At 53.9% G+C, this 115,343-nt stretch carries 106 protein-coding genes, 4 tRNA genes, 1 other RNA gene and 1 other annotated feature (1 of these 112 cut by a window edge); of the genes, 19 read left to right on the forward strand and 92 right to left on the reverse strand.

Going from position 1 to position 115,343, the window contains the following annotated elements:
- Positions 1 to 95: 95 nt before the first annotated feature.
- The 4 genes from J4772_RS17345 to J4772_RS17360 form a co-directional block, all read right to left on the reverse strand.
- Entirely contained in the window at positions 96 to 695 is a 600-nt protein-coding gene (locus J4772_RS17345) for a hypothetical protein (RefSeq protein WP_116059705.1), read from the reverse strand.
- Positions 696 to 820: 125 nt separating this feature from the next.
- Complete coding sequence (locus J4772_RS17350; RefSeq protein ID WP_209076371.1) at positions 821 to 1,978, reverse strand: ABC transporter permease; 1,158 nt, start codon at positions 1,976 to 1,978, stop codon at positions 821 to 823.
- A complete protein-coding gene (locus J4772_RS17355; RefSeq protein ID WP_209076373.1) occupies positions 1,975 to 3,105 on the reverse strand; it encodes an ABC transporter permease in 1,131 nt (376 codons plus the stop codon). The genes J4772_RS17350 and J4772_RS17355 overlap by 4 nt, the downstream gene beginning before the upstream one ends.
- An 18-nt stretch (positions 3,106 to 3,123) precedes the next feature.
- Positions 3,124 to 4,068, reverse strand: a complete 945-nt coding sequence (locus J4772_RS17360; RefSeq protein ID WP_116059381.1) for an ABC transporter ATP-binding protein — start codon at positions 4,066 to 4,068, stop codon at positions 3,124 to 3,126.
- Between the two features lie 158 nt (positions 4,069 to 4,226).
- Between J4772_RS17360 and J4772_RS17365 the strand changes: the two genes are divergently transcribed.
- The 3 genes from J4772_RS17365 to J4772_RS17375 are packed head-to-tail and all read left to right on the forward strand — an operon-like array spanning position 4,227 to position 6,678.
- Complete coding sequence (locus tag J4772_RS17365; RefSeq protein ID WP_209076375.1) at positions 4,227 to 5,384, forward strand: sensor histidine kinase; 1,158 nt, start codon at positions 4,227 to 4,229, stop codon at positions 5,382 to 5,384.
- On the forward strand, positions 5,381 to 6,040 hold the full coding sequence (locus tag J4772_RS17370) for a response regulator (protein WP_116059379.1): 660 nt from the start codon (positions 5,381 to 5,383) through the stop codon (positions 6,038 to 6,040). The genes J4772_RS17365 and J4772_RS17370 overlap by 4 nt, the downstream gene beginning before the upstream one ends.
- Positions 6,037 to 6,678 carry a YktB family protein gene (locus tag J4772_RS17375; protein ID WP_209076376.1) on the forward strand — a complete coding sequence of 214 codons (642 nt, stop codon included), beginning with the start codon at positions 6,037 to 6,039 and terminating at the stop codon, positions 6,676 to 6,678. Before J4772_RS17370 ends, J4772_RS17375 begins: the two co-directional genes overlap by 4 nt.
- A 152-nt stretch (positions 6,679 to 6,830) precedes the next feature.
- On the opposite strand, the gene J4772_RS17380 is transcribed toward J4772_RS17375, so the two are convergent.
- The 3 genes from J4772_RS17380 to J4772_RS17390 all read right to left on the reverse strand — a co-directional run bounded on the left by J4772_RS17380 (position 6,831) and on the right by J4772_RS17390 (position 11,644).
- Positions 6,831 to 7,094 (reverse strand): pentapeptide repeat-containing protein, encoded by a 264-nt coding sequence (locus tag J4772_RS17380; RefSeq protein ID WP_209076378.1) that lies wholly within the window; start codon positions 7,092 to 7,094, stop codon positions 6,831 to 6,833.
- Entirely contained in the window at positions 7,091 to 10,129 is a 3,039-nt protein-coding gene (locus J4772_RS17385; protein WP_247741127.1) for an efflux RND transporter permease subunit, read from the reverse strand. The genes J4772_RS17380 and J4772_RS17385 overlap by 4 nt, the downstream gene beginning before the upstream one ends.
- Positions 10,130 to 10,471: 342 nt before the next feature.
- Entirely contained in the window at positions 10,472 to 11,644 is a 1,173-nt protein-coding gene (locus J4772_RS17390) for an MFS transporter (RefSeq protein WP_116059375.1), read from the reverse strand.
- A gap of 241 nt (positions 11,645 to 11,885) precedes the next feature.
- Here J4772_RS17390 and J4772_RS17395 point away from each other — a divergent pair, with 241 nt between their 5' ends.
- Both J4772_RS17395 and J4772_RS17400 read left to right on the forward strand, forming a co-directional pair.
- The gene (locus J4772_RS17395; protein ID WP_116059374.1) at positions 11,886 to 13,358 is read left to right on the forward strand and encodes an aminotransferase class I/II-fold pyridoxal phosphate-dependent enzyme; all 1,473 of its coding nucleotides are present in this window, start codon (positions 11,886 to 11,888) and stop codon (positions 13,356 to 13,358) included.
- A 204-nt stretch (positions 13,359 to 13,562) separates the two neighbouring features.
- Complete coding sequence (locus J4772_RS17400) at positions 13,563 to 13,982, forward strand: DUF1885 family protein (RefSeq protein ID WP_116059373.1); 420 nt, start codon at positions 13,563 to 13,565, stop codon at positions 13,980 to 13,982.
- Between the two features lie 62 nt (positions 13,983 to 14,044).
- Here J4772_RS17400 and J4772_RS17405 read toward each other — a convergent pair whose 3' ends face one another.
- From J4772_RS17405 to J4772_RS17415, 3 genes are all read right to left on the reverse strand, one after another.
- Positions 14,045 to 14,341, reverse strand: coding sequence for a DUF1292 domain-containing protein (locus J4772_RS17405; RefSeq protein WP_116059372.1), 297 nt, complete (start codon positions 14,339 to 14,341; stop codon positions 14,045 to 14,047).
- Positions 14,342 to 14,461: 120 nt separating this feature from the next.
- The gene (locus J4772_RS17410) at positions 14,462 to 15,049 is read right to left on the reverse strand and encodes a copper amine oxidase (protein WP_209076381.1); all 588 of its coding nucleotides are present in this window, start codon (positions 15,047 to 15,049) and stop codon (positions 14,462 to 14,464) included.
- A gap of 173 nt (positions 15,050 to 15,222) precedes the next feature.
- Positions 15,223 to 15,423, reverse strand: a complete 201-nt coding sequence (locus tag J4772_RS17415; protein WP_116059370.1) for a hypothetical protein — start codon at positions 15,421 to 15,423, stop codon at positions 15,223 to 15,225.
- Between the two features lie 187 nt (positions 15,424 to 15,610).
- On the opposite strand from J4772_RS17415, the gene J4772_RS17420 reads away from it, so the two are divergent.
- Both J4772_RS17420 and J4772_RS17425 read left to right on the forward strand, forming a co-directional pair.
- Positions 15,611 to 16,366 carry an MBL fold metallo-hydrolase gene (locus tag J4772_RS17420; protein WP_247741128.1) on the forward strand — a complete coding sequence of 252 codons (756 nt, stop codon included), beginning with the start codon at positions 15,611 to 15,613 and terminating at the stop codon, positions 16,364 to 16,366.
- Positions 16,367 to 16,746: 380 nt separating this feature from the next.
- Positions 16,747 to 16,822: transfer RNA gene (locus J4772_RS17425), tRNA-Val, on the forward strand.
- 1,388 nt (positions 16,823 to 18,210) lie between these two features.
- Here J4772_RS17425 and J4772_RS37575 read toward each other — a convergent pair.
- From J4772_RS37575 to J4772_RS17435, 3 genes are read right to left on the reverse strand one after another with little or no spacing between them, the layout of a single operon-like run.
- Positions 18,211 to 18,339, reverse strand: coding sequence for a CD1375 family protein (locus J4772_RS37575; protein ID WP_371822870.1), 129 nt, complete (start codon positions 18,337 to 18,339; stop codon positions 18,211 to 18,213).
- Positions 18,336 to 18,662 carry a hypothetical protein gene (locus tag J4772_RS17430; protein WP_209076383.1) on the reverse strand — a complete coding sequence of 109 codons (327 nt, stop codon included), beginning with the start codon at positions 18,660 to 18,662 and terminating at the stop codon, positions 18,336 to 18,338. The genes J4772_RS37575 and J4772_RS17430 overlap by 4 nt, the downstream gene beginning before the upstream one ends.
- A 13-nt stretch (positions 18,663 to 18,675) precedes the next feature.
- Entirely contained in the window at positions 18,676 to 19,932 is a 1,257-nt protein-coding gene (locus tag J4772_RS17435; protein ID WP_209076384.1) for a pyocin knob domain-containing protein, read from the reverse strand.
- Positions 19,933 to 21,331: 1,399 nt separating this feature from the next.
- On the opposite strand from J4772_RS17435, the gene J4772_RS17440 reads away from it, so the two are divergent.
- Positions 21,332 to 22,204: an S-layer homology domain-containing protein gene (locus J4772_RS17440; protein ID WP_181917488.1), complete on the forward strand. Its 873-nt coding sequence runs from the start codon at positions 21,332 to 21,334 to the stop codon at positions 22,202 to 22,204.
- Positions 22,205 to 22,292: 88 nt separating this feature from the next.
- On the opposite strand, the gene J4772_RS17445 is transcribed toward J4772_RS17440, so the two are convergent.
- The gene (locus J4772_RS17445) at positions 22,293 to 22,748 is read right to left on the reverse strand and encodes a GNAT family N-acetyltransferase (RefSeq protein ID WP_209076386.1); all 456 of its coding nucleotides are present in this window, start codon (positions 22,746 to 22,748) and stop codon (positions 22,293 to 22,295) included.
- A gap of 502 nt (positions 22,749 to 23,250) precedes the next feature.
- Between J4772_RS17445 and J4772_RS17450 the strand changes: the two genes are divergently transcribed.
- Positions 23,251 to 23,934, forward strand: coding sequence for a hypothetical protein (locus J4772_RS17450; protein WP_209076388.1), 684 nt, complete (start codon positions 23,251 to 23,253; stop codon positions 23,932 to 23,934).
- A gap of 265 nt (positions 23,935 to 24,199) precedes the next feature.
- Complete coding sequence (locus tag J4772_RS17455) at positions 24,200 to 24,403, forward strand: DUF6199 family natural product biosynthesis protein (protein WP_209076390.1); 204 nt, start codon at positions 24,200 to 24,202, stop codon at positions 24,401 to 24,403.
- Positions 24,404 to 24,677: 274 nt separating this feature from the next.
- Here J4772_RS17455 and J4772_RS17460 read toward each other — a convergent pair whose 3' ends face one another.
- The 16 genes from J4772_RS17460 to J4772_RS17535 all read right to left on the reverse strand — a co-directional run bounded on the left by J4772_RS17460 (position 24,678) and on the right by J4772_RS17535 (position 36,733).
- Positions 24,678 to 25,490: a tetratricopeptide repeat protein gene (locus tag J4772_RS17460; RefSeq protein ID WP_209076392.1), complete on the reverse strand. Its 813-nt coding sequence runs from the start codon at positions 25,488 to 25,490 to the stop codon at positions 24,678 to 24,680.
- Between the two features lie 780 nt (positions 25,491 to 26,270).
- On the reverse strand, positions 26,271 to 26,537 hold the full coding sequence (locus J4772_RS17465) for a hypothetical protein (RefSeq protein WP_116059358.1): 267 nt from the start codon (positions 26,535 to 26,537) through the stop codon (positions 26,271 to 26,273).
- Positions 26,538 to 26,539: 2 nt separating this feature from the next.
- Positions 26,540 to 27,004, reverse strand: a complete 465-nt coding sequence (locus J4772_RS17470) for an NUDIX hydrolase (protein WP_246016433.1) — start codon at positions 27,002 to 27,004, stop codon at positions 26,540 to 26,542.
- 97 nt (positions 27,005 to 27,101) lie between these two features.
- Positions 27,102 to 27,383 (reverse strand): hypothetical protein, encoded by a 282-nt coding sequence (locus J4772_RS17475; RefSeq protein ID WP_116059357.1) that lies wholly within the window; start codon positions 27,381 to 27,383, stop codon positions 27,102 to 27,104.
- Positions 27,380 to 27,919 carry an O-acetyl-ADP-ribose deacetylase gene (locus tag J4772_RS17480; protein ID WP_209076396.1) on the reverse strand — a complete coding sequence of 180 codons (540 nt, stop codon included), beginning with the start codon at positions 27,917 to 27,919 and terminating at the stop codon, positions 27,380 to 27,382. The genes J4772_RS17475 and J4772_RS17480 overlap by 4 nt, the downstream gene beginning before the upstream one ends.
- Positions 27,920 to 28,068: 149 nt before the next feature.
- Positions 28,069 to 28,377, reverse strand: a complete 309-nt coding sequence (locus tag J4772_RS17485) for a hypothetical protein (RefSeq protein WP_209076398.1) — start codon at positions 28,375 to 28,377, stop codon at positions 28,069 to 28,071.
- Between the two features lie 169 nt (positions 28,378 to 28,546).
- Positions 28,547 to 28,635: transfer RNA gene (locus J4772_RS17490), tRNA-Leu, on the reverse strand.
- 58 nt (positions 28,636 to 28,693) lie between these two features.
- A tRNA-Ile gene (locus J4772_RS17495) sits at positions 28,694 to 28,770 on the reverse strand.
- Between the two features lie 24 nt (positions 28,771 to 28,794).
- Positions 28,795 to 28,871, reverse strand: a tRNA-Met gene (locus tag J4772_RS17500).
- An 83-nt stretch (positions 28,872 to 28,954) separates the two neighbouring features.
- Complete coding sequence (locus J4772_RS17505; RefSeq protein WP_116059330.1) at positions 28,955 to 29,137, reverse strand: YycC family protein; 183 nt, start codon at positions 29,135 to 29,137, stop codon at positions 28,955 to 28,957.
- A gap of 101 nt (positions 29,138 to 29,238) precedes the next feature.
- Positions 29,239 to 29,403, reverse strand: coding sequence for a hypothetical protein (locus J4772_RS17510; protein WP_181917484.1), 165 nt, complete (start codon positions 29,401 to 29,403; stop codon positions 29,239 to 29,241).
- 133 nt (positions 29,404 to 29,536) lie between these two features.
- Entirely contained in the window at positions 29,537 to 31,114 is a 1,578-nt protein-coding gene (locus tag J4772_RS17515; protein ID WP_209076399.1) for an ABC transporter substrate-binding protein, read from the reverse strand.
- Positions 31,111 to 32,001: an ABC transporter ATP-binding protein gene (locus tag J4772_RS17520; protein ID WP_116059328.1), complete on the reverse strand. Its 891-nt coding sequence runs from the start codon at positions 31,999 to 32,001 to the stop codon at positions 31,111 to 31,113. The genes J4772_RS17515 and J4772_RS17520 overlap by 4 nt, the downstream gene beginning before the upstream one ends.
- Positions 32,002 to 32,007: 6 nt before the next feature.
- Positions 32,008 to 34,854, reverse strand: a complete 2,847-nt coding sequence (locus J4772_RS17525; RefSeq protein WP_116059327.1) for an ABC transporter permease — start codon at positions 34,852 to 34,854, stop codon at positions 32,008 to 32,010.
- Between the two features lie 3 nt (positions 34,855 to 34,857).
- Positions 34,858 to 35,967, reverse strand: coding sequence for an efflux RND transporter periplasmic adaptor subunit (locus J4772_RS17530; protein ID WP_209076401.1), 1,110 nt, complete (start codon positions 35,965 to 35,967; stop codon positions 34,858 to 34,860).
- Positions 35,927 to 36,733, reverse strand: coding sequence for an ABC transporter ATP-binding protein (locus tag J4772_RS17535; protein WP_116059326.1), 807 nt, complete (start codon positions 36,731 to 36,733; stop codon positions 35,927 to 35,929). Before J4772_RS17535 ends, J4772_RS17530 begins: the two co-directional genes overlap by 41 nt.
- Before the next feature lie 235 nt (positions 36,734 to 36,968).
- Here J4772_RS17535 and J4772_RS17540 point away from each other — a divergent pair, with 235 nt between their 5' ends.
- Entirely contained in the window at positions 36,969 to 38,621 is a 1,653-nt protein-coding gene (locus J4772_RS17540) for a glutamine--tRNA ligase/YqeY domain fusion protein (protein WP_209076403.1), read from the forward strand.
- Positions 38,622 to 38,687: 66 nt separating this feature from the next.
- Positions 38,688 to 39,998: a beta-N-acetylhexosaminidase gene (gene nagZ, locus J4772_RS17545; protein WP_209076405.1), complete on the forward strand. Its 1,311-nt coding sequence runs from the start codon at positions 38,688 to 38,690 to the stop codon at positions 39,996 to 39,998.
- A gap of 633 nt (positions 39,999 to 40,631) precedes the next feature.
- On the opposite strand, the gene J4772_RS17550 is transcribed toward nagZ, so the two are convergent.
- The 11 genes from J4772_RS17550 to lspA form a co-directional block, all read right to left on the reverse strand.
- Entirely contained in the window at positions 40,632 to 41,747 is a 1,116-nt protein-coding gene (locus J4772_RS17550; protein WP_247741129.1) for an ABC transporter permease, read from the reverse strand.
- Position 41,748: 1 nt separating this feature from the next.
- Positions 41,749 to 42,678, reverse strand: coding sequence for an ABC transporter ATP-binding protein (locus J4772_RS17555; RefSeq protein WP_209076407.1), 930 nt, complete (start codon positions 42,676 to 42,678; stop codon positions 41,749 to 41,751).
- A 167-nt stretch (positions 42,679 to 42,845) separates the two neighbouring features.
- Positions 42,846 to 43,493: an orotate phosphoribosyltransferase gene (pyrE, locus tag J4772_RS17560; RefSeq protein ID WP_116059322.1), complete on the reverse strand. Its 648-nt coding sequence runs from the start codon at positions 43,491 to 43,493 to the stop codon at positions 42,846 to 42,848.
- On the reverse strand, positions 43,490 to 44,191 hold the full coding sequence (pyrF, locus tag J4772_RS17565; RefSeq protein ID WP_209077225.1) for an orotidine-5'-phosphate decarboxylase: 702 nt from the start codon (positions 44,189 to 44,191) through the stop codon (positions 43,490 to 43,492). Before pyrF ends, pyrE begins: the two co-directional genes overlap by 4 nt.
- A gap of 117 nt (positions 44,192 to 44,308) precedes the next feature.
- Entirely contained in the window at positions 44,309 to 47,527 is a 3,219-nt protein-coding gene (carB, locus tag J4772_RS17570) for a carbamoyl-phosphate synthase large subunit (RefSeq protein ID WP_209076409.1), read from the reverse strand.
- Positions 47,514 to 48,659, reverse strand: a complete 1,146-nt coding sequence (locus J4772_RS17575; RefSeq protein ID WP_209076411.1) for a carbamoyl phosphate synthase small subunit — start codon at positions 48,657 to 48,659, stop codon at positions 47,514 to 47,516. The genes carB and J4772_RS17575 overlap by 14 nt, the downstream gene beginning before the upstream one ends.
- 12 nt (positions 48,660 to 48,671) lie before the next feature.
- Positions 48,672 to 49,976, reverse strand: coding sequence for a dihydroorotase (locus tag J4772_RS17580; protein WP_209076413.1), 1,305 nt, complete (start codon positions 49,974 to 49,976; stop codon positions 48,672 to 48,674).
- A 53-nt stretch (positions 49,977 to 50,029) separates the two neighbouring features.
- On the reverse strand, positions 50,030 to 50,569 hold the full coding sequence (gene pyrR / locus J4772_RS17585) for a bifunctional pyr operon transcriptional regulator/uracil phosphoribosyltransferase PyrR (protein ID WP_371822905.1): 540 nt from the start codon (positions 50,567 to 50,569) through the stop codon (positions 50,030 to 50,032).
- Positions 50,570 to 50,860: 291 nt separating this feature from the next.
- Complete coding sequence (locus J4772_RS17590; protein ID WP_209076415.1) at positions 50,861 to 52,114, reverse strand: LL-diaminopimelate aminotransferase; 1,254 nt, start codon at positions 52,112 to 52,114, stop codon at positions 50,861 to 50,863.
- A 133-nt stretch (positions 52,115 to 52,247) separates the two neighbouring features.
- Positions 52,248 to 53,234, reverse strand: a complete 987-nt coding sequence (locus tag J4772_RS17595; protein WP_371822872.1) for an RluA family pseudouridine synthase — start codon at positions 53,232 to 53,234, stop codon at positions 52,248 to 52,250.
- Positions 53,176 to 53,721 carry a signal peptidase II gene (gene lspA / locus J4772_RS17600; protein WP_116059316.1) on the reverse strand — a complete coding sequence of 182 codons (546 nt, stop codon included), beginning with the start codon at positions 53,719 to 53,721 and terminating at the stop codon, positions 53,176 to 53,178. The genes J4772_RS17595 and lspA overlap by 59 nt, the downstream gene beginning before the upstream one ends.
- A 183-nt stretch (positions 53,722 to 53,904) precedes the next feature.
- Between lspA and J4772_RS17605 the strand changes: the two genes are divergently transcribed.
- On the forward strand, positions 53,905 to 54,648 hold the full coding sequence (locus J4772_RS17605) for a TraR/DksA C4-type zinc finger protein (RefSeq protein ID WP_209076418.1): 744 nt from the start codon (positions 53,905 to 53,907) through the stop codon (positions 54,646 to 54,648).
- A gap of 33 nt (positions 54,649 to 54,681) precedes the next feature.
- Here J4772_RS17605 and J4772_RS17610 read toward each other — a convergent pair whose 3' ends face one another.
- From J4772_RS17610 to J4772_RS17650, 9 genes are all read right to left on the reverse strand, one after another.
- Complete coding sequence (locus tag J4772_RS17610; RefSeq protein WP_247741131.1) at positions 54,682 to 55,086, reverse strand: DUF5665 domain-containing protein; 405 nt, start codon at positions 55,084 to 55,086, stop codon at positions 54,682 to 54,684.
- A 163-nt stretch (positions 55,087 to 55,249) separates the two neighbouring features.
- Complete coding sequence (ileS, locus tag J4772_RS17615; RefSeq protein ID WP_209076420.1) at positions 55,250 to 58,333, reverse strand: isoleucine--tRNA ligase; 3,084 nt, start codon at positions 58,331 to 58,333, stop codon at positions 55,250 to 55,252.
- A gap of 46 nt (positions 58,334 to 58,379) precedes the next feature.
- Positions 58,380 to 58,635 (reverse strand) — a binding site (T-box leader).
- A gap of 56 nt (positions 58,636 to 58,691) precedes the next feature.
- Entirely contained in the window at positions 58,692 to 59,177 is a 486-nt protein-coding gene (locus J4772_RS17620; protein ID WP_116059312.1) for a DivIVA domain-containing protein, read from the reverse strand.
- Between the two features lie 83 nt (positions 59,178 to 59,260).
- A complete protein-coding gene (locus tag J4772_RS17625; protein WP_209076422.1) occupies positions 59,261 to 60,046 on the reverse strand; it encodes a YlmH family RNA-binding protein in 786 nt (261 codons plus the stop codon).
- 15 nt (positions 60,047 to 60,061) lie between these two features.
- Complete coding sequence (locus tag J4772_RS17630; protein ID WP_116059310.1) at positions 60,062 to 60,328, reverse strand: YggT family protein; 267 nt, start codon at positions 60,326 to 60,328, stop codon at positions 60,062 to 60,064.
- A gap of 7 nt (positions 60,329 to 60,335) precedes the next feature.
- On the reverse strand, positions 60,336 to 60,791 hold the full coding sequence (locus tag J4772_RS17635) for a cell division protein SepF (protein WP_116059309.1): 456 nt from the start codon (positions 60,789 to 60,791) through the stop codon (positions 60,336 to 60,338).
- Between the two features lie 2 nt (positions 60,792 to 60,793).
- Positions 60,794 to 61,492 carry a YggS family pyridoxal phosphate-dependent enzyme gene (locus tag J4772_RS17640; RefSeq protein WP_209076424.1) on the reverse strand — a complete coding sequence of 233 codons (699 nt, stop codon included), beginning with the start codon at positions 61,490 to 61,492 and terminating at the stop codon, positions 60,794 to 60,796.
- A gap of 7 nt (positions 61,493 to 61,499) precedes the next feature.
- Positions 61,500 to 62,318 carry a peptidoglycan editing factor PgeF gene (gene pgeF / locus J4772_RS17645; protein WP_209076426.1) on the reverse strand — a complete coding sequence of 273 codons (819 nt, stop codon included), beginning with the start codon at positions 62,316 to 62,318 and terminating at the stop codon, positions 61,500 to 61,502.
- Between the two features lie 70 nt (positions 62,319 to 62,388).
- Positions 62,389 to 62,667: a YlmC/YmxH family sporulation protein gene (locus J4772_RS17650; protein WP_116059306.1), complete on the reverse strand. Its 279-nt coding sequence runs from the start codon at positions 62,665 to 62,667 to the stop codon at positions 62,389 to 62,391.
- Positions 62,668 to 62,965: 298 nt separating this feature from the next.
- On the opposite strand from J4772_RS17650, the gene J4772_RS17655 reads away from it, so the two are divergent.
- A complete protein-coding gene (locus tag J4772_RS17655; protein WP_209076428.1) occupies positions 62,966 to 63,889 on the forward strand; it encodes a transposase in 924 nt (307 codons plus the stop codon).
- 506 nt (positions 63,890 to 64,395) lie between these two features.
- Here the strand turns inward: J4772_RS17655 and sigG are convergent.
- The 25 genes from sigG to J4772_RS17780 form a co-directional block, all read right to left on the reverse strand.
- Positions 64,396 to 65,178: an RNA polymerase sporulation sigma factor SigG gene (sigG, locus tag J4772_RS17660; protein ID WP_116059304.1), complete on the reverse strand. Its 783-nt coding sequence runs from the start codon at positions 65,176 to 65,178 to the stop codon at positions 64,396 to 64,398.
- Between the two features lie 61 nt (positions 65,179 to 65,239).
- Positions 65,240 to 65,962 carry an RNA polymerase sporulation sigma factor SigE gene (gene sigE, locus J4772_RS17665; RefSeq protein WP_116059303.1) on the reverse strand — a complete coding sequence of 241 codons (723 nt, stop codon included), beginning with the start codon at positions 65,960 to 65,962 and terminating at the stop codon, positions 65,240 to 65,242.
- A gap of 15 nt (positions 65,963 to 65,977) precedes the next feature.
- Entirely contained in the window at positions 65,978 to 66,946 is a 969-nt protein-coding gene (gene spoIIGA, locus J4772_RS17670; RefSeq protein WP_209076429.1) for a sigma-E processing peptidase SpoIIGA, read from the reverse strand.
- Between the two features lie 202 nt (positions 66,947 to 67,148).
- Complete coding sequence (gene ftsZ, locus J4772_RS17675; RefSeq protein ID WP_209076431.1) at positions 67,149 to 68,294, reverse strand: cell division protein FtsZ; 1,146 nt, start codon at positions 68,292 to 68,294, stop codon at positions 67,149 to 67,151.
- 51 nt (positions 68,295 to 68,345) lie between these two features.
- Complete coding sequence (ftsA, locus tag J4772_RS17680; protein WP_116063443.1) at positions 68,346 to 69,596, reverse strand: cell division protein FtsA; 1,251 nt, start codon at positions 69,594 to 69,596, stop codon at positions 68,346 to 68,348.
- Positions 69,597 to 69,830: 234 nt separating this feature from the next.
- Positions 69,831 to 70,571, reverse strand: a complete 741-nt coding sequence (locus J4772_RS17685; RefSeq protein WP_209076434.1) for a cell division protein FtsQ/DivIB — start codon at positions 70,569 to 70,571, stop codon at positions 69,831 to 69,833.
- A 123-nt stretch (positions 70,572 to 70,694) separates the two neighbouring features.
- Positions 70,695 to 71,969 carry a UDP-N-acetylglucosamine 1-carboxyvinyltransferase gene (murA, locus tag J4772_RS17690; protein ID WP_209076436.1) on the reverse strand — a complete coding sequence of 425 codons (1,275 nt, stop codon included), beginning with the start codon at positions 71,967 to 71,969 and terminating at the stop codon, positions 70,695 to 70,697.
- Positions 71,970 to 71,985: 16 nt separating this feature from the next.
- On the reverse strand, positions 71,986 to 72,891 hold the full coding sequence (gene murB / locus J4772_RS17695) for a UDP-N-acetylmuramate dehydrogenase (protein ID WP_209076438.1): 906 nt from the start codon (positions 72,889 to 72,891) through the stop codon (positions 71,986 to 71,988).
- A gap of 145 nt (positions 72,892 to 73,036) precedes the next feature.
- A complete protein-coding gene (murG, locus tag J4772_RS17700) occupies positions 73,037 to 74,146 on the reverse strand; it encodes an undecaprenyldiphospho-muramoylpentapeptide beta-N-acetylglucosaminyltransferase (RefSeq protein WP_209076440.1) in 1,110 nt (369 codons plus the stop codon).
- A gap of 5 nt (positions 74,147 to 74,151) precedes the next feature.
- On the reverse strand, positions 74,152 to 75,249 hold the full coding sequence (gene spoVE / locus J4772_RS17705) for a stage V sporulation protein E (protein WP_116063448.1): 1,098 nt from the start codon (positions 75,247 to 75,249) through the stop codon (positions 74,152 to 74,154).
- A gap of 45 nt (positions 75,250 to 75,294) precedes the next feature.
- Positions 75,295 to 76,740, reverse strand: coding sequence for a UDP-N-acetylmuramoyl-L-alanine--D-glutamate ligase (gene murD, locus J4772_RS17710; RefSeq protein ID WP_116063449.1), 1,446 nt, complete (start codon positions 76,738 to 76,740; stop codon positions 75,295 to 75,297).
- A 16-nt stretch (positions 76,741 to 76,756) separates the two neighbouring features.
- Positions 76,757 to 77,719: a phospho-N-acetylmuramoyl-pentapeptide-transferase gene (mraY, locus tag J4772_RS17715; RefSeq protein ID WP_209076442.1), complete on the reverse strand. Its 963-nt coding sequence runs from the start codon at positions 77,717 to 77,719 to the stop codon at positions 76,757 to 76,759.
- Positions 77,720 to 77,723: 4 nt separating this feature from the next.
- Positions 77,724 to 79,139, reverse strand: coding sequence for a UDP-N-acetylmuramoyl-tripeptide--D-alanyl-D-alanine ligase (gene murF, locus J4772_RS17720; protein ID WP_209076444.1), 1,416 nt, complete (start codon positions 79,137 to 79,139; stop codon positions 77,724 to 77,726).
- Positions 79,136 to 80,623 carry a UDP-N-acetylmuramoyl-L-alanyl-D-glutamate--2,6-diaminopimelate ligase gene (locus tag J4772_RS17725; protein ID WP_209076446.1) on the reverse strand — a complete coding sequence of 496 codons (1,488 nt, stop codon included), beginning with the start codon at positions 80,621 to 80,623 and terminating at the stop codon, positions 79,136 to 79,138. Before J4772_RS17725 ends, murF begins: the two co-directional genes overlap by 4 nt.
- A 94-nt stretch (positions 80,624 to 80,717) precedes the next feature.
- Complete coding sequence (locus tag J4772_RS17730; protein WP_209077229.1) at positions 80,718 to 82,646, reverse strand: stage V sporulation protein D; 1,929 nt, start codon at positions 82,644 to 82,646, stop codon at positions 80,718 to 80,720.
- Positions 82,647 to 82,730: 84 nt separating this feature from the next.
- A complete protein-coding gene (locus J4772_RS17735; RefSeq protein ID WP_247741132.1) occupies positions 82,731 to 85,073 on the reverse strand; it encodes a penicillin-binding transpeptidase domain-containing protein in 2,343 nt (780 codons plus the stop codon).
- A 22-nt stretch (positions 85,074 to 85,095) separates the two neighbouring features.
- Positions 85,096 to 85,503, reverse strand: a complete 408-nt coding sequence (locus J4772_RS17740; RefSeq protein WP_116063454.1) for a cell division protein FtsL — start codon at positions 85,501 to 85,503, stop codon at positions 85,096 to 85,098.
- Positions 85,504 to 85,567: 64 nt separating this feature from the next.
- Positions 85,568 to 86,524, reverse strand: a complete 957-nt coding sequence (gene rsmH / locus J4772_RS17745) for a 16S rRNA (cytosine(1402)-N(4))-methyltransferase RsmH (protein WP_209076448.1) — start codon at positions 86,522 to 86,524, stop codon at positions 85,568 to 85,570.
- An 80-nt stretch (positions 86,525 to 86,604) separates the two neighbouring features.
- Complete coding sequence (mraZ, locus tag J4772_RS17750; protein ID WP_209076449.1) at positions 86,605 to 87,042, reverse strand: division/cell wall cluster transcriptional repressor MraZ; 438 nt, start codon at positions 87,040 to 87,042, stop codon at positions 86,605 to 86,607.
- 138 nt (positions 87,043 to 87,180) lie between these two features.
- Positions 87,181 to 88,320 (reverse strand): DUF4349 domain-containing protein, encoded by a 1,140-nt coding sequence (locus J4772_RS17755; protein ID WP_209076451.1) that lies wholly within the window; start codon positions 88,318 to 88,320, stop codon positions 87,181 to 87,183.
- Positions 88,321 to 88,632: 312 nt separating this feature from the next.
- Positions 88,633 to 89,895 (reverse strand): adenosylhomocysteinase, encoded by a 1,263-nt coding sequence (locus J4772_RS17760; RefSeq protein ID WP_116063458.1) that lies wholly within the window; start codon positions 89,893 to 89,895, stop codon positions 88,633 to 88,635.
- Positions 89,896 to 89,923: 28 nt separating this feature from the next.
- Positions 89,924 to 91,564 (reverse strand): bacillithiol biosynthesis cysteine-adding enzyme BshC, encoded by a 1,641-nt coding sequence (gene bshC / locus J4772_RS17765; RefSeq protein WP_209076453.1) that lies wholly within the window; start codon positions 91,562 to 91,564, stop codon positions 89,924 to 89,926.
- A gap of 162 nt (positions 91,565 to 91,726) precedes the next feature.
- Entirely contained in the window at positions 91,727 to 92,122 is a 396-nt protein-coding gene (locus tag J4772_RS17770) for a DUF3397 domain-containing protein (protein WP_116063460.1), read from the reverse strand.
- A 20-nt stretch (positions 92,123 to 92,142) separates the two neighbouring features.
- Positions 92,143 to 93,060 carry a ketopantoate reductase family protein gene (locus J4772_RS17775; protein WP_209076455.1) on the reverse strand — a complete coding sequence of 306 codons (918 nt, stop codon included), beginning with the start codon at positions 93,058 to 93,060 and terminating at the stop codon, positions 92,143 to 92,145.
- A gap of 116 nt (positions 93,061 to 93,176) precedes the next feature.
- On the reverse strand, positions 93,177 to 93,818 hold the full coding sequence (locus tag J4772_RS17780; protein WP_209076456.1) for an RsfA family transcriptional regulator: 642 nt from the start codon (positions 93,816 to 93,818) through the stop codon (positions 93,177 to 93,179).
- A gap of 305 nt (positions 93,819 to 94,123) precedes the next feature.
- Here J4772_RS17780 and J4772_RS17785 point away from each other — a divergent pair, with 305 nt between their 5' ends.
- Positions 94,124 to 94,360 carry a DUF2626 family protein gene (locus tag J4772_RS17785; RefSeq protein WP_116063463.1) on the forward strand — a complete coding sequence of 79 codons (237 nt, stop codon included), beginning with the start codon at positions 94,124 to 94,126 and terminating at the stop codon, positions 94,358 to 94,360.
- Between the two features lie 84 nt (positions 94,361 to 94,444).
- On the opposite strand, the gene J4772_RS17790 is transcribed toward J4772_RS17785, so the two are convergent.
- On the reverse strand, positions 94,445 to 95,629 hold the full coding sequence (locus J4772_RS17790; protein ID WP_209076458.1) for a class I SAM-dependent methyltransferase: 1,185 nt from the start codon (positions 95,627 to 95,629) through the stop codon (positions 94,445 to 94,447).
- Positions 95,630 to 95,707: 78 nt separating this feature from the next.
- On the opposite strand from J4772_RS17790, the gene J4772_RS17795 reads away from it, so the two are divergent.
- On the forward strand, positions 95,708 to 96,793 hold the full coding sequence (locus J4772_RS17795) for a coiled-coil domain-containing protein (RefSeq protein WP_209076460.1): 1,086 nt from the start codon (positions 95,708 to 95,710) through the stop codon (positions 96,791 to 96,793).
- A gap of 6 nt (positions 96,794 to 96,799) precedes the next feature.
- Here the strand turns inward: J4772_RS17795 and J4772_RS17800 are convergent, their stop codons facing one another.
- Positions 96,800 to 98,119 carry an extracellular solute-binding protein gene (locus tag J4772_RS17800; RefSeq protein WP_209076461.1) on the reverse strand — a complete coding sequence of 440 codons (1,320 nt, stop codon included), beginning with the start codon at positions 98,117 to 98,119 and terminating at the stop codon, positions 96,800 to 96,802.
- A 170-nt stretch (positions 98,120 to 98,289) separates the two neighbouring features.
- Positions 98,290 to 99,621 carry a PhoH family protein gene (locus tag J4772_RS17805; protein ID WP_209076463.1) on the reverse strand — a complete coding sequence of 444 codons (1,332 nt, stop codon included), beginning with the start codon at positions 99,619 to 99,621 and terminating at the stop codon, positions 98,290 to 98,292.
- A 182-nt stretch (positions 99,622 to 99,803) separates the two neighbouring features.
- On the opposite strand from J4772_RS17805, the gene J4772_RS17810 reads away from it, so the two are divergent.
- Positions 99,804 to 100,355 carry a YhcN/YlaJ family sporulation lipoprotein gene (locus J4772_RS17810; RefSeq protein ID WP_209076466.1) on the forward strand — a complete coding sequence of 184 codons (552 nt, stop codon included), beginning with the start codon at positions 99,804 to 99,806 and terminating at the stop codon, positions 100,353 to 100,355.
- A 206-nt stretch (positions 100,356 to 100,561) separates the two neighbouring features.
- Here J4772_RS17810 and J4772_RS17815 read toward each other — a convergent pair whose 3' ends face one another.
- The 6 genes from J4772_RS17815 to J4772_RS17840 form a co-directional block, all read right to left on the reverse strand.
- Entirely contained in the window at positions 100,562 to 101,692 is a 1,131-nt protein-coding gene (locus J4772_RS17815; RefSeq protein WP_209076467.1) for an LCP family protein, read from the reverse strand.
- Between the two features lies 1 nt (position 101,693).
- On the reverse strand, positions 101,694 to 102,011 hold the full coding sequence (locus J4772_RS17820) for a hypothetical protein (RefSeq protein WP_209076469.1): 318 nt from the start codon (positions 102,009 to 102,011) through the stop codon (positions 101,694 to 101,696).
- 52 nt (positions 102,012 to 102,063) lie between these two features.
- Positions 102,064 to 102,366: a YlaH-like family protein gene (locus J4772_RS17825; protein ID WP_116063470.1), complete on the reverse strand. Its 303-nt coding sequence runs from the start codon at positions 102,364 to 102,366 to the stop codon at positions 102,064 to 102,066.
- Positions 102,367 to 102,400: 34 nt separating this feature from the next.
- Entirely contained in the window at positions 102,401 to 104,242 is a 1,842-nt protein-coding gene (typA, locus tag J4772_RS17830; RefSeq protein ID WP_116063471.1) for a translational GTPase TypA, read from the reverse strand.
- 232 nt (positions 104,243 to 104,474) lie between these two features.
- Positions 104,475 to 104,957, reverse strand: a complete 483-nt coding sequence (locus tag J4772_RS17835; RefSeq protein WP_116063472.1) for a hypothetical protein — start codon at positions 104,955 to 104,957, stop codon at positions 104,475 to 104,477.
- 141 nt (positions 104,958 to 105,098) lie between these two features.
- Positions 105,099 to 105,773 carry a TerC family protein gene (locus tag J4772_RS17840; RefSeq protein WP_247741133.1) on the reverse strand — a complete coding sequence of 225 codons (675 nt, stop codon included), beginning with the start codon at positions 105,771 to 105,773 and terminating at the stop codon, positions 105,099 to 105,101.
- Between the two features lie 122 nt (positions 105,774 to 105,895).
- Between J4772_RS17840 and J4772_RS17845 the strand changes: the two genes are divergently transcribed.
- Positions 105,896 to 106,645, forward strand: a complete 750-nt coding sequence (locus J4772_RS17845) for a TerC family protein (protein ID WP_181917945.1) — start codon at positions 105,896 to 105,898, stop codon at positions 106,643 to 106,645.
- Positions 106,646 to 106,672: 27 nt separating this feature from the next.
- Here the strand turns inward: J4772_RS17845 and thiI are convergent, their stop codons facing one another.
- The 5 genes from thiI to J4772_RS17870 form a co-directional block, all read right to left on the reverse strand.
- Positions 106,673 to 107,905: a tRNA uracil 4-sulfurtransferase ThiI gene (gene thiI, locus J4772_RS17850; RefSeq protein ID WP_209076471.1), complete on the reverse strand. Its 1,233-nt coding sequence runs from the start codon at positions 107,903 to 107,905 to the stop codon at positions 106,673 to 106,675.
- Positions 107,902 to 109,083 carry a cysteine desulfurase family protein gene (locus tag J4772_RS17855; RefSeq protein WP_209076473.1) on the reverse strand — a complete coding sequence of 394 codons (1,182 nt, stop codon included), beginning with the start codon at positions 109,081 to 109,083 and terminating at the stop codon, positions 107,902 to 107,904. The genes thiI and J4772_RS17855 overlap by 4 nt, the downstream gene beginning before the upstream one ends.
- A 77-nt stretch (positions 109,084 to 109,160) precedes the next feature.
- The gene (locus tag J4772_RS17860; RefSeq protein ID WP_371822873.1) at positions 109,161 to 109,844 is read right to left on the reverse strand and encodes a lytic transglycosylase domain-containing protein; all 684 of its coding nucleotides are present in this window, start codon (positions 109,842 to 109,844) and stop codon (positions 109,161 to 109,163) included.
- A gap of 113 nt (positions 109,845 to 109,957) precedes the next feature.
- The gene (locus J4772_RS17865) at positions 109,958 to 110,164 is read right to left on the reverse strand and encodes a DUF1540 domain-containing protein (protein ID WP_116063475.1); all 207 of its coding nucleotides are present in this window, start codon (positions 110,162 to 110,164) and stop codon (positions 109,958 to 109,960) included.
- Positions 110,165 to 110,244: 80 nt separating this feature from the next.
- Complete coding sequence (locus tag J4772_RS17870) at positions 110,245 to 110,745, reverse strand: YpuI family protein (RefSeq protein ID WP_116063476.1); 501 nt, start codon at positions 110,743 to 110,745, stop codon at positions 110,245 to 110,247.
- Positions 110,746 to 110,913: 168 nt separating this feature from the next.
- Between J4772_RS17870 and J4772_RS17875 the strand changes: the two genes are divergently transcribed.
- Positions 110,914 to 112,800 carry a S8 family peptidase gene (locus J4772_RS17875; RefSeq protein WP_209076475.1) on the forward strand — a complete coding sequence of 629 codons (1,887 nt, stop codon included), beginning with the start codon at positions 110,914 to 110,916 and terminating at the stop codon, positions 112,798 to 112,800.
- Between the two features lie 217 nt (positions 112,801 to 113,017).
- On the opposite strand, the gene rnpB is transcribed toward J4772_RS17875, so the two are convergent.
- The 3 genes from rnpB to J4772_RS17890 all read right to left on the reverse strand — a co-directional run.
- An RNA gene (rnpB, locus tag J4772_RS17880) (RNase P RNA component class A) lies at positions 113,018 to 113,431 on the reverse strand.
- 612 nt (positions 113,432 to 114,043) lie between these two features.
- On the reverse strand, positions 114,044 to 115,159 hold the full coding sequence (locus tag J4772_RS17885) for a Nif3-like dinuclear metal center hexameric protein (RefSeq protein ID WP_209076477.1): 1,116 nt from the start codon (positions 115,157 to 115,159) through the stop codon (positions 114,044 to 114,046).
- On the reverse strand, positions 115,126 to 115,343 hold the 3' end of the coding sequence (locus tag J4772_RS17890; protein ID WP_209076478.1) for a tRNA (adenine(22)-N(1))-methyltransferase. Its footprint extends 592 nt past the window's final position; 218 of the gene's 810 nt are visible here — the last part of the coding sequence; its start codon lies beyond the right edge, outside the window; it ends in the stop codon at positions 115,126 to 115,128. Before J4772_RS17890 ends, J4772_RS17885 begins: the two co-directional genes overlap by 34 nt.

Consider the following 115,343-nt stretch of genomic DNA (forward strand, 5'->3'; position numbering starts at 1 on the left):
GAAACGACAGAAAAAGCGGAGCCATCGTCTTCTCAGATGATGCTCCGCTTTTGATATATGGAGGAGAAAATATCGAGGTTAAGGATTTACGGGCGCTACAGCTCCAGCTGCAGCATTTCCAGCCTCATCGTCTTCAGCTTTTCTTTGCTCGTCTCTGCCGCTTCCTGCCATCCGTTCTGAATCGCTTCGTGAAGCACGGCAAGCTCGTAATCGATTTCAAGCCGCAGAACTCCCGCTCGCAGCTCAGCCCTGTTCGACTTGAACGCTTGCACCATGTCTTCCACCGTTACCTGTGGTCTCTTCTGGAAAATAATGCGATGCTCCATGCCGGACACCTCCACGAGTCGGATAATTTCGCCAAACATGATATTCTCGATTCTAAGCACCTGGCGATCATGAATTCGCTTGACGACAGCGTGGCCGCGGGAATCGTTGATCAGCTTTTCGATCCATAAGGAAAGCTTCTCGTCTCTGACCAAGTAATCCCCCACCATTTTGTAGCGGCCCATCGTTCTGAGAAATCTCAGCTTCAGGAGCTTGCGCCCCGTTCGCACCGACACAATAAAATGATGCTCGCTTTCGTTCCAGTACAAGGAATAACCGTCCTGAATCAGCTCGCGGATCAAGTTCTGGATTTGCCTGCGGTCGAAGCGAAGCTCCAGATTGCAATATTCCACTTCATAGCTCCGGTTCACGGCCATCCCTCCTCCCACCTTGCGCGCATGGCATGAGACGTTGACCGAATTGTCAGAATATTGTGTCTTACTTCTATCTTATACTTCATTGTATGTTATGGCAACTTGGTTTCTTGACTATTTTTTTAGCGCTCCGCCGGACGAAGCGCATAAGAGCCGAAGGCGAGCAGCACGGCGGCGAACAACGCCAGCACGCCCAGCTGAAGTCCGATGCCGGACAGCGTTTGGCCGGACGAAGCTTGATCGAGCGCTGCGATCGCCCATCTCTGCGGCGTGAAGTTCGCCAGCTTCTGCATGAACTCCGGCATCATCGCAAGCGGCCAGAAGCAGCCGCCAATCATGCAGGTCGGAATGACGATCATATTGTTGATGCTGCCGAGCATCGCGCTGTTTTTCACCAGCGCCGCCGCAGCGGAAGACAAACCGACGGCAGCCAGCAGGAAGCATTCCATTACCGCGAGGAGCACGCCGAACGGCATGCCCAGATCAAACCCGATCACATAACGCGTCACGATCAGAATAAGAACGAGCTGCAAGGTTCCAAGAAGAAAACAGCCGAGGAAGTTGCCTACGGCGATCTCTACCGCACGGATCGGCGCCACGAACATTCTGGCCATCGTCCGGTTGTCGCGATCTTCGACGACTCCATGAATAGATTGGTTCACCAGCATCATCACAAACAAGAGCATGAGTCCGACAACGAGCACGTAGGCATTGTCGGTCTCATAAACAAGCCGCTCCCGTTCGACGCGCAGCCCTTCCGTCGTCTGTCGTTCAAGCAGCGTCCGCGCAAGCGCCTCCCGATTCTCCGGGCGCTCCTCCGCGGCGGCGGCCAGCGCGATCGAGCTCGCCAGCCGATCCGTCGTCTCCGACAACGCCAAGCTTAGCGATACGTTCCACTGCTTTTCGTTTTTGCGGATAAGCTGGACTGCCGTTTCCTCGCCGCTCAACAGCCTGTTGGTGAAACCGGGAGGAATATAGACCAGCGCCCCCCACTCTCCGTCGTACACCTTGCTCTTCAACTGCTCCAGGTCGCTTGAGGCTCCGTTCTGCTCCAGCAAATCGTAGATTTCGTCGGAACGGATCGCAGCCGCGACGTGCTGGCCGAGCCAGCCGCCGTCCTCGTTCAGCAGCGCGACGGGAATGCGCTCACCGGTCGTTCGGCCGAACAGACCGACGATTCCCGAGATGATCAGGATCGGGAGCAGTACTAGCGTTAGCAGCGCTTTGCGGTTACCGACCGTTCTACGTATTTGAAGCCGGGCAATGATGAGACTTTTCACGATAACGCCACCGCCTTTCGAAATCTGAGCATGGCCGCCGCCATAATGATAACTGTAATCGTTCCGAGAATGAGCGCGTCCTGCCAGCCTTCGCCCAACGTTCCGCCCGCCATCAACCGGCGAAGCGCTTCATTGGCCCAATGATTGATCGTAAACTTGCCAATCTCGCGCATGCCCGGTCCGAGATCGGCGATCATTCCGCCGCTTATGAAAGTCATCGATGTAATAACGAGGCTGAAGATCGATTCGATCGCCCTCCGGCTGCGGGTGAAGGATGCGACGAGAATTGCAAAGCCGATCGCAGCCGCGGCTACAAGCGCACAGACAATCGCGATCGCGCCGTAGCTCCCTCCCCAATCGACGCCGTATACCGCCTTGGTGAAGCCGACGATCACGGCTGCCTGCAAACAGGCGAACAGAGCGGAGCCCAGCAGCTTGCCGAACAACAGGACGTTCAATGATACGGGCATCGAATATAGGCGCAGCAGCGTTCCCTTTTGCCGTTCATCGGTCAGCCCGAGCGCTGCGGACATGCCTGAATACAGCAGAAACATGATCAGATAGGCGACCGAATAATATTGTACAGCCGAAAAGTTATTGAAATCCGTCGTGTTCCGGGTACTCAACGTACCGATCTGCACCCTCTCCGCGGCGGCAGCGCGGGCCATGCTCGCTTCGAGCGCTTCGCCGGACAGGTTCGGAATCGCAGCGGCAGCCGTCCGGCGCACATTCGCGTCCGCGACGAACCGATTCAGGACGGATTCGGCGACTAAATTGCGTTCAGTGAACTGTCCGGGATAATAACGGACGCCTTCCGCGGTCAACGCAAACCCGAAATCCGCTTTGCCCTTGCGCACATCCTCGCGAACCTCGTTCTCGCTGGCTCGCGTCAGCGCACGGACATAGCCTGCAACCTCCGGGGAAGCCATATAGCGTTCCGCGGCTTCGCCGAGCGGGTTCCCGCTCTCGACGGATACGGATAGATCGATCGGTTCAAGATCGCTTTCCAACGCGTTGCCAAGCAAGAAAATGAGCATCAGCGGCAATCCCAGCATCATTAGAATAACGGTGCGGATTCGGCATAGCCGGACAACCTCGTTCCAGGCTACCCACAGGGTCAATCTCATATCGCATCCTCCTCCCCGCTAAGCTTTGTCCCGCAGCGTCCGGCCCGTCAGCGTCAAAAACAGGCTTTCCAAATCCGGCTCGACGCGGGTCAGCTTCTGCAGCTTTAATTCATGCTTGGTCAAAATAAACAAAATATCCTGCAAATACGTCTGCGATTCCTGCAGCACCAGCTCCAACTGTGAATCCTCGCGTTTCTGAAAGGAGGTCACCCGGGGATGACTGCGAATTTCGGCTGCGGCTTCATCCGTCAGACGATTCGTCTCGAGCATCAGCCGCTCCTCCAGACCGGCCTGAAGAATCAATTCCTCCTTCGTTCCGTGCGCGACCAGCCTGCCTTGATCCATGATCCCGATTTTGGTGCTGATCGCCTCGACCTCTTCCATGTAATGACTCGTGTAGATGACGGTCGAACCCATCTCGTTCAGCTTTTTGACCGATTCCAAAATATGATTGCGCGACTGCGGATCGATGCCGACGGTCGGTTCGTCCATGATGATCAGCTTCGGCCGATGCATAATGGCGCAAGCGATGTTCAGTCGCCGCTTCATGCCCCCGGAGAAAGTAACCGGCCTGCCCTTGGCGAAATCCTGCAGCCCCGTAAACTCCAGCGCCTCCTCTACTCTTTCCTTAAGCAGATTTCCTCTTAGCCCGTACAACTTACCGAAAAACGTCACGTTTTCCCTGGCCGACAGCTGCTCGTAGATGGCCAGCTCTTGCGGCACAAGCCCGATTCTGCTTTTGGTCTCAAGCGGGCGCTTCGCAACGGAGTAGCCGTCAAGCGCGATCTCCCCGCCATCCATCGGCAGCAGGCCGGAGAGCAGATGGATCGTCGTGCTTTTCCCCGCGCCGTTGGGGCCGAGCAAGCCGAATATTTCCCCCTCCGCAATGTCCAGGTTTAGGTGATTAACGCTTATTTTCGTATCGTATTTTTTAACGACGTTTTTGAATTGCACGAACGTCATGCCGACAGCCCCTCTCTAACTTGTTGACTTCATTATAGGGGATCGGCGATTCGCCGACAGGTATACTGAGTCACCGCTTTTCACGCGTCGAGGTGACAAAAGTCATTTCTTGAATGCTATAATGGGAATCACTCAGGCATTACGGAAGGAGTTCCCTCATGAGGCTGCCTCTTGTCTGGCTTCAGCACCTTCTGGTCGCGGCGCCCGCGATCGCCACGCTCTACGAAGTCGACATCCCCTCAGTCGGAAAATACGTCGCTTGCATTCTTCTGGCGCTGCTGTACTCGCGATTGCTGCTGCCGGCCCGCAAGCTCGCGATGCTGCTCATTCCGCTCGGTATGATCGCTTTCTCGCTGCTTTATCACGAATATGGGGGACTGCTCTATTTTCTCCAGTACTCCTTGCTCGTCTCCGCCGTTCTGTGCTTAAACAAACCGGTCGAGCTTGGCGTTGCGCTCCTTCTATCCGCCGTGGTTCTCAACTCCGGTGCGGATCGACTTCCCGTTGGCACAGTCTGGACGATGAACATCGTCTGGCTGATTATCGCACTGTTCGTCGCCGCCGTCTTCTTGCAGAAGCGTCAGGCCGAGCGATTGGAAAATGCGGTTGAGGCACTCGCGGGCAGCCAAGAGCAGCTTGAGCAGGAGCGGGCGCGCGCGATGGAATATGCTCGCAAGGTGGAGGATTATGCGCAGGTCCAGGAACGCAGCCGAATCGCCACCGAGCTGCACGACGATCTAGGCCACAGGCTGATCCGGGTGAAAATGATGACCGAGGCGGCGCTCCAGCTCATGGAACGCAATCCGGCTCAAGCGACGGGGCTGATCGAGCAGGTGCGCGGACAGTTGGAAGAAAGCATGAACAATATGCGGTATACGGTTCGGAAGCTGCAGCCCGTCGATTCCGCAGGCGCGAGACGATATGCGCTGCATCGCCTAATCGAGGACGCGGCGAGAGATTTGCGGATCGAGGTCGATTTTGCGGTAACCGGCAACCCGTTCCCGCTCTATCCGAGTCTGGAGTTCGTGCTGTACCGGAACGCCCAGGAGGCGATTACCAATGCAGTCCGGCACGGCGGCGCTACCGCGGTTGAGGTCGGGCTCGATTTCGCGGAGGACCGGATCGCCATGAACATTTCCAACAACGGCAAGCCTCCCGGTCAGCTCGCTCCGGGTATGGGGATTAAAGGAATGCAAGACAGATTGGCCGTTGTCGGCGGACAGCTCCGCATCGCCATGGAGCCTCGGTTCGTCCTGTCGACGATCGTTCCGTACTCACGAACGCGGCCAGCGCAGGAAAAGGGGATTATGTCATGATTCAATTGGTTATTGTGGACGACGATCCGTTCATTCGGGAAAGCTTAAAGCTCATTCTCGACCTGGACCCCGATCTAACGGTTATCGGCACATGCGGAGACGGCGAGGAAGGTTACCGATTCGTCAAGGAGCATCCGGAGACGGACATCGTTCTGATGGACATTCGCATGCCGGGATGCGACGGCGTTGAAGGGACGCGCAAGCTGAAAACGCTGGACAAGCCGCCGGCGGTGCTTATTCTGACGACCTTCGATGACGACGAATATATCGTGCAGGCGATCCGCAACGGCGCCAACGGCTACTTGCTCAAAAACGTGCCGCCGGCCCGGATCGTCTCCGGGATTAAGTCGGTCGTCGAAGGCAACCATCTTATCCATCCGGACATCGCCCGCAAGCTGGCCGGCCTGCTGGACCAGCGGGATTCGCGCGAGTCTGCCGGCGGAGCGGCCAAGAGACTAGCGGATTCCGGACTCACCCCTGCGGAGCAGGATATCGTTCGTCATATTGCCGACGGCAAATCCAACAAAGAAATCGCCGGAGCGATGTTTCTTAGCGAAGGTACGGTGAAAAATTACATCTCTGAAATTTTAGGAAAGCTGGGCCTTCGGGACCGCACTCAGATCGCTATTTTTTATTTGAAGGAGTCAAGAGCATGAGCGCAATCGCAACGGATAGTTTCACAGGGTTCGAGGACAAGGATTTCGAGGTGTTCGAAATTGAAGGGCTTGAGGCGCGCATGGAGGCGCTGATCGCCCGGGTACGGCCGAAATTTCATCAGTTGGGAGAGCGTATGACGCCGTTTTTGACCGAGGCTTGCGGCGAAGAAATGTTTACGCATGTCGCCAAACACGCCAGAAGAACCGTTAACCCGCCGAACGACTCGTGGGTCGCCTTCGCCCCCAATAAAAGGGGATACAAGGCCCACCCTCACTTCCAGATCGGCCTCTGGTCGACGCACGTCTTCGTGCAATTCGCGGTCATTTACGAATGCCCGAGCAAGGATCAGTTCGCCGAGCGGGCACTGGCTGAGCTGTCGTCGATTCGCGGCTCTGTCCCTTCGTCCTATGTATGGTCGAAGGACCATATGGTGCCGACGGGTTTGGTTCACGGAGATCTGGCAGACGACGAGCTTAAGGAGCTGTTTACGCGACTGAAAACGGTCAAAGCGGCCGAGCTGACCTGCGGCATTCACATTCAGCGCGGAGATCCGCTGCTGGCCGACGGAGAAGCGTTCATGAAGCGCGCCGAAGACACGTTCCGCACGCTGCTGCCTCTGTATCGGATGGCGCTGTAAGGCGAAGGGCTGTCCCATAAGCATGTCAAGTTGCTCTGAAAGATAATCGATAACAAAGATGAAAGGTGTATATACCTTTCTTTGTCTGTCGATTATTTCAAGTCAACTGCTTATGGGGCAGCCCCCCTTACTTATGGACGCCATTGCCTCTTCTACATCCGTTTCAACAACTCCGTGACCAAGACGCCGTTGATCTTAAAGCCGGCCAGTTCGCAATCGGTGATTTCGACGTCGGACAAGTCGCAACTCGCGAGCTTCGCTCCGGCCAGCGTCGCATTCGAGATTTGCGCTCCGCTCAAGTTCACGTGCTTGAGGATTGCCTTCGCCATGCTTACCTCTTCCAATACAAGACCATCGGCCCTGACCACCTGTAGCTTGGAGTCGGAAATATCCGTATATTGCAAGTTCATGCTCATACGGTTCCCTCCCGAGCCGAATGCGCCGCCGCTTCGCTTACCGCCGCTGCGGCAATTTTGCGCTGACGAGCCGACTTGCGGAAATAGAGCAGTTCATACACACAAGGTACGATGACGAGCGTGAGCAGTGTCGCGACGACGAGTCCGCCAATTACGACGATAGCCAAGCTCTGGGAGACGATGCTGCCGCTCTCCGACGAGCCGAACACGAGCGGGAGCATCGCGCCGACGGTCGCGATCGCCGTCATCAGAATCGGACGCATACGTGTACCGGCCGCTTCAAGCAGCGCTTCGCGAATCGTCATGCGCTCTTCGTTATGCTTCACCCGGTCGATCAGAACGATCGCGTTCGTGACGACGATGCCGATCAGCATGACGACGCCGAAGATTGCGGTGAAGTCCGGCGTTACCCCCGTCACGATCAGCCCCAGCACAGCCCCGATCGGCACGAAGAAGATCGAGCTGATGATAGCTAGCGGCGCTTTAAGCGTCTTGAACGTAAACACCATGATCAGATAGACGACTCCGATTGAAACGATCATCATCATGAACAGGCTCATTATGTCGGCCGATTGGTCCGCCGAAGCTCCGCCTACGTTCAGCTTGACGCCTTCCGGAGGCGAGATTTCCTTCAGCTGCTTGTCGATCTCCGTTCCGACCTTGGACAGTTGGGACGGCTCGACCGAGGCCGATACGCGAACATAGCTGCTGCCGTCCTTGTGGTAGAACATCGTCGCCTGCTCCGACTTCTCCCATTTGGCCACGGCGGATACCGGCTTCGGACCTTCGTCGGTCATTACGGTCAGAGCCGAAAGCTCGCTCTCGGACTGCGGCTTTAGCGCCGGCTCGATCCGCACGGGAATCGTCTGTCCGTCCACGACGATGGAGCCGACCGGAACTGGGTTCAGCATCCCTTGGAGCTGAGCGGCGATTTCACCCGCCTTGGCCGCAGCCGGGTTGACCTCCAGCGTATAGATCGTTTTCTTCTCTTGCTGATTGCTCTCGACTTTGAGCACGTCCTTGATCGGCGCGATCTTGGCCATGACCTCCTCGGCCGTCTTGCCGATGTCTTCGAGATTGCCGCCCGTAACGTCGATAATGACTTCCGTGGAGCTGCCGCTGGACATGAAGTCGCCCGTCGATACGTTCAGTTCCGCTTCCGGATATCCGCCGGCCTGCGCTTTCACTTCCTCCATCGTTTTTTCCGCATCCGCACCCTTTTTCATTTTCAGCATGTAAGTAACAAGGGTTGGAGAGCTGACAGAGCCGTACTTGGCCGATTCGGAGCTATTGCCGTTTACCATCATAACCAGCGACACATCTTCTCGTCCCAGCAAATAGGTTTCCAGCTTAAAGCCGTTTTCCAGCACTTGCTCGGCCGGAGTGCCCGGCTTGTATTGCAGGCTTACGTTGACGTTTTCCGCGTTCGAGGAATCGATCGCTCCCTTCGGCATCGTCATGTAGGTGGCGATAGAAGCGACCAGCAGAACGACCGCGCCGAGAATCGGCAGCCACTTGCGCTTCAGATTCCATTCCAACAGACGTACGAACCGTTTTGAAGGCTGGTGCTCCTTAATGTTGGAGTTCCGCAGCACGCCGGCGCTCATGAGCGGAATTACCGTCAAAGCGACGATCAGCGAGGACAGCAGCGAATAAGTCATCGTTAACGCGAACGGCAGCAGGAAAGACTGCAGGCTGCCTCGCAGCAAGCTCATCGGCAGGAATACCGCGATTGTCGTCAGCGTAGAGGCGGTAATTGCACGCGCCACCTCTGCGGTCGCATCGATGACCAGCTCTTTGGAGAACTTCTCTTTCTGAAGCCTGCGGAAAATGTTCTCGATGACAACGATGCTGTCGTCCACCAGCCGTCCGACCGCAACCGCGACACCGCCCAGCGTTAAAATGTTCAGCGTAATCCCGGACAGATCAAGCAGGTACAACGTCATCGCCAGCGATAGCGGGATCGAGACGATTGTGACAAGCGTAGCGCGAATGTTGCGCATAAAAATAAGAATAACAATTGTGGCGAACAAGGCGCCAAGCAGCACCTCTCTCATCATGCTGTTGACCGAGTGCACGACCTGCTCCGAGGTGCTTATAGCGACTTTCAGTTCGACCGCCGCGTTTTCCTCGTTATATTTGTCGATAATTTTCTCGACTTCCTTGCCGACGCTGACCGCATTGGAATTCGCTCCTTTGGAGATGACGAACTCAATCGCGTCCTTGCCGTCTACACGAAACAGGCTTTCCTTCGAATCGTCCAGCTTGACATCCGCGACCTCGCTCAGCTTCACTCCGGGAACGACGGGAAGCTGCTTCAGCGTATCGATATCCTGCAGGTTGGCGACAACGTTCAGATTGACGATTTGGCCATCCAGGACGCTCTCTCCGACCGCGGACGAAGCGGTCCGTCCTTGCAGCACTCCGTATAGCGCTTGAAGCGGAACGCCTTTCTCCGCCAACTTCTCGGCATTGGGCTCGATGCTGACCGAAGGCTGAGGCTTGCCGGCGACCATCACGCTGCCCACGCCGTCAATCGCATTGAACTCGTCGCGAATGCGCTGCTCCAGCGACTCCTTCTCCGCGTCGCTAACGCCATCCGCAAATGTTAGCGTCACGAACGAGATCGGAATCATCGAAGTATTGAGCTGCACAACGTACGGCGAGGATACGTTGTCGGGCAGAGCGACTGTGTTCACGGCCTGCTCGACCTCCTGCTTCGCCTCCTTCATGTTCGTGCGCGAATCAAAGTTCAAATTCACTTGCGAGAAGCCGTCTCCCGACGTGGAGAACGTATTCGTCTTTCCTTTGATGCTGGCCAGCGCCTGTTCGATCGGGCCGGTAACCGTCCGGTCCATGGCGGAAGCATCGTAGCCCGGTCCGATGACCGATACGGTCACCTGCGGGTTGTCGGCCTCCGGCAAAAACTCCATCGGAAGCTTCGTATAGCTTAGTCCCCCCATCGCAAGCACCATAATGACGATAAGGATCATCGCCGCTTTGTTGCGAAATGCTCCGTTAATTAAACTTTTCAACTTTCCCGTTCCCCTTCCGCATCTGCGTCTTTTCATTGTTCAGCTTAACGGATAACGGTCCGGCGCGAGAATCGGCTGCAGACCGGACTTTCTCCTGGACTTGAGTCCGAGACGTCGTCAGCCTCCGGTCTCCCTTTTTCTCGTACGCTCTTTTCCGTCAAGCCGTATTCCGTCCTTGATTGCATTGTAGGGCGTTTGAATAATCCGCACAGGTGTATTGAGTCACTTTGGAGGGGAACGTTCGGGTGACGAAAGTCATTTTCAGCGGAAAATAGAAAAAGACCGTTCCCGGCAAGTAAGCTTGGAGCTCGCTTGTGGGAACGGCCTTGATGGGTCTTGCGATCAGGCGTGCGCTTTCTGGCGGTCTCTGCTGCGGAACTGAGCCAGCAGCCCGAGAGCGGCGATCGAGAGAATACCGGATACGACGAACGGCAGCCAATCTGCCGCCCAGATCAAAACCGCCCCGAGCAAGGGTCCGACAATCCGTCCCAGGCTGTCCATGGAAGAACTGAGACCGGAAGCGATGCCTTGTTCGACCGTCGTTTTCTGCGTGATGAGCGACATCACGCACGGCTTGATCAACGAGTTCCCGATGCCGAACACGCACAGGTACACAATCACCATCGTCCAATTGGGCGCCGTGGGCAGCAGGAAAAATCCGGTTGCGGATATGACCAGTCCGAGCGCGATATAGCGGCCTTCCTGGCCGACTTTCACGCGTCTGCGCACGACGCCGCCCTGAACGGCCGCTCCCGCCAAGCCGCAGAACACGAACGCCGTGCCGACCTGCGGCGGGGTCACTCCGAACTTCTCCATTCCGATCAACTGCAGAGTCGCTTCCAGAATCGCGAGCGAGAACGTGACGAAGAAAGCCAGCACATACAAAAACTTAAGCGCCCCCTGGAACGCGGTCCAGCGCGATACCCGCTTGCTCCTGACGCGGGAAGCGCGTTTCTCCGGCGGCAGCGACTCGGTCAAGCTGAACCAGGCGGCAACGAAGACGATCAAGGAAAGCGCCGCCGCCGCATAGAACGGCGTGTGCAGCGTGATCTTGCTCAGCCAGCCCCCGAACCCAGGGCCAAACGTAAAGCCAAGTCCGATGCTCATGCCGACGACCGCCATCCCCTTCGTCCGCTCCTCCTCTGTCGTAATGTCTGCAACGTAGGCGACGATACAGGATACGACCGCGCCGGAGAACAGTCCTCCGAGCACCCGGGACGCATACATCAGCCATAGGTTGTCGCCGGACATGCCGAGCAGCAGGAAGCTGACCGCAAAGCCGAACACTCCGGTCATAATAACAGGACGTCTGCCGACTCGCTCAGACAAACCGCCCCAGAGCGGGCTAAGCACGAAGGACATTAAGGAATAAATGGCAAGCATCCCGCCCGTATGCCAGTTTGCAGACTCTTTACTCGCTTCCGTCACGAGCTGGGGCAGCACCGGAATAATGATGCCGAACCCGACAAAAATCGTAAAGAGCATCAGCCCTACGACCGCTAGTTTGCTTTTCACGCGCGTTTTCTCTCCTCTTGTTGAACGATAAATAGCATAACGTGCCGAACTCTATCTTCTAATGATGGTAGCACATAAATCCTCGCAGTTCCAAATCGCAGACGTTGACGTTTTGGTGACAACTTTCGCAATCTGTAAGCAATAGTTGATTTCCCCCCCATTTTTGTTATACTCATGCTTGTTTGAACAAAAAGCTACGTCTATTCCTTCGGCAAGTCACGAGAAAGGCAGGGAACCCCTATTGGATCATAATCGCACTCCATTATTCGACGCGTTGCGTTCCCATGCGAGGCAAAATCCGGTGCAATTCCATATTCCCGGGCATAAGAAAGGCGCGGGCATGGATCCCGAATATCGCGAATATATCGGACAAAACATACTTAATATCGACTTGATCAATATCGCTCCACTAGATGATCTGCACCAGCCCACGGGGGTTATTCTGGAAGCGCAGAGACTGGCCGCCGATGCTTTCGGCGCGGACATGACTTTCTTCTCCGTGCAAGGAACGAGCACGGCCATCATGACGATGATTTTATCGGTATGCGGCACAGGGGACAAAATCATCGTCCCTCGCAACGTGCACAAATCCGTTCTGTCGGCGATCATCTTTGCCGGCGCGCGGCCGGTATTCCTGTCTCCTGTTCGGGACACGAACCTCGGTATCGATCACGGCATCACGACGCGCTCGGTTCGACGCGCATTGGAACGTCATCCCGACGCCGCCGCGCTGCTGGTCATTAACCCCACCTATTACGGGGTATGCGCCAATCTGAAGGAGATTGTCGACCTAACTCACGAATACGACATCCCTGTGCTTGTCGACGAAGCGCACGGAGCGCTGATCCATTTCTCGGAGGAGCTTCCAATCTCCGCTATGCAGGCCGGAGCCGATATGTCGGCGACGAGCATTCATAAGCTGGGGGGGTCCATGACGCAAAGCTCGATTCTGAACGTGCGCAAAGGGCTTATCAACCCGCAGCGCGTGCAGACCATTCTCAGCTTGCTGACGACAACCTCGACGTCCTACCCGCTTCTGGCATCGCTGGATACGGCGCGCAGACAGCTGGCGATTCACGGCAAGGAACTGGCCGAGCGGACGCTGCGGCTTGCACAGCAAGCGCGAGAGCAGATCAACCAGATCGCCGGTCTGTACTGTTTCGGTGAAGAGCTGCTTGGCGAAGAAGCGACTTACGACCACGATCCGACGAAACTGGCGATCCATGTGCGACATCTCGGGATTACGGGCTACGATGCGGAAAACTGGCTTCGCGAGCACTACAAGCTCGAGGTCGAGCTCAGCGATATGTACAATATTTTGTGCCTGGCCACGCCGGGCGACGACGAATCCTCCATCGGCATTCTGATCGAAGCACTCAAAGGCTTGTCGGATGCCTATCATGCAGATTCGAAAGAAATTCCCGAAGTTGTCGTTGTCATTCCGGAAATTCCCCATCTCGCGTTGACACCGAGAGACGCCTTTTACGGGGAAACCGAGCTGGTTCCTTTCAAGGAGTCCGTCGGCTGCATCATCGCGGAGTTCATCTACGTCTACCCGCCCGGCATTCCGATTTTGCTGCCCGGCGAAGTCATCTCCCAGGAGAATATCGACTATATCATTAACCATCTGGAAGTCGGCCTGCCGGTCAAAGGACCAGAGGACCGTTCGGTTACGAATATCAAAGTTCTTAAGGAAGAAACCGCTATTTCGTAAAATGGTTCACAATTCGGCTTTGCTCTCCGACGCGGTATTCAGAAGAGCTGGATTCGGCTTAGAATCCTGCAATCAGCCCATTTTCTCGATATATCCGGCCCGCAGTCCGGCGCGATACGCGTCAGGCGGCGGGCTTCTTTGTCGTTCTGGAACCCGTTGCCAACAGAAGCGGGAAATGCTATCATGGGCGTGGGGGTGGAACCGATGAGTCAAAGCGCTTACATATCGCTAGTGCAAGGCTCGACCTTATCCGAAATCGATCTGGCCGGCGTTCAAGAGCAATTGCACCGTTACAAGGAACAAATGCAGCTAACAGGCAAGCAGTTGGGGTGGGATTACGCCGACTCGGCATTTCCTTACAGCATTGAGCAGAAGCCCGAAGCGGAAGGCCGCTGGTTTTACTTGAAAGGCAAGTCCCCTCAGTACCGTTATATCGTCGTTGGCACGGGATTGCGCGAATCGGAAAATGAGCCCGTTCCCTACATCCACTTCGTATTACCGAACGATTCTACGCACGGAGACAAATCGAAAGCCAATGAACTGTGCAAATGGATCGGAAAACAGCTGCAAGCGGAAGTATGCATGTTCAATGGAAGAACAATCTACTATAATCCGAGAAAATAACATAAGGCTGACATCCCTTCGCTAGCGAAGAGGATGTCAGCCTTATTGCATAACAACGAACCTTAAGCCTGCCCGTTCTCTTGCGCGGCAAGCTCCTCATATGCTTTCATGACCGTTTCCCATTCCTCGTCGTCTTCGATGTTGACGAGAACTTCGTCTTCTCCGTCTTCTTCGACGCGGAAAATGACGCCGTCGTCCTCCGGATCGTTGCGATCCAACAACACCGCATACACGCGGTCATTCATTTCGAATGTGTACACAAGCACCATCTCGTGCTCGACGCCTTCCTCATCCGTTACGATAAAAACGGCTTCATCGTGGTCATGTTCGCAGTTCTCGTCATGGACATGATCGCTCATAGCGAGCCTCCATTCACTCGGTTGTTTTTTCCTACTCACGTATCGTATCACTTCCGCCCACAAGGGTCAAACCTTAAAAAAAGCCCGATCCGCCGAGGGATTGGGCTTCGTTCTATTGGTTCACTGAGAGTTGATTGTTTTCTCCGAAATGACCTTAAAGGAGGATTCTCCAGTTGGCTTAACCGAGAATCTCAGCGTATACGCTCCGGCCTTGTCAAAATTGTAAGAAATATCCTCGACTGTAATCCAGAAATCGGACTTGCCGTCTGCCGGGAAATTGGCGTCTCCGGATTTGCGCTGTTCAATTAACGTTTCATCCCCGTAAGGATCAGCGATAGTAAGCTTCAGAGCATTAATGTCCGGCTTAAGCGTATCCACCTGGATAAAAGTGTTGAACTTGAACTTGTCGCCCTTGTTGACGCCGGCAAAAATTTTCGGACCAGCGCTGGTCACCATATGAACGTTAGGCTTATAAATTATCGCCTTGCCGTCTTCCTTAACTACGATTGCCTGAAGCTTATCGGATACAACCTGAGAGGAAATGTAGACTTTGTTGTCTACGACGATTCCTCCATCCGCAACTTCCTCGGACTTCTTGTTATTAATCAATATCCTTAACTTCTGCGATACGGAATCCGCATATGCCACGCTGCCGCATAGCAGCGTTAACGTCGTAACCAGCACAATCAGTCTCCGAACTCTCATCATTCGTTTCCTCCGTCTTTTCGCCGTCTCGTATAGCTATTTGTACTTGGTTATACTAACGGTTGAGCGGAAAGTTGCGCAGGAAAGTTAAAATTAGATGAAAAGTTTATCATTTTTCACTTGATGGGCTGATGTCATATTGTGGCGATTAGTGCGCTTGCCCGGGAAATCGTATTTTATTGCCTGCCGGGCAGCGTCAGCACACATGGGACCCCTTTCCCCGATGCGCCGGGAACGCTCATCCGAGCCAAATAACGAAGGCCCCTACTGCAGGGAGTTTTGCACACGGCGCAGACATCGGAGGTTACGATTCTCATTTGCGCTCGTCGCTGCTGCTCCGCCGCTGCCGATTTTTTCTTCTTATTCACTTTGCCCATCGGCGATCTTCCTTTCACATACCCCTGGAAATAACAAACGTTTCCATAGACTATGCGGGCAATGCCTATGCCGTCACTGAATCGCCATGTTTTTTGGCTTGCCTTCTTACTTAGCTAGGTAAATTATGGTACATTGAATAAAGCTAAAGTTCACATATGCAATTCCCCTTTCTTAGGAGGTACCGAGTTGAAAATTACTATGCTTGGAACCGGCAGCGCTTTTGCTAAAGCCTTCAACAACAATAACGCGATTATCGAGACGGAAGGCCGCCTTCTGCTCGTAGATTGCGGAATAACGGCGCCCAAAGCTCTCCATGAGCTTGGATACGGCTTTAACGACTTGCACGCGGTTCTGATTACCCATATTCACGCCGATCATATCGGCGGATTGGAAGAGTTCGCTTTTCAAATGAAATTCGTTTACGGCCGCAAGCCGATCCTTTATATTGCCGATACGCTGGTTCAACCGATCTGGGAGCACTCTCTTCGAGGAGGTCTGCAGCAGGACGAAGCGGAAACGCTTCACGACTTTTTTGATGTTCGCCCCCTCTCGATTGGTGCGCGTCACGAGCTTATGCCTGGTCTTAACGTCGAGCTCGTGCCGACTCGTCATATTCCGAATAAGCCGAATTTTTCCATGTTGTTTAACGGCTTTTTCTTCTATTCCGGCGACACCGTATTCGACCCCGACCTGTTGGCCGGGCTCGTTCGCGACCGCAATGTAAAAGTGATATTCCACGACTGTCAGCTGCACCCACCCGGCGTCGTTCATGCCTGTTTGCCGCAGCTCCTGACGCTACCTGCGGAATTGCAGGAACGGATCTACTTGATGCACTACGGAGACGATCAACCCAACTTCATCGGTCGTACCGGAGCAATGACATTCATCGAACAGCAAATCGCCTACGAGGTCGAACAGCTTACCCCTGGCGGTAATTCATGATATGATAACAGGAACACCGCTCAAGGAAAGGAAGAAGCTTGTTGACTACCACCTTTATCGTCTCCGGCGTCATAGCCGTCCTGCTCATCTGGATGGTGCTGTGGGTGACCAAGAAAGCCTACTCCCGTAAATGGGAGGAATAAAACAAACGGAGGTGTCTTGGAGCGAATAGCCGCTTTAGGATACCTCCGTTTTTGTGCTGGCATTTTGTGCAACTTCTTCGGTATCCCGCTCGCTCAGTTTGCTCATGATGGCTGCTCGAAGCTTTCGGGTGCGTGCATTAAGCTTATCGTAAATTTCGCCAAACTTTTTTTGAAAATCTTGTTGACTTTAGATTCTGGGCTTGGTATTATATTACTTGTCGCCGCGAAACAAAACATGATCTGATAGCTCAGCTGGGAGAGCACCATCTTGACAGGGTGGGGGTCACAGGTTCGATCCCTGTTCAGATCACCATACTTAAACGACCGAGAGCCTTAGAGTGATAAGGGCTCTCTTATTTTTTGTCTGTGGGTATTCCCATATTAGGGCCCCCTAGAAAATTGCTCTTGCCGCAAAATTAATTAATTAATTAATTAATTAATTAATTAATTATACACTCTAATATAGCGACAACCCTCCTTAATTTCATAATCTGGCTTGCAAACTCGTCCTCAACTTCTTTTCTGGCTTCTCTATTATCGGTATGATGATCACTCCTTGGATGGTTTGAGAATACTATCGACCGTTTTGGCAAGATGCTTACCGATCTCCGCCCGCATGACCTCCCGAGTCATCCCAAATTTATCCTCATATCCTCGACAGGTATAGCGAGTGAAAACGATGTCGTCCTGCATCTCGTCGAAAAGGATCTTGATATTTCATTTCTTTAACTCTTGACGTGCACCGAAGGATTCAAGGCTAACAATATCCAACAGCACCACATAAAACGGGCCATCACATTGCACATGGATATTTGAGATCTGCTTATCTAGTCGATCGATTTGAAGCATCATCATCAATTGAGGCAGCATAACAGAGTCCCTAATCAAGCGGAGTTCCTCAACCGTTGCTTTTCCCTCAATCGTTCGGTTTCGTTAGTCGTATTGTTTCATGTTCATCAGTCATCAGCATTTTTCCACCCCACCTGTTATTGCCATCTAATTTGGCACTTATGATGCCACCCTATCTCCCCGGTTTGGAAAGGCTGGAAACCGGAGCAGTTGAGTTCGAGCGCGTTATGGAGCGGTTCATGTTGCGGAGGCCGCTCGCTGTTCGTCAAGCGGCCGTTAAGAAACCTGTTTTATTTTACGCGTTCGATAATCTGCAATACTGCGGACGAGATTTACGGGCGCTGCCGCTGACTTAACGCAAGAAGATACTTGCGAAGGTTCTGCGGCCGAATCCGTATTGTAGCGTCGTCATGAGCGTTGAGGGGACAGGGACTGAGCTACTACGCAGTCAAGGAGCGAGGTATGGAGGCTATCGTTGCTAAGCTTATTACGTGTCGGTATATCGGACAGTGAAGCGCTAGTTGGCAGGAAGATAATCAACCATACGTACGCGACCGTTTAAATCGCAGACTACCGCAAAATCAATTCGGATGGTTAGTGAAGCATAACGGGCGATCGGTCAGAATAATAGAACTCGCGGTGCCAATGGAGTATAAGCAGGCTTTTTACGGACTGGTGGATAGGCTAAAGGTGAGAGAGGATCGAGATTACGTTTACGTGGAGCCGCGGATTAACGCGAAGGTACGATTCCGGAATTGGACAAGAGCGGGGATGCTGAGGAGTCCGGAGTTTGTGAAGTTTGTGGAGTTTGTAGTGTAAAATCCCGAGAACCTAAGCCCCCGGGCTGATCGTTTAAGATGTGGAGCTTTGCGTATCAACGTCTATCATCGTTTGAACATCAGAGCGCCAGCGGATTGGAACGTCGTCGATAGTCCTTAATCCAGCTTTGATCAGGTCATAGTAGATTTTCGCCAAGTTCATGCACCTCCGTTTAATTTAAGCCAGTTCGGCCAGCGCGAATTGTACGTCTGCTGTGCTTCAGCCAGTTCTGCCAACGCTAGCTTAAGCTCAAGGTTTTCGGTTTCGAGTTGCGCGATTCGGTCAGGCGGATCGGGTGGCAATGCAACAAGCTGATACTCCCCCACCGCGATCCGTTGCGCGTAATGTCCTTGTGGTATATCTAGTAGTATTTCTGGAACCTCGTCCAATAGGTCGTACTCCGTACCAAGAGCCTTCATTTCATCCAAGTCAGGAGATTCATGGTAGCCGACAACAAAATTACCGCTGTAGATTATAGCAATCACTTTTCGCCCTCCTCTAGAGCAAGTCATATTTAATTTCTAAGTTTTTCATATAAGACTGAGTGCCAGAAAATAAAAAATAGACTGGCACACCCTCGAACACGACTATTGATTTTGTAAACGTTCCGTAAGTTGTGGCAGTGGTATTTGCTATACTTATGGCGAAATAACCCGAAGGGGGATTAATAACTGTCCCTACCGGTGTTCTCCAATCAAGCCCAGTGATATCACTCATCTGGTACATATCATTACTGCTTAGTTGTCTTCGTCCAGTATAGACATAAAGTAAAGCGCTCTGTCCAGGTCCTCCACCTCTTATTTCTCCCGATATTACTATTTCCCCTGGTGATTTTGGAAGAAATTTACCAACTACTAGATATTGCGAGCCGTTTACGAACCTTTCTGTCGCAAACGACTCTCTAAGGGTATTTGAAGCTACTGATACGCCGCCGCTCACAGATTTCCACACCCCTCCGTCAAAAAATTCAAGTTGCCCGGCATTAATTCGCATCATGTTAGTGTTCCAGTACTTAGTCCACGGCGTCCAAACACCGTTATATCGCGTTCTCATATACATTCCGTCGGCTGGTATCAATCCTTGGTCGTAAGGTAACGCAAATTGAGTTATCGAACTTGATCCGTTTTTTGCTCCGAACTCAAAGTTGAATGGCGTGTAATATACAGCTGCCCCCGGACCATTTGCAGCAGCACCAGACAGTAATGTGTAGCCCGTTCCTGGACGAATATTAGTAACGTCGTTCCAATCAAGCACTCCCCCTGTCGTAATTGCCCCAAATTTGTTATCGACCGTGTCCAAGCGCGCTATGTCATCGCTTGCTGCAGGCGCGGATATCTTCGCCCGACCGGTTGCGTCCCGAATGATAAGCCGGCTGGCCGTTGCTGCCGATGTCGCGCCATGGACGTTGGTCGCGGCTGCGTGTGTGCTCAGCGATCCCGACGCACCCGCAGCCGCATCCATCGCATCCTTGACCGCTTTCGGAGTCGCGGCCCGATCCTCTGCGGTGCTGTTGGTCGCGCTGCTGAGCTGCACCTTACCTCTCATTGTCAGCGTAGCATCGGGAATATCGGCATTTTCAAGTGCTTCGAATAATTCCGTGATTGCCCCCGCTGCGTCCTTTGTCGCCGTTGGAACCGCCGATAGATCGCCCAAAGCCGAATCGATCATATCCATATTGTCGTTAATAACGGATATGTCCGCTGTTTCGCTCGCTAGTGGTTTCTTTAGACCGATATGCTGCGTCATTTCAGGCATTCGCTTCAACTCCTTTTCTGCATTAATTGTCCTTTCAACTATTGGTGGCAATCGTACGACAAACAAAAAAGCCCGGAGAGCCTAAGCCCCCGGGCTGATTGATTATGGTTTCTCCACTTCGTATTCGTCCACATCGAACGTCATGATCTTATCGAAGATCACGTACTCGGTCCGGGTCTTGAAGGGACCTTTGTTCCAGGTCTTTGTGAGTGCATACTTGGCCGGGCCATTTCCGGCGTCCTTTAGGAATGTGCTCAGTTCGACTGCGGATAAGTCGTACTCCTTGACTGGCCGCCGGAGATGGAAATCGTCAAGAGTGCACTACCATGTGTCGGTTCTGAATTGTTGCTAGTACAATTAATTACGTGGTTTATTCAACCATTGTTACAGGAATTCACGAGTCTGCCATGCTGGGAAGTACCATTTTCCGCCTATATTCCTTTTTGGAAAGCGCGGGTTGGCTAACACGATCAGTGTGCAGAATAGGACTCTCCGACGAGGGTTCTATTTTCCTTTAGTTTATACTATCCTACTACTTCATGCACATTTGTGGAGTAAATCGGTTGATCACCGTACCAGGTCTCTCGTCCGGTATCGCCCTTAGACGAGAAATAAATTAATAAGATAAATATTTGCCGGCAAATGATATACTATTCCTATCTTTCTAGAGGAGCTATAAAATTGGCAAAGCCTTATTCTGAGGATGGTACAGGGAAGTAGCTGAGCTGCACGAAAAGCGGGATATCAAAGGACAAAAGAGATGGTCGAATCTAATAAATTCTATATTCTCTCATGGCGCCATACATAAAGCATTCTGGACTCAGATTGATTAAATCGTAACTATTTTAGAACTATGAGTGTTCCAATGGAAAGTATGAGGATTTGTGCGAGCTTTATCCAGGGGAGTTATGAGGAACGCTACGTATGGGATCAAGGTTATTATGGGCAAGACGATAACGGGAGAGATTTACGATTGCCCGAAGAAGCTCGACCCGTTATTAGAGAATTCAATGGCTCATTTGTAATCTTACCCTCTTCACCCATTTGGTTTATTTCTTGATCAAATTTAGTCAAGTTCAATCTAGTCGTATCGAAATATCCTCTTCCTACCTTTTCTATGAAAAATTCCAACGATTTATATTCCCATTTTGCCATAGTGTACCCATCCTCTTTCCTTTGTCTTAAATTCGCTTACTTATTTCGACAAAAGGAAGGAATCTCCTTCAATACTAGTGAGCCACCTTCGGGCAATGATAAAGTATTCGGGTACTGATTAAATCTGTTTTACCTGTCTCGTGAAAAAACTCCCCCAATCCAACAAAACGAATGCAACCTTTTCCAATGAATCGCCGTCTACAATACCAACTACACGATATTCTAAAAAAGTGGGGGAATGAAAATGAAATCGCGAATCGGTAAATCCATTATTTTACTCGCATTGATCGCTGTCGTTAGCATGGCCATCGGAGGATCGGTATTCGCTGGTCAAGGAAACTCCAAGGCAACCAACAAAAAAGAAATCACAACAGCGCAGGCAGTCAGCGCCATCGTTAAGGGACTCGGGTTGAATATCGATCATATTCGCTTCATCAAAGAGCCTAAAGCAAGCGATTTTTATTCGAAAGTTCAAGACAATGCGCCATATGCGGGTGATTTTATCGTTGCTAACTTCAACGGCCTGGATCTTCCGAAAGACATCAATCCTTCTGCCAAGGTCACCCGCGAGCAATTTGCCAAATGGCTCTATGGAGCTCTCAGCCAAAAAGGGGAATACGCCTGGATCGAAATCTTCCTGGAGATCTCCGATGCCAAGCATATTACGAACGGATACATGGACAGCATCCAAAAGCTGCTGATCGCCAACATCTTTACTTTGGACAGCAAACAGCGCTTCCATCCTAAGAACGGCGTCACACAAGCGCAAGCCGATGTCGTCATCGCCAGAACTGTTAAGTTTATCCGTGAAAACGCGCCTATCGAGGAGCCTAAGCCATCTATTCTAAGCAATGCTTCCCTCTCCACTGAAAAGATTACGGATGATGTGCTCAAAGTCACCGTTACAGCCACTGTACCGCATTCCGGCTATGGTATGGAGATCACGGGCATTTCCTTCGAAAAAGGCGAGGCGATCATCCACTTGCGCGCAGTTCTTCCCGATCCCGATAAAATGTATCCACAAGCTCTCAGAGACGTATCCGTCTCCACCTATATATCGGCGAAGCTGACTCCTGTATTGGGGGATGAACAGCCTGCCGCTCCATTCCCGGGCTAATCGCATATGCAAATAAGGCCGTCGGTTCTCCGGCGCCCTTTTGACTTGTTATTTTTCCAATAAGAGGTTCGAGTTGCCCTCCAATCCACTACAGCTGCAGCTCCATCGGATCGTTACACAGCACATATCCGTTTCTGGAATAGAACTCTCTCGCTTCTTCGCTCGGCCAGACGATAATAAACTCATATTTGTTCGCCTTCGCCCACTCTCTAATCGTTTGCAGCATCTGACTGCCAATTCCTTGAGCTCTGTAGTCCGGATCGGTATAGACGTTGGTCATGTAGGCGAACGGATAAGTGACTCTTCCTGGCCTCGGCACCTTATCGATTAACTGAATGTAGGCATGAGAGGCAATAATGCCGTTTAATTCTGCAACCCAAATATGCCAACGCTCTCCACTCATAGCCTGCTCTAGGAATGCCCGACACTCAGTAGCGAAAAGATCGAAATCATCTCGAACATGAGGCTGATGCTCTATCGTAAATTCCCAGCGCATTAAGATTAACGAATCAATATCTTTCTCAGCAGCCTCACGGATAATCATCTCAATCCCCCCAATGCATCTATCCCTCTATACTATCGAATACGATCTCAGAAAACAAAAATTTTTTACGCGCGGATTCGGTCTTTTATTCTCTGGAAACAGATCCCCCTAGCATATTCGCAAACGATTGAGGCTGTTGTAAAATGGTGTCAACTATAATCGAGACGAGGCGGAGAAATGGTTGCGTATTTAAATGGAGTTGCTTTTATCGTTTTCGTTGGCGCCGCAATTTGGGGAGTTAAGAAGTTACTAGTTTCTTTGATGCTCATTGTGGCTTCTGAAAGGCGACTTTCCCCGTCATTTTCCACAGATCGCCAAAATAGGATAATTGATTTATAATAGGATAGGACATTAGAACTGAAACTAATAAACAAACGGAGGTATCCATCGCATTATAATAAAGTATTTACTGGGGATGGTCAGAGGAAAAAGGTTATACAAGTTTATAGAATCTACAAAAGAGATCTACATGAACAAAGTTTCCTAAATTTCAGGAGGTAACATGAAACGAATATTAATGTTCGCTTTTATTTCTTTACTCATTGTTTTAGCCGGCTGTAATACAAATAATTCGACTGGCACGGTTCAAACTGAGGAGCTCAGCAGCCTCAAGGATCAGATAAACCAACTTACTGCAGAAAACAAACAATTAAAAGAACAACTTGAATCCTTGAATGGCCAAAGTTCCCCTGAGAGCGAATCGCCCTCCGAACCCGAACCAGCACCCGAATCAACTGCAAAAGAAAAAAATACTATTGAACTGAAAAAGTCATTTGAAGTTTCGGATTTTGCAGAAATCACCTTAACTAAAGCAAAATTCACATCAAAAGTTGTCCCACCTAAACCTCGTGATTACTATTCCTACTACGAAGTAAAAGATGCAGACAATATTTACTTAGAAACGGTCTTAAATGTAAAGAGTCTCTTAACGTCAGGAAAAAGCTCCGATGAGTTTGCATCAGTCACAGTAATCTATGATGAAAAATACAAGTATAATAGCTTTTCGACAATTGAGGAAAGTGGCGGGTCCGACTTTACCTATACCAATATCACAAGCATTGAGCCATTAAAAACAGGGATTCTCCATTTTATTTCCGAACTACCCAAAGAAGCGTCTAAAGATGATAAATCAATCAACGTTGTGATCTCAATAAATGGAGATGAATTCAATTATAAATTACGATAATTAAAAGGGACTCCCTTAAATACCTCCAGATGATGAGAAACCCAGGTCGTGGTTAAATGACTTGGGTTTTTCGCCATTATACTTTTAAAGGATCAGATAATACCATGCCTGCCCCGTCTAACAACACTTTTATCTATTTCATGTACTTACTGGCCCTAAATCGCTGTTGCCATTAAAGATCGTTAGCAGCTCCGATCATTCGCCCGCCCCTCTTCCGAAACATTCCCATACCCTTCACGTATTACATAAAAAGGAGATGATGAATATGGTTGTCTTCATTATTCTTTTTATCATTTTAGCAATACTTAATATCGTTTATCCATCCTTCGGTTGGTATATGCGCTATGGTTGGATGGTTAAAGGTGAATCAGAGCCAAGCGAAGCTTACTTGATCATGAGTAGAATTGGCGGAATTGTCGCACTCATTTTCCTGATCATTGTTTTATTTTCGGGTGCCTTCACACTGTAAAATAACCTCTTCTCCCAATTCCCCTAAACATTGTCACATTGTCAATACGAAACTCTTGGATAAACGAGCCCTTGATGTATTAGAGGCTCGTTTATCTAAGGGGATGGGAACCGAGGTCGCCTGATGTTAGTCATTTTGCAGAATCTTTATACACAAGAAACATAAAGTTTATACTGTGTTCTGTGATTGTACCACCCCCAGCTCTCGAAACACAATTATACGAAAAAAGGACATCCGCCGCCCATGAGAGCGATGAATGTCCGTTGATAGTTCGTTATTTATCGTTTTTTGATATGCGGGCAAGGTTGGTTTTTGCATATTCATTATCCGGGTTCAGTTCGACCGCTTTTTCAAATTCCATCTTTGCGTCGTTAAAATTTCCTCCCTCTTCTGCTATTAATCCTAGAACGTTATGTACTTCTGAGAGAGAGAGGTTATCTTTAGCGTTAACTAAAGCCGCTTGAGCGGTTTCCGCTGCCTCTTTCATGCGTTTTGCACCTAGATACGCTGAGGCAAGTACGTTTTGAACCTTCCCGTCGTTTGGTACATACTCGAGACTTTTCTTATAATACTTAATCGCTTCGTTTACATTCACTTCCTTTCCCTCACCAAACATGTACATGCTCCCGATGAAAGCCAAATTCTCGGCAACCGATTGCTTGATATCGCCGTCTCGGTGTAACATCCATTGATCTCCCTCACTAACCACTAATCGAATATAGTTTGAGGTAGTTTCCTTGTTGCTGACTAGATCCTTGATTTGTTCCACTACACTCAGTTCTACAACTCGGCGATATTTCTTCCCTTCAACCTCTCTGTTCTTCTCTTCTTTGATTTTTTCAACCTTGGACCCGCTTAAGGTTGTGAATTCTCTTAATGTATTCATGTAAGCGGAAAAATCCTCTTGGCTATTTCGTTGTTTATATGCTTCGGTGTGCATGTTATAGGCTTTAATAAAATCTCCGTCAATTACGGATTGATAGTATGCTGAGAGCACATTCGAAGGGTCATCCTTCGGTCCTGTATTACAAGCGCTTAGTAATAACGCCATAGTTAACCATAATCCAAAAAATTTCTTGATCCCCAACCCCATAACCTCCCACAATTTTACTATCAAGTATAACGTAAATTACGTCAAAAAGTAACAAAAAGACGCCTTCTCCCTAAGAGAAAACGTCGATTATTCCAGTCGATATGCAGTTTTGTGGGCTTACGCGAACCCCCTTTATCACAGCCGTTAATCCGCGAGCCTGTATATTCTCTTGCATGGTCCGAACCTTCATCGGCGTGTTATCGATGTTCACAAATAGGAAGTCATGATCCAAATAGCCGCGAATTTCAATGTATTTTTTAGGTGGCGCTCAAATGTTTTTGAAACGGGACACCCCCTTCCTTCCTCCCTTTCCCGCATACCTTGGTATGCGTTCCCGCCAGTTAACATTCGGAATCGTAATTCCTTGAATATTTCGATGAAATAGAGCCATCATTCCGGTCATGAGTGAGCCAGGTCTCCGGAGAAAATGAGCCACCCATCCGGTAGGGGGAGCCATGCCATAGTAAGCAAGTCAAGGTCGCGAAGCGTTCAGTTTAGCCTTGACCTGCGCCGCCAAACTCGTTACACTTGCAATCCTCCAGCAGGTACTGCTGGGGCTGCCGCACGGCGAGTGAAGGGGTGCAGGGGGCTTGCTCCCTGCGTTTCCCCTTTGGGGACGGAAGGGGATTTCTTTAACTGGCTCACTTCTTCCGGACAGGTGGCTCAAAAACGCCGGAGACGTGGCTCTCACTTACCGGAACGATGGCTCATTTTGCTCCGGATTATTCATTCCTTTAGCTTCGGAAATTCTTATCATAGTATCCTTCCTGATATTCATAAGCTGCCTCCATCATCATCCTTGAAATGAAAGTGCTCGTGATAAATCCCGTCCATACCGATCAACTTGCCATTCTTCTTGTTGTAGTAAGGGAACATCCGATTGACGGGCAGCTTGAGAAGTTGATAATTCATATCTTGCGGCAATGCATCCAGTTCTTCTACGGCCCTTTCACGTGAACTAAAGAGTCCTATCGGATAAAAGTTGGGAAAGCCCCCGCCACTTTCTGATACGAAGATCGCCCACACGCACTCCTCTATCATATTTAAGTCTCTTCCCCTTCCTTAAGCCAACAAGATGCAAGTTCTAGAATCGTCAAATCCCGTAGAAGCATGAACTTTGTTGAGTAGTCCTTGCAATGATGAATCAATTCTTGCAACTGGGTAACTGCCTCTTCGGGACTCATCCATTCCACTCGCATACCTAACTGCAACTCATCTTCACTTAAAGCCACGCTCCCCTGTCGGTCCGTTGCCTTGGCGATGTAGCAGTAAGAACGCTGCATGAAGTGATTTTTAACTTTGTGCTCATCTATATACCCAAGCTCGTGAATAATAACAGCTTTATAGCCCGTTTCTTCCCTGATCTCTCGTACGAAGGCTTCTTCTTTATTCTCGTCCTTCTCCAGGCCGCCGCCAGGCAGCTTGTAAAGATTCTCTGCTTCCAGTTCCATCATCGCGACTTGTCCATCGTTATTGATTAGGACTCCTCTGGAGGCGTGTCGGGACACTTCGTTCAAGTACCCGAGCTCCCCGCCGCAAAAGTCGCTATCTGTTATGATCTTTAACAGATACACTTTCCCACCCACATTCATTTCGAAATCGAATTCATTGAATTGTTACCGTAGCTACATCCCTGCCATTCCAGAGTTTGAAGCTATATCCTTGATGCCATAAGTGCCATGGCGCTTCCTCCGTAATAAACTTCACTTCCGCTTTAGTGTCCCACGTATCAGGTATCCACTCAACAACCTTCACGAGCACGGTCCATGCTTCTGTGATTTCTTTGCCACGAATTTCTCCTGTAATGACAACAAGATCGCGAAGCCACTCGTTCAAAGGTAGCGGTGAAGGATCAAACTCCCAACGAATTAATGCCTTTGCGCTCACAGTGTCCTTAGCCCCCCTAGATAAATATCGTAGTTCTCACGATCAAAGCAGACGAACTGTATTCGCTCGATTGTCTCATTTTTTTCTACGAACTCAACTACCGTTTTCAGTGCAACTTCAGCCGCCTTGTCCTTCGGGTATCCGTAGATTCCTGTACTGATATTCGGGAATGCTATGCTCTTGATCCCCTTTTCTACAGCCAGATTGAGCGTGTTTCTATAGCAGTTGCTAAGCTTTTCCCGTTCATTATTCTTTCCGTCATTCCATACGGGACCGACTGTATGAATGACATACTTTGCCTTTAGCTTTCCACCCGTTGTGATTACCGCGTCTCCCGTTGGACAGTTTCCCTGCGCATTCCTAATGCGAATGCATTCGTCTAAGATTTGTTTGCCGCCCGCTCGATGTATCGCTCCATCAACCCCACCACCGCCAAGCAAGCTAGTGTTAGCTGCGTTAACGATACAAGCCACTTCAGACTGTGTTATATCTCCCTGAATGATTTCAATGACTGTTGAATTCAGAAGAAACTTCATGCTCATCTCCCCTTCAGTTAGTACCGTCTAATAATTTCCGATCGAGGAATCCCTGTAATTTGCTCGATCAACTTCGGTTTGAACTTCAACGACCTCATGCTTCTTATTAGATTATCCCCGCTCAGTCCAAGCGCCGAATAATTTCCCGTTCATAAATCCGCCATTTCTTGCCTCTTCAATTCCAGAAGAAACCGCTTCCACTTCATTCGCCATTTCACCGCACCATGATGTTTGTTCTTTATCCCCTCCTGACTAAGGTGGGAAACCACATCCTTCTCAAGTTGTTCAAATGAAATCGCCGCATCGGGATACCTCTTGAAAAACAAATTGATATGAATCGTATAATCCAAGCTCGTCTGATCGCTAATCCCATTTGCTTTCTTCCACTTAATGAACCGATTCAGTGCCTCTTCCATCGTTGCAGGTGCTCTTCTTACCTTATTCATTCTTACCGCCATAACCAAAAAATCCTCCTTCGCCATCATCTGTATTTTGTGGATACAGATAGTGCGAAAAAGGATCTCACGCTATGAATCCAGTGTGTTTAGCAGAAGCAATTTCTACTGCACAGGATTCATCATTTATAGTTGATTTTGCGAATATGTACCACAGGTAAAACATCAAAAGTGGTGCCGAGAACCGGGGTCGAACCGGTACGGTAGTCACCTACCGCAGGATTTTAAGTCCTGTGCGTCTGCCAATTCCGCCATCCCGGCATGTGAGTCTCTGGCGACCAAGGACATTTGCCAAGGAGCGCTGCCCCACGAAATTTCGTGGTGGGCCTTGAGGGACTCGAACCCCCGACCAATCGGTTATGAGCCGACCGCTCTAACCAACTGAGCTAAAGGCCCCCGTAAAGGTCCAGAGAAAGGTGTTGGTTGCGGGGGCAGGATTTGAACCTGCGGCCTTCGGGTTATGAGCCCGACGAGCTACCGAGCTGCTCCACCCCGCGTCGTTAAAGCATTATACAATTTATTGGCGACAAGAAATAATATACTATAAAGATCGGCCTGCCGTCAATGCTTTTACATGTTTTTATTCACTTTTATTTTCTTCTGTTTCCAGATGCTGCTTCGATTCTCCCGCTTGAGCCTTCGCCATTTCTCCCAATTTCTGCAGCAAAATATGCTGCGGCATATGCATTAAATGCTCCAAAGGCACCTTCATGTACTCGGCCAATTTAACCGCTGTTTCCGCAGATAACGGCATTCTGCGCATCGCTGATATCCCCCTTCTCCCCATCCTACGGATTTCAGCTTAGCACAAAAGCAGGCTCTTTTCCACTATACGGCAGCTCAAACTGCACATCAGGAGCCAGATTATGGCATATAACGAACGCCATATTTTCCCTTCTTCGAACGGAACACTTCAATCTCCCGCGGCGCATCCAATCCGAAAACCCAGCTGTCATGCTCCATCCGTTGAACGAGACACCCGGCTTGGAATTTGCTGTCGTACAGCTTGGACCAGTATACCCATCTCATGCATCTTCCTCCGCTTCTGTCGGAATGTGGATGCTCCTAGCATGTGCGGCTTTGGTCGATTTGAATCCATTCCCCTCAAAAATTTAAAGCAAACGCCCCATCCTAACGGACGGAGCGCCTGCACTATACCATATTAGTTGACGATAACCGCTTCTCCTGCTGCTTCCATAAGCGCTCTTTTCTCTGGGGAGATGCCTCCGCCGTTAATGTCTTGGATACCGTTGAACGCGTCATCGATATTCCCTTTCGGGTTGTTCTTGATCTTCTGCAGCAAGTCATTGCCCTTCTCTTGCCACAAGGCCAGAGCGTCCTTCGCGGATTTGTTACCCTGCATCACTTGCATGAATAGCATCGAGCCCATCTCATTAATCAAGTTGAGGTTCGGTTTTTCTCTCAGAAGCTCCTGATCCTTGATCGAGGAGTGGAAGTATTGCGATGGGGAAGGCTTCATTTTCGTAAATGCGTCAATATTATAGCTCATTCCGTCGCGTACCTTCACAAACTCTTTGCGTGCGGACAGCTCGTAGGTGCTGCGGGACTTCAGCTTTGCCCATTCTTTGCCGTTCATAAACTTGATAAATTCCCATGCGTCGTCAGTATTCGCTGCATTAGCGTTGACGCCCGCAAGCTGACTCAAACTAATATTGCCTCCAAAGCCTTCCATGCCAATGTGGAACGGTATGGTCACGACATCCCAATCCAGCTTCTCCATTTTCAATTTCTCGCTGTTATCGTTCATTTGCTGGATTTGGTTGATCAGACCGTAATCGCCGATCGTCATAGCGGATTTACCGGTAAGGAACAGTTGCCCTTGGAACGGATTGTATCTGTAATCTTCTCCTTGGGGCTGCTCATAATTCATGTCGTCCTGACTAGGCGTTACGCGGTCTTTCTTCAGTTGGGCTACTGTCTCCCAGAGAGTCTGCCATTGCGGCGTATTGACCGTCATCGTTTCGCCCTTATCGTCGTACATTCTCAGTTGGAGAGGAGCAGCGAAGTTTTGGAAATCCCAGAAGTTGTCGCCCGCACCCCATTGGTTAAACGTGAATCCGAAAACGGAATCCTTGCCTTCTCCCGACTTCATACGCTTAGCCAGGTTAAACACATCGTCCCAGCTCATGCCGTCTTGCGGGAATTCGACTCCCCGAGCCGTAAACAGCTTTTTATTGTAATACAGAGCCGAAGATTGGAATGTAGGCGTCAGGGCGTACAAGAAACCGTCGCCTTGTTCTTTGATCCCGTCAATGACGGTCGGCACGAATTCGGTAAGGTCCATTTTATCTTCTTTCAGCATCGGATCGAGCTGTTTCAATAGGTTTTCATTCACCAGTTGCCCCAGCATGCTTATATCGTTAATGATCATGACGTCAACCGGATTGCTGCCTGTCATAATGGCCTTGAGCTTCGCCATTTGATCGACTGGCTCCTGTTGCTTCGATTGGTCCTCGAATTGCATCTCCGAATAATCGATCGCGGGAACAACCTCGATATCGATGTTGGAGTGGGTAAATTCGAACATATCGGTGAATTGCTGGCGGAACCAGCTTTCATCCGATTTGCTGCCATACATCGTGCCGATGCGCAGAGTGCGGCGATTGTCCGGGTCGTTCGCGCTTCCGCCCGAGTTACACGCAGCCAAAGTAGGGATAAGTAAGGATAAGGTCATTCCGGTAAGCACCCATTTGCGGGTTTTTCCTGCCTGTTTGTTCATTTTGATTCTTCCTCCTCCAAGGATTTCGGTTTAGTAATGACAATCTTGTCTCCGTCGAACTCCATCGTTGCTTTGTCACCGATCGAGAGAGCGGACAAGTATTCTTTCGGGACTTGCAGGCGGCCGACCCGGTCCACGACAACGAACGCTTCGTGCGCTTCTTCCGGCGTCTTACCGCCCGATAACGGTGCGGAATGATCGAGGTTCGGATTCCTCTTAATAAACTCTGTACTCGTCAGTCCATCGCGAATCGCGACCACCCGGTCCACCTTGCTCGCCAGCGACAAGTCGTGAGTAACGATTACGATCGTCAGGCCAAGCTCCCGATTAAATTTACGAAAAATATCCATGATGATGTCCGATGTCCGAGAATCTACCGAGCCCGTCGGTTCGTCGGCCAGTAGAAGCTGCGGCCGATTCGCCAACGAGATGGCAATCGCCACCCTTTGTTGCTCTCCCCCGGACAGCTGCTGAAGCTTGTTATGCATCCGGTCCTTCAAGCCGACCCATTCGAGCAGCTGTTTGGCGTAAGCCCGATCCAGCTTGCCGGAAAACATCATCGGCATCTCTACGTTCTCGATGGCGCTCAAGAACGGCAGTAGATTGCGGGCATTGTTCTGCCAGATGAAGCCAACCGTATCCCGCTTATACTTGACAAGATCTTCGTCATTGACCTTCAGCAAGTTCCACGGCCCGACCTCCACTTGCCCCGCCGAAGGGCGGTCAAGCCCGCCCAGAATGTTCAGCAGAGTCGATTTCCCGCTTCCGCTGTTGCCGATAATCGCCATCATTTCTCCGGCTTTAACCGATAGGTTTAAGCCCTGTAGAGCAACGACCTCCAAGTCGTCGGCTTTATAAATTTTAACGAGGCCTTCGCATGTAATCATGCTTTTTTACCGCTCCTCTCCCAGCTTGACGGCTTGGTGAACCTTCAAGCGTCTAATATGCGTGATGAGAAGCGCCACGCCGATCGTCATCATGACTCCGACAACGATGTACAGCCTGTTCGTATCGGCAGCTTCGAACACGACGCGGAACGGCGGAACCTGGTTCGTCGAATTGTCGGTCGTCTGCAGGAACGGCAGGAATAGTAGACTCGCGAGCTTGCCAATGCCGATGCCGAGTCCGATCGACAGACCGGCCGTAAAAATCTGCTCGAGCAGCAGCATCCCCGTCAACTGCTTGCGGGAAAGCCCCATCGCGCGAAGAATACCAATCTGCACGACTCTGCGCGACAGATTAAAGAACCAGAACAAAATATAACCCGACAGAGAAACGATAATGGTCACCAGGAAGCCCAAGCTGAGAATTCCGAACACGCCGCCTCGGGCCGGGTGCTTGCTCTGCGTCGTCAATTCGGATCTCATGCTGTTGATGGAAGCAAGCTCGATGCCTTCCTTCTGCAGCACCGGAATAATATCCTGCACTTTGGCGTCGGGCTCCATTTTCAGCCATACGTCGTAAGGAATGAGCGGCACCTGATCGTAGATGTAGCCCAGATTCGCGATTAAGAACGGCGCTTGATCCGGATACAGGCTAGGCCAGTAAGGCAAGATATCCAAAATAATGAACTCGACCGTCTGCTCCTGAATAACCGTCTGAACCATATCTCCCCGTTTCAAACCGAACTTCTTGGCTACGTTGGAGGAGATAAACGCTCCCTCCGGCACTTGCCCCATCCATTCGAGATATTTGTACGGGTTGATCTGGTACATGTCTTTGCGCAGCCAACCGACACGGGCGAAATCGACGTTGTCGATGCCCATAATCGTCGCTTGACCCGCCGTCTTGCCCGAGACCGTCATGCTGCTTTTGGTTTGCAGCACGCGCGCCGCGTGCTCGACGCCCGGGAGCGTACGGAATACTTCAAATGGCGGCTCGTTATAATTAAACTTCGTTGGTGTAGGACGCTCGCCTTGGCCGCCTCCGCCGCCGCTTCCGCCACCCCCGCCGTTTCCGCCGCCTTGTTTGGTTGGCTGCTTAAACTCGGGCGTACCTTCCCATACGGTCTGGACAATGACGTCCGTTCCATATTTGTACATGATCCGCTCCTCCGAGTTCAGCCCGATCGTCCGTGCAGCCGAGGAATTGTATACCCCGAGCCCCAGCGTCAGAACAAGCAAAATCATGAGCGGGTAGTACGATTTAGACGAGCGCGAAAGCTGCGTGAGCGTTAAATAAAACGGCACCGGCAAAATTCTCTGCCACAACAAGTTAAACAACTTGAGCAGCAGCGGGAACAGCCTGAGAAATACTAGACCAGCAGCGAAAATGCTCAGCGCCGGTACAAAGAACAGAAACGGCTGCACGTTGAGTTGATCCGTCGTCATCCCCGTCTTAAAGGTGACCATCTGGCGCTCGTTGAACAGGTACCAGCCGTAACCCGCCACTCCCAGCAGCAGCACGTCGATGAACCATTTCTGCCAGAACGGCTTACGATCTCCTCTAGCCATCTGCCTCTTGTAATCGACGATTGATGTTCTCGTGAAGACGAGCGCCGGGATAACAGTCGCCGCGATCGCCACGATCACGGCTGCGACGCCGGCCAGCACGCCGTCGATCGAAAATCCGACCGGTATCGCCTTGCGGTCTACGAAATGCAAAAACCCGCTGGCCGATCCGATACTTTTGGCCATGAACCAGCCGAATAACGGACCGACAACCAGTGCAACCAAGCCCAGCAAAGCGCCTTCCAGGAGGAACAGCATAAAAATCTGCCTAGTGCTAGCTCCCCGGCTTCGCAGCACGGCGATGTCAGATCGTTGCTTCTCAAGCGCCTGCTGCGTGTTCATCGTAATAAAGTAGAATACCATGGCGATCATCGGAGCTGCGAGCGTAAACAGCATGGTCTGCAGTTGGATGCTGTCGCGGCGGAAATCGTTCAACATTTCCGCAAAGCTCAACTCCAGACGAGTGTCCTTTAGCTTCTTGTATACTTCGATGTCGATGCGGCTCAGCTTGTTGGAGAGCGGAGAAAGTTGACTCGTCTGAATCTCTCTCAGATCAAAAGCCGAGTACCAGCTGGCGATCTGAATCGGGATGCCTCGTTTGGCCGACAGATCCTCCAGCAAAACCGGATCGGCTACGTACAAATAATTCATGAGTCCTTCCAGACCTTGATACCAGTAAGGGTTGTTATCGTCCGCCGGCTTGAACGCTCCGACGATCTTAACCCGCAGCGTCTCCCCGGCAATCGAGTACAGCAGCACATCGCCGACATGGAGATCGCTGCGGAACAATGCCTCTTCCATCATGACGGCTTGAATCGTGCCGTCCGAATCCGAAGTATCCGCGAACCACTTCCCTCCAGCCATCTCGACCTGTTCCTTCAGCCCTTCGAAGGAAGCGATCGACAGCTTTCTCGTACGGCTGGCATCCACCTTCGTCGGATCTTCGGGAGAAACTTCCGAGCTGCGCAGCGTTAAGCTCCGCTGGGATACCTCCACCGGAAACCCGATGTCGCTCTTGATCTCCTCACGAATATACTGATCGACGTTACGGAAGCTTTCCAGATCGGTTTTGCCGTCCGTCGATTGGTAGCGGATCAACATCGATCCTGCGGGCAAGCCCTCGCTGTTGTCCTGCAAAGATTGCGAGACGACGCGTTTGAGCGCGCCGTCCGCATACATCGGAATGCTCGTTGTAAAAGCGACCGCAACGAACAAACCGGCAAGCGTGCTGAGCGTCATCCAGCGCGTGTTCCACATTTTGCGGAAGAGAAATCGAATCAGCGCGGTCATAGATTAACGACCTACGACTTTCTGTCCCGGTGTCAAACCATTCAAGATTTCCACATCGGTCGAGGTTTGCTGTCCGAGCTCTACGTCAACCTCGCGCTTGCTTCCGTCCGCTTCCGCTACTTGAACGTAAGTGCGCGCTCCTATCGTCCGCAGGGCGGAAAGAGGGATGACGACCGCGTTTTCCTTACGATTGATAACGACGGAGATAGACAGCGGAGTACCGCGCGTGACCTCTTTAGGCAGCTTCCCGACGTCGACCAGCAAATATTTGCTGATGCTGTCCGTTTTTTCGCCGTTGTTGCCACCATTATTGCCGCCGTTCTGATTGTCCGTCGAAGGAATAGGCATTTGCTTTATCTTGCCTTTCAGCTGCCCAACCTGGTTGATGTCGACGCGCACTTCCATGCCTACGGCGACCTTGTTTAGATCGTCCTTGGACAGCTCCGCCGCGACGACCAGGCTGTTTGGGTTCGCGATAACCGCGATCGTACCGTACGCTTTGACCGAATCGCCTTCCTGCACCGGTACCGAGACGATCGTACCCGAGAATGGGGCCGTCAGCACCGCCTTGCCGATATCCTCCTGCATGTCGACGATTTCCTGTCGAGCTTCCTCGAACTGCAAGGTAGCCATCTCGAATTCGATCGGATCCATCTCGTCTTTTTTGCGCAGCGTATTTTTCATTTCAAGCTCTTGTTTCTTAAAGGAAAGCGACCGTTGCCGAAGAGTTTTCTTCATCTCGTCGACATCGAGCTCCGCGATCGTCTGCCCTTCTTTAACCGCCTGACCGGCTTCTATGTACAGCTTCTTAATGCGTTTTCCTTCCAACGAAAAATAAACCTGCTTCTCCTGAGAGGACAAAATTTTGCCGGAGCCCGATACTTTCGTTTCCAGCGTTTTCGTCTCTACCGCATACTGAGGCTTCTCAGATATTTTCGGCAGTTGGATCGCGGAGAGATCCTCTTCCTCCGGTTCACTCGGCAGCAAGCTGCACCCCGAAATCGCCAGCGACAACGCCAGCGCGGCCATCACGCCGGCGCTTTTGCGGCTGCGGCGCACAGGCGCCTTACGGTCAATTGGCGACGAATACGCCGTCCACCATTTCATAGACATGATCTGCTACCTCCATAATCGTAGGGTCGTGCGTCGTCATGCAGAGCGAAATATTTTCGGCCGCAACGACTTCTTTGAATACCTGCATAATTTGTGCGGTCATCTGGCTATCCAGCTCCGCCGTCGGTTCGTCCGCCAGAATCAGACTCGGCTTGTGCGCGATCGCTTTGGCGATGGCCACACGCTGCTGCTCTCCCCCAGATAGCTCGAAAGGACGATGGTGCATCCTCTTGGAGAGACCGACCAGATCCAGACAGGACGTAATTCTTTCCTTCCATTGCGAACGCGGAATGTTCGCCATGCGCAGCGACAATTCGACGTTCTCGTAAGCGGACAATAAGGGCATCAAGGCGAATGCCTGAAAAATAAAGCCGATATCCTTGCGACGCACGACAGTGCGCTTGTCGTCATCCCACTTATGGAACGGACGGTCTTTGAAAAAGATTTCCCCCTTCGTCGGCGTATCCAGCCCGCCCATCAAATTCATCAGCGTTGTTTTGCCCGAACCCGAGCGTCCTCTTAGCATGACGAGTTGGGATGGGTAAAGGTTCAGGTTGATTCCTTTAAGTACCCTGATTTTCTGGCTGCCGACGTCGAAGGATCTCTCTACGTTGCGTACGGACAACAACGGTCCGTCCGCACTCGGGCGCTCTTGTACCGCTATCGCGGCTTCCGGCTTCTTCGCCTTCTCGAGCGACTTCGCCAAATCCTCTCCCTGTTCGCCTGACTTCTCAGCCGCGGACCTTCGGCCTAGCCATGACAGCATTCAACTTCCTCCCTTGCCAATCTCTTCATTGATTATAACGAGATGTCTATCTGAAAAGTTACTGAAAAAATTAAATCTTTATCATTTTTTTAGGAGAAAAAAATCGTTCATCCCCGTTCGATCAAACGACGAGACCCGACATTTTTCCGTTTTTTCGCTTAACCCTTTATAAGACGCCGCATTTTTGTGTATTATTAGAGGATATAACGATTTATTGCGAGGAAGGTTGGTCACCTTGGAAACTAAGACGTCGTCATCGAACTTTATTAGAAACATCGTATCCGAAGATCTTGCTTCGGGAAAAGTAAAAGAGATCGTCACCCGCTTCCCTCCCGAGCCTAACGGGTATTTGCACATCGGGCATGCCAAATCCATCTGTCTGAACTTCGAGCTCGCCGACGAGTTCAAAGGAAGAACGAATCTGCGCTTCGACGACACGAACCCGGTTAAGGAAGACGTGGAGTACGTAGAATCGATCAAAAAGGACGTCGAATGGCTCGGCTTCAAATGGGACGGGTTGTTTTTCGCTTCGAACTACTTCGGGGAAATGTACGAGCGCGCCGGACTGTTGATTCGCAAGGGCTTGGCCTATGTGGACGACCAGACTGCGGATCAAATTCGCGAGACCAGAGGTACGCTCACTTCTCCCGGTCAAGAGAGCCCCTACCGGAATCGGTCCGTCGAAGAAAATCTCGATTTGTTCCGCCGAATGAAGGAAGGCGAGTTCGCCGACGGGGAAAAGGTGCTGCGCGCCAAGATCGACATGGCTTCTCCGAACGTCAACCTGCGCGATCCCATTTTATATCGCGTTGTGCATGCTCATCACCACAATACGGGCGACGCCTGGTGCATCTACCCGATGTACGCTTTTGCGCACCCGTTGGAGGATGCGATTGAGGGCGTAACCCACTCGATCTGTACGCTGGAGTTCGAAGATCAGCGCCCGTTCTACGATTGGGTCGTCCGCGAATGCGAAATGCCATGGACACCGCATCAATACGAGTTTGCTCGGCTCAATCTCACCAATACGGTCATGAGCAAAAGGAAACTTAAACTGCTCGTGGACGAGAAAAAGGTGGACGGCTGGGACGATCCCCGTATGCCGACCATTTCGGGTCTTCGCCGCAAGGGGTATACACCCGAAGCGATTCGCGCTTTCTGCCGCGAAATCGGCGTAGCCAAGAGCTACGGCGTTGTGGATGAGCGAATGCTGGAGCATTTTATCCGCGAGGATCTGAAGCTCAAGGCGCTGCGGACGATGGCCGTTCTGGACCCGCTCAAAGTCGTCATCACGAATTATCCCGAAGGCGAGACGGAATGGCTCGACGCCGAGAATAACCCGGAGAACCCGGAGATGGGCCATCGCAAAATTCCGTTCTCAAGAGAAATTTACATTGAGCGGGACGATTACATGGACAACCCGCCGCCAAAGTATTTCCGCCTGTTCCCGGGCAACGAAGTGCGCCTTAAGCACGCGTACTTCATTAAATGCGAGGAAGTCGTGCACGACGCGGACGGCAACGTTGTCGAGCTTCGCTGCACGTACGATCCCGAGACCAAAAGCGGTTCCGGCTTTGCCGGACGCAAAGTAAAAGGAACGCTCCATTGGGTCGAAGCATCGCAAGCGGTACCGGCGGAATTCCGGCTATACGAGCCGCTAATCTCCGATGAATCCGAAGATGAGGGCCAGTCGTTCCTCGATCATCTTAACCCGGACTCCCTTCAAGTGTTGAAGGGCTTCGTGGAGGCCGAAATGAAAGAGGCGGCCGGCGGCGACAAGTTCCAATTTTTCCGCCATGGCTACTTTAACGTCGATCCGAAGGACTCCACGCCGGAGCTTCCCGTCTTTAACCGCATCGTCTCTTTAAAAAGCTCATTCTCTATCTAAAATAACTGCGCTCCCGCGCCTCTTCTATAGAGACGCGGGAGCCTTTTGCTAAAGGAGTGTCGTGTGATGAAGCACGGTTTTGCGAAAATAAAGACGACGTTCGGAATCGGAGCGCTCATTCTAATTTTATGCAGCTGCTCGAATGCCTCCTCGCCTGGGGCACCTTCCGTCTCGCCTAGTTCGCCAATCTCTTCCCCTCCCGTTACGTCCGTCCCCTCTCCCTCAGGTTCATCTCCTTCCGAGACCTCTTCATCGGAAAAGCCTCCTTCTTCCGATAAAGATGACATTTCTCGTCTTCTCGAATCCATGACGCTTGAGCAAAAAGTCGGACAGCTTATTATCGCGGGCATTGACGGTACGAAATTCGATGAGAAGATGCAACAGTTAATAACGAATCAACAGGTCGGGGGGGTGATTCTGTACAAGGATAACTTCTCCGACCTTGAAGGTTCGGTTCGCCTCGTGAACGAATTAAAGCAGGGAAATGCCGACAATCCGCTCCCCCTCTTCATGAGCGTCGACCAGGAAGGCGGTACGGTTAGTCGCCTGCCCAAAGATTTTGCTGCCCTTCCGAACGCGATGAAGGTCGGAAAGACAGGCAAACCAGAATTGGCGGAAGAGATGGGCGGCTTGCTCTCCAAGGAGCTACGTATCATGGGCTTTAACATGGATTTCGCGCCCGTGCTGGACGTGAACAGCAATCCGAAAAATCCGGTCATCGGCAGCCGCTCGTTCGGAACCGACGCTAAGCTTGTCGCTGACATGGGCGTTGCCGCGATGCGCGGTTTACAGGCAGGAGGTACGATTGCCGTCGTCAAACATTTTCCCGGGCATGGAGACACTTCCGTCGACTCCCATTTGGAGCTGCCTACCGTCCCCAAGACAGTCGAACAATTGGAGAAGCTGGAGTGGATCCCGTTTCGGGCAGCAATCGATCAAGGAGCGGATGCCGTCATGATCGCGCACATTCTATTTCCCTCGATTGATCCCGACTCTCCCTCCTCTCTGTCCAAAGCCGTCATCACCGACCTTCTTCGCGATCGGCTCGGATACGGCGGGGTCGTTATTACCGACGACATGACAATGGGCGCTATTGCTCGCAACTACGGCATTGAAGAAGCGGCTCTACAGTCCTTTCTGGCCGGCAGCGATCTCATCCTTGTCGCCCACGGCTACGACACGGCGAGTCAAGTCTACGATAAGCTGCTCGAAGCGGCCCAATCCGGAGTAATCTCCGAAGCCCGCCTTGACGCCAGCTTACGACGAATCATCTCTCTGAAGCAGCAATACAAACTATCCGATGAATCGATCCCGATCCCGACAGCGACCGCCCTTCCTAATGAAGAAATCAAACAGTGGCTCTCTCAACTGCAATAGCTGTCCCGTATACAGTGAGCCGGCAGGACATATCCTACCGGCTCTCTTATCCCCTCTGCTCAGAATGGTGGGCCCAATCCCCTCCTTTTCGCCCCTTATAGCCACTATCCCTTCCGCTCAGAATCCTGGCCAACTCTCTCCACTTTTGCACCTTATGTCCACTATCCCTTTCGCTCAGAATTCTGGGCGCCCGCAGTCTTTATTCATATTTCCAAAAATAGATCCACCAAGCAATTCGTTTCTCAACTCGGTAATGAACTAAGTTTAAGATATCTGAGTCGTAGGGATAGCGCCAAAGCAAGTTGAATAGCCGATACCGAAAGCAACTGCTCTGAGCTATGGGGATAATGACCATAAGCAAGAAAAATTGATCGACTGAAGGCGAGAAGCCTGAGTTATGGGGATAGTGCCAATAAGCAGGAAAAATGATCGATTTCGAGCGGAGAGTCTGAGCTACGGGGATAATGGCTATAAGCTGGAGATTGAGATAGCAGCGGGCAGGCATAGAACTGAGTCAACGGGATAATGGAACAGGCTGCGAAAAAGAGAAAGAATAGAGGCCTGCAAAGCTTAATCGCAGGACGCCGGATTTGCGCCACGACCAAGCCAGCAGGCTCTAAAAAGGATAGTAAGTTAGCGAGCGTCGATTTTTGTTTTGCGGTAGATCAATACCCCGATTAAGAAAGCGACGACGCCCCAAGCGCCGAGAATGCCGATCCCGGCCCAGAAGTCGGCGGATAAAAGCCCGCTGCCATACACCATTCCGTCTCGAATTCCGTTTACGAAATAGGTTAGAGGAAGCACTTTCGATACGGGAATGAGCCACTCTGGAAACCCGCTCGTCGGGAAGAAAATGCCGCTCAAGAACATCATTAGAAAGCTGGCGATGTTAGCCATTCCCATATAAGCCTCGATAGATTTGCTGAAGGAGGAGAAGAGATAGCCCAATGCGTTAAAGGCCAGCGCTCCGATCAAGAAGGCGACGATCAATGTCGGGAAGTCCAGATGGAGCTTGGCGCCAAAGCCGAGCACTCCGATCAGAGACAAAATGATGATTTGCACAATGCCTAAAATGAAACGCACCATCATTCCACCTACTCCGAATAGTCCCATTTTCACCGGGGTAAGCTTTAATCTCTTAAGCAATCCTTTCCGTCTCATCTCTACCATGTCTACCATGCCGAACAATCCGCCCTGCGCCACGGCGAGCGCGATCATCCCTGTTAACAGGAAATCGACATAACTCAAATCCTCGCTGCCGCTCGAAACGGCCGTCATTTGCACAGAGTAAGTCGGCGTGACGCCGGCTACTTGGTAATTCGTCTGCTGCACGAATTTATCCAGAATGCCCGCAATCGCTTGAGTCGTCGCGCCTTTTTCGTTTTCTTTGTTCACGATGACCTCAAGTGTAGTCGCGTTATCGCCAGGAAGAATGATGACAGCGTCTACATCTTTGTCCTTCACCCACTCGTCCGCTTGTTCGGCCGTCACCGGCTGCTCGGACTTCCACTCCAGTACAGGCACTTGCCGCAAGTAACCTTCCAGCATATTCGACGCTTCGCTTACGCTCGGCTTAACGACCGCGATTTTCGCTTTGAAATCGCTTCCGCCGCCCCCGCCAAAAATGATCATAAAAATAACCATCAGAATGATCGGAAAAAAGAGATTCCAGAACCAAACCTGCTTCTCGCGGAACATCATTTTAAGCTGTGCGCCGAATAATTTGCCAAGCTGTTTGCCGTTGCTCACCCTAGTCCCTCCACTCTTTGCCGGTAAAGGCGATAAATACGTCCTCGAGACTCATTTCGCGGATGGAAACCTGTTCGACCCGGTACCCTCTTTCCTTCGTAAAACCGAAGACTCCGTACAGGGTTTCCTCAGGACGCACCGACCATAGCTTAAGCGAAGAGCCTTCAAGCTCCGTGCGGACGACTGTAGCATCGTTCTTGGCCACCTGCTCCGTCTCCAGCGCCGCAGCCTCCCCATCCTGGAAGTGCAACCGAACCTCCCGCTCCTTCGTTAAGCTGTCAATGAGATTGGCAGGCGTGTCGAGCGTAACGATTTTGCCCTGATCGACGATACAGACGCGGTCGCTTAGCTTTTCGGCTTCTTCCATGTAGTGAGTTGTCAAAATAGTCGTTTTGCCAAGCTCCTTGAGCTTCAGAACGATGTCCCAAATGTTGCGTCGAGCTTGCGGGTCCAGTCCGGTTGTCGGCTCGTCGAGAAAAATGATTTGGGGATCGCTGATCATCGCCAGGCCGATCGCCAGCCGCTGCCGTTGTCCGCCGGATAGCGATTTCACGTTTTTGCGGCGATGATCGGTCAAGTTGATCATTTCCAGCACTTCGGACGGATGTTTGGAACGAGGGTAGAACGAGGCGAACAAATCCAGGTTTTCTTCCACGGTAAGCAGATCAAACAAGGCGCTCGACTGTGGCTGTACGCCGATAATCGTTTTGATCCGATCGGCCTCCTTGTCCCACTTCATCCCGTTGATCGAGATCGACCCGCCATCGGGCGTCTGCATGCCTTCGATCATTTCCAGCGTCGTCGTTTTTCCAGCTCCGTTCGGGCCGATGATCGTGAACACCTCGCCGCTTTCGACGGAAAAGCTGATTTCCTCCACGGCCTGCACGGCGCCGAACGCTTTGCGCAGGTTCTTCACTTCCAGAATGGCCACGTTTACACTCTCCTTTTTTTGCCCAATCACATAGGATAGATCTATTGTAACTCAAGCCGCCCAAGCGATCGACGGTCCAGAGCACGCTTTGAATCTCGGTCTGGAGACGGAGTAAACGACAAAAAAGACGACTCTCGGATCAGAGAGCCGCCGCTTGTTTGACCATATTATTTTCCGAACGCTTGCGGATTTTCCCGCCATGACTGCAGCAGGCTAACGTCGGACTCGTTAATCGTGCCGCGACGCAGCGCTTCGTCTACGAGCGCCGAGTAGTTCGACAGCGTCTTTAATTCGACGCTTTCATCCTGGAAAGCTTGCTCCGCCAGAGCAAATTGATAAGTGAAGATCGCCAATACTCCCTGCACGTCTCCGCCTGCTTCCATCACAGCCAGTGCCGCTTTAAGCGAGCTACCGCCGGTGGAGATCAAGTCCTCGATGACGACGACCTTCTGCCCGTCCTTGATCAGACCTTCGATCTGATTTTGCTTGCCGTGTCCTTTGGCCTTATCGCGAATGTACGCCATCGGAAGGTTCAGCTTCTGCGCAACCCATGCAGCGTGAGGAATACCAGCCGTCGCAGTTCCGGCAATAACTTCTGTGTCCGGATAGTGCGTGCGAATGAGCGTTGCAAAGCCTTCGGCAATTGCGTCCCGAATGTCGGGATAGCTCATTGTGAGCCGATTGTCGCAGTAGATCGGGGAAATGATGCCTGATGTCCAAGTAAACGGCTCATTCGGACGAAGGGCGACAGCCCCGATGTCCAGCAGATTGCCCGCGATGACGGCCGGCAGTTGTTCGACGGAATAGTTGCTCATAATTGAGTCATCTCCTTTAATATGGTGTCCAGCGCTTCTTCCGGCTTGCTTGCTCCCGTAATAGGACGTCCGATGACCAAATAGTCGGTACCGCCCTCAAGCGCGTCACGAGGTGTCGTAATACGCGTCTGATCTCCGACTTCAGCCCAACGCGGACGGATGCCCGGCGTTACGGTAATGAAGCTCGCCCCGCAAGCCTTTTTGACCGCGGCAACCTCCAACGGCGAAGCGACAACGCCCTGCAGCCCGGCTTTGCGAGCCACCTCGGCGTAGTGGACAACGGCGTTCTCCAGATCGCCCGGGATACCGATCTCATCATTGAGAACTTGCTGGCTTGTACTCGTCAGCTGCGTCACCGCAATAACGAGCGGCGCTTGCTCGACATCGCCTGCCTGCAGCGCATCCTGCACGCCTTCCGCCGCTGCGCTCATCATCGCCAGCCCGCCCGCTCCATGCACGTTAAACAGGTCGACGCCAAGCCGAGTAATGCTCCGGGCTCCTCCGCGTACCGTGTTCGGAATGTCATGCATTTTCAAGTCGAGGAAAATGCGGAACCCCCGGCTCTTGAGCTCTTGCACGATGGCGGGACCGGCGGCGAAAAACAGCTCCATGCCGACTTTCATCCAGCAACCGAAGCCTTGCAGCCTCTCGGCCAGTTCCAGCGCCGCTTGCGCATCGGGCTTGTCCAGCGCCACCATGATCTTTCCTGCCGCTTCATTGCGGGTTAGTAACGACACTCCGATTCCTCCCTGTGATTCGACTCGGAATATAGAAGCCCGATCCCCTGACGAATCGGGGACCGGGCGACATTCATGTTAGGACTGGAACGCAGGCATCGGTTCGCTCGAGAAACGGAGCGCCTGCAGCATGTTCAGCAGGGCGCTTACCGTGTCCAGCGACGTCAGACAGACGACGCCGTTCTCGACCGCTTCGCGGCGGATACGGAATCCGTCGCGCTCCGGCGTTTTGCCCTTCGTCAGCGTATTGACGACGAACTGCGCCTCTCCGGTGCGGATCAGATCCAGAATGTTCGGCGAGCCGTCGGACAGCTTGTTGACGCGGCGAACTTTAAGTCCTGCGGCTTCAAGAGCGTCAGCCGTACCGCCAGTTGCAAGCAGCTTGTAGCCTAGGTTGTAGAAGCCCTTCAAAATTTGAATCGCTTCTTCCTTGTCCTTGTCGGCAACCGTGGCGATGATCGCACCGGAATTCGGGATTTTCATGCCCGAGCCGACCAAGCCTTTGTACAACGCCTTCGCATAGAAACGATCGCGGCCCATCACTTCACCGGTCGACTTCATCTCCGGCGTCAGCGTCGGGTCGACGCGGCGCAGCTTGGCAAAGCTGAATACCGGCACTTTGACCGAGACGAACTCGTCTTCCGGCCATAGACCTTCTTGGTAGCCAAGCTCTGTCAGCTTTTTGCCCAGAATCGCTTGCGTTGCCAGGTTAGCCATCGGAATCTTGGTCACTTTGCTCAGGAAAGGCACGGTACGGGACGAACGAGGGTTAACCTCGATCACGTACACTTGATCTTGCCATACGACGAACTGAATGTTGACGAGTCCGACCGTTTTCAGTTCCTTGGCGATCTTGATCGTAATGTCGATCGCTTGTTGTTTCACATCGTCGGACAACGATTGCGGCGGATATACCGCGATCGAGTCGCCGGAGTGGACGCCCGCGCGCTCGACGTGCTCCATGATGCCCGGGATGAGCACTGTCTCGCCGTCGCAGATCGCGTCGACTTCGATTTCTTTGCCAAGCATGTAGCGGTCGATCAGAACCGGATGCTCAGGATTGATTTTCACAGCCACTTCCATGTAGGAGAGCAGTTCATCGTCGGAGTAGACAATTTCCATCGCCCGGCCGCCAAGGACGTAAGACGGACGCACGAGCACCGGATAACCGAGCTCTTGCGCAGCGCCAACCGCTTCTTCAACGGAAGTGACCGTCGTGCCTTTCGGCTGCGGTACGCTCAGCTTGCTTAGCAGCGCTTCGAACCGCTTGCGGTCTTCCGCTTCATCGATGCTGTCCAGCGACGTGCCCAGGATGCGAACGCCGGCTTTCGCCAATGGCGCTGCCAGGTTAATCGCGGTTTGTCCGCCGAATTGTACAATGACGCCGATCGGCTTCTCCTGCTCGATGACGTTCATAACGTCTTCGAAGAAGAGCGGCTCGAAGTAGAGGCGGTCCGACGTGCTGAAGTCGGTGGACACCGTCTCCGGGTTGTTGTTGATAATGACCGCTTCGTAGCCCGCATTGCGGATTGCCCATACGGCGTGAACGGTTGAGTAGTCGAATTCGATGCCTTGTCCAATACGGATCGGACCGGAGCCGAGCACGATGATTTTTTCTTTGTCGCTCGGAAGAACTTCGTTCTCCGTCTCATAAGTGGAGTAGTAGTATGGCGTCGTCGCCTCGAACTCCGCGGCGCAAGTATCTACCATCTTATAAACCGGCGTGAAGCCTTGTTCCTTACGGTAAGTGCGGACATCCGCTTCTTTCGTATAGGCTCCGGACGGATGTCCTTCGCTTCTCAGCTCCGCGATCGCGCGGTCCGTCAATCCGTTTCTCTTCGCCTTATACAGAAGCTCCGGAGTAAGCGCAGGCGCTCTGCGGATCTCGTCTTCAAGTTGAATGATACGCTCGATCTTGTCGAGGAACCACCAGTCGATGTTGGACAAGTCCTGAATACGCTGCAGCGGCCAGCCGCGACGGAACGCTTCGGCAACAAGGAACATCCGCTCGTCGTCCGGTTTGATCAACCGGTTTTCCAGCACTTCGACGGATAGCTCTTCTGCACCCTTCAGGTAAATACGGTGCACGCCGATTTCGAGAGAGCGCACCGCTTTATGGATCGATTCCTCGAACGTGCGGCCGATCGCCATAACCTCGCCGGTCGCCTTCATCTGCGTGCCCAGCTTGCGGTTCGCGGAGGTGAACTTATCGAACGGCCAGCGCGGAATTTTCGATACGATGTAGTCCAGCGTAGGCTCGAAGCAAGCGTATGTCTGACCCGTAACCGGGTTGACGATCTCGTCAAGCGTATAGCCGATCGCAATTTTCGCCGCCATCTTAGCGATCGGATAGCCCGTTGCCTTGGAAGCAAGCGCAGAGGAGCGGCTGACGCGAGGGTTAACCTCGATGACATAGTATTGGTAGCTTTGCGGATCGAGCGCAAACTGTACATTACAGCCGCCTTCGATGTTCAGCGCGCGAATGATCTTCAACGATGCCGAGCGAAGCATTTGGTATTCGCGGTCGGACAGCGTCTGACTTGGCGCGACGACGATGCTGTCGCCGGTATGAACGCCGACCGGATCGAAGTTTTCCATGTTACAGACGACGATACAGTTATCGTTGGCGTCGCGCATAACTTCATACTCGATTTCCTTCATGCCGGCAATCGATTTCTCGATCAGACATTGGCCGATCGGGCTGTAGCGAATACCGCTGTCGACGATTTCACGCAGTTCTTCCTCGTTGGCGCAAATACCGCCGCCCGTTCCGCCCAGCGTATAAGCCGGACGAACGATGACCGGGTAGCCGATGGTCGCGGCGAAGTCTACGGCCGCTTGAACGTTCGTAACAATGTCTGACTCCGGCACCGGTTGGTCGAGCTCGCGCATGAGGGCGCGGAACAGGTCGCGGTCTTCCGCTTTTTCGATCGCCGTCAACTGCGTGCCGAGCAGCTTAACGCCTTCTTTTTCCAAGACGCCTGCTTTCGCCAGCTCAACCGCCATGTTAAGACCCGTTTGTCCGCCGAGCGTCGGCAGAAGGCCGTCCGGACGTTCTTGGCGAATGATTTGGGAGACGAATTCCAGGTTGATCGGTTCAATGTAGACTTTGTCAGCGATGTTCGTGTCAGTCATGATCGTCGCCGGGTTACTGTTAATCAGGACGACTTCGAAGCCTTCCTCTTTCAGCGCTTGGCAAGCTTGCGTGCCGGCATAGTCGAATTCCGCCGCTTGTCCGATGACAATTGGACCGGAGCCGATGACGAGCAGTTTTTTGAGCGAATTATTTTTGGGCATACAGCAGCTCTCCTCTCAGCGTCTCCGACAATTGGGCTTGACGCGGACGTTCCGGGTTGGCATTCTTGTGATCGCGGATCATTTGCAGGAACCGATCAAACAAGTAGCTGTTGTCGTAAGGTCCTGGAGCCGCCTCCGGATGGTATTGAACGGTGAAGGCCGGAAAACGTTTGTGCTTCAAGCCTTCGATCGTTTTGTCATTGTTGTTGATGTGCGTCACTTCCAGTTCGGTTCCGGCGATCGATTCGTCGACGACCGTATAGCCGTGGTTCTGGGAAGTGATGAAGCAGCGGCCGGATTCCAGCTCTTTCACCGGGTGGTTGCCGCCGCGGTGGCCGAATTTCAGCTTGCCCGTATCCGCTCCGCACGCCAGCGCAAACAGTTGGTGTCCAAGGCAAATGCCGAAGATCGGATACTCGCCGAGCAGTTGACGGATCGTTTCAACGGCGTGCGGCACGTCTTTCGGGTCCCCAGGACCGTTGGACAATTGGATGCCGTCCGGGTTCAGGCGGCGAATTTCGTCTGCCGTCGCATCCTGCGGAACAACGATTACGTCGCAGCCGCGCTGCGTCAGATCGCGCAGAATGCCGCTTTTTGCGCCGTAGTCGATCAGTACGATACGTTCTTGGTTTCCTGGGCTGGAGAAAACCGACTTGGTCGACGTTCGCGCGACTTGGTCGCGCATCAACGGAGCCGCTCCGAGACGCTCAAGCAATTCCTCTACACGCTCGCTGCCGGTGGTAATGATGCCTTTCATCGTGCCGTGCACGCGAAGAATTCTCGTCAGCATGCGAGTATCGATCTCGCTAATGCCCGGAATTTCATATTCTTTCAACAGTTGGTCGACTGTATATTGCGCTCTCCAGTTGCTCGGCACGTCCTCGTGACGACGCACGACAAAGCCGTGTACGAACGGGCGAATGCTTTCGAAATCATCGCGGTTGATGCCGTAATTGCCGATGAGCGGATAAGTCATCGTGACGATCTGGCCGCAGTACGAAGGATCGGACAGCACTTCCTGATACCCTGTAATCCCTGTATTAAACACCACTTCTCCAACGGAGCCGGCTTCGGCTCCGAAGCTTTTTCCGGTAAACAGCGTACCGTCTTCCAACAACAATCTTGCCTGCATTCCAATCACTCCTTAGCGGTTAATGCCGTTCTCTTCGGTCCAGACCACTTTGCCGCCGACCATCGTCATGCTCGGCCAGCCGTATAGCTTCCAACCCGCAAACGGGGTATTGCGACCTTTCGTCAGGAACGTCGCGGGATCAACCTCGCGCTCGTTCTCCAGATCGATCAATGTCAAGTCCGCCGGCGCTCCTTGTTCCAACGTTCCATATGGAAGGCGGAACACTCTTGCCGGATCGCTCGTCATTCTGCGCAGCAGGAAGTCGAGACTCCAACGTCCGGTGCGTACGAACTTCGTGTAAAGCAGAGGGAATGCGGTCTCGAATCCGACGATTCCGAACGGAGCGCGCTCCATTCCGCGAGCCTTCTCTTCCTCGCTATGCGGAGCATGGTCGGTGACAATAATGTCGATCGTTCCATCCTCCAGTGCCTGAATGCAGGCCTCGACGTCCTTCGGTGTCCGCAGCGGCGGATTCATTTTCCAGTTGGCGTCCATGCTGTCCGGGATATCTTCGTCCGAAAGGATCAGATGATGCGGGCACACCTCGGAAGTGACGTTTACGCCGACCGACTTGCCTAGGCGGATAAGACGAATCGATTGCTCCGTACTCACGTGGCATACATGATAGTGTACGCCAGTCGCCTCGGACAACAAAATGTCCCGGCCGACATGGATCGCTTCAGACTCGTTCGGAATGCCCTTGAGTCCGTGCTTGCGAGCGAACTCGCCTTCCGTTACCGCCGCGCCTTCCACCAACGTGTCGTCCTCGCAGTGAGCGATAATCGGCATGTCGAGCGATTTGGCAAGCGCCATTGCGTTTTTCATCATCTGCGCGTTCTGCACGCCGACGCCGTCGTCCGTAAAACCGATCGCTCCCGCTTCCTTCAGAGCAGGGAAATCCGTCAGCTCTCGGCCCAACTCATTTTTCGTGATCGCCGCATAAGGCAGCACCCGTACGACGCCTTCGGTCTTCGCCTTGTCCAGCACGAGCGAAATCGTCTCCGGCGTATCCATCACCGGCCGCGTATTCGGCATCGGCGCGATGACGGTAAAGCCGCCCTTGGCCGCCGATTCGGTACCGCTGGCGATCGTTTCTTTGTATTCAAAACCCGGCTCGCGCAAGTGAACATGCATATCGATCAACCCCGGCGAGATTAGCTTGCCCCGAGCGTCGATCGTTTCCGCCCCCGATGTGTCGGGCGCCGCTTCTCCGGTGCGCCACTCCGCGATAATCCCTTCCTCGATACGCACATGCGCGACCTCGAGTCCTCCGGCTTCCGCGCTCCATCTGCTAGCGTTAATAATCCATGTCGTCATCTGTTCACTGGCGCCTCCTCTAGCATAATTGAACTTTTAATCCTATCCTTGGTCTAGCCTTCGATCTCCGCCTCGCGTGGATGCATAATCGTAACGCAATCCGTCTCATCGACTTCGCTCAACGAAACATCGATCTTCTCCTGTCGAGACGTCGGCACGTTCTTACCGATATAGTCGGGGCGTATCGGAAGCTCGCGATGTCCTCTGTCCACCAGGACGGCCAGTTGAATCGATTGCGGCCTTCCGCAATCCATCAGCGCATCCAGCGCTGCGCGGATCGTGCGCCCGGTGTAAAGCACATCGTCGACCAAAATAATTCGCTTGTCGGTTACGAGCCGCTTCAGCTCTTCTCCCGGCCCGGCCGCGTTCGCTCTAGTCGCCGAAGGGCGATCGTCGCGATAGCGGGTAATGTCCAGTTCGCCGACCGGAATCGGCTGGCCTTCGATGTCATAAATTCTTTCGGCAACCCGTTGCGCCAAGTAGACGCCTCGGGTTCGTATCCCGATCAGCACGCAGTTCTGAATGCCCTTGTTCTTCTCGACCATCTCGTGAGCGATTCGGGTAAGCGCCCGCCGAATGGCGGATTCGTCCATGATGACGCGCGAGTCCGACAATCCGATCCCTCCTTCAAGCGAGATTTGCACATAAAAAACCTCCTTGCGCATTTGCAAGGAGGATTCAGCCAGAACAAAATATCGGCAGACAGCGGTAACGATGCTTGCCCAACTTCAGTCTAACCCGAAGATAAGCATGCTCATCGCATGTCTAGGGATATGTGTCAATTCTGCGCCACCTTGCCAGTCTCTCTGGACTGAGTTAAAGGTACCCGTTCACTAACAACGATTATCCCATGTTCGACATGAAGTGTCAAGAAAATCCGCACATTAAAATTCGAATTGAACGTCGGTCAGTCGGCGCTTGATCTCGTCGATGACGCGGGCTTCCTCCGCTTCTCCCTGCGCGATAAACGTAACCGAAAAACGAATGAATTTGCCCGCATCGTCCCACGGTACGGTGGAGATCAGCTTCTCGCGGATCAAATACTGCGAGAAATCTTCGGCAGATTCAAACCGCTGTCCGCCGACGATGCCTTTAGGCGCTTCGACGTAGAGGAAGAAGGAGCCTTTCGGCTTCTCGGCGCGAAAGCCGATTTCGTTCAGCACCGCAACGAGCCTATTGTGCCGGCGGGAATACTTCTCCGAGATGGCCTCGGTGATTTGCGGATTCTCCAAACCGTAAGCGGCCGCCTTCTGAATTGCGATGAACTGTCCGGAATCGTTGTTGTCCTTGACGTCGCCAAATGCTTTCACGATCAACGGATTTCCGGCGAAAAAACCGATCCGCCATCCCGTCATATTGTACGACTTGGACAACGAGTGCAGTTCCACGCCGACATCTTTAGCGCCCGGTACGGACAAAAAGCTAAGCGGCCGGATTCCGTCATAGGTCAAAGCGGCATACGGAGCGTCATGCACGACGACCACGTTGAACTTCTTCGCCCAAGCGACGACCTGTTCGAAAAACTCGGCCGTAGCCGCAGCGCCGGTCGGATTGTTCGGATAGTTCAAGTACAGCAGCTTTGCGCGTTTCGCAATCTCTTCCGGAATGGCATTCAGGTCCGGCAGGAAGTTGTTCTCCTTCGTCAGTTGAACGTTATATACCTCTCCGCCGAGATATTTCGTATGTGTGCCCAAAACAGGATAGCCCGGTACCGTCATAATCGCGACATCGCCCGGATTAATGAACACCGTAGGCAGCATCGCAAGCGCAGGCTTGGCCCCGATCGTATGCAAAACCTCCGTCTCCGCGTCGATTCCGTCAACGGAGAACACTTCCTTCAAATACTTCGCCGCCGCATGTTTGAATTCGGCGATGCCGTTATCCGCGTAGCCGCGATTTTCCGGTTTGGCCGCCTCTTCCGCCAGCTTGGCGACGATGCCGGCGTCGGCCATCTCGTCCGGCTCGCCGACGCCCATATCGATCAGCTCGACGTCGGGGTGGGCTTTCTTGGCTGCAGCTTTGGCGCGCTTGATTTTCTCGAACTTATAAATGTTTGTATCTTTGCCGTAGTTGGAGCCGCCGATGCGGGCGGCAAACTGCTCCTGAATGTAAGTCGACTGATAATGTTCTGCGCTCATTCCAGACACCCCTTGTATCGTTGCATAGTCATATTCAAACTATGAACGATACGGGAAAAGACAGCCATGGATTATTGCGCCGATCATTTGCAGTTATCGCTACGCTTGCCTGGCTTGGCTGACGGAGCGTATATTACCTCGTTCTCAATATGTCCAGCGCATGCTCCATATCTTCCGGAATCGGCGCGCTGAACTCCAAATATTCCCCTGTCCTCGGGTGCTTAAAGCCGAGCGTCTCCGCATGCAGCGCCTGGCCTGACATACCGAGCGTTCGGCCGCTTTTGCCGCCGTATACGGGATCTCCGACGAGCGGATAGCCGATATACTTCATATGAACTCGAATCTGATGCGTGCGTCCGGTTTCCAGCCTGAGATCAAGCAGCGTATACTCGTCGAACCGCCCGTTCACCGCGAAATGCGTGACGGCATGTTTGCTGTTCTTCTCCGTAACGACGTAGAGCTTGCGGTCGTGATTGGCTCGCCCGATCGGCGCGTCTACCGTTCCCTTGTCATGCTGCATGACGCCATAGACAAGCGCGCGGTATTTTCTCGTCACGCTGTGCTCCTTAAGCTGCTCGGCCAGCGAAGCATGTGCCAAGTCGTTCTTAGCGACCATCAGCAAGCCGGACGTGTCCTTGTCGATCCGGTGCACGATCCCCGGACGCATCACCCCGTTGATGCCCGACAAATCCTTGCAATGGTACAGCAACGCGTTCACCACCGTACCGCTCGGATGACCGGCGGCGGGATGTACGACCATCCCCCGCGGCTTGTTGATGACGATAACATCGGAATCTTCGTATGCGATTTCCAGAGGAATATTTTCCGGGAACGCTTCTACCGGCTCAGGTTCGGGAAGAACGATGCGAATCGTATCGCCGACGGCCAGCTTGGCGTTGGCTTTAACCTCGGCTCCGTTAACCGTCGCCGCGCCCGTGCGAATCCACTCCTGAATTTGCGATCGGGAGAAGCTTTGGTCCTGCTGCGCCAGCATTTGAGCGATATGCTTGTCCACCCGCTCGCCCTTCTGTCCCTCTTCGACCGTCCATTCGAAACTTTCGTTAGACGGACTGCTGTCCGGCAGATTCGTCTTTGGTTTGCTCTCCATTGCCATTTGCATTTTTCTCCTGTTTCATAGTCAGCAGCGCATCCAAAATGATCAGACCTACGCCTACGGTAATCGCCGTATCGGCAATATTAAAAATCGGGAATGTATACGAACCGAAATTAAACTGCAAGAAGTCTACAACTTCCCCGTACAGGGCGCGATCAAGGAAATTGCCGAGGGCCCCGCCCAGTATCGTTGCCAAGCCGCTTAGCAATAAAATGCTGCCGGCCGAACGATAAGAACGGTGTAAATACCAGAGGAGGCCGGAAACGACGACTATCGTAATGAGGATGAAAAACAGCCGCTGCTCCTGCAGCATCCCGAAAGCCGCTCCCCTGTTGCGAATATGGGTAATCTCAAAGAAATTTCCCAGCACGGAAATCTTCTCTGTGTTCAACTCGACCGTACGGCTAATGAATTTCTTGCTTGCATAATCGGCCAGGAACGCGAAAACCGCAATTCCGTAGTAAACCCATATCGGCCAAATCCGACGTTGCATTGATTTTTTCCGCCCTTCATCTCATTCTCCTGCCTGTTGATTTTATCATACCGCGACATGGAGCGTCCACGAAGCGCAAGTAAAAATCGACAAAAGCCCCATACAAGCCCTGCGAACGCCGCACGTAAAACCTGTACCATCCGAGAAAACTACAGTCAAGCACCTTGTGAACAAAGGGAGTGGATGACGTTGCCAAAGCATCTCGATCAGAAAACCTTCCAATCGCTGCAGCGCAGATTGATACAGGAAAGATGCGAGCTTGAGCGGCGCGTGAACGATAACGGCCATTTCGGACTCGCCGCCTCCTATCGCGATTCGACCGGCGAGCTGTCAAGCATCGACAACCATCCGGGCGACGCCGGTACGGAGATGTTCGAACGGAGCAAGGATTTCGCGCTGCTGGAAAAGGAAGCGTTCCGGCTGGAGCGAGTGGACGCCGCCCTGGAACGGATGGATACGGGGGAATACGGACATTGCGCCGCATGCGGCAAGTTTATACCGCTCGAACGACTCGAAGCGCTGCCTACGGCCATCTACTGCATCGAGCACGAGCCGCGTCAGGATCCCTCCAACGATCGTCCGATCGAGGAACAGTTTCTCGCGCCGCCATTCGGCCGGACCAGCCTGGACGACAGAGAAGATCAAAATGGTTTCGACGGGGAGGACGCCTGGCAGATCGTCGAATCGTGGGGGACGTCCAATACCCCGGCGATGGCTGAAGACAATAACATAGAGGATTACAACCATATGGAAATCGAAGCCGACGAGAACGACGGATTCGTCGAGTCTTATGAAAGCTTCGTCGCCACCGACATTACCGGCACTCATGTCTCCATCGTCCGCAACCACGCCTATCACCGGTATATGGATGACAACGAAGGCGATCACTTGCTGGAGTCAACCGGCGAGCTGCCGGAATCCTATTGAACGATCGAAGCGGGAGCGGCGGCTTAGACTGACTCAATACGGGTTAATCTCAAGCTGCCGCTGTACGATTCTTACGATATCCGCGATGTAATCGCCCACGATTGGCAAGTTCAGCGCCCCGAGAATTTGCAGCAAATAAACAATTGTCGCGGCGAAAAACGTGAACCCTAGCGCGATACCTACTCCGCGCGCAGTACCGGCGATGAAGTTTTTAACGATCAGCTGCCACGGACGCTGCATCAAATTCACGTATTCCTTCAACTGAGCTTTCTCCATATCCTGACTCAGCTTTTCCAGCTTGTCCGACAAGTAATGCAGCGTCCCTTTCAAATCCTTCGTCTCTTCGGCCAGCCTGTCCGCCGATTGTTCCGGCTTTCCGGCGGGCAGCTTGACCTGAATCGAATTCGGCTTGCCCTTCTGCTTGTAATTTCCGCTCATGGCTGCCTTCCTCCTCCTCGCCAACCTCTTTCCCTGCCATTACCCTTACTAATCAAAAGCAAAACGAGCCCGGGCCCGAGCGAAGTCGCCCCCGCCCTTGAGCCCTGCAGCTCGTCTTAGCTTATGCTTTCTTTGCCAATGCTACGCTTTATACGGCTACGCTTTATACGATGGCTACGCCGATTGTTTTCTCGCCGGCTTGCACCGACTCGGTCGCCTCGGTCCTGCCGAATGAAACCTCGTTCACAAGCACATTCTCCCTCAGCACTCCGTCGAATGCGCGAAGCGCCGCTTCCAGCTCGGAATCGACGTCGAGCACGAGGTCAATTCGCTTTTCGATCGGCAGGTCGAGCTTTTTGCGCGTATCCTGAACGGCGCGGATAACTTCGCGTACCCAGCCTTCCTGCACCAGCTCCGGCGTTATCTCCGTGTTGAGCGCTACCGTCAAGCCGCCGCCCGACGCGGAGGCGAAGCCTGTTTTCGCTTCCTTCTCCACGAGAATTTCCTCCAGCTCGACAGTCAGCGCTTCGCCATCCGGCGATACGAACTCGTACTTGCCCGCTTGCACGACGCCCCGCGTCTCGTCGCTGGACATCGCCTTAAACGCCGCCTGGATCGGCCCGACGTTTTTGCCGTATTTTTTACCAGCGACCTTCAGGTTAAGCTTCAGGTTAAAGTTGACGAAGCCTCCGTCGTCGCTGACGATCGTAATCCGCTTGACATTGATCTCGTCCTGTACGATCTCTTCATAGCCCGACAGGTCGAAGCTTTCGCTCAGCGACACGAGCAGCTCGGACAGCGGCTGGCGCGTCTTCAGGCCGGTCTCGTTGCGGATGTTTCGCGCCAGCTCCACGATGCCGCGCACCGCTGCCATCTCTCGCTCCAGCTCCGCGTCAATCGCCTCCGTATCCGCCTCTGGATAATCTGCCAAGTGCACGCTGCCTTTCCCGCCCAGATTGCCGTAAATATCCTCGGCGACAAACGGCGTATACGGCGCGATCAGCTTGGACAGCGTCAGCAGCACTTCTCCCAGCGTCTGATAGGCCGCCAGCTTCGTCTCCGTGAGGCCGCTGCCCCAGAAACGGTCGCGCGAACGCCGCACGTACCAGTTCGACAGCTCGTCGACGAAAGTCTCGATCGCCTTCGCCGGATTGAGGAAATCGTTAACCTCCAAGCCTTTCACGACTTCCTGAATCAACGTGTTCAATCTCGACAAAATCCAGCGGTCCAGCTTGTTCTCCAGCTTGACCTTCTCATGCTCCCCGGGGTTATAGCCGTCAATGGAAGCGTATAGCGCATAGAAGGCGTGCGTGTTAACGAGCGTATCCACAACTTTGGACTTCGCTTCGCCGACGATGCCTTTGGAAAATCTCTTGCTGTTCCAAGGCGCACTGTCCGCCAGCAGCGACCAGCGGAACGCATCCGTGCCGAACTCGTCGATGATCTCCCAGGGATCAAGGACGTTGCCCTTGGATTTACTCATCTTCTGGCCGTTCTCGTCGAGCACGTGTCCCGTAGAAATGACCGACTTGTACGGCACTTGGCCGTTGTACAGCGTCGATACCGCCAGCAAGCTGAAGAACCAGCCGCGCGTCTGGTCGATCCCTTCGCAGATGAAGTCCGCCGGATATTGTTCCTTGAACTTTGCCTCGTCGCCGTAAGGGTGAAAGTATTGCGCAAACGGCATCGAGCCGCTGTCGAACCACACGTCGATGACCTCAGACGCCCGGTTCATTTTGCCGCCGCACTCGCAGCGCAGATGAATGTCGTCTACATACGGCTTGTGCAGCTCAATTGTCTCCGGCACGTCCTCAATCGCCAGAGCGCGAAGCTCGGCAATGCTGTGCGGCGCCTTCTCCTTGCCGCAGTTTTCGCAAGTCCACACGTTGAGGGGCGTGCCCCAGTAACGGTTTCGGCTGATGTTCCAGTCGACCAAGTCCTCGAGGAACTTACCAAAGCGGCCGTCTCTCAAGTGCTCCGGATACCACTGGATTTGCTTGTTGTTCTCGATCAGCTGATCTTTGACCGCTGTCGTCTTAATGAACCAGCTCTCCGTCGCGTAATAGAGCAGCGGCGTTTTGCAGCGCCAACAGAACGGATAGCTATGCTCCATTCTTTCTTTGTGAAACAGCAGTCCGCGCTCCGACAGCATTTTGACGATGTCCACGTCGCAATCCTTCACGAAGCGGCCGGCCAGATCCGTCACTTCCGCGATATATTTGCCTTCGTTGTTGACAACCATCAGCATCGGAATGCCATGCTGACGCGCCACCCGGTAATCGTCCTCGCCGTGAGCCGGGGAAATGTGTACGATACCCGTACCGCTTGCATCTGTAACGTATTCGGCGTCGATCACACGATAGGCGTTATCGACGGTGACATAGGGGAACAGCGGCTCATAGGTCAGACCGACGAGCTCGCGGCCTTTCATCGTGCCTAGCGTCTCATATTCGCCCTTGAGCACCTTGTCAGCGAGCGCCGCCGCCACGATATATACTTCGCCGTTTTGCTTCGCGCGCACATAGTCAAGCTCGGGATGAACGGCCAACGCCACGTTTGCCGGCAGCGTCCAAGGCGTCGTCGTCCAGGCGAGTACATAATCGCCGTTCTCTTTCAGCTTGAACTTCGCCGTAGCGGTCAAATCCTTGACGTCCTCGTAGCCTTGAGCCACCTCGTGCGAGCTGAGCGTCGTCTGGCAGCAAGGACAGTAAGGGCTGACGCGATGGCCGCGGTACAGCAGCCCTTTCTCATGAATCGTGGCCAGAATGTGCCATACGCTCTGAATATAATTGTTATCGAGCGTGATGTACGGATCGTCCAGATCGGTCCAATACGCGATCGCTTCCGTCAGCTCCCGCCACTGGCGCTCATACTCGAACACGCTCTCCTTGCATTTGATGATAAACGGCTCTACGCCATAGTTCTCGATTTCCTGCTTGCCGGAGATGCCCAGCTGCTTCTCCACGCCCAGTTCGACAGGCAGACCGTGCGTATCCCATCCCGCTTTGCGGATGACGCGGTATCCGGACATCGTTTTATAGCGGCTGACGAAGTCCTTGACCACGCGACCAAGCATGTGGCCGATGTGCGGCTTGCCGTTCGCCGTAGGGGGCCCTTCATAAAACACAAAATTCGGCTTGCCCTCCCGATTGTCGATGGAGCGACGGAACGTATCCTCCTTTTTCCACTGCTCCAGAACGCGAAGCTCGCGGGCTCGCGCCTTTTCCTTAACCTCGACTCTTTGCATATCATCCCATCCTTTCGATTGACAAAAACAAAAAGACCCGCCCCAAAAAAGGGACGAGTCTAACTCGCGGTACCACCCTTGTTCCGCCTGCTCCGCAATAAAGCGAAAACGAGCGACAACTCAGCATCCGGTAACGGCGGATTTCCGGCCTCGCTTACTCATCGCTGCTGCGCAGGGCTTCAGGCGACGTTCGGCAGGCGTCTCGGGGAGGATATTCGGCGCATCCTTCGCGTTGGCTCGCACCGTCCGCCAACTCTCTGAGCTAAGGTATCGCGCATACTCGTTCCCGTCTTCGACATTGCAGTAGTTCATCGTAATACTCTTGTTATACTTTCCCGTAAAACATTTGTCAAACCGCTTAGGCTTCAATTCCCCGCGACTCGCGCCCTTCAAGCGATTCCCAGCCATCCTGCGACAGCAGCTCCATCTGGGATTCGATCAACGCGCGGAAACGCGCCCGGTAGATCGTCGCTTGCTTTTTTAACTCTTCGACTTCGAGAGCGATTTTGCGGGATTTCGCCAGCGCATCGTTAATGATGCGATCGGCGTTCTTCTCCGCTTCCTTCACGATCAGATGAGCTTCCTTCTTGGAGTTGTTCTTCAATTCGTCAGCCGCTTCTTGCGCAACGATGATCGTTTTGCTCAGCGTCTCCTCGATATTGGAGAAATGGCCCAGCTTATCCTGGGAAGCGGCGACCATATTTTGCAATTCCTTGTTCTCGCGGATCATCGCTTCGTAATCCTTGATGATTTGATCCAGAAACTCGTTGACTTGATCTTCGTCGTAACCGCGAAGGCGGCGGGCGAATTCTTTGTTATGAATATCCAGTGGGGTCAGTGGCATCGGTGCACCTCCTCGGTCCTGATTTCCAAGTAACCTGTTCACAAGATCAATTCGACGAAAGCTGAAAAATTCCTTCTAAGCTTCTACACAAATTTCCCGATACGCACCCGAGTTCTGCCGCTTTTCGACACGCCTTCCACATCGATGAGCTTAAATCGCCCGAACCCTTTCAACGATACGACATCGCCGACTCTAAGCTGATGCGACGGATCCTCCACCGTTTTCCAGCTTACTCGGCATCTTCCGGCTCTGATCGGATCGACGATTTTCGTTCGGCTGAGCCGAAAAACATCGCTGGCTATCCCGTCAAGCCGCATCGAAGCGACGGAGAGCACCTGTTCTTCAAGCTCCACTGCGATTTCGCGCAGCTCGGAGAGCGGGCGCACAGAGACGTTGACGGCTACCCGATGAGCCTGCCTGAAATGCCCAACGAGGAAATCTCCGATTTCCTCCGCGATCAGCGCATGGCAGCCCGTTTCTCCGACATGCAGATCGCCGATTTTGTCCCGCTTGATGCCCAGACCGAGCAAAGCGCCCAAATAATCCCCGTGATCCAGCTCGGAAATCTTTCGGTCGTCGGAAGTGATGTCGAGTACGACGATTCCCATGTCTTCGTCGTCCAGCGTTCTATAATCAGGGGCGATTATCGCTCTTTTTCTTTCGGCTTGCGGGCCTCCGCCGTCCAGCCGCACTTGGGCGTCCGGCTCCCGATTCGCCAGCGTAAACAAAATATGCGCCTGGCGCGGGTCGAGAAAATCCGTCCGCTTCGTCTCGTGACGTTCGGCGGCTCTTTCGACCCATTCCAAGGCGCGATCCACGAATGCTTTTTCATCCGGATGAAAATGCTCGTAAATACTCATTCGCGACATAGGACACCTACAATCTTAGAAGAAAAAATTCAACACGGCGATCAGGCCCTGCGCGACGAATCCGAGCGCAAAATAGGCAATGATCGGGGAGATGTCCAGAATGCCGCCGATCGGAGGAATCAGCTTGCGGAAAGGTCTTAAGTACGGTTCAACCAATTTACCGAGAAGCTCGCCGACGAAGCTTTCCTTCACAGCCGGCAGCCAAGACATGAGCACGTAGATAATGATCATGTAAGAGTAAATTCGGTACAGAATGCCAATGTAGTTTTCTATTTGCTCCAACCCGGGGTCACCTCATTTTGGAATAGTCGGCAGCTTCTTCCGACAGCATTTCCGTGATCGTTCCCGACACTTCCACCGAATCCGGCGTGCAGAGGAAAATGTCCGATCCCAGCTTGGAAATATGACCGCCAAGCGCGTACACAGTGCCGCTAAGAAAATCAACGATCCGGATCGCCTGGTCTCTTCTGACGCGCTGCAGATTAACGACGATTGCGCGACGCGACTTCAAGTGATCGGCGATTTCCTGCGCCTCATCGTAGGAACGCGGCTCTGTGAGAACGACGCGGGCGGACTTCTGGGAATGAATGCTCACGACGTTGTTCTTACTTGAATGTCTACGCGTTTCGAACGTTGGAGTTTCAATTTCCTGTTCCTCGTTCTCGGCGAGACGTTCGCGTTCCGCTTCCTGTTCCTGCTCTTCCTGCAATCCCAAGTAATTAAGAAACTTATTCATGACACCCATGCCTATCCCTCCTCTATTTCTTCTTTCCCAACGAGCACCGTTCCCAAACGCACCCAAGTCGCGCCTTCTTCTACAGCAACCTCGAAATCGTTGGACATGCCCATCGACAGCTCCGTTAGCGGCTCGTCCAAAACGGACGATGCGTTCAATTCGTCCCTTAGCTGTCTTAACGCCCGAAACACGGGTCTCGTCTCCTCGGGCTCGCTCTCGTACGGAGCCATCGTCATCAATCCGATCGGCTTGATGCGGTCGAATCTACGCAGCTCTTCCAGCAGAGGTCTAACCGCCCCCGGCTCCAGTCCATGCTTGGACTGTTCTCCGGAGACGTTCACCTGCAGAAGGCAGGAAACCGTCAAATCCAGCGCTTGCGCCCTCTTCTGAATCGCTTCGGCGAGCGAAAGACGGTCCAACGATTGGATGTAGTCGAATTTGCCGATAACGTCTTTGACTTTATTCGTCTGCAAAGAGCCAATATAGTGGAATACGGCCTGGTCTCCAAGCGCTTCCCATTTCGCCTTCGCGTCGGGCCAGCGATTTTCCCCGATATGGGTCACGCCTGCGCGTACGACGGCTTCCGCCGTAGCGGTCGATACATACTTAGTGACCGCGATGATGCGCACATCCTCGCGTCTCCTGCCGCTTCTCGAACAAGCCTGCTCCAGCCGGTTCTCCACGTCTCGCAGTCGGCTTTCCAATGCCACGAAACGATCACCTCGATTTCTTGCCCAACCAGCTCATCATCCGTCCCGTTGCTCCCTTTTCCTTCCGATGGGAAAACAACATTTCCGTATGACAGCTTGTACACCATGAAGATATTTCGATGCGGCTCGGCATTATTCCTGCTTTTATCATAAGTTGTCGGTTCAAATGTTTCAAGTTAAGCTGCGCTCTGTCGCCAAATTCGTTCAGTTTGACGATATCTTCTGTCAAATTATCCAATAAGGGACGCACATGCTTCAGGACGGATTCATCTACCTCGTAGCAGCAATCTCCGATCGACGGTCCGATGGCCCCTCGTATATTTTCCGGCAGTGCTCCGTAAACCTCCTGCATCTTGGCGACCGTTTTCACCGCGATTTCGGATACGGTCCCCTTCCAGCCGGCATGCGCCAGCCCCATCGCGCCCGTAACGGGATCATGAAAATAAAGCGGAACGCAGTCCGCGTAAAACATCGCGAGCAAAACGTTCGGCTCATTTGTAATCATCGCGTCCGTGTCGGCTATGGCCGTTTCCCGGCTTCCGCTCCCTCGTCCGGTATCCTCCGCCGCGACGACGTAGACGTCGCTGCCATGCACCTGTTCCGCGCACGTGAATGCCGCGAACTTCCAGCCTAGCAGCCCAGCCACCGACTCCCGGTTCGCAATCACGGCTTGCGGGTCGTCTCCGACGTGCAATGCGACGTTCCCTGCGTGTCTCGTCGTAAACCCCGCGGTCTGTCCCTCGTCCTCTCCCGGCTCGCACCAGGAATGCAGCATGAATATAGACGACGGCTTCCCCTTTTCCTCGTGCAATACAAAAGGCTCCAAACTATCGCACCTCCGAACCCAAGTGTACCATAGCCGCGCCGCAAGCGGAAGAAAAGCGCGCGGCTGCGCGCTATCTTCCCGAATGCACTTCCCCGTCCTCCAGCCGGTACACCTTCGCGTCGTCCAGCCGAACCAGCACAACGTCGGTCCCGATTTTGACAATGTTCCGCCATGGAATGACGACGTCGTTGCCTCCGCCGAACATCCCGAACAGCCTCGTCGAAGTCGGCACTACAATCGAATCGATGCGTCCCTGCCGCAAATCAAGCTCCAAATCGCTGACCTGCCCCAGCTTCTTCCCGTCGACGATGTTAATTACGTCCTTGGTCTGAAAATCCGATATTTTCATCCGCTCACGCTCCCGTCCGACCGGGCATTCGTACCCCTGCTATTAAATATATGATCCATCTGGGAAAAATGTACGGAATATGCGTCTTATCTCTCTCCCCCAATGCCTTCCCCTTCTCTGTCGTATCCCTTTTTCGCACCTTATAGCCATTATCCCCTTGACTCAGCAAAAGCGTTGGGTCGACCGTCAATCCCGGTCTCGGTTGCCGTGTCAGTATCCCTCATTCAACACTTGAAAAATTCGGAAAAATAGTATATTCTAAAATAAGAACAAACGTTCTTAATTGGAGGTTTGGAACATGGATAACAGCGTAACTTTCGAGCTGTTTTGCGAAACTTTCAAAGATGAGCACTCCTGTATTCAAGCTTTATTTACCGCACGATGGCCAAACGGATTTCGCTGCCCGCAATGCGCCTGTCCGAGCTATTATGAGATTCGGACTCGCCGACTACCTTTATTCGAATGCCGCTCATGCCGAGTGCAGACCTCTCTTATTGTTGGCACAATTATGGAGGGCAGCCGCACGCCCCTAAGCTTATGGTTTCAAGCCATATTTCTTCATGCTCAGCCACGCGGCATTAGCGCGTCTCGACTTGCGGAAATCATCCGAACAACCTATAAGACGGCCTGGCTGATCTGCCACAAAATCCGCCAAGCGATGTCTGCAGCCGATAGTAAAGAGCTTCTAAGCGGAATCGTACGAATTAATTGCGGCGTTTACGGTCGTCCATACAACCCAACCGTTTTCCGTCACCCTCAAGAGCAGCCCTTGCTTGCAGCTGCTTCCCTAGATAACAACGGAAAGTTTGCCTACGTAAAGATTAAACAAGTTCCCGACAAATATTTAATCTATGATCGGATCACCAACGGTGGTAAGCACCACTTTATAGAAAATTATGTTTCCCCCGACGTTAAAGATGTTAATGCCGTTATTCTGAAATTCAGTCCCGGTCGTTACCGGCCGTTAATACAATTGTGCGAACGTGCGAGCAACTGGATTAACTATGTATTTAGCGGTATCGGTCCCAAACATCTGCAGTCTTACCTTGATCAATTCTGCTTCGGCACTAACAATATGGACAGATCCTCAAGTCGGTTTCTCCATCTGCTCAAATGCGCTGCCTCGTCTTCCGTTATAACTTATCCTCAACTTATAAGTCGTGTCGATCACTCCGACCAGCACAAGCGTATCTACTATGAATTGCTTAAGGATGCCAGTTAGTCGCCTGTCCTCTCTTATAATTCTGAAGGCGCCGCCTTTTCAATAAAATTTGTTTTTACACTTCAATTCCACCTCGGCTAAGTTAGAGTGATTAGAAATGTTGAGTTTATAGGTTAGAGCGTCTGGAAATGTATGAGTTAAGTTGAGGCTCTTTGAGATGCATTAGCGTACGTTAACATGTATTGAGATACTTTGAAGTTCAGGGGGGCATGTTGAAATCCATTGGAACGTTAATTTGCTTGAAAGTAGAGGTCTGTCAGGCACATAAAGTAGAGTGGGGGGGATGTGAAGGTCTTCTTGTCTAGAACGCTCTGTTTCCACGATACGCAATGTTTTTCTGAGCAAAAGGGATAATGGCTATAAGGGGCAAAAAGAGAGTATATGACCCACGGCAGCTCCCAGAAATAAGTCAAGCGAGACCCTTCCGGCTAAGAGGTACATCGAGGCATTAGGCAAAAAAAAGAAGATGACGCCTAGACGTTCATCCTCTTTTTCGATGCTGCAGGTTAGGTTTTGACGTGCTTTTGCATTTGCTGTATGGCCGACTTCTCGAGGCGAGAAACCTGGGCCTGAGAGATTCCGATCTCATCAGCAACTTCCATCTGGGTTTTACCTTCGAAAAACCTCATGGACAAGATCATTTTTTCACGATCGTTAAGCTTTCTCATCGCTTCACGGAGTGCGATCTCCTCAATCCATTGAATATCCTTGTTGCGTTCATCGCTGATCTGGTCCATGACGAAAATCGGATCTCCTCCGTCATGATAGATCGGTTCAAACAACGACACGGGATCTTGAATGGCATCCAGGGCGAAAACGATGTCTTCCTTCGGAACGTTCAGCACTTCCGAAATTTCCAGAATCGTCGGTTCCCTGGAATGCTGATTCGTCAGCTGGTCCCGCACCTGCAGCGCCTTGTAGGCAATATCCCGCAAGCTGCGCGATACGCGGATCGGATTGTTGTCTCTCAGATAGCGGCGAATCTCTCCGATGATCATCGGAACGGCATAAGTGGAAAATCGAACATTCTGGCTCAGGTCAAAATTGTCGATCGCCTTCATCAGCCCGATACATCCGACCTGAAAAAGATCGTCCACAAATTCTCCGCGATTGTTAAATCGCTGAATCACACTGAGTACGAGTCGCAAGTTGCCGTTCACTAATTTTTCCCTGGCGGCAATCTCTCCACGGGTTTGCAGAGCGAGAAATAACTCCCTCATTTCGGCATTGGTGAGGACAGGCAGCTTTGAGGTGTCCACTCCACAAATCTCCACTTTGTTACGGGTCAAGGCAATTCCTCCCGGGGAGCAGCATTAATGTAAAGTATCTCCGGGAAGGAGGTTTTTATTCCTAAACCATCTTGTTGAACTCCTTGCGAAGACGCTTAATGATACGTTTCTCCAAACGAGAAATGTAAGATTGCGAGATGCCAAGCAGGTCGGCGACGTCCTTCTGCGTCTTCTCTTCTCCATCGGCAAGACCGAAGCGAAGCTCCATAATGGTTCGCTCCCGTTCGCTCAGCTTATCAAGCGCTTTGTGCAGCAGCTTACGATCCACCTGCTCCTCGATGTTGCGATAGATCGTATCGTTCTCGGTGCCAAGCACGTCCGATAGCAGCAGCTCGTTGCCGTCCCAATCGATGTTTAGCGGCTCATCGAAAGACACTTCCGTTCTCGTCTTGCTGTTTCTCCTCAAATACATCAAGATTTCATTTTCGATGCATCGCGAGGCGTATGTGGCCAGCTTGATTTTTTTCTCCGGATCAAACGTATTAACCGCTTTGATTAGTCCGATTGCGCCAATCGAAACTAAATCTTCGATGTTGATCCCCGTGTTCTCGAATTTGCGGGCAATGTAGACGACCAGACGCAAATTTCGTTCGATCAGCATCGCGCGAATGGCGGCGTCACCGGTGGAAAGCCGCCCCAGCAAATATTCTTCTTCTTCGCGACTGAGCGGCGGCGGCAATGCTTCACTTCCGCCGATATAGTACACTTCCTCGCTCTTCCAACCGAACAGGAACAACAGGCGATACACCGACAATTGCGTCTTCAGCTTCAAATTCACGAACATTTCTGCTACCTCCTGTCACGCAGGTTGAGATGGAACCGACGATACGGGGTCGGCTTGAGCCATGTCCGGATGGACGATGGCGCGGTAAGTTCCTTCGGATGACAAAGTGCCTCCATCTAAACCAATGAGCACCCGGTTCACTTGGAGAGGAGGATGCCCGTCCCCATCCCGATACAGCAAAACATAGTCCGGCTTGACGGCCAGCATCAGCCTACTGGAGCCGTTCACGGCGCGGTAAGGAATGAGACGCAGTCTGTTGCCCCAGGTATACGGTTCCGAAGCATTCACATCGAGCTCGGAGATGAGCTTATCCGGGGGTTCCTCCTTCAGTCGTTCACTCCACCCTACCGGCAGCCGTTCTCGCCATAAGGCCGCCTCCATGATCATGACGGGAGTACGTGTAAGCGGATCGTAGAGTCGATTTCCCGTGTCGAGCAGCGCCTTAAACGTCCAGCTCTCGTCGTCAATTCGGACCTCGGTCTCCCATACAAGCTGATCAAGCTGCTGCCGTTTACGGCTTGTCTCAGAAGCGCCGCGAAACAACCAGATCGACATGAGAAACGTAACGACAAACAGCCCGAGCTGCATTTGCCATTCCAGAACCAACCCGCCGTCCTCCGTAAACGTCATTGCGCCCCACGGCGAATTGGCGCTCCGCAGCAAAAAGGACAGTCCGATCACGCCGCCCAGCGTAACGAAGCTGACGACGTAGAACGCCGCGAAATTACGAATGTATTGCAGCGGCCCTCCATAACCGAACGACAGCAGTACCATAACGGCCGAGACGAATACTTTGGCTCCGAATGAATAAAAGTAAGGAATATGAGCCCAAAACATCAATGCCGCATACATCGCTCCAAGAGACGCGGCTGCGAACAGGCGACGGCGGGACGGGTTGATGCGGCGCACTTTGGCGGTGGTCATCAGCACGACACCGTCAACGGCCAGGTTGGTCAGAAAGACAAGATCCACATATACGGTCATACGAAGCCCCCATCCTTCATTGCCCGGAACATCTCCAAACATGCAGGCCGGGATGGATGAAACCAGTATAATCGCTTTCAAATTCGGAGTCTGTCTAATCTTGCCAGCCTAATCTACCTTTTTTTGTCGAGTTGAGGAAAAAAAATGCTCCCGTTCTACATAACGTAGAACGGGAGCATTTTTTGCATGAATTAAGAATTCGTCAGCGGTCGCCGCGAGGACGATTTCTCAAAAATGCGGGAATATCCAATTGGTCGCTTGATACATTTTGGTTGCCGAAAGGACGTAAATTGTTTGTCTGGCGATTTTCGTTGCTATGCCCGCCGGTCAGATCGGGCTGAGCCTGCGTCTGAGTCGCTGCGGCCGAAGGATTTACCGGACGGCGAGTTGGGCCTTTATGCTCAAAGCCGGTCGCGATGACGGTAACTTTGATTTCTTCCTTCAAGCTGTCGTCGATCATCGCGCCGAAAATCATGTTGACTTCCGGATCGGATGCGGCAATTACGATTTCAGCCGCTTCGTTCACTTCGTACAGGCTGAGGTTAGATCCGCCTGTAATGTTCATGATAACGCCGCGCGCGCCTTCGATCGACGTCTCGAGCAGCGGGCTCATAATCGCTTTCCGAGCAGCCTCCATCGCGCGATTCTCGCCGGTGGCTTGCCCTATGCCCATCAGCGCCGAACCGCGCTCGGACATGATCGTCTTTACGTCCGCGAAGTCCAAGTTGATCAGGCCGGGAACGGCAATCAAATCGGAAATGCCCTGAACCGCTTGACGAAGGACGTTATCCGCTTCGCGGAAAGCTTCCAGCATCGGTGTCTTCTTGTCCACGATTTCGAGCAGCCGGTCGTTAGGAATAACGATCAGCGTATCGACTTTCTCTTTCAGCGCTTCGATGCCCATCTCGGCTTGCATCGAACGCTTGCGGCCTTCGAATGTAAACGGGCGGGTAACGACCCCGACTGTCAATGCGCCGCTTTCTTTAGCCAGTTCAGCAATGACCGGAGCAGCCCCTGTACCGGTTCCTCCGCCCATCCCCGCCGTTACGAACACCATGTCGGCAGAGCGCAACGAATTGGTAATAAACTCTCGGGATTCTTCGGCCGCCTTTTTGCCAACCTCCGGATTCGCCCCCGCGCCAAGGCCGCGCGTCAGCTTGTCCCCGATCTGCAGCTTCTGCTCGGACTTCGTAAGGTTCAGCGCCTGAGCGTCTGTGTTTACCGTAACAAACTCGACGCCTTTGACGCCGTTCTCGATCATCCGGTTTACAGCGTTGCTGCCGCCGCCGCCGACCCCAATGACCTTAATTTTTGCAAGTGGTTCCATCTCAAAATCAAACTCCAACATATTAGTAAACTCCTCCTTGCTTCGCATGAATGGTTCCTCATAAGCGGCGGCTTAAATAAATTCCTTGAACATGTTTTTGAACCATTCAACAATGCCAGGCTTGGGTTCCGCTGTAGCGCCGCCGGCTGCCGCTTTGGCTTTCGGAGTACGCTTCGGTCCGGTTGCGCCGCGTGTTCTGACGTATTTGGTCACATACTGAATCATGCCGACACCGCTGCTGAAGGAAGGATCCCTAACGCCGATGTAATCCGGCACTGCGATTCTGACATTCGATTCCAGTTCAATTTGGGCTAGCGGAAGAACGCTTGGCAAAGAAACTGAACCGCCTGTCAGTACGTAACCGTTGATTTTGTCATGATAGCCTAGACGTTTCACTTCCTGACGGATCATCTGGAAAATTTCCTGCATGCGAGGCTCGATAATGTTCGCAAGGTCGAATTGGGAGAATTCCTTCTCCATGTTGCTTCCGACTCTCATTACCTTGAACTTCTGATCCTCGGCGGCATCGTCGATACGGGCGCACCCGTACTTCAGCTTGATTTTCTCCGCGTGTTCCGTCTGGGTCTTAAGTCCGTAGCAAATATCGCTGGTCACGTAATCTCCGCCGATCGGCAACGTGGACACGGCTGAAAGGCTGCCGCCTTCGAAAATCGCCAAAGTCGTCGAACCCGCGCCAATATCCGCAAGAACGGTGCCCATCTGCTTCTCGTCTTTCGTTAAAGCCATCATTCCCGAAGCCAGCGACATCAAAATTAAACCGGATATTTTCAGACCCGCCTTCTCGACGCATCTCATCAGGTTATGTATGGCCGCTTTCGTTCCCGTAATGATCGTGCATTCCACTTCAAGACGAACGCCAATCATACCTCGCGGATCTTGAATGCCCGCAAGTCCGTCAACTAGAAACTGCTTCGGAACGAGTCCGATAATTTCCCGCTCGGGCGGCAGGGCAACCACTTTAGCCGCTTGCAAAACACGCTCGATATCTTCTTCGCCAATCTCCCTGTCTTCATTGGAAACGGCTACGACTCCGTGATTGCTCTGCAAAGCGATGTGATTGCCGGTAATCCCTACGTAAACTTCGCTGATTCCTATTCCAACCATGCGTTCTGCATGATCGACGGCGTTACGGATGGATTGAACGGTTTGGTCAATATCGACAATGGCGCCTTTACGGATTCCGTCCGAATCTGCGGAACCGACGCCAATGATGTTAATGGCCCCGTTGCTGATCTCCCCGATAATCACCCGGATTTTCGAAGTTCCGATATCCAGGCTGACGATGAGGTCATTATTGCTCAACCGGTGGCACCTCCTGTAAATCGATGAAAATGGCCGCGAACAAGGGATGCTTCCTCTACATATTCCACGTCCGCAGGGTTTTCCCTCTTTTTTCAACAATTTTTTTAGTTTATATGGCAAGGCCGTAATTCGGCCTTCTCAGCGACTCTCCGCTTTTGCCCATAAATGAAATTTTATCATTCTTTTCGAGGATTGAGTAGAGTCCTTTTCCTTAAGTTTATCGGCTTTCGCAGCCTACTCGGCAACAATTTCCGTGGAATACGGAGAATAATAGTCCACATCCAACATCGTTATCTTTCCAGGCTCGCGGTTTTGCACGATATCGCTCAAATAAGCGATTTTATCCTTTAACAGCTCGATTGATGTCGTCACTTCGAATCGCGAGCGCGTGAACATCTTGATCCGTTTCGGATAGGAGACCGACGGATCCGGTTGAATCTCGGACAAATCCGATAACAAATATCCGGGCAAATCGCCGAGCGCCTTGCACAGTTCCTCCATGTTCGCGTCGTCCGCTTTCCATCCGGACAATATCGGCTTGTCCGGCAGCTTTCCTTTCGGCATAGGCAGCATCAGTCCGTTCGATAGAATAGCAGAGATGCTTCCATCCGTAGAAAGTCTAACGGCCACCTGCGGATATTCCTTCACTTCAACGCTGACGACTCCCGGGAAGTTTTTGACGATCAGTACGCTTTCTATCGGCTTCAGCTCATTCGCGCGCTGTCTCAATTTACTGATTCCAGGGAAGAAAAATGAGTCGCCGGGAGCAATGTCCAACGCTCCGACAATCTCCTCCCGGCTGACGAACTCGTTTCCCGTCACTTGAATTTCTCCTATTTTCGACAAAGGGGAACGGAAGAAGAGCACGACTAGGAGGATGGCCGCCAATGCGATTAACAGCCGAATCAGCCTTTGACCGCGCCGGGAGCGCGGCTGTGCCGTCTCCTTCTTCAGCGCGGGAATTTTTTCGCTCACGATTGTTCCCCCTTGTTTTGACGTGTCTTTAGACCCATGACTAACGACGCAATTTTATAAAACTCATTAAGAAGCCCCGCAGCGGAAGTAAGCTTCTGCAGCGGGACCTATTCCTGTGGTTCGTTAGCTGAACACTTTGCTCCGGTGAACTTCGCGCTTAATATTGCCGCCGATGCGCTGGAACATCTCTTCGATTCGGTCATAACCCCGATCGATGTGATGAATCTGTTCAACGACCGTTGTGCCTTGCGCCACCAGCCCGGCGACGACAAGCGCGGCTCCGGCTCGTAGATCGGTCGCTTCGACGGTCGTGCCGTACAACTGCGGCACTCCGCGAATAAAGGCGTTGTTCAGATCGACTCGGATGTCCGCTCCCATGCGGCACAATTCGTCCACATGCTTAAAGCGCCCCTCGAACACCGTCTCCTTCAGCACGCTCACCCCGTCGGCCAACGCCAGCAACGTCATTACCTGTGCCTGCATATCGGTCGGGAATGCCGGGTAAGGCGAGGTGACGATCCGGTCTACCGCTGTCGGCCGTTTGAAGGCGCCGATTCTCATTATATCATTGCCTACCTCGATTTGAACACCGGCGCGGCGGAGAACGTGAACAAGAGAGGTCAAATGGCTCGGATTCGTATTCTCTAGCGTTACTTCTCCTCGGGTAGCCGCAGCGGCTACCATGACAGTTCCGGTAACGATCCGGTCGGGGATCACCTCGAAGTCGCAGCCGTATACACGGTCAACCCCGTCGATCGTAATCATGTCCGTTCCGGCTCCGCTAACTTGCGCGCCCATTCGATTAAGAAAATGCTGCAAATCCTGGATTTCCGGCTCTCTGGCCGCGCCGATGATCGTTGTCCGGCCGCGCGCCAGAACAGCCGCCATCATAATATTTTCCGTTGCGCCGACGCTGGGAAAATCCAGGCTGATCTCCGCGCCCTGCAGCCGACGGGACGAGCATACGATTCTACTGCCCTTTTCTTCGATACTCGCGCCAAGCGCGGCCAAGCCGCGCAAATGCAAATCGATCTTTCTCTCACCGATCGCGCATCCCCCTGGCTGATAGAGCTCGACTTCTCCGAATCTTGCAAGAAGCGGCCCCATCAAAAACACCGAGGAACGCATTTTGCGCATCAGCGTCTCCGGAATGTGCGAGGATGTCGCGACTGTCGTTTCGACTGTCACCACCGTATCCTGATGCCGGGCCTTGCACCCGAGATCCCGCAAAATATCCAGCATGACCTCGATATCGAGCAGTCTGGGAACGTTGCGGATCGTCACTTCTCCTTCCGCGAGCAAGCTGGCAGCCAAAATCGGCAAAGCGGCATTTTTGGCTCCATGGATACGGATGGTGCCCGAAAGCGGGTTCCCGCCTTCAATCACCAAATTGTCCAAGGGATTCACCTCCGGGTTACCGCTCACCCATCATGAGAACCTCTGTTACGAGTGTTATTCCATAGGTTTGTTTGACGATTTGCTGCACCTTCCCGATGAGGGTGAGGACGTCCTCGGCCTTAGCGCCTCCGTGGTTAACGATAAAGTTGGCGTGCATCTGGGACACTTCGGCCGCTCCTTCGCGCAGCCCCTTCAGCCCGGCCGCCTCGATCAGCCGTGCGGCATGATCGTTAGGCGGATTGCGGAAGACGCTGCCCGCGCATGCCATCTGCAGAGGCTGGGTGCGACGTCTGCGATCCTTGTACGTCGCCAAAGCTGCCGCAATTTCCTTGCGGTCTCCTTGCGCCAGGCGAAACTCCGCCCGAGTAACGATGCCTCGGCGCTCCTGCAAAATGGAATGGCGATAGGAGAACTTCATCTCCGCATTCCCTAGCACTTCTCTGCTTCCGTCTTCCCACACGATGCTGGCCGACTGTAAGATACGTGAAATGTCCGATCCGTGCGCTCCGGCATTCATATAGACGGCGCCTCCTACCGATCCTGGAATACCTCCCGCGTATTCCAGGCCGGTAAGCCCTTCTTTGCCGGCCATCACCGACAGCTTGATGAACGAGTACGATGCTCCCGCGACCACCGTCTCGCCGTCGAATCGCAGCTCATCGAAACCGCCGCCAAGCTTGATGACCGCCCCTCGGACTCCTTTGTCGGATACCAGCGTATTGGATCCGCGGCCTAGCACGCACCACGGAACTCCGTGAACCGCGCATAGCCGCAGTACTGCCTCGAGCTCCTCTTCGTTTGCGGGAACGATCAGCGCGTCCGCAGGTCCGCCGATTTTCCAGGTCGTATGTTTGGACAGCGGTTCGTTCTCCAGAACCTGAGCGACTCCCGCCTGTTTCAGCTCAGCAATCCACTGCTGCATGGTCCATCCTCCTTCCAAGTCCTTCGGGAACTCGCGCCGCTGCCTCGCCTGCCGGTCAGACATTCACGATCACGCTGTATCTTATGACGGCTGGGCGGGGGTGGTGACAAACGCCCAATTGCCGGCCCCTTCGAAGGACATTCTCTTATTTTTTTCGTTGTAAGCCCACGATTTGATTGTAAATGATAGACGCCGATTCCGGCATTCCCAGGCTTCGGGACGCGGAGGCCATCGCCTGCTGACGCTTCCGATCGCCCATGATCGCGGCAATGCCTCCGAACAGCGTTTCTCCGCTAAGATTCCGTTCGAGAATCATGTCCGCAGCTCCGGCGTTCATCAAGCTTCTCGCATTCGCTTCTTGATGATTGTTCGTCACGTTCGGAGACGGGACGATCAGCGACGGCAGCCCCAGCGACGTTACCTCGGCAAGGAAAGACGCCCCGGCGCGGCCGACATAGAGCGACGACGCGGCCAGCACGTCCGGCATGCCCGCGATATACGGAAGCACCTTCACTCGGCTGGAATTCCCTTGGAAAGCGGCGGATACGGCGCTTTCGGTTTCCCGGTAAAATCTCTCGCCGGTCACGAACACAAAGTGCACGTCCGGCAGCTTCCCGATCAACGGCAGCATGCGAACGAACGCCTCGTTCAGCGCGCGCGCTCCCCCGCTTCCGCCTACGATCAGCACGAACGGCGTATCCGGAGCGAATCCTAGAGAAGCGAAGCCCGAGCGGCGATCCGCCTTCAGCACGCGAGTCGCGCACGGATTGCCCGCGTAGACGACGTTCCGGCATTTCGAAAAATGCGGCTCCGATTCCTTAAAGCTTACCGCGACGCCGTCGACGTAACGGCTCAAAAATTTGTTGGTCAAGCCCGGCAGCACGTTCTGCTCGTGGATGAGCGTCGGAATGCCGAGTCGAGACGCGGCGTACACGACCGGGCCGCATACATAACCTCCGGTTCCGATGACGACGTCCGGCTTGAACTTCCTGAGCAGCTCCTTGGAGCGGGACACGCCCTTGAGAAAACGCATGACCGTTTTCACGTTCTCCAGCGACAGCGACCTGCGAAAACCTGTAATCGTTATATTTTCAAACGCGATTCCCTGCTCCGGCACGATTCGGCCTTCCAGACCGCGGCTCGTGCCGATATAGAGCAACGACGAACCCGGCTCTCTCTCCGAAATTTCCCGGCCGATCGCCAGCGCAGGGTAAATATGCCCTCCGGTGCCTCCTCCGGTCAACACGACGCGCATTTCTTTCACCTCGAATAACGGGATAAATTAAGTAAAATTCCGAGCGCCGTCAGCAGCAGCGTAAGCGACGAGCCTCCGTAGCTGACGAGCGGCAGCGTAACGCCGGTAATCGGCAGCAAGCCGATGACGACGCCGATGTTAATGAGCACCTGCACCGCGAAAATGCCGACGATGCCCGTAGCCAGCAAGCTTCCGAACGGGTCGGTCAGCGTAATGGCCGTTCTCATCCCCCGCCAGATGAGCAGCAGGAACAATAAAATAAGCAGCGAGCCTCCGATAAAACCGAGCTCTTCGGCCAAAATCGAAAATATAAAGTCCGTCTGCGGTTCGGGCAAATAGTTATATTTCTGGCGGCTCATCCCGAGCCCGAGCCCGACCAGGCCGCCCGGCCCGATCGCGTACAGCGACTGAATCGATTGATAGCCCGCTCCTTGCGGATCCTGCCACGGATCGAGAAAAGCGGTAATCCGCTGCAGCCGGTAGGGAGCGGCCAAGATCAGCCCCACCAGGCCGGCCACGCCGATCATGGCGAGGCCGGCCAGATGGGACAATCTCGCCCCGGCGACATAGATGGCCAGCAACGCGGCCCCGATCATGACGGTGCCCGTTCCGAGATCGGGCTGCAGCATAATGAGCGCGAACGCCGCCCCCAGAATGCCGAGAGGCGGCAGCAGCCCTTTCGTAAAATCGGTAATTTGATTTTGCCTCTCGGACAGCAGCTTGGCAATAAACAAAATCATCGCAAGCTTCATAAATTCAGAAGGCTGGATGCCGAACGAGCCGATGCCGAGCCAGCTTCGCGCGCCTCCGCGCACAACACCGACTCCCGGCACGAGTACGATGATAAGCAGACCAAAGCAGATCAGCAGCGCGGGCGCCGCCCACTTGCGCCAGAACGTATACTCTACATTCATCGTTACGAACATGGAAGCTATGCCGAGCACGGCAAAGAGCAGCTGCCTTTTTACATAGTAATACGAATCCCCGTAGTCATGAAAAGCCGCCACAGCGCTGGCGCTATACACCATCACGACACCGATGGCCAGTATGCCTAACGTTGCGGCGATCATCCATACATCTGGAACGGAGCGGGACTTGGCCATGAACCGGACACCTCGCGATTTGCAAGAGTGGGGACGAGCCCCCTCTTACAGCGTATGCGCCGATTGCTTAAAAATGCGGCCCCGATCCTCGTAGGAAGAAAACATGTCCCAGCTTGCGCAGGCCGGCGACAGGAGCACAATGTCTCCCGGCTCGGCCATGGCTGCAGCTTCCTGTACGGCTCTTCGGAGCGTTTGCTCGGCGTCCTCTACAGGTTCGACGATTTTCACATCCGTTAAACCGGCCAGCCCGGCAACGCGCGCAAGCTTCTCCCTTGTCTCGCCAAGCGTCGCCAATCCCTTCACCCGGTCGCGGAAAATCGGCAGCAGCTCCATGTAGTCGGAGCCGCGATCCAGACCGCCCGCGATCAGAATAAGCGGCGACGACAGAGACAGAATCGACATCGTCGTCGCCATCGGGTTCGTCGCCTTCGAGTCGTTATAATACTTTACGCCGCCGAACGTGCCGACGTATTCGAGACGATGCTCCACGCCGCGGAAAGCGCGCAGCGGCTCCACGAGCCGCTCCGGCTCGGCGCCGGCCGCCAGTGCGATAGCAATCGCCGCCAACGCGTTAGCCGCGTTATGCCGTCCCGGAATGCCCAGCTCGGCAACGCGCAGGATGCGCCGTTCCGTGCCGTTGCCGTCCCGACTGACGATCCAACGCTCGGCATCCTCTTCGTCTTCGGCTTCATCCTCCGCCGGACGAATGGCCGCATACGGCGGATCGATCATCACGCCTGCCTTGAGCGTTCTCGTAACGGAGAACGGGAAGGCGCGGCCCTTGAAGGAAGCCGCCAGGCGCCGACAGGTCTCGTCATCCTCGTTGTAGACGGAAATATCGTCAGCGGTTTGATTTTCGAACAATTTCGCCTTGGAGTCGACATAGTCTTCCATCGAGCCGTGATAGTCCAGATGCGTCTCAGCCACGTTCAGCAGGCAGGCGATACGAGGCCGAAAATCGGTTGTGCCTTTCAGTTGAAAGCTGCTTAGCTCGGCAACCAGCCAGCCGTCCGGCTCGACCTCCAGCGACGCCTCGCTAAGCGGGCGTCCGATGTTGCCGGCTATGAGCGGCTTAAGGCCCGCCTCTTCGAGCAGCACGCCGGTCAGCGTCGTCGTTGTCGTCTTGCCATTGGAGCCGGTAATGCCTACAATCGGCGCAGGCGACAGTTGCCCCGCCACCTCCACCTCGCTTACCACCTCCACGCCAAGCCGGAGCGCTTCGACAATCGGCGGCGCGGTGTACGGAATGCCCGGATTTTTGACAAGCAGCGCCGTTGACTCCGTTACGAGCCCGTCCGGATGATGCCCGCACACAACAGAAATGCCCAAAGCCGTCAATTCGTCGGCTTCGGGGCATTGATCCCGCTCCTTCTTATCGTTCACAACGACGTTGGCGCCGACGTCGTGGAACAGTTTGGCGGCGGCTACGCCGCTTCTCGCCAGACCGAGGACGACGACTTGCCGTCCGCGGTAATTAGTCAGCTGCATCATTCGCGTTAAAACTCCTTTAGCTCGCTTTGAACAACAATAGTCCGGCGCCCGCCAACAGCAGTCCGACAAACCAGAAGGTTGTCACGACGCGCCATTCGGACCAGCCCGACAGTTCGAAATGGTGATGAATCGGGCTCATTTTAAATACCCGCTTGCCTCTCGTCTTAAACGAAGTGACTTGAATAATGACGGACAGCATCTCAAGCACGAACACGCCTCCGATCACGACGAGCAGCAGCTCCGTCTTCGTCAAAATCGCGATTCCCGCAATGCCTCCGCCCAAGCCTAACGATCCCGTGTCTCCCATAAAAATTTTGGCGGGATGCGCGTTGTAGACGAGGAAGCCGAGCACCGCTCCGACAACCGCGGCGCTGAACACCGCCGATTGAGGCTGAGCCGCCTCCACGGCCACGACGGCGAACGCCCCGAATGCGAGGGCGCTTGTCCCGGCCAGCAGTCCGTCCAAGCCGTCCGTGAAATTGACGGCATTGGTCGCGCCGAGGAACATAACGACTACCAATAAATAGTATGCCCAGCCGAAGTCCAAAGACCAATCTGTGCCGGGAACGCTCACGACGGTGCTGTGGCCCATATCGATCAAGATCCAACAGAAGATGGCGGAAAACAGCAATTGGCCAAGCAGCTTTTGTTTCGCGGTTAAACCCAGCGACCTTTTAAGAGCGATTTTGATGTAATCGTCGAGAAAACCGATCAGGCCAAAGCCTAAGCAAGCGACGATCAGCGCCCAATACTGAGGGCCGCGATCGGCAAAGCGAAGGAACGCGATCGTGAGCGCAACTAGAATAATGATGCCGCCCATCGTCGGCGTTCCCGATTTTTTCAAGTGGGACTCGGGTCCGTCGGTGCGAACCTGCTGTCCGAATTTCAGTCTGCGCAAAAGCGGAATGAACAGAGGTCCGATCAGCACCGCCAGCACAAAGGATACGCCTAACGTCCATAATACCGATGTGTAGTCCATGCCGTCACTGTCCGCCCCCTCTTTGCAGCGTCGTTACGATTTCTTCCATTTTCATGCCCCTCGATGCTTTGACGAGCACTAAATCGTCCGGAGAAAGCGCGGTGAGCAGACACTCGCCAAGAGCTTTCTTGTCGTCGAAATAGAGAACGTCTTGATCTTCAAATTTTGTGCGCGCTTCCTCGTAAATTTGCTTGGATCGCGGTCCGTACAGCAGCGCCCGATCCACCTTGGCGCGATCCAGGTAGCGCCCGATGTCGCCGTGCAGCTCCAGTTCGCCGTCGCCGAGCTCCAGCATATCGCCAAGCACGACCCATTTGCGGCGATAGCCGGACAGCTCCGCCACCAGATCGATTGCCGCCCTGACCGACGTCGGGCTGGCGTTGTAGGCGTCGTTGAGAATGACCGCCCCGTTCCAGGCGGCGCTCCGCTCGATGCGCATCCCCGTCAGCTTGGTCATCTTAAGCCCTTCGCCGATCGCTTCCGCGGACAGGCCCAGCAAGCGGCCCACGGCTACCGCGGCCAGCGCGTTTACCGCATTATGCCGCCCGGGGATCGGCAGCTCGAATGCCGTCTCCAGCTCGCCCGTCGCCGTAAACCGCGTTCCCTCCGCCGTCACGCGTACGTAGCGCGCGACCCAATCGCTGCCGGCGTTCTCGCCGAACGTAATCAGCTTCTTCCCTTCGGTTACAGGCCGCTCCGCCAGCGCTTCCGCAAGCAGCGGCTCGTCGCCGCAATAAACAAGCGCGCCGCCCGGCTTCAGCCCTTCGGCGATTTCCAGCTTCGCCTGGGCGATCCCTCGCCGCGAGCCGAGCTGAAGTAAATGCGACTCGCCGATATTCGTAATCACCGCGATGTCCGGACTGGCTAACCGGGTGAGCAGCGAAATTTCCCCAAAGCCGCTCATCCCCATCTCCAGTACAAGCGCTTCGGTATTCGCCGGCGCACTTAGAATCGTAAGCGGAAGCCCGATATGATTATTGTAATTGCCTTCGGTTTTATGTACAAGAAACGATGTCGCCAATACGGACGCAATCAGGTCCTTGGTCGTTGTCTTGCCGTTGCTGCCGGTGATCGCCACCACTTTCGCGGCAGTAAGCCGCTCGCTTAAATAAGCCGAAGCCAGCCGCTGCAGCGCCTCCAGCGTGTCCGGCACGAGAATGAGCGGAAGATCCAAGCCTTCCGGCTGCGGAACCGCAGCGTCCCACAGCGCGGCTGCCGCCCCCGCCTCGCTTGCCGTAATGATATAATCATGTCCGTCGAACCGTTCTCCCCTCAAAGGAACGAACAACTGCCCCGGACGAATGCTGCGCGTATCGGTCGATACGCCGGACAGGAGCTGCTCCTCGCCAACGGCCGTATCGCCGACAATCTCCAACGCGCCGACCCAATCGGCCGTTTGCCGAACTGTTGCCTGCATCACCGCATCCGACTCCTTATCGCTTCTTTCGCCACAAGGCGATCGTCGAAATCGTGCGTTTCCCGACCGATGATCTGGTAAGTCTCATGGCCTTTCCCCGCAATCAATACTACATCGCCGGGGCTTGCCCGATCAACCGCTTTTTCGATCGCCGCGCGCCGATTGGGCTCTAGCTCATAGCTCGCAGCCGCAACGCCCGCTTCCTTTAGCCCCGCTTCGATGTCTCGCAGAATGAGATTCGGGTCCTCCGTACGGGGGTTATCGCTCGTCACGATAATGTCGTCGGCCAGCTCTGCCGCAATTCGTCCCATGATCGGGCGCTTCTTGGCGTCGCGGTCGCCGCCGCAGCCGAAGACGCAGATGATCTTTCCCGTCGCAAGCTCCTTCACCGTGTTCAGCACATTTTCGAGTCCGTCGGGCGTATGCGCATAATCGACGATGACGGCGTACAGTTGTCCGGCGTCAACCGGCTCCACGCGTCCGGGAACGCCCGCAATGCTCTCCAGGCTGTTGACGGCCGCATCCAGGCCGATTCCTTCGCACAGAGCTGCTGCCAGCGCCGCAAGCGCGTTATATACATTAAACTTGCCGACGAGCTTCAGATTCACCGGCCGACTGCCGAAAGGAGAATCGAGACGGAAAGACGTGCCCGCAGCGGTTATCGCGACATGGGAAGCGCGCAGGTCGGCCTCGTTCTCAATACCGTACGTCAGCACCTCTGCGGAGGTCAACTGGGCGAAGCGGGCCGATGCACTGTCGTCGGCGTTCAGCACCGCAAATTTGCGTTCGCCGGCATCGTCGGAGTACACATTGCCGAGCCGCGAGAAAAACAGCCCCTTGGCCGCTTCGTACGCCTCCATCGTGCCGTGGTAATCGAGATGGTCCTGCGTCAGGTTGGTGAAGATCGCCGTCCGGAAATCGCAGCCTCGCACACGGCCCTGGTGAAGCGCGTGCGAGGACACTTCCATAACGCAGCGCTGCGTGCCGGCTTCAACCATGCCATGCAATATCTTCTGCAATTCCAGCACGTCTGGCGTCGTTCCCGACATCGGGAAGCTCCGGCCCGCGTAGCGGGTCTCGATCGTACCGATCACGCCGGCAGAGACGCCCGCGTCCGCCCATATGCGCTCGATCAAATATGTCGTCGTCGTCTTGCCGTTCGTGCCCGTCACGCCTACAGGCTTCAGCTTATGGGAAGGACGACCGTAATAATAGTCGGAGATTTGAGCCAGGGCGCGCCGGGTATCCGGCACGATTAGCTGCGGCGCGGCGACCGGCAGCTCGCGCGAGACGACAAGCGCCGCCGCTCCCTGCGCCAGCGCCAGTTCGGCGTAATCGTGTCCGTCCACCGTATGGCCGGGAAGACAGAAGAAGAGACAGCCCGGCCCCGCCTTGCGAGAGTCGGCCTCCAGGCTCCGAATGTCGACGGAATCGTCGCCGATGATCCGGGCAAGCAGCAATTGTTGAGAGAGTTCGAGCAGTTTCATTGGAAATAGGCCTCCTGACGGCCTGATAGGGCCGATATAGCGTACAATCATTATGGTCCAACGAGCGGTCTTCATTCAAGAGGATGAGCAAAGTTTAATCCGCCGCACCGAGATAAATTCGGATAACCGACCCTTGCTCCACCCTTGCTCCGGCAGCGGGAGCTTGTCGCACGACCGTCGATCCGCTGCCCGAAGCCGACAGCTGAAAATTCGAATTCATATCCTCGTAAATGTCGGACACCGTCTTGCCGACGAGATTCGGCACGGTTACGGTGCGCGGCTCGCCATACTTGTATTCCTTCTCTACCTGATTGCTGCGCGGCTCGACCCCCAGATAAGGCAGGGCGTCCGCCATAATATTGCGAACGATCGGCGCCGCAACGACGCCGCCGAACTGAATGCCCTGCGGATTGTCTACGGCGACGTAGACAATCAACTGCGGATCGTCGGCGGGAGCGAAGCCGATGAACGATACGATGTGCTCGTTCTTGGAATAGCGACCGCCCACCACCTTCTGCGCCGTTCCCGTTTTGCCTCCGACCCGGTAGCCGTTCAGGAAGGCTTTCCCCCCCGTCCCTTGCGCAACCACCTTCTCCAGCGCCTCGCGCACCTTCTTGGACGTTTCCTCCGAGACGACCTGCCGAACGAGCTCCGGCTTCGTCTCCTCGAGAAGAATGCCGGTCTCCGGCTGGATCCACGACTTGGAAACGAAAGGCTTATATAGCTTGCCTCCGTTAATCGCCGCCGACACGGCGGCGATCTGCTGAATCGGCGTCACCGACACGCCTTGGCCGAACGAAGTCGTCGCGAGCTCGACCGGCCCGACCTGCTTAAGCTTAAACAAAATTCCGGTCGCTTCCCCTTGCAGATCGATGCCCGTCTTTGCTCCGAAGCCGAAATCTTTAATGTACGAAAACAGCTTCTCCTTGCCCAGGCGGTTGCCCAGCGTAACAAAGCCGGGGTTGCAGGAGTTTTCCACGACCTCGAGAAACGTCTGGCTGCCGTGGCCGCCAGGCTTCCAGCATCTCAGCTTCGCGCCGGCCACTTCGATGTAGCCCGGATCGTAAAAGCGCTCGTGCTCCAGATTCACCTTCTTCTCCTCAAGCGCGGCGGAGAGCGTAATGATTTTGAAGGTAGAGCCCGGCTCGTACGTCATCCAGATCGGCAAATTCCGGTTGTAGACCTCCGCCGGAACCTCCTGGTAGTTGGCGGGCTCGAACGTGGGCCGGCTGCCCATCGCGTACACTTCGCCCGTATTCGGATTCATCGCGATGGCGATGACGCCGTCCGGCTGATACTGCAGCACCGCCTGATCCAGCTCTCGCTCCACGACCGACTGGATCGTCTGATCGATCGTCAGCTGCAGCGTAAGCCCGTCCTGCGGCGGCACGTATTGATCCGAAGACTGCGGCATCTTGCGCCCGGCGGCGTCCGATAAATAGGAGACGCTCCCTCTCAGCCCCGTCAGGCGCTGGTCGTATTTCAGTTCAAGGCCGGTCAACCCCTGATTATAGCTGCCCGTAAAACCAAGCACATGGGAGGCCAAGCTGGCGTATGGATAATAACGCTTGTTGTCTTCCGTCACCACGATGCCGGGCAGACCGAGATTGCGAATTTCCTGCGCCTTCTCCGTCGTCATTTTCCGCCCTCCGGGCTTCAGTTCGACGCTCGAGGCCCGTTTGGACAATTTCTCGAACAGCTGATCTTCAGTCATGCCCAACGGCCCGGCCAACAATCTAGCCGTCGTACGCTTGTCCTTGATCTGCACCGGGACGGCGTAGATCGTCGGGGAGCTGACGTTATAGGCAAGCCGGACTCCGTTGCGGTCCACGATCTCGCCGCGCTTCGCCTCGAACGGAATGTTCCGCCGCCAGGACTCCTCGGCTTTCTTCGCAATCTCGTCGCCGGCCCACAGCTGTACGTAGCCGAGTCTGATGACAAGCGCGGCAAAAGCGAACACGGCGAACACAAGCGCAATATACAGTCGTTTGCGGACTGTCACCTGCGATATCTTTTTCACGATAAAACCCCCTTACCCGGGAACGTCTGCAAGGCTTTCGCCTTGTTCCAGACTATTCCGTGGACAAGAGGGTTAGAACAAGCCCCGTCATTCGGCGCCGGCTTCCTCTGTTTGCGAATCCGCAGCGGACGAGGCTTGGTCGCCCGCCTCCGTATTCTCCCCTTCGGCTGTATTCGTGTCGGAAGGAGCGGGCTGATCCTGGGCGGCAAGCGTCAAACGCAGCGTCCAGCGGTCGCCCTCCTTCTCCGCCTTCTGCGAGACGACGTAACCTTCCCCTTCGACTTTGGCGGTCACCTGGAGCAGCGTGCACATTTCCAGCGCGTCGCGCAACGACAGGCCGGTCAGATCGGGAACGTTGCCCGGCTTCGTATCCGTCAACAAGTAAATGCGTTGGGTAGCCGGCAGAACGCTGCCGCCCTTCGGCAGCTGCTGCAGCACCTTGGTCCCCTTGCCGAGCACGCCGTACGGAAATTTGCTTTGTCCCAGCCTATCGCGCGCCTGAGCGACCGTCATCTCCGTCACGTCCGGAACGGTTGCCGTCAACACCGTCTTCTTACCCCCATTTGTAGACGACACGCCGGCTCCGGCGGCCTCGGCATTTTCCCGGTCCTGCTCGTTCAGCTTAGGCTCAATTCCAAGCTTCTGCAGCGATTTGATCATAATTTCCTTGAAAATCGGACCGGCAACCGAGCCGCCGCCGGCATTGTCGATCTGCGGCTCGTCGACGAGAACGTACAGCACAACCTTCGGGTTTTCGACCGGCGCATAGCCGATAAACGAGACGACGTATTTGTTCTTGGCGTAGCCGCCGGCTTCGCCTCGCGAAACCTTCTGCGCCGTCCCCGTCTTGCCGGCGATCCGGTAGCCCGGCGTATAGACGATCCGCCCCGTTCCGTCCTTCAAGTCGCTGACGACCTGTTCCAAATACAATCCTACCTGACTCGAGGTTTCCGGAGAGATGACTTGACGCACGAGCTTGGGCTCCGTTACGACTTTCTCGCCCGTATTCGGGTCGCTGATCGATTTCACCAGATGCGGCTGCAGCAATTTGCCTCCGTTAGCGACGGCCGCAACTGCAGCCACCTGCTGAATCGGCGTAACCAATACTTTGCCCTGCCCGAAAGTCGCCGTGGCGACCTCCGAAGGCCAGTCGAGACTGAAGGGCCTCGACACCTCATTCGGCAGCTCGATGCCTGTCTTCTGTCCGAAACCGAAATCATTAATGTATTTGACTAACCGCTCCTTGCCCAACATCTGGTAACCAAGCTTAACGAAAGCCACGTTACTGGAGTGCTTAAGACCTTCAAGATATGTGATCATGCCGTTTTCGCCCCAGCCAATCCCGTTGTTGTGGTCTTTGATCGGCTTGTCCTTCTCGCTGTATTTGATCGAGCCCGATTTATAATAAGCGTTCGGATCAAACAGCCCTTCCTCGACCGCTCCGGCCAGCGTCACGATCTTAAAGGTCGAGCCTGGCTCATACAGCGATTGAATCGCGTTATTGCGGAAAGCGGACAAATCCTCCGCCTTATCCCAGTACAAATTCGGATTAAAATCGGGCAAGCTCGCCATCCCGAGAATTTCCATCGTATTCGGGTCTGCGGCAATCGCCGTCATACTGATCGGCTTATATTTGTCATAGGCCGTCCTCAAAGCTTCTTCGATATAGAACTGGATATCCTCGTCGATCGTCAGCGTCACATCCTTGCCATCGAGCGGCTGCTTGTAATCAACCTTCCCGTTCGGCAGCTGCATCCTCGCGCCGTCTTTCTGATACTTGATATAGCCTTCGGAGCCGCTGAGCTCCTCGTTCAGCTTCTTCTCCAATCCGAGAACCGCCACGCCTTCCTTGTCCTCGTAGCCGAGAATATGCGAGGCCAACTCATCTTTCGGATAATAGCGCTTCTTCTCTTCCATAAAATAGAGCCCGACATCCGTCTTGATGCCCGTTATATTGCGCAGCTCGTCTCGAAACGCGTCGAGCCGATCTTTGAGCTTCTTGTCGACCTTCCAGCCGTACGGACGAATTTCCCGCTGGTCGCGATACTCTCCGTTGTCCTTCTGGGAAGTGATCGCCTTCCTCAATTCGTCCTCGGGCGCGCCGAGCACGTTGTGCAGCTTCGAGACGATGCGATCCGCCATCCGCCATTGCGGATGCTCCTGCTCGAACTTGGCGATCAGTTTCGGATTCACCGCAATCGTGTAGGCTGCCGCATCGGCGGCCAACACCCTTCCATCGCGATCGAGAATCCTCCCGCGCTCCTGCTTAAGCGTCTCGCTCGCATTCCACGCCTTCATCGCCTCTCCTGCCCAGAAATCGGCCTTAACGACTTGAACCCAATATACTTTTCCAATCAAACCGACAAAAAGGAGGGTGAATACCCCTCCCGCCAGCAACGTTCTTAGCTTGATTCTTTTAGCCATTGTCATATTTTTGTCCTCCGCGGTCCGCTTAAGGCTTGATCGCGACATTGTTCCGATCGACTTTGGAAGCTTCGATACTCTCTCCCGTCACGGGAACGTAACCCAGTTCCGAAGCTCTCTTCCGGATCGCGCCGGGATCGCTCAGTCGCTCCACTTCCCTCTGCAGCTCCTTCGTCTGCTCCGTTGCCACGTTATACGCTTTAGTCGTCGTTTGCAGTTGACCGTTGATTTGATAGATTTGCGCATAACGGAAAATGATCCATCCCGCGACGAATGCGACCGCCGCAACCGTAAACAGATAGAGCAACTTCTCTCTGATCGGCAATTGACGGCGACGGGGAGATCTTCCGGGAGGAATCTGGGTGCGTGGACTTTGCTTAACCTTCTGTTCTTCTACGCGCTCCGGACGAAGCGCCAAGTTGCCGTAGTAAGCCATATGGTTTCGGTGCCCCTCTCAGAATAATCTCTAAAAAAATAAATGATGTATATATTAAGCCCGGTTATCCGAGCTTTTCAGCGACTCTTAGTTTGGAAGAACGGGCTCGCGGATTCGCTTCGAGCTCTTCCTGCGAAGGCAGGATCGGCTTGCGCGGCGTCAGTCTGAGCCGCCCGTCGCCTCCTCCGCAGACGCATATCGGGAAATCGGGCGGGCAACTGCAGCTGGCGACCTCCTTGGTGAATGCCAACTTGCAGATACGGTCCTCAAGCGAGTGGAAGGTGATGACCGCGATGCGTCCTCCGGGAGCGAGGCAATCGATCGATTGCGCCAACGCCTCCTCGAAAGCGCCCAACTCGTCGTTCACCGCGATTCGCAGCGCCTGAAACGAGCGTTTGGCAGGATGAGGTCCCGTACGGCGCGTCGCTGCGGGAATCGAATTCTTGACAATCTCCGCGAGCTGGCCCGTCGTCTCAATCGGCGACTTCTCCCTGAGCTTAACGAGGTTGGCCGCAATTTTGCGGGCGAACTTCTCCTCTCCGTAATCTCTGAGAATATCGGCAATATCGCGTTCGTCCCACTCGTTAACGATCTCTCTGGCCGTTAACGGCTGTTCCCGATCCATGCGCATGTCCAGTTCAGCGTCATGATTGTAGCTGAAGCCGCGATCGGCTTCGTCGAGCTGCGGGCTGGATACGCCCAGATCGAACAAGATGCCGTCGACCTGCGGCACGCCGTCCCGTTCGGGAACTCCGGCGCGCTTCAGCTCCGTCTTCAGGTGCCGGAAGTTGCTCTTCACCAATGTTACGACTTCTCCGTATGAGGCCAGCTTTAACCGCGCGTTAGCCAGGGCGGCTTCGTCCTGGTCGAACGCGATCAGTCGGCCTTGCGGACCGAGCTGCGAAGCGATCAGCCCGCTATGCCCGGCGCCGCCGAGCGTACAATCGACATAGATGCCGTCCGGACGCACCTTCAGCGCCTCGACGGATTGTTCCTTCAATACGGTTACATGGTGAAACATAGCTGCTGCCTCCCGGCGCCCTGCATGGGAACCGTCTTTCTTGTTTATGTATGGTTAAAGAGGTTGTAAACGATGGAAGTCTAAAAGTTAAAATCGAAATCGACCAGCTTCTCCGCAATCTCGTTAAACGATTCGGCGGATTGGCGGGAATATTCCTCCCACGCCGACTTATCCCAAATTTCCACGCGACTGGATACGCCAATTACAGTGCAATCCTTGTCCAGCTTGGCATATTCTCGCAAATGATTCGGTACGTTTACCCTGCCCTGTTTGTCCAATTCGCATTCCGAAGCGCCTGAGAACAGAAGACGGGAAAACGCACGCGCATTGGCCGCCATAGAAGGCAGAGTCTTGATTTTCTCTTCAAGCTGCGTCCATTCTTCGCGGGGGTAGACGAACAGACAGTTGTCCAGTCCGCGGGTAACGATAAAGTCGGTGCCGAGAGCTTCGCGGAATTTCGCCGGGATAATGATTCTTCCCTTGTCGTCAATCGTATGCTGAAATTCCCCTAAAAACATAAGCTCTCCACACCTCCCCCATTCTCCACCACTTCGTGCTACTTTCCACCACTTTAAACCACTCTGAATGATTATTCGCGTCTCAAAATAAAAATCCTGCCTTGAAGGCAGGATTTTAATAAAAAATATTTTACGAGATTAACGATTCTCGTCTTGCGAGCTTGCATCATTCGTTTCCGTCGCGGTTCCGTTCTCTGAAGCGGCCTCCTCGTCAGACTCCATAGCTTCGCCGCTCTCCTGGCGCTCTCGATTCCAGGCCTTGCGTTTCTCCAGGGAGGCTTTGCGTCGCGCCGCGCCGCGCTTGCGGACAATATAATACGTCGGAATCCCTAGAACGGCAACAACGATGAGCACAGGCAGCATCGCCGCCAGCACGACTAGCAGCCCTTCGCCGAACTGCCTAAGCACGTTTGCGCTGCCGCTTAGCGCATCCGAAATCCGATCCTCGAAGTCCTTCTCCTTCTTCTCTTCCTTCCGGATCTCCTCCGTATCCGACTGATACAACCGCAGGTTCACCGTCGAGAAGGCGACGTTCTGATCGAGATAGCGCATCCGCCCCTTGATCTGCTCGATCGTCTCCTGCACCTGCGCCAACGGGTTCGCAAACTTGACCAGGTCGTCGGTTTTCGTCGCCTTATTCATAAAGTCGAGATAACGAGCTTCCAGCGTCTGCTGCGTCTTCAGCCTGGCTTCGAGATCGACGAACTCCTCGGTGACGTCGCTGCCCTGCACTTCGCGCTCGAACTTCAAATTGTCGATCTGCTGCATCTTCTCCAGAAATGAAGAAAAACCCGTTGAAGGCACCTTGATCACAAAATTCGCTCCAACCTCGTTCGCATTGCGACTATCGGAAAATTGCAGCACATACGCGCCGCTCAGATGAATTTGATTCATCAGTTGTTCCTCTGCCGCTCGGAACTCCTTTACCTTCATGACCAATTCCGCACGATAGATGACTTTGCGATCATAGCCCGCATTGGCGTCCGCAATCGGACCGATGCCTCCCCCGGAGTAAGACGAAGCCCCCCCGCTTCCGGCCTGCGATGCTGAAGTTGTCTGAACGGCAGCCGAAGGCGCGGCTGCGGGGGCAGCCTCTTTCGACATGGTCAGCGATTCCATTTCAGGCGCGGCTGCGGATTGATCCGCGGTAGACATCTTAGACTTGCTCACCGAGTCCTTCGACGAGCTGCTGCACGCGGCAAGTCCCGCTGCCAGCAGCAGCGCAGCCATGACCAGCAGTAGTCCTTTGCTCCACACGCCAATCCGATTCCCCTTCATTCAAATCTCCCCTTTTTGTTTGTCTGGATAATGGATAGACGTGAACAAAAAGGAAAATGTTGCCGCGAAACCCGCAAAATTAAAAAGAGGCTGTCCCATAAGTAAGGTCGTACAAGATAATCGATCAAGAAAAAAGTGCATATATCTCCTGGAATACCTCATACGGTCCTGAAATCACCCCTTAACGGGATTACCCATTCAGGTTCCAGGATCGTATAGCATCGGAAGGAGAGATATGCACGATAGCATTCTCTATCGATTATCTTTTTGTACGACTTTTTTTACTTATGGGGCAGCCTCTTCGACCTCGAATTAGTGAGCGGTCCAGCTCTCCAAATATGCCTTTTGCTCTTCGGACAGCGTGTCGATGCCGATGCCGAGCGATTCCAGCTTCGTGCGAGCGACTCGTTCGTCCAGCTCGTACGGCACGTTGATGACCTGACTGCCGATATTCTCGTAATTCTCGTTTACATAGCGCAAAGCCATCGCCTGCAGCGCGAACGTCATATCCATAATTTCCGCAGGATGTCCGTCGCCTGCCGCCAGATTGACTAAGCGTCCTTCGGCAAGCACGTAAATTTTGCGCCCGTCCTTAAGCGTGTACTCCTCGATGTTGCGGCGTACGATGCGTTTGGATACCGACAGCTCGGCCAGCTCCACCAAATTAACTTCAATGTCAAAGTGGCCCGCATTGGACAAAATCGCGCCATCCTTCATGTTCGCGATATGATCGCCGCGAATGACGTCCTTGTTGCCCGTCACCGTTACGAAGAAATCGCCGACCTTGGCCGCATCGGCCATCGACATGACCGCAAAGCCGTCCATGTAAGCTTCAACCGCGCGAATCGCATCGACCTCGGTAACGACTACGTTCGCTCCGAGACCTTTCGCCCGCATCGCCACGCCTTTGCCGCACCAGCCGTAGCCGTTGACGACGACCGTCTTGCCGGCGACGACCAGGTTGGTCGTCCGGTTGATGCCGTCCCATACCGACTGTCCCGTGCCGTAACGGTTATCGAACAAATATTTGCAATATGCGTCGTTAACGGCGACCATCGGAAACTTAAGCGAGCCGTCCTTTTCCATCGCCTTCAGGCGCAAAATGCCGGTCGTCGTCTCCTCCGCCCCGCCGCGAACTTGCGCGAGCAGGTCCTGACGCTCCGAATGAAGGATCGATACGAGATCGCCGCCGTCGTCGATAATGAGGTCTGGCTTCGTCTCCAGCGTCTTGACCATCAAATCTTTATATTCCTGCGGATCGGGATTGTATTTGGCATATACCGCGATACCGTCCTCGACGAGCGCCGCGCATACGTCGTCCTGCGTAGACAGCGGATTGCTGCCGGTAATCACGACTTCCGCGCCTCCCGCTTGCACGACTTTAGCGAGATAAGCCGTCTTCGCTTCAAGATGAAGGGAGATCGCGACGCGCAGCCCCTTAAACGGCTGATCGCGCTCGAACTCCTCGCGAATCCGGTTTAATACCGGCATATGCGCCTGCACCCAGTCGATCTTAAGCTTGCCTTCCGGCGCGAGCGAAGGATCGCGCACAATGCTTTTCAAAGCGGTTTTCATAGGCCAAATTCCTCCATCGTTCTGTTAATTATACGTTTTGCAAACCGTCTACGAGACGGTGGCCGCCGATCGCTTCGAAGGGAACGTCGTGCCATAGGGAAAGCCAGCTTGGACCGTAGCGGTTCCAGAAATGAACCGTCCCGTAAACCCTCTCCTGCGGTTTCGCGAGCGGGGAGAGCGATTGCCTGATCCGGTCCCATTGCCGCAGCGACGATTCGTGCCGCTTGGCGATGGCGTCGGCGGATCTTGCTTCCAGATACGAGATCTGCTCCAGAATGCGGTCTCGATTGCCGTCCGCAAGCCGAGTAAGTCCCGGCTGCAGCCCGGATACCGTCTTCATAATCGGCTCGTACAGGACAAGAAACTGCTCCTTGACCTGGCGGAACTGTTCATCCAGCTTCCATTCGTCCTGCTTGCCCAGCCATTCGGCGCGCAGCGTCTCCCAGTCCTCGATCGCTTGCTTGACGGTAAGCGAATATTTGTCCAATAAGCCCGCCACCGTCGGCTCGATATAGGTAAACGATTGACGGGGCAGCACGATCGGCATCTTCATGCCAAATTCTCGGAACGAGGGCCCCAGAATGGCCCAGTAGGCGATTTCCGCCGGTCCCAGCACAGTCGCCAGCACCGGGAGCAAATAATCCTGCATAAGCGGGCGGGTGAGCGCGTTCGTGCTCAGCAGATCGGGGCGTCGATCGGTAAGCTCCAACATCTCTTCGCGAGAATGGGAGACAATTCCTCGGCGATCGATGAAACGGCCTTCGTCTTTATGAAGCAGCAGCCTGCCCTGCTCATGATGAAGAAATAAGTTCGCGCTGCCCGGAGCGGTCTCCGCCTGCAGCTTAAAGCCTTGCTCCAGCACCCGCCCCTCTCCGGCCTTAAGCGCCGTCTCGAGGTCGTCGCTGCGAGCGATCAGTTCGCGGAACATCGGTCCTTCAAGCGCGCGAAGATTCGGATCGTCGGCATCCAGCAGCAGCAGTCCCTGCTTGCCGAACCAGTCCGCCAGCAGCCGCGCGAAAGCGAGGCTTAGCGACGGGGCGTCCGACACATGGCTCTGCAGCCGCTCCAACACTTGGGGCTTAAACTCCGAGTCCGGCAGCTGGGCGGCCAGTTCTTGAAGCGCCGCGGACCACATCTCCCCCGACAAAGGCGTCCGGCTGACCGCAAGTCGCGGTCCTTCCGGACGCTCGATACGAATGCGCCTTGCCTCTCCGCCGGGGGACTGCACGTTCACATGGTTCGCCTCGTCGAAATCGTGATCCTCTCCGGCGATCCAGAACACAGGTACGACCGGCCGCGACAATCTGCGCTCCGCATCCCGCGCCGCTTGAATGACGGACAGCGCCTTGTAATAAATCAGGAGCGAGCCGCCGAACAGGCCTGCCTGCTGGCCTCCGACAACGACCAGCGCGCCTTCGCGCAGCTTATCCAGCGACTTCTCCGTCTCTGCGCAGCTCGGAAGCTGACTGTGATAAGCTTGAATCGCTTCGGCCACTCGCCGGAGCTCGGCCCGCTTGTCGGTCGTATCGTCCAGGTAGGCCGCCCGGCTCTCCCACGAACGCTCCTCCGCAGGATGGCTGCCGAGCAGCTCCAACACTTGCAAATCTCCCAATCTATAACGCTCTGCCAATGACGAACGATTAGAATCCGTATAAGATGTAATATTCAAAGGGAACTTTCCCCCCGATCTGTCGTTGTGCTATCCAAAATCGATTGTACACAACAGCAGTCGGATCGTCAAAAGATTTGCGTCAAACGAAGGCGACGTTCGCGCTAGATCATATATACGCCCTGCATCCTTCTCGCGTTCGGGCTGACGCACAGCCGTGCCTCAATCCGACGCAATCGGAAAAACAATCGCTAGCAGCATCAAGATGATATAAAGCACGGACAGGCCGAAAAAGCTCAGTCTCCAGACCGCCCGCAGCAGCTTCCGCGGATCGACCTTGCCCCGGGCCCTGTTCTGCGCGTTGCCGATCAAACCGCCGCCGACCAACATGACGAGAAGCAGAAAAAACGGTCCGAAGCTCGTCCCCAGCCGATCGTTCAGCAGAGACGCGACGCAACCGAACAGAAACGCCGTCGTAACGTCCATCGACAATTGGATCGCGCTCTTCTTGTCGTTGCCCCTGATCGTCATGATGACGTAAACGAGTATAAACGGAATAATCGGCACCGTAGCCAAAAAAGCATATGATTGGACAAGTGCGTTCCAGATGGAGCCCATACGTCACCTCGTATCGTAGTTCATTTCAGCGCTTTGACAAGCGCCGTCGCCATACGATTCCATGGCGCGTCCAAACCTTTCCCGATCGCCATGCGTACGATCATCCCGTTGATCGCTTCAACCTCGGTTTCCCTGCCCGCCTCAACGTCCTGGAGCATGGAAGAGCGATTGCCGGCCGTCGCTTCGCCAACTCGCAAAATCGCGTTCCACAGATCGGCGGCCTCCCCTTCGAGGCCGTAAGCGCCGAGCACATCGTGCGTCTCCCGAAACAAAGCCCGCGCCAGTTCAAGCCGATCCGGCGAATTCGCAATTTCGCCGTTCGGGATGCGCAGAATCGCCGTAAGCGGATTGATGACCGCATTGATCAGCAGCTTGCGCATCATTTCGTTATTCAACTGTTTCGACAGAAAAACGGAAAATCCTCCCTCCGTCAGCATTCGTTCGACAGCTTGCAGCCGCTCCCGTCGAGTATGCCCGTCGTCGCCCAGACGGATATCTCCGCTTCCGGTATGCCGTACGCGCGCTCCGTTTACTCTCAGAGCGCCTTCGGTCGTCACCGCCGCGACGATTTCCCTGTCCGGCAGCGCGTCCCGCAGCGCTTCGATGTGACCGATCCCGTTCTGGAACGCAACGACCGTACCGCCAGGCGCTACAAGCTCGAATAGACGCGCCAAAAACCTCTCCGCAAGAGCCGTCTGCTTAACCGCCAAAAGCACGATGCCGTCTATCGGCTCGGCGTTCTCCCAAGCGCACGCGAAGGCAGGCAGCAACCTTTCCCCGCCGCCCGTCTCTTCTAGCGCCAAGCCCTCAGCATTCAGCCGCTCCGCCTGTTCCCGCGTTCTCGTCCATACGACGCATTCGCGCCCCGCAGCATACAGTTTTCCGGCAAGCAGCAGCCCTAGCGAACCTCCGCCCAGCACAACCGTTTTTTCGTCCATCTTCTCGCTCCGTCCCCGCTTGTCCCGCGCGTCCCTATAACCAAATGAATATATTCTCTTAAAGATACCAAAGCAAAACCCGCAGGGATAGCCCTGCGGGTTCGATCGCATACTGCCTATTCGATTCGTTCGAGATTTCCGTTGGCGTCCATCTTGAACTTTGCCCGTTCCTCTTCGGCCTCTTCTGTCAGAAAGGCCAGCTTGCGCGCCCTGTCCATAATGCGGATCAGCGCTTTGTAATCGTCGTTGACGACCTGATAGTCCGTTTGCACCTCGTTGACTTCCTTCGATAGCCGTTCGTTCGTCTCGCTCAAGCCGGCGATTCTTTCTTCCTTCTCCTTGAGCTCCTTCTCGAGATGGCGAATTTGCTTGCTCATCTCCTGAACGGTATTCTTCCATTGGCGCAAATAACGAATGATCGATTCAAGCGACAGCGATTCCGCCGATAGCAGCTCTTGCTTGCCGCTTTCACCTTCATCCACGTTAAGCCTTTCAGATCCGGAAAGCGAAATCCCCTGCTTTTTGAGATAATTCCGTTTCTGGCGCTGTTGCTTGGCTAGTCCGATCGCTTCGTTGTATCTTTTGCGCACGCAGCTGTTCCAACGAAACCCGCAAGCCGCGGAAGTACGGGCGATTCGTTGCCCCACTTCCTCGAAAGCGGACAGTTGCGTACTGCCCTCGCGAATATGGCGCAGCGTAACCTCCGCCAATATCAGGTCGTCATCGGGACTCCATGCGTCTTGTCTCGCAGCCGTCATGTTGCCCTTCCCTCCTTAAGCATCGCATATATTTTGCCGCTTTCTTCATTTCTATGCCCGTAGTAGAATTCATAGAATCTATCGGATACTCCTATTTATATCCACTTTTTCTGTCACTATACCTTGCAAAAACGCAAAAGAGAGCCGTTGCGAAGCTGCGCATAACCTTAGTTAAACCGGGGAACGTTAAGGGAACGCTGAAAAGTTTGCCGATTCGTCACGACTTGTTGGGTTTACACGCCTATGCGAAGCCGTTATAATATGCTTTAGAAATCGTCTTTGCGCGTATGAGAGGGGTATTCACAATGGCACGAATGTTTAGGGTCCTCGGTTTCTGGACGCTGGCGATTGCCCTGATGGCGTTTGCGGGAGACATGTATGAGTTCGCCCTGCTGTTCTTTATCCAAACGGCCGTCTTCTTTCTGATCGGCTATTTGAACTTTACCGAGCGGACGTATCTTCTCGTATTCTGGGGCTACATGGTTCTGGCTTTTCTCGGATTCACCTATTGGTCCGTCTTCGAGATGGGCATTCCCGTGTAAGCTGCGAAGCCGGATACATACCGAACATCGAGTGACAACAGTAAAAACGCCTTCAGCGTCCAGGATGCTGAAGGCGTTTTTCCGTCATTTGGATGGCTTTGCGAATATTTGCACCTTGAAAAGCTCGCTCATCCCATCCGACAGCAGCAGCTGTCGAATCGCGCGGTTACGGCGTACAATCGGATGAAACGGATCGGAATAGCTGTGCGCGATCAAACGCTCCATAATGCCCGCCTCGACGAGAAACCGCTTTTGCGTGCCGTACCAAATTTCCTTCGCCCCATGTCGTTCCATGCTACGGCGAATATGACTGAAATTCACATGCGCGGTGATATCCTGCTGTCCCGGCCAAGCATACGGATCGTTATTCGCCCTATGCTCCCGATAGCAGAGCAGCGTTCCGTCCATCCGGTGCGTTCCGGTCAACTCCGTCGTTTCATCGCCGTAGTCGATAAAAACAAACAGAGCTCGCTTGAACCGTGCTGCAACCGCAGTCGCCCAGTCGGCGCCGTCGAGATTAATCTCGATGGTCTGATTCTCGCGCAGCTCGACGCCTTCCTCGCGAAGCCATTCGATCAACCGAGTATCGGTAGGCTCCATGAGGCAAGGAATAAATCGGCCATCCTCGGCGCATGCAACTGCCCATTCGTGCAGCTCTCCGTCCTTCATGACGAGCCGATGGACGGGAAAAGCATCGAGCAATTCGTTGGCGACGACGATGACCGGCCTGTCGGACGGCACGAACCGCTGCCACTCCGATTCGTCCGTTACGCGCGCACGTCCTTCGCGGACATAAGACTCCAGCTCCCGCTGAGCCTCGCTCCGATGTGACGGATTCCCATCGATAACGGTCACCGAGAACGACAGAGCTTGTTCCAATACCAAGGAGGAGTCGGTTTCCGCAGACGTCCACGTATCCATAAGCTGTCGGCTAAGCCGGCCTGTGCCGCCTCCCCAATCGAGCACCTCTATCGTTTCCCCCGTTCCGAAATGGGCAAAGGCGACTTCCCGCAGCCAGCGAGCCAGACTGTCCCCCATCGCGTCTCCGATATAGGCGCTCGTATAGAAATCTCCTTCCCTTCCCACTTTCGAGGAACCGGAGCGATAATAGCCAAAATCGGGATGATAGAGACAAAGCGACATATAATGGTGAAAGGGAATGGCGGACAACTCCGCTCCGTCGGCACCGATTCCCCTCTTCCCTCCCGCTGCGATGCTCTCTGCGATCGCGGCGTGCAAGGAAGGATGCCGAGCTTGGGCCATATCCATTCTATCCGCACCTTTTCCAAGTGGTATTGAAAGTTTATAATAGCATAGAATCGGACGCCGCAGGAAAGGAGTGACCCGATGCGCCGAATGTTGACGTTAGCTCTCGCGCTTTCGATGTTTCTGCTGAGCGTCTCCAGAGGAGGAGCCTTGCTCCCCGTTAACGCCGAGCCTTACCCCGAGGAAACGAGAAAACTGCTGGAAAAAAGCTTGTCGGTCGTCGAGCTGAACCGCGAAATCGAGAGAATCTCCGGATTGAAGAGTCAAACGCAGTCCGACATCGAACAAAGCGAGCGCCAGCTCGCCGAACGTGAAATCGCCATCGCCGTCCAGCGCGAGAAGGCCGGGCGGGTTCTGCGCTCCTACTATGTGGGCTACAAGGATTTCTGGCTGTCCGCGCTGCTCAACGCCAACTCTCTTCCGAAGCTGATCCGCGTCTGGGATACGATGGACCTTATTATGCAATCGGACTATCGGACGATGAAAGCCTATTCGGAACAATATCGCGAGCTCAAAGTCGGATACGAACGTCTGCAGAAGAACAAGGACGACTTGGTCTCCGTCGAGTCGCAATTGATCGCTCAGCGAGATCGCATTCAATCGCTGCGCGGCGATCTCGATCGCGAACTGGCGTCCAGCGGAGACGAGCAATTGATTCGACGACTGATGGAAGAGCTTCAGGCCTATTGGAAAAACGTTGGGCTATACGAGGTTAAGCAGCATTTCAAAGCGCTCGCGAGCGCGATGACCCAGCTTCCCGACTACGTCAAGGACACGCCCGGCATTCTCCAGACGAGCGGTCTGAAGGCGAAGCTGACTTTGTCCGACCAGCAGCTGAACGAATTTCTACGCTCGCAGGACAGCCGCTTCGACGACTTTGCGTTCCGCTTCGACAACGGCCTACTGACGATGGAAGGCGACAATGGCCGTCTACAGGTAACCATTCAAGGCCGCTATACGATTGAGGAGGAACCGGAGAACGCGATCCGTTTCCATGTCGATTCGCTCATTTTCAACGGACTGGCTCTCCCCGACACGACAAGAGCCGAGTTGGAAAGAGAATTCGATCTCGGCTTCTATCCGCAGAAGCTCGTCAAATACGTCAAAGCCCGCAGCGTAGAGATGGAAGACGGGCTACTAACCGTAGAGCTCGGAATAGGAGGCTGACTTCGCTCAGCCTTCCGTCTCCCTTCTCCACTCTTCCATCCAGCCTTCCAAACCCAATTCGCCTCCGGAGAATCTGCTCCACAGATCTCTGAACCGCTCCAGCGTCTCGACCGTTTCCGGACCGTACAATAGCGGAGCTTTGTTCGGGAAGGCCTGTCCCTTGCGTCCCGGAAGCAGATCGGACAGTCTCCTGTCAGCGTCGTAAAGCGATCTGATCACCGGCAGCTTGTCCAGCTCCTCCATACGCAGCATTTGAGACTGCTCCCCCGTCATATCCGCGATCCAGACGTTGGCCGCTGCTTCCGCCTCCGTCCGCGACGAAATCACAAAGCTGCTGCCGCGAGGCCACACGTAGGGCAAATTCCAGAAGTGGTGATCGATCGCCGCACGAAACTTCCCGTCCGCTCCGTTCGAATCGTGTCGAGCAACGAACTCCTTCGCCTCCGAATACGGCATGACGGCCGCCAGCGTATTTCCGTCGCGAAGCGCCGCAATCGCTTCGCGGAAATCCCGTCCGAACCGGACGTTCTCTCTCCTCTCTTCCAGCAATCCCATCGCTTCTCCGCGCGCAGTTCCCGTCCACGCTCCGGCTCCCTGCTCCCATAGCTCGTCGCTCCTTAACTGCGCATAGCTTTCCAGCCAGGCGAGCAGCGCCAGCGGATCCTCTCCGTCGATCGCCAGCCAGTAAGCGTAAGCCGCTTTTTCCTGCTCTTCTTCTCTCTGTCCCGCTGCCGCGCTCGCTTCCGCCGCCGCCGTCCACTGTTCTTCCGACAAGGGAAAGTCGGCTTCGGCTCCAAGCCAGGCATGGAGAAGATCCAGGTTCCAGACGAGCACGTAAGGGTCCATATCTCGCGGTACGCCCCACAAATACTCGTTCCATCTAAGCGAACCGGACAACGCCTCGAACTGTTCCCCCAACGCCTTGGCATCAACGGGAAGCAGATAGCCGGACGAAGCGAACTCTGCGACCCATTCGTTAAGAAACAGCATAACGTCCGCGGCCTCCTCCAGCTCGGAGGATCGCCAGTAAGCCTCGTAAGCCCTCTCGGGAGAGATTCGGCGCAATTCGACCTCAATATCAGGATGCCTGAACGTAAAATCGTCGTTCAGATTGGTTAAAGCGCGAAACTCCTGTTCCTCCAGAGCAACCTCAATCGTCAGCTTTGAAGCCTCTTTCGCTTCCTCCGGCTCCTGGACTACCTTTACTTCGCTTGGCTGAACGACTGCCGGAACCGAGGACGGCGAAGGAGCGTCCGCCCACGGCGATAGCAATACGACCATAGTGCCAAGCACCAGGAATACAAGAGCAAGCCTCCAACGCGCCACAGTCTCACCTTATTTCGTCGTATCGTTAACATCGGTTTTAACATCGCTGCTTTAATGATAACAGGACATATCCGACCTGTCTCCCTTTTTTGGAAAGCGCTTTAAGAGGTCATTCAAAAAGCGTAAAAAGACTGCTCCCGAGCATACGCCGGGAACAGTCTCTTCGATTTTCACAGCTTTTCGGCAGCCAGTTGAGCGAGCCGGGAACGTTCCCCCTTCTCCAGCGTGACGTGTCCGCTGATTCCTTCCTCCTTGAAGCGCTCTACGAGATACGTCAATCCGTTGCTCTGCGAATCCAAATAGGGATGATCGATCTGCTCTGGATCGCCGAGCAGCACGATTTTGCTGTTTTCTCCGACGCGAGATACGATCGTTTTGACTTCGTGCTTGCTCAGGTTTTGCGCCTCGTCGATAATAATGAATTGCCCGGGGATCGAGCGGCCCCGGATGTACGTAAGCGCCTCGACTTGAATGCTTCCCATGCCCATCAGAATTTTATCGAGATCTCCCGCCTTCTTCGTGTCGAACAAAAACTCGAGATTGTCGTAGATCGGCTGCATCCAGGGTCGCAGCTTCTCCTCCTTCTCTCCCGGCAAATAGCCGATATCCTTGCCCATTGGCACGACCGGACGCGCGATCAGCAGCTTCTTGAACTTGTGCTCGTCTTCCACCTTCAACAGCCCTGCCGCCAGCGTTAGAAGCGTCTTCCCCGTCCCTGCGCGGCCCGTCAGCGTAACGAGCGGAATGTCGTCGCTGAGCAGCAGCTCCAGAGCCATCCGCTGCTGCGCGTTGCGGGCCGTGATGCCCCAGATCGGATCGTTGCTCATATGAAGCGGCTCCAACCGCAAGCCATCCGAGGTCACCTTAAGCAGCGCCGATTTCGATGTTCCGAATTCATCGCGTAAAATGACAAATTCGTTCGGGTTCAGCTTTGTCTTAAGTCCCAGCGGTTTAATGCTTAAGGAGCGCGTTGAATAAAATTCATCGATGACCGACGGGTGCACTTCAAGCGTAAGATGGCCCGTATACTGGTCTGAATCTACGGCGATCCGGTCTGACAAATAATCCTGCGCGACGATTCCCAGCACATCCGCCTTGACTCGCACGAGCACGTCTTTGCTGACTAGAATGACGGGGCGCGGCTCTTCCTCCTCCTGCTCCTCCATATGATAATTCAACGCCACCGCGAGAATCCGGTTATCGTTCGTCATCTCGCCGAACAATTCCTGAACCTTCACGAACCGGCGATGATTCATTTCCACTTTCAGCAGGCCGCCGCCCGGCAGCCGAACCCCTGCGTGCAGCGGTCCTTGCGCTCTCATGGCGTCAAGCTCCCGCGAAATATTTCGGGCGTTGCGCCCGATTTCGTCCGCCAGCCTTTTCTTCGAATCAATTTCTTCAAGAACGACGGAGGGAATAATGACTTCATTATCGTCAAAAGCATATAGAGAGAGCGGATCATGCAGCAGCACGTTCGTATCCAACACATAAATTTTTCTCATGGGCGTCCCCTCCCGATTCGCGCTTATTATTATTTCCTATCCAATTTATATAGATTTCTTTTTCTTAAACGGTTCCTTACATAGCAATCGAACGACAGGGAACAATACGACGAGCAAGCATTTTCCTGCGATCGGCCGCTTGACCGATCCGGGCATCCCTCCAAATAGGGCGGTGAACAGCTATGAAATGGAATAGATCAATCGTTTGGGCGATTGCGGCGCTGCTGGCGGCCTTGCTTACGCTCGGCTCAGCAGGCTGCGGAACCAAGTCGGCGCGTCCCGAAGCCGCACCCCGCGCTCAGGCGCTTAACGAGACGGCCAACGAATTATCGCGCAATCCGCAGCAAGTTGCGGCCCATCTTGAATCGCTCGCCCGCGGCATCGAAGGCGTTCAGAACGCCAACTGCGTCGTCTTCGGCAAATACGCCATCGTCGGGATCGATGTCGACGAGAAAATGGAACGCACGCAGGTCGGAACGATCAAGTATGCGGTAGCCGAAGCTTTCCGCAAAGATCCTTACGGCATTGACGCGCTTGTCACGGCCGACATCGACATGGGACAGCGATTGCGAGAAATTCGTGCGGACATTCGCAACGGCCGGCCGATTTCCGGATTCACGGATGAGCTTGCCGATATCGTCGGAAGGCTCGTTCCGCAAATTCCGCGCAACATCGTTCCTCCAAGAGAGCCTGAAAATTACGGGACTCACCCGGCCGAGAATCTTCAACGATGACAAAAAAGCCCAGTGAACGTCACTGGGCTTTTCTTCATAGCTGCTAACGCACGGGCTAGCCGTGCGCTCGCAAGGTGTTGTTGAACGATCCGATCGGTTAAGGAAGTAGGTCTCGCATAGATCACCCGCAGCCCCCCAAACGGTTGTGCTACCTCCATTATATCATAAATCCGCGCATTTCCAATGGGATTTCGTCAGGGCGACGTCTATTCCTCCGCTTTTCCCGGCGACTCGGAAGCTTTCGCGAATCCCGCCCGACCGCCTTGGTCCAGCTCTTCCATCAATGCCCGCTTCGCTTCCGCAAGCCTGCTCTCGTCCAAATAAACGTAGGGGCTTCTCCAAGTGCCGGTCAGCGGAATAAAACGAATGTTCGAACGACTGATGCCGAAATAGGTGGCGATGATGTTCTCGATCTGCGCCGCGGGAATATCGGTTCGCAAATTGTTGCCGACGGCATCCAGCAAATCGTCGGCCTTCGTGAGGCCCCCGAGCGACTTCATGCGATCGGCGATCGCGCCCAGCACCTGATTTTGCCGTTCGTTGCGCTGGAAGTCGCTCGACTGCGCAGTCGGCTTAAAGCCCTTGTTCGTATTCGACTGCCGATAACGAACAAAGCCCAGCGCCTGCTCCCCGTCAAGCTTTTGCTCGCCCTTCGTCAGGTTGATGTCCGTTCCGTCCACCGAATCGACGTAGCGCATGTTCTGATCGACGTTTACCGTAATGCCTCCGAGCGCATCCACAACGTCGACGAAGCCTTGAAAATCGATAACCGCCGTGTAATCGACCGGAATATCGAAAAACCTCGACAGCAGCAGCTTGGTCTCGTCCTTCGCATAAGCCGACAGCTTTTCCTTTTCCAGCTTCTCGGTATTTTTGCCGTACATATAGAACGCCGCATAATAACCGTTTGCCTTGTGCCGCTTGTATCCGTCTACGTTCAAATCGCTGTCCCGCGGAATCGAGACGACGGTCGCCGTCTTCGTCAGCGGATTAAATGTCGCAACCATCATAACGTCGGTGTTCATGCTGCCTGTCTCGCTGCGCGTATCGAGTCCTAGCAGTACGAGGGAGATCGGCTTAACCTGCGCCCTTTCCTCCTTCGGAATCGACACGACCGGCTTTCCGTCCTCTTCCTGTTTGGCGATTTTGGCCAAATTCGGCTTATAAGACCCAAAATATAAAAAAGCGGCATAACCCGCAAGCAGCACAATTACGAGACTCAGTACAATAAAAATAAATCTGCCCCAGCGGAAGCCGCCTCCGGACTTCTTCTTCGGTGCTTTAGGGGCGGGAGTGCGCCTGCTCGAACGCGAAGGCAAAGATGTGTTCTGGCTCAAGCTAATCCTCCTCGTCGTCCTCTAGGTTGGAATCCGCTCCGCAGCTCGAGGCTCCTCCGAACATGTCCCGGTTCAATTGTTCCACGGATTCTCGGTCGAACCAGACCGTACGAGAGGACACGTTATCCGCTCCTCCGGTATAGGTTATGTACACTTTGCCTTCGTCGATCGAGCTGACATCGAACGACGTCAACCGGTGATCCTCCGACAAAATTTGCGCAAAAAAAGCAAGCGTATCCTTGGCGGCATCGTCCTCGGGGCGTTCCGAGACAATCCACTTCATTTGCAGCCAATAAAATAAAGCGTCCATCAAAGACACGGCGGTTTCCCCTCTCCTGTGCAGCTACCCCGGATAAACAGACAGCCGCGGACTAGCCTGCCCGCGGCGCCTCTCCATTCTTGTTCTTGCGGTAATTTTTACGCTTGTCGTACATCTGGCGCAGTCGCAGCAGCATCATCATGCCGACCGCGACGGCCATGCACTGAATGATCGGCAGCTTGTCCAACTGAAGCAGAAGCAGCACTAGACAACCGATCGCCAGCACGATATGAACGAGGATTTCCTTCAGAATCGGGAGCTTCCCGACTCTGAAGACGGTATTGAAAATATAGATCGTACAGGCGACGATAAGAAAGTAAGAAATAATCGGGTGATCGTGAAACCACGTTTGCATGGATAACATCCCCCTTGCGTTGCGTTTGCGGCGATTACACGCCTGCCTCGGCCATGCGACGATGCTTCTCGGCTCTGTCCCGCTCGCTCTTGTTTAGAACCTTCTTGCGGAGACGAATGCTCTTCGGCGTAATCTCGCACAGCTCGTCGTCGTTCAAATATTCCAGCGCTTCTTCAAGAGACATCAGGCGTGGCGATTTCAGCTTAACCGTATCTTCCTTGTTGGCCGTGCGGATATTGTTGACCGCCTTCTCCTTACAGATGTTGACGATAATATCGTTATCGCGGGTATGCTCGCCTACGATCATGCCCTCGTATACATCCTCGCCCGGCTCCAGGAACAGAATGCCGCGGTCTTCGACGGATAACATACCGTACATGGTCGATTTGCCCGTCTCGCTGGCGATCAGAACGCCTTGATGTCTGCCGCCGACTTGGCCGCCGACCATCGGACCGTAGCTGTCGAACGCATGGTTCATCACACCGTAGCCGCGAGTCAGCGTCAGGAAGTTCGTGCGGTAGCCGATCAATCCGCGCGCAGGGATGAGGAACTCCAGACGCACTTGGCCGTTGCCGTTGTTGATCATGTTGACCATTTCCGCTTTGCGCGTTCCGAGACTTTCCATAACCGCTCCCATGCTTTCTTCGGGAACGTCGATAAGCAACCGCTCGATCGGCTCGCTCTTCACGCCGTCGATCATCTTCAAAATAACTTCCGGCTTGGACACTTGCAGCTCGAAGCCTTCGCGGCGCATGTTCTCGATCAGAATGCCGAGATGCAGCTCGCCGCGTCCGCTGACGACAAACGAGTCCGGACTGTCCGTCTCGTCGACTTTTAAGCTGACGTCCGTCTCGATTTCCTTAAACAGACGCTCGCGCAGCTTCCGGGAAGTCACCCACTTGCCTTCGCGTCCGACGAATGGGCTGTTGTTGACGAGGAACGTCATCTGCAGCGTAGGCTCGTCGATAGCAAGCACAGGCAGCGCCTCGGGCTGGCTAGGATCGGCGATCGTCTCGCCGATATTGATCTCTTTCAGACCGGCGATAGCGACGATGTCGCCCGCTGCCGCCTCTTCCACTTCGATCCGCTTGAGACCTTGGAAGCCGAACAACTTCTCGATACGGGCCTGCTTAACCGCGCCTTCGCGATCGATGACCGCTACGACTTGGCCTTGGCGAATGAGTCCGCGGTTAACCCGCCCGATAGCGATCCGACCCAAATATTCGTTGTAATCGAGCAGCGTCACGAGAAATTGCAGCGGCTCATCCGGATTTTCTTTCGGAGACGGAATGTGATCCAATATCATCTCGTAAAGAGGCTCCATCGTCTGCTGCAGGCTGTCCGGCGTATTGCCGGCGATGCCGTTCAAGCCCGACGCGTACACGACAGGGAAGTCCAATTGCTCGTCGGAAGCTTCCAGTTCGATAAACAGCTCCAGCACTTCATCGATAACCTCCGAAGGCCGAGCGGCCGGACGGTCGATCTTATTCAGTACGACGACAGGGGTCAAACCTTGCTGCAGCGCTTTGCGCAGAACAAACTTCGTCTGCGGCATGCAGCCTTCGAACGCGTCGACGACAAGCAATACGCCGTCAACCATCTTCATAATTCGTTCGACTTCGCCGCCAAAATCGGCGTGTCCAGGCGTATCCACGATATTGATCAACGTGTCTTTATAGTTAACCGCCGTGTTTTTGGCCAAAATCGTAATTCCGCGTTCGCGCTCGATATCGTTGGAATCCATCGCGCGCTCTTGAAGCTGCTCGTTCTCGCGGAAAGTGCCGGATTGACGCAGCAATTGGTCTACCAGCGTTGTTTTGCCATGATCGACGTGGGCGATAATGGCGATGTTGCGAATTTTGTCTCTTGAATGCATAGTTCCACTCCTTGTTGTCTCTGTTTGACTCTTCAAGTCCCCAGAGGGCTTGGCTTCCGAGGTACTCCTTATCACAAACAAAACGTCGACACATGGCCGACGTCAATAACCATTCCGGTACGATTGACGCAGTGTCGGCTAGAAGCCCACTGGTCCTCATCCCTTATATTATACGCTACGTTCACCAAAAAGCCAAACTATTTCTTGCAGCCTCGCAAATAAAAGCCTTTCGTCACCACATTTTGGGACGACGCACGACGAGCCACGCTCCAACGCCGATCAAAGCGAGTGCAATGAGATAAATTCCCCATGTCCAAAGCAATGACATCACGAAGAACAGCAACGACAAGCCGGCCAGTCCGATGGAAGCAAGCCATAGCTGCTTGGAACGATCGTAGCCGAAAATGTAATATTCATACAGCCCTACTGCGATCGCCAGCGGAAACATCGGCCATAAATATTTCATCCGCCACCATCCAAACCAGTTGCCGATCATAAACGCGATGGATACGACGGTAAGAATGCCCGCCGGGATTAGCGCGATCGAAGGCACGATCCGGCCGAAATAGAGAACGTGAAGCAATACGCCCGGAATCAGCACGAACAACGGCCAGAATACAGAGCCGATAAACGCGAACACACCTAATTTTCCCAGCAAAATGATTAACCCAACAGCCACGACTCCGATTCCGACTGCTGCGGACTGTCTGTTCACGGTAGCTCCCCCACTTCATTCTCTGCAGCTCGCATTCCGGATTACGGAGATGACGGCTTTTTCTTTTAGTTTAATGGAAGTCGGGGAAAAAAACTAGTTTATGAAAGCAAAATTTTCCCTAAAGATTCGGTACATCCGCCGCTAGCTCGTCTGCTGCGCCCGCTTTCGCATGAACAGGGCAAGAATGAGCAGCGAAGCAACCGCCATTAGCGGTATTAGCTTATCCGAATCGGCAGGAAGCAAATGCCGATAAGGATGCCACCCCGGATCCCCCATTGCCATCTCCGCCGCGGTGTAGCCGAGCAGCCCGCCTCCCAAATAAACCAAGCCGGGCAGTTTGTCCAACAAACGCATAATAAACGAGCTGCCCCAGATAATAATCGGGATACTCATCACGATGCCGATAATGAGCAGCGCTGTATCTCCGTCGGCGACGGCGGCGACGGCCAGCACGTTGTCCAAGCTCATGACAAAATCGGCCACCACGATCGTCCATACGGCTCCCGCAAGCGAGTTGGCAGCCTGCGTATGAGCGGATTTGTCTTTATTGTCCATGAGCAATTGATAGGCGATCATAAGCAGCAGCGCAGCCCCGACCGTCCGCAGAAACGGGACATTGAGAAGCGCAATGGCGCCAAGAGTCAACACGCAGCGCAGAAAAATTGCGGCAGCGGCTCCCCACCATACGGCGCGACGTCTCTGCTCGGGCGGCAGCCTGCGCCCCGCCATGGCGATGACAATGGCGTTATCGCCGCTCAGCAGCAGATTGATCATCACAATTTCTAGAAATACGAGCGCGGATTCCATCATATTCATCCGGTATACCCCCTCTTGCCCAATTTATGTACAAGCCGAGAGGGTTAGAATTGTAATTTTTTTGAATCGATGTCGCCGAAGCTTCGTATAACTGCTTGAAATCGCAAGGGAGGGAGTCGATCATGGTCATTTTCGGATGGGATGTACTGAGCCTGGAGTTCTGGTCTCTCCTGCTGACGATCGTATTCATCGATCTGCTGCTTGCCGGAGACAACGCCATCGTGATCGGATTAGCGGCCAGAAGCCTGCCGAAGGATAAGCAGAAGCTGGCCGTCGTCTGGGGAATGCTCGGAGCCGTATTGATTCGTATCGCAGCCACCTTGCTTGTCGTAAGTTTGTTGAAAATCCCGTATCTCCTCGCCGCAGGCGGCGCACTGCTGCTATGGATCGCTTATAAACTGCTTGTGCAGGAAGATTCGCATCAGGAGGTCAAAGCCGGAACGACGCTGTGGGCGGCGGTACGCACGATTGTGATCGCGGATGCGGCGATGGGACTGGACAACGTCATCGCCGTCGCCGGCGCGGCGCATGGTGACTTTCTCCTCGTCGTGCTCGGGCTGCTGATCAGCATCCCGATCGTCGTATGGGGAAGCACGCTGTTCATTAAGCTGATCGACAAATTCCCCTGGATTATCTATCTGGGCTCCGGCGTGCTCGCTTATACGGCGTCCAAGATGATTGCGCACGAGACTCGCTTTGCGGTCTTTTTCGAACGCAATCCTGTGATCTACTGGGCATTCGTTTCCGTATTGATCGCGCTCGTTCTATGCGCCGGCTGGTGGACGAATTCGGTTAAAGCCCGCCGGAACGAACGGCGAGACGACAAACGCAAGCCCGTATTCGTTGCCAAAAAAAGCCGGGAATCGCATTAATCGCGATTCTCGGCTTTTTGAACATCATTAAAACCAGGCATCCTCTTTGCGCTCCTGCGCCTGGGCGGAGGCCTCGGTGTCCGCTCCATTTTTCAAAATGACGACCTCCGTGCCCTGGACGGCTTCGTCGATCAGTCGCTCGAGCTCGCTGCCCATCATCGCTTCGACTTTCTCGACGATATTCAGATTCGGATTGATCGCGGGAGATTTCGGCACGAATAGCGTGCAGCAGTCTTCAAAAGGAAGAATCGACGTTTCGAAGGTGTCGATTTGCGCGGCATGCTCGATAATGTCCTGCTTGTCCATCATCACGAGCGGCCGCAGCAGCGGCAGCGAGCAAGCCCGGCCAATGACGTTCATGCTGCCGAGCGTTTGACTAGCTACTTGCCCGAGACTGTCGCCCGTCACGATGGCCAGCGCATCGTTCTGCTCCGCAAGTCGTTCGGCGATCCGCAGCATGCTTCGGCGCATCAAGGTAATGATCAGACTATCGTGGCCGGATTTCGCCAACTTGGTCTGAACCTCGGTGAACGGCACAAGATGCAGCTTGATTTTCCCGCCGTAATACGCCAATCTTTGGGCCAACGTCACCACTTTGTCCTTGGCCTGCTCGCTCGTGAACGGATAGCTGTGGAAATGGACCGCCTCGATTTTGAGTCCCTTGCGCATCGCCATCCAGCCGGCCACGGGACTGTCGATGCCTCCGGACAGCAGCAGCATCGCTTTGCCGTTCATACCGAGCGGGAAACCGCCCGCCCCTTTCACAACTTCGCAGTAAATGTAAGCCATGTCCTTCTGGATATCGACCTTCAGTTCGATCTCGGGGCGGCGGACGTCGACTTTTAACCCCGGCGTATTGCGCAATACATGGGAGCCCACAAGGTGGTTCATTTCGATGGAATTGTGAGGATATTGCTTCCAGCCTCGATTGACCGATACTTTGAACGTTTGCGGAGAAACGCTTAAATGGCGGATCAATTGCAGCGAGTTGTCGCGAATCTCTTCCAGATCGAGCCCGGATCCGATAACCGGACTAAAGCTCATGATGCCGAAAATATCCTTCAGTCGTTCCGCAACCCGCTCGTAGCTCTCTCCGTTCAAATGAATATAGACCCTTGCGTAGCTTCTGACGAATTCGAGCTTGTCGAACGACTTTAGCGCCATTCTGATTTGCGTCAGCAGCATCGTCTCGAATCGATTGCGATTGCGCCCCTTAATGACAATTTCCCCGAATCGCACCAACACCAGTTCGTAGTTCATTTACCTATCCTCTCCAGCGACTTCAAACCGGCCACGACCGATTTCAGCTTTGCGCCAAATACTTCGATATCTTTTATCGTATGCTCGTCCCCGAAGCTGATCCTTATGCTCCCCGACGCACGGCCCGCATCGTGTCCCAACGCCAGCAGCACGCGGCTCGGCTTCAGGCTCTTGGAGGAGCATGCCGATTGAGTCGAGACGTACACCCCTTCGCGTTCAAGCATATGGATGACCACCTCCGGTCGCATCCCCGGATAAGACAAATTCACTACATGCGGAGCTGTCCTAGCCTCCGCAGCCGAGTTGAGCTCGGACACCCCGTTCACATGAAGCTCGGGGATATCGGAGACGATGTCCAGCAGCCTTCTTCGCAACCCGTACATCGTCGCGCGCCGCATTTCCAGCTTTTCCATCGTCAACCGCAACGCCTGGGACATCGCGACGATTGCCGGTACGTTGAGCGTTCCCGAGCGCATGCCGCGTTCCTGATGGCCTCCGCTCAGCAAAGGAGCGAGTTCGATCCCCTCTCGAACCAGCAAGAACCCTGTGCCTTTGGGGCCGCCGAACTTGTGAGCCGAGCCCGTATACAGATCAACGCCTGAGCCTTCCCAACGGAACGGCAATTTGCCGATCGCCTGCACGCCGTCCACATGAAACCGGACGTGCGGATAGTCGCGCAGAAGACGGCCGATTTCTTCGACCGGTTGAATCGTCCCCGTTTCGTTATTCACATGCATGACGCTAACGATCGCGGTCTCTTTCCGGATAGCCGCGACGATATCTCTGGGATCGACTTGGCCGGAGGAGTCGACGGGAAGCACCGTCAATTCGACCGCGCCTTCGGCTTCCAGTTGCTTGGCGCACTCGTATACCGAAGCGTGTTCAATCGAGGAGACGATGATATGCTTAGCCGATCTGGCCGTTCTGCCCAGCAGCCCTTTAATCGCCAAATTGTTGCTTTCCGTTCCGCCCGAAGTAAACAGCACCTCCGACGGCTTTGCCCCCATTTTATCAGCCACGCCCGCTCGCGCTCTATCCACTAGCCTCATCGCGTCGACGCCCGATTGATGCAGGGAGGACGGATTCGCGTAATGCAGCTTCATTAGCTCGCTCATCGTGTCGATCACCATCTGCGGCATGGGAGAGGAAGCGCAGTGATCGAAGTAATAAGTATTCATAAGTATTCTCCATTCGGAAAGTTAAAAAGACGGGCAACGGCCGCAGCCGTCCCGTCTCGCTCCATCAAGCCGCCGTTCTAGACACTCCACTGGGCGGTTGCGTTCAACACCTTGCGGATATAGCCCTGCGTCTCCTCAGGCAGCAAATGCAGATTCGCTTCGACATCCCGATCGTTCTCCAGACCCAGTCTGTCTACGCGCCCCGGCCCCGCGTTATACGCGGCCAGCGCCGTAGCGACATTGCCGTCGTATTTCCGCAGCAGGTAGGACAGGAACCTCGTTCCACCGTCCACATTTTGTGCCGGATCGAACGAATCGGTTACGCCAAGCCCTCTTGCCGTATCGTCCATTAATTGCATGAGCCCTTTGGCTCCGGCCGACGATACGGCGCTCGGATTAAAAGAAGATTCCGATTGGATCACTCCTTTAATCAAAGCCGGACTCACGCCATATTTCTGTCCGGCGGCGACGATCAACTCGTCGAATGCAGAAGTCGAGCCTTCAACGTTCGCGAGCGCACCGCCCCAATATACCGGGTAAGCCGATAAAGCGGATGAAGAATCAAGTCGATTGAGGATCGAAGAATCGGAAGGGTCGCTCTGCAACGAGCTTGCCGAATATTGATTGAGCAGCAGATCGAATACGCCCGGGCTTTGTTCCGTATCGCCCTTGGCGGATTTGCCAACAAACGGATTGATTTCCGTAGTCCATTGCGTCAGCAGCATTTGCTTGAGCAGGCGAGGATCCGTCGTTATGTTCAAGTCGGTTAGCTCCCGGTAGTCAATTTTTGTATTCAGATGTTGATATTGTACAACAATCCCGGGTGTACGACCAGTCCCTGTCCGACGGAGGCCCATGCTGCTCAAGACCTATTTTACGACTTCGGTTTGAACGTCAGACAGCAGGTGACAGATGAATCCTCCGCTTGATCGCGATGGCCCTCGAATTCGTCGGCAAACTCCTCGTTCCAGCGGCGATCGGAATGTGCGTCCACCTCGATCTTAATTTCGCTGGCTCCGCAAGCGTTGCCTTCTTTCCAGAATGAACAATTGCTAACGCTGCAGGCTACGTCTTTCGGCATAAATAATCACCCCCAAGTCTATTGTTCGCCCGCGGAGGCGGGGTATACAGACAAGGGGGCGGGGGTTGCAGCCAAAATTGTTATTTCAATTGTCCTTGCATCCGGCGATTCGTCAAATAATCGCTTTCGTAATAAGACAGATCGTCGCGAAGCTCCTCGTAAACCCGGGAGATCGACAAAATGATGTCTCGCGCGGCGCGAACCGGCTTCGTCCGAAAGCGAATCGCATCCTGTCCCGTATAAGCGTAACGGCCGTCTTCGGAATAGCATTCGTTTTTCGGATAAAAAAACGAATTAACGCCGTTATGATAAACCTCGTACAAAGCCCGTTCGGCCAAGTCGTTGTCGAGGTTGGGTCTTCTCAGCACGGCTCCAAGCTTCTCGTATGCGACTTCGGAGAAGACGAGCAGGTGACGCAAATCCGATAACATGCCGGAATAAAAAGCAACGCTGTCCGGATCGTCCTTCTGGGCAAGCTGGTCGAGCGCATGATGATTCAAAAACTGCTCGATCGGATCGATGGCTTCTTTGAGCTTTTCCCGACTGGACTCGGCAAGCGCTTTAAGATTGGTGGATGGCATGGATAGATCCCCTTTCCATTTGAGCGAAAAACCTTCATTATCGTACCATAAATCCGCAGCGAAAGGTACTGGCAGAAGGCAAAATAAGCCGTATATTTTTGGCGCTATCCCTTCATCCTAACAAGCATAACCGGCTCCTTCGTTTGGAGCCTAAAGGAGAGGTGCGCCATGCGCCGTTATGCTTGGGCCGGCATCGCGTTCGGCATCGCTGCAGTTCTGCTCGCGATCCCGCTGTTGCCGTCCTTCACTCATCGCGGAAGCCGCGATTCCGCGCCGCCTCCGAGCGCGCTTCCTCCCGCTCGGGCGGAAGCATCCTATAAACTGCAGACGATGAAAAACGATATGGAAGCGACCGAACGGCTTGCGCGAGCGCAGGTCGCCAAAGATTTCCGCGTTTTTCTGACGCAGTCCCGCCTGGGGTCGCCTTCGAACAACCAGAGCGAGTTGAGCGCTTTTCTGCAAAAACATCCCGAAATCGTATATGCCGAATGGAAACATCGCGGCGGCGCGGCGAAGGCGGGCAAGCTAAAGGCCGGCGAGATCAAAGAAGCTTCCTCCTATTTGGCCCAAGCACGAGCGGCCGTTCGCAAATCGAGAAGCTTCTCTTCGCCGGTTTTTCAGGCCAAGGAAAAAAGCTATTTCGCGATAGGCGAGCATTCGGAGAAAAACAGCATCGTAGCCGTCGTCTCGGCGGAAGTAATCCAAGCGGTCGAGCGGCATCAACGCCGCAACCTTCGGCTTATCCCGTATCCTCCGGAAGGACGCTATCGTATCGAATCGGTCGTCCCCGGTACGAATGCGGAGACAACTGTACGCAACGGAGAAGACAACGGGAACGCCAGCCATTTCTCCATAGACGAAGTCGTCGTCAAATTCAGTAAGCCGCTGACGGAGAAGCAGTTGCTGCAGCTGCGCAAGGAGCTCGATCTGACTGTCGTTAAGCAGACAAGGAGCATCTATGTATTCCGTTCCAAAAAGCATGACACCGGCGAACTGAAAGCTTATTTCAAGCGCGAATGGAATCCTGTATTTGTCGAGCCGCATTATTTGTATTTGACCAACGAGGTTCATACGAGGGGAGCGACTGTCAAGACTGCGGAGGATAATGCCGGGGAAGAGGCGTTGATCCCCAACGATACGCTGTACTCGGAATACCAATGGAATTTGCCCGAAATCGCCACGGAGGCGGGCTGGAAACTAGCCAAGGGCAATCCGGATATCGTCGTTGCGGTGCTGGATACCGGGGTCCAGGCCGACCATCCCGACTTGAAGGGGCGAATAGTAAAAGGCGTCAATATCGTCGACCCTTCCGCCGATCCCAACGATGATGTCGGGCATGGCACACACGTAGCGGGCATTATCGCGGCTGAAGTCAACAATAACGAAGGTGTAGCCGGGATGACCTGGTATACGAAAATCATGCCAGTCAAAGTGCTGGACGATACCGGCGCTGGCTCTACGTATTCCGTCGCGGAAGGAATCATTTGGGCAACGGACAACGGAGCGCATGTCATCAATATGAGCTTGGGCAACTATGCCCAGGCAGAATTTCTGCATGACGCGATTAAGTATGCCCATGACAAAGGCGTCGTGCTTGTGGCCGCTAGCGGCAACGATAATACGGATCGGCCCGGCTTCCCTGCGGCCTATCCCGAAGTACTCGCCGTAGCCGCAACCGATCCCGACGAAAGCCGGGCCGAATATTCCAACTACGGCGACTACATTGATGTTGCGGCTCCCGGCTCCTCCATTCCGAGCACCTATCCCGGAAGCCGCTACGCAGCTCTGTCCGGCACATCGATGGCGTCCCCTCATGTGGCCGCGCTCGTCTCGCTCGTCCGTTCGGCCAATCCCGACATGAGCAATGAAGAAGTGATGGAGTTGATTCGCAAAACGGCCAAGGATTTGGGGCCGGCAGGCAGGGACATCGAATTTGGTTTCGGTCAGATCGACGTTGTGGCCGCCCTGCAATCCGCGCAGGGCTTCGAGGGCTCGCTGCAGCTCTTCCCTTCGCGAGTTCGCGAAAAACTGGAGCGATTAAACGGATTGAAGTGAAGCAAGACGGACTTGCCATAATTCTGTACCGCTCTAGTCAAATTTTTGGCACGGGAGTGGGCGCAACCGATAAGCGCGCGTGACGGTACTATTGGTGAAACTTCGCGGTCAGGCGGGGCTGCCGATGCGGAATTTTGAAACATAATGTGTGAAACAAAAAAAGGCGGTGCAGGACTTCAAAAGCCCTGTCTCGCCTTTTTATTTGGCTTATTTGCAGCCGGAAAGCTTGCCGTAAGCCGGGTTCTGTACTTCTCGTGGTCAGAACGGATCGCGCAAAGGCGATCCTCCCACGGATTGAAGCGACAATCATCTTTCTAGGCCGCACATTGCTGTACGGCTCAAGCGACCAACCCGAACGCACCCCGGGCAAGGGCTGGGGCGCTAAGCCCCCGCGTTCTCCTCGGTCTTGCTCCAGATGGGGTTTACCAGGGACAAAGTCGCCAGTGTCCCTCGTGGTCTCTTACACCACGGTTCCATCCTTGCCTGATCTGCCTAAGCAGCCATCGGCGGTCCATTTCTGTGGCACTATCCTTCAGCTCGCGCTGACTGGACGTTATCCAGCATCCTGCCCTGTGGAGCCCGGACTTTCCTCTCGCGGCGCGAAGCCGCCAGCGATTGTCTGTCAACCTTTCCGGCATGTAACCTAGAGTATAACGCGAATCGACCGCTGTCGCAAGGGAAATGATTGGCTTGCGTTGGTCCGCCAAAAAATTACTTGGAGGGACATCGCCCAACATCTGCCGAGATTAAGAGAATGAATGGCACCAGCGGATCATGATAACGTCCTGAATTATGCCAGTTGTCACCTTAGCTGAGCTCTTCCTAATGACGCCATGCCATATAAGCCCATCAACAACGAATATTCCCTCACGAACATGTAATAATTTTCCCAAAGTTGTGAGCGTCGAGGTCCGTTATATTTGCGCCAGTTGGACGAAAAGCGATAAAGTGGAAAAACCGCCTTAAATTCAGGGAAATGGTCATTTTGAAAAAAATAGAGCGGATTCCCCGTCTTAAAATTCGGAAAAAGCTAATTTTCCGAATTTAAAGCGGGAGATCCGCTTTATTTGCCCCGATTTGGCCCCGCAGCTGGAAATAAAGCGAAAAAACCGCTTTATAGAAAAAACGTGGAATCAAGTGGACTGCCCCCGCTTCGAACATGCAGAGAACGGCAAACAGTACGTTTTCGAGCGTTGCACGAACACAGCTAGCCGTTCTCCATTCAGCCCTCCGAGAGAACGATCTATTTGAGCCGGAAAGGCTCCGTATCCACTTGAGACGCGAACACTTCGGTAGTATAGCCCGCCTCTTTCAGTCGCTCGGACAGCCATGCCGCCACATTAGGCTTCATAATCTTCTCCGCATGATGGCCGGGATCCACGATAGCAATCCCCGCCGCCAGAGCGTCCTGCGCCGAATGGAAATCGATATCCCCGGTTACGAGCGCATCGGCGCCGGCAAAAATCGCATGGCGAATATACCTCGCTCCCGAGCCGCCGAGCACGGCCACCTTGCGAATCGGCTTCGCCCCGTCGCCGACGACGCGAACGAACGGTACGTCCAGCGCCCGCTTCACGCGCTCGGCGAACTGATCCAGCGGCTCCGCCTCGGACAGCTTGCCGACTCTGCCGAGGCCAAACGAGCGGCCCTTCAGATCGCTGCTGTACAGATCGTAGGCAACCTCCTCGTACGGATGAGCCTTCAACATCGCCGCTACGACTTTTTTGCGCACGCTCATCGGCACGATCGTTTCAAGCCGGATTTCCTTCGCTTCCGTCAGCTGTCCGCGCTTGCCGACAAAAGGATCGGTTCCTTCGCGGGCAAGGAACGTGCCGGTCCCTTCAATGTTGAAGCTGCAATGACTGTAGTTGCCGATCCATCCGCCGCCCGCCGCGAAAATCGCATTGCGCACCTGCTCATGATGGGTTTCCGGCACAAACACGACCAGCTTGTAAAGCCGATCCGTATGCACCTCCTCCAGCACGTCGCGCCCGTTAAGCTCCAAAGCTTCGGCCATCCAGTCGTTAATGCCGCCTTCTGTCGTATCGAGATTCGTATGCGAAATGTAGACCGCAATGTCGCTGCGCAGCAGACTGGCGGCAAGCGCTCCCGCTGGCGTATCCGTGCGGAGATGCGCAAGCGGACGGTAGATGACGGCATGGTGCGCGATAATGAGTTCGGCGCCGAGCTCCGCTGCCTCCCGTACCACCTCAGGCGTTATGTCCAGCGTCACAAGCACGCGCTTGACTTCCTTTGCGACCGTGCCGACCTGCAAACCAATTTTGTCGTCGGGAACGGCATAATGCTTGGGAGCCAGCCGCTCCATCAGTTGGACAATCGTTTCTCCGCGCGCAAACATGCAAGCACCTCCTTGATCTCCCTGACATCCTCTTCCCATTCCCGCGCCTTCTCGGCAGCTTCGGGAGCAACCGCATGGTTAAGCTGTAAAATGACTCTCTCCCGCTTGGAGATTTCCTGCTCCCACTTGCGGAAAAAGTCTTCGCCTGGGCTGCGCAGCAGAAGGGGCCCCATCTCGTACAGCA

Source organism: Cohnella sp. LGH, assembly GCF_017671885.1.
GTDB classification, from domain to species: Bacteria; Bacillota; Bacilli; order Paenibacillales; family Paenibacillaceae; genus Cohnella; species Cohnella phaseoli.

Coding starts and splice junctions, on each gene's coding strand:
- thiI (WP_209076471.1), bottom strand. CDS start 107,905: ATGAACTACGAACTGGTGTTGGTGCGATTCGGGGAAATTGTCATTAAG.
- J4772_RS17855 (WP_209076473.1), bottom strand. CDS start 109,083: ATGAATACTTATTACTTCGATCACTGCGCTTCCTCTCCCATGCCGCAG.
- mraY (WP_209076442.1), bottom strand. CDS start 77,719: ATGGACTACACATCGGTATTATGGACGTTAGGCGTATCCTTTGTGCTG.
- J4772_RS17735 (WP_247741132.1), bottom strand. CDS start 85,073: ATGACAATGGCTAAAAGAATCAAGCTAAGAACGTTGCTGGCGGGAGGG.
- J4772_RS17790 (WP_209076458.1), bottom strand. CDS start 95,629: ATGGATATGGCCCAAGCTCGGCATCCTTCCTTGCACGCCGCGATCGCA.
- pyrF (WP_209077225.1), bottom strand. CDS start 44,191: ATGGTGGCGCTGGACAAGCCCGATGCGCAAGCGGCGCTGGAACTGGCC.
- ftsZ (WP_209076431.1), bottom strand. CDS start 68,294: ATGTTGGAGTTTGATTTTGAGATGGAACCACTTGCAAAAATTAAGGTC.
- J4772_RS17380 (WP_209076378.1), bottom strand. CDS start 7,094: ATGAGCATGAACTTGCAATATACGGATATTTCCGACTCCAAGCTACAG.
- J4772_RS17450 (WP_209076388.1), top strand. CDS start 23,251: ATGAAACGAATATTAATGTTCGCTTTTATTTCTTTACTCATTGTTTTA.
- J4772_RS17755 (WP_209076451.1), bottom strand. CDS start 88,320: ATGAAGGGGAATCGGATTGGCGTGTGGAGCAAAGGACTACTGCTGGTC.
- J4772_RS17360 (WP_116059381.1), bottom strand. CDS start 4,068: ATGACGTTCGTGCAATTCAAAAACGTCGTTAAAAAATACGATACGAAA.
- J4772_RS17620 (WP_116059312.1), bottom strand. CDS start 59,177: ATGCCACTGACCCCACTGGATATTCATAACAAAGAATTCGCCCGCCGC.
- spoIIGA (WP_209076429.1), bottom strand. CDS start 66,946: ATGACCGTATATGTGGATCTTGTCTTTCTGACCAACCTGGCCGTTGAC.
- J4772_RS17575 (WP_209076411.1), bottom strand. CDS start 48,659: ATGCAGGCAAGATTGTTGTTGGAAGACGGTACGCTGTTTACCGGAAAA.
- pyrE (WP_116059322.1), bottom strand. CDS start 43,493: ATGAGCAACTATTCCGTCGAACAACTGCCGGCCGTCATCGCGGGCAAT.
- J4772_RS17655 (WP_209076428.1), top strand. CDS start 62,966: ATGGATAACAGCGTAACTTTCGAGCTGTTTTGCGAAACTTTCAAAGAT.
- J4772_RS17810 (WP_209076466.1), top strand. CDS start 99,804: ATGAAATGGAATAGATCAATCGTTTGGGCGATTGCGGCGCTGCTGGCG.
- ileS (WP_209076420.1), bottom strand. CDS start 58,333: ATGCAAAGAGTCGAGGTTAAGGAAAAGGCGCGAGCCCGCGAGCTTCGC.
- J4772_RS17625 (WP_209076422.1), bottom strand. CDS start 60,046: ATGTCGCGAATGAGTATTTACGAGCATTTTCATCCGGATGAAAAAGCA.
- J4772_RS17355 (WP_209076373.1), bottom strand. CDS start 3,105: ATGAGATTGACCCTGTGGGTAGCCTGGAACGAGGTTGTCCGGCTATGC.
- J4772_RS37575 (WP_371822870.1), bottom strand. CDS start 18,339: ATGAACTTGGCGAAAATCTACTATGACCTGATCAAAGCTGGATTAAGG.
- J4772_RS17485 (WP_209076398.1), bottom strand. CDS start 28,377: ATGGCGGTAAGAATGAATAAGGTAAGAAGAGCACCTGCAACGATGGAA.
- J4772_RS17445 (WP_209076386.1), bottom strand. CDS start 22,748: ATGATTATCCGTGAGGCTGCTGAGAAAGATATTGATTCGTTAATCTTA.
- J4772_RS17375 (WP_209076376.1), top strand. CDS start 6,037: ATGAGCGCAATCGCAACGGATAGTTTCACAGGGTTCGAGGACAAGGAT.
- murD (WP_116063449.1), bottom strand. CDS start 76,740: ATGATGCAGCTGACTAATTACCGCGGACGGCAAGTCGTCGTCCTCGGT.
- J4772_RS17590 (WP_209076415.1), bottom strand. CDS start 52,114: ATGAGCGCAGAACATTATCAGTCGACTTACATTCAGGAGCAGTTTGCC.
- J4772_RS17635 (WP_116059309.1), bottom strand. CDS start 60,791: ATGGGTGTCATGAATAAGTTTCTTAATTACTTGGGATTGCAGGAAGAG.
- J4772_RS17465 (WP_116059358.1), bottom strand. CDS start 26,537: ATGATAGAGGAGTGCGTGTGGGCGATCTTCGTATCAGAAAGTGGCGGG.
- J4772_RS17535 (WP_116059326.1), bottom strand. CDS start 36,733: ATGCTGTCATGGCTAGGCCGAAGGTCCGCGGCTGAGAAGTCAGGCGAA.
- pyrR (WP_371822905.1), bottom strand. CDS start 50,569: ATGGACGAATCCGCCATTCGGCGGGCGCTTACCCGAATCGCTCACGAG.
- J4772_RS17865 (WP_116063475.1), bottom strand. CDS start 110,164: ATGCCGAAAGACGTAGCCTGCAGCGTTAGCAATTGTTCATTCTGGAAA.
- J4772_RS17370 (WP_116059379.1), top strand. CDS start 5,381: ATGATTCAATTGGTTATTGTGGACGACGATCCGTTCATTCGGGAAAGC.
- J4772_RS17415 (WP_116059370.1), bottom strand. CDS start 15,423: ATGGGCAAAGTGAATAAGAAGAAAAAATCGGCAGCGGCGGAGCAGCAG.
- sigE (WP_116059303.1), bottom strand. CDS start 65,962: ATGTTCGTGAATTTGAAGCTGAAGACGCAATTGTCGGTGTATCGCCTG.
- J4772_RS17580 (WP_209076413.1), bottom strand. CDS start 49,976: ATGACGACATGGATTATTAACGCTAGCAGATGGAGCGCGGAAGCCGGA.
- J4772_RS17785 (WP_116063463.1), top strand. CDS start 94,124: ATGGCACGAATGTTTAGGGTCCTCGGTTTCTGGACGCTGGCGATTGCC.
- carB (WP_209076409.1), bottom strand. CDS start 47,527: ATGCCCAAAAATAATTCGCTCAAAAAACTGCTCGTCATCGGCTCCGGT.
- J4772_RS17455 (WP_209076390.1), top strand. CDS start 24,200: ATGGTTGTCTTCATTATTCTTTTTATCATTTTAGCAATACTTAATATC.
- lspA (WP_116059316.1), bottom strand. CDS start 53,721: ATGCAACGTCGGATTTGGCCGATATGGGTTTACTACGGAATTGCGGTT.
- J4772_RS17595 (WP_371822872.1), bottom strand. CDS start 53,234: ATGCAAATGGCAATGGAGAGCAAACCAAAGACGAATCTGCCGGACAGC.
- J4772_RS17515 (WP_209076399.1), bottom strand. CDS start 31,114: ATGAACAAACAGGCAGGAAAAACCCGCAAATGGGTGCTTACCGGAATG.
- nagZ (WP_209076405.1), top strand. CDS start 38,688: ATGAAGCACGGTTTTGCGAAAATAAAGACGACGTTCGGAATCGGAGCG.
- murB (WP_209076438.1), bottom strand. CDS start 72,891: ATGCAGCAGTGGATTGCTGAGCTGAAACAGGCGGGAGTCGCTCAGGTT.
- J4772_RS17760 (WP_116063458.1), bottom strand. CDS start 89,895: ATGAAAACCGCTTTGAAAAGCATTGTGCGCGATCCTTCGCTCGCGCCG.
- murG (WP_209076440.1), bottom strand. CDS start 74,146: ATGCGCGTCGTGTTGACCGGAGGAGGCACCGGAGGGCATATTTACCCT.
- J4772_RS17525 (WP_116059327.1), bottom strand. CDS start 34,854: ATGACCGCGCTGATTCGATTTCTCTTCCGCAAAATGTGGAACACGCGC.
- J4772_RS17795 (WP_209076460.1), top strand. CDS start 95,708: ATGCGCCGAATGTTGACGTTAGCTCTCGCGCTTTCGATGTTTCTGCTG.
- J4772_RS17480 (WP_209076396.1), bottom strand. CDS start 27,919: ATGAAGTTTCTTCTGAATTCAACAGTCATTGAAATCATTCAGGGAGAT.
- J4772_RS17770 (WP_116063460.1), bottom strand. CDS start 92,122: ATGGGCTCCATCTGGAACGCACTTGTCCAATCATATGCTTTTTTGGCT.
- typA (WP_116063471.1), bottom strand. CDS start 104,242: ATGCATTCAAGAGACAAAATTCGCAACATCGCCATTATCGCCCACGTC.
- J4772_RS17780 (WP_209076456.1), bottom strand. CDS start 93,818: ATGACGGCTGCGAGACAAGACGCATGGAGTCCCGATGACGACCTGATA.
- J4772_RS17845 (WP_181917945.1), top strand. CDS start 105,896: ATGGTCATTTTCGGATGGGATGTACTGAGCCTGGAGTTCTGGTCTCTC.
- spoVE (WP_116063448.1), bottom strand. CDS start 75,249: ATGGCCAAGTCCCGCTCCGTTCCAGATGTATGGATGATCGCCGCAACG.
- J4772_RS17885 (WP_209076477.1), bottom strand. CDS start 115,159: ATGTTTGCGCGCGGAGAAACGATTGTCCAACTGATGGAGCGGCTGGCT.
- J4772_RS17840 (WP_247741133.1), bottom strand. CDS start 105,773: ATGAATATGATGGAATCCGCGCTCGTATTTCTAGAAATTGTGATGATC.
- J4772_RS17530 (WP_209076401.1), bottom strand. CDS start 35,967: ATGTCTATGAAATGGTGGACGGCGTATTCGTCGCCAATTGACCGTAAG.
- J4772_RS17610 (WP_247741131.1), bottom strand. CDS start 55,086: ATGAGCGGAAATTACAAGCAGAAGGGCAAGCCGAATTCGATTCAGGTC.
- J4772_RS17505 (WP_116059330.1), bottom strand. CDS start 29,137: ATGCGCAGAATGCCGTTATCTGCGGAAACAGCGGTTAAATTGGCCGAG.
- J4772_RS17440 (WP_181917488.1), top strand. CDS start 21,332: ATGAAATCGCGAATCGGTAAATCCATTATTTTACTCGCATTGATCGCT.
- J4772_RS17725 (WP_209076446.1), bottom strand. CDS start 80,623: ATGAAACTGCTCGAACTCTCTCAACAATTGCTGCTTGCCCGGATCATC.
- J4772_RS17875 (WP_209076475.1), top strand. CDS start 110,914: ATGCGCCGTTATGCTTGGGCCGGCATCGCGTTCGGCATCGCTGCAGTT.
- J4772_RS17405 (WP_116059372.1), bottom strand. CDS start 14,341: ATGAGCGATCATGTCCATGACGAGAACTGCGAACATGACCACGATGAA.
- J4772_RS17410 (WP_209076381.1), bottom strand. CDS start 15,049: ATGATGAGAGTTCGGAGACTGATTGTGCTGGTTACGACGTTAACGCTG.
- J4772_RS17510 (WP_181917484.1), bottom strand. CDS start 29,403: ATGAGATGGGTATACTGGTCCAAGCTGTACGACAGCAAATTCCAAGCC.
- J4772_RS17365 (WP_209076375.1), top strand. CDS start 4,227: ATGAGGCTGCCTCTTGTCTGGCTTCAGCACCTTCTGGTCGCGGCGCCC.
- J4772_RS17870 (WP_116063476.1), bottom strand. CDS start 110,745: ATGCCATCCACCAATCTTAAAGCGCTTGCCGAGTCCAGTCGGGAAAAG.
- J4772_RS17650 (WP_116059306.1), bottom strand. CDS start 62,667: ATGAAAATATCGGATTTTCAGACCAAGGACGTAATTAACATCGTCGAC.
- J4772_RS17605 (WP_209076418.1), top strand. CDS start 53,905: ATGACGTTGCCAAAGCATCTCGATCAGAAAACCTTCCAATCGCTGCAG.
- J4772_RS17740 (WP_116063454.1), bottom strand. CDS start 85,503: ATGGCTTACTACGGCAACTTGGCGCTTCGTCCGGAGCGCGTAGAAGAA.
- rsmH (WP_209076448.1), bottom strand. CDS start 86,524: ATGTTTCACCATGTAACCGTATTGAAGGAACAATCCGTCGAGGCGCTG.
- J4772_RS17825 (WP_116063470.1), bottom strand. CDS start 102,366: ATGCAAACGTGGTTTCACGATCACCCGATTATTTCTTACTTTCTTATC.
- J4772_RS17435 (WP_209076384.1), bottom strand. CDS start 19,932: ATGCCTGAAATGACGCAGCATATCGGTCTAAAGAAACCACTAGCGAGC.
- J4772_RS17805 (WP_209076463.1), bottom strand. CDS start 99,621: ATGAGAAAAATTTATGTGTTGGATACGAACGTGCTGCTGCATGATCCG.
- J4772_RS17520 (WP_116059328.1), bottom strand. CDS start 32,001: ATGATTACATGCGAAGGCCTCGTTAAAATTTATAAAGCCGACGACTTG.
- mraZ (WP_209076449.1), bottom strand. CDS start 87,042: ATGTTTTTAGGGGAATTTCAGCATACGATTGACGACAAGGGAAGAATC.
- J4772_RS17775 (WP_209076455.1), bottom strand. CDS start 93,060: ATGGACGAAAAAACGGTTGTGCTGGGCGGAGGTTCGCTAGGGCTGCTG.
- J4772_RS17400 (WP_116059373.1), top strand. CDS start 13,563: ATGAGTCAAAGCGCTTACATATCGCTAGTGCAAGGCTCGACCTTATCC.